General features: G+C 70.4%; 108 protein-coding genes and 1 tRNA gene (2 of these 109 only partly in view). 51 read left to right on the forward strand and 58 right to left on the reverse strand.

Features of this window, described 5'->3' with window-relative positions:
• From ABFX55_RS01280 to ABFX55_RS01290, 3 genes are all read right to left on the reverse strand, one after another.
• On the reverse strand, window positions 1-2,027 hold the 5' portion of the coding sequence (locus ABFX55_RS01280; RefSeq protein ID WP_379479147.1) for a DNA gyrase/topoisomerase IV subunit A. Its footprint begins 505 nt before the window's first position; only the first 2,027 of its 2,532 coding nucleotides appear in the window; the start codon lies at window positions 2,025-2,027; its stop codon lies off the left edge, out of view.
• Window positions 2,028-2,105: 78 nt separating this feature from the next.
• Window positions 2,106-2,675, reverse strand: a complete 570-nt coding sequence (locus tag ABFX55_RS01285) for a GNAT family N-acetyltransferase (RefSeq protein WP_346116773.1) — start codon at window positions 2,673-2,675, stop codon at window positions 2,106-2,108.
• Window positions 2,676-2,685: 10 nt separating this feature from the next.
• Complete coding sequence (locus ABFX55_RS01290; protein ID WP_346116775.1) at window positions 2,686-4,023, reverse strand: alpha/beta fold hydrolase; 1,338 nt, start codon at window positions 4,021-4,023, stop codon at window positions 2,686-2,688.
• Window positions 4,024-4,140: 117 nt separating this feature from the next.
• Here ABFX55_RS01290 and ABFX55_RS01295 point away from each other — a divergent pair, with 117 nt between their 5' ends.
• Together ABFX55_RS01295 and ABFX55_RS01300 are read left to right on the forward strand one after the other, a co-directional pair.
• The gene (locus ABFX55_RS01295; RefSeq protein ID WP_346116776.1) at window positions 4,141-4,965 is read left to right on the forward strand and encodes a TauD/TfdA dioxygenase family protein; all 825 of its coding nucleotides are present in this window, start codon (window positions 4,141-4,143) and stop codon (window positions 4,963-4,965) included.
• Between the two features lie 58 nt (window positions 4,966-5,023).
• The gene (locus ABFX55_RS01300) at window positions 5,024-7,123 is read left to right on the forward strand and encodes a RecQ family ATP-dependent DNA helicase (protein WP_346116778.1); all 2,100 of its coding nucleotides are present in this window, start codon (window positions 5,024-5,026) and stop codon (window positions 7,121-7,123) included.
• An 88-nt stretch (window positions 7,124-7,211) separates the two neighbouring features.
• Here ABFX55_RS01300 and ABFX55_RS01305 read toward each other — a convergent pair whose 3' ends face one another.
• On the reverse strand, window positions 7,212-7,595 hold the full coding sequence (locus ABFX55_RS01305; protein WP_346116779.1) for a protein kinase family protein: 384 nt from the start codon (window positions 7,593-7,595) through the stop codon (window positions 7,212-7,214).
• Window positions 7,596-7,649: 54 nt separating this feature from the next.
• A complete protein-coding gene (locus ABFX55_RS01310) occupies window positions 7,650-8,543 on the reverse strand; it encodes a carbohydrate kinase family protein (protein ID WP_346116781.1) in 894 nt (297 codons plus the stop codon).
• A gap of 158 nt (window positions 8,544-8,701) precedes the next feature.
• Between ABFX55_RS01310 and ABFX55_RS01315 the strand changes: the two genes are divergently transcribed.
• From ABFX55_RS01315 to ABFX55_RS01330, 4 genes are all read left to right on the forward strand, one after another.
• Window positions 8,702-11,629, forward strand: coding sequence for a bifunctional acetate--CoA ligase family protein/GNAT family N-acetyltransferase (locus ABFX55_RS01315; protein ID WP_346116783.1), 2,928 nt, complete (start codon window positions 8,702-8,704; stop codon window positions 11,627-11,629).
• An 853-nt stretch (window positions 11,630-12,482) separates the two neighbouring features.
• A complete protein-coding gene (locus tag ABFX55_RS01320) occupies window positions 12,483-13,073 on the forward strand; it encodes a DUF5998 family protein (protein ID WP_183646900.1) in 591 nt (196 codons plus the stop codon).
• Between the two features lie 265 nt (window positions 13,074-13,338).
• Window positions 13,339-14,505 (forward strand): alkaline phosphatase family protein, encoded by a 1,167-nt coding sequence (locus tag ABFX55_RS01325; protein WP_346116785.1) that lies wholly within the window; start codon window positions 13,339-13,341, stop codon window positions 14,503-14,505.
• Window positions 14,502-15,314 (forward strand): sulfurtransferase, encoded by an 813-nt coding sequence (locus ABFX55_RS01330; protein ID WP_346116787.1) that lies wholly within the window; start codon window positions 14,502-14,504, stop codon window positions 15,312-15,314. The genes ABFX55_RS01325 and ABFX55_RS01330 overlap by 4 nt, the downstream gene beginning before the upstream one ends.
• On the opposite strand, the gene ABFX55_RS01335 is transcribed toward ABFX55_RS01330, so the two are convergent.
• From ABFX55_RS01335 to ABFX55_RS01350, 4 genes are read right to left on the reverse strand one after another with little or no spacing between them, the layout of a single operon-like run.
• A complete protein-coding gene (locus tag ABFX55_RS01335; protein ID WP_346116789.1) occupies window positions 15,280-17,865 on the reverse strand; it encodes a CHAT domain-containing protein in 2,586 nt (861 codons plus the stop codon). The genes ABFX55_RS01330 and ABFX55_RS01335 overlap by 35 nt on opposite strands.
• Window positions 17,862-18,308: a peptidase associated/transthyretin-like domain-containing protein gene (locus ABFX55_RS01340; RefSeq protein ID WP_183646893.1), complete on the reverse strand. Its 447-nt coding sequence runs from the start codon at window positions 18,306-18,308 to the stop codon at window positions 17,862-17,864. Before ABFX55_RS01340 ends, ABFX55_RS01335 begins: the two co-directional genes overlap by 4 nt.
• Window positions 18,305-18,859, reverse strand: coding sequence for an RNA polymerase sigma factor (locus ABFX55_RS01345; protein WP_312895521.1), 555 nt, complete (start codon window positions 18,857-18,859; stop codon window positions 18,305-18,307). Before ABFX55_RS01345 ends, ABFX55_RS01340 begins: the two co-directional genes overlap by 4 nt.
• 58 nt (window positions 18,860-18,917) lie before the next feature.
• Window positions 18,918-19,928: a S8 family peptidase gene (locus ABFX55_RS01350; RefSeq protein ID WP_346116791.1), complete on the reverse strand. Its 1,011-nt coding sequence runs from the start codon at window positions 19,926-19,928 to the stop codon at window positions 18,918-18,920.
• Window positions 19,929-20,103: 175 nt separating this feature from the next.
• On the opposite strand from ABFX55_RS01350, the gene ABFX55_RS01355 reads away from it, so the two are divergent.
• Window positions 20,104-20,598: a DUF3145 domain-containing protein gene (locus tag ABFX55_RS01355; protein ID WP_183646891.1), complete on the forward strand. Its 495-nt coding sequence runs from the start codon at window positions 20,104-20,106 to the stop codon at window positions 20,596-20,598.
• A 138-nt stretch (window positions 20,599-20,736) separates the two neighbouring features.
• On the opposite strand, the gene ABFX55_RS01360 is transcribed toward ABFX55_RS01355, so the two are convergent.
• From ABFX55_RS01360 to ABFX55_RS01395, 8 genes are all read right to left on the reverse strand, one after another.
• Complete coding sequence (locus tag ABFX55_RS01360; RefSeq protein ID WP_346116793.1) at window positions 20,737-21,600, reverse strand: sulfotransferase family protein; 864 nt, start codon at window positions 21,598-21,600, stop codon at window positions 20,737-20,739.
• A gap of 147 nt (window positions 21,601-21,747) precedes the next feature.
• The gene (locus ABFX55_RS01365; protein WP_346116794.1) at window positions 21,748-23,172 is read right to left on the reverse strand and encodes a carboxyl transferase domain-containing protein; all 1,425 of its coding nucleotides are present in this window, start codon (window positions 23,170-23,172) and stop codon (window positions 21,748-21,750) included.
• Window positions 23,173-23,183: 11 nt separating this feature from the next.
• Window positions 23,184-24,416 (reverse strand): beta-ketoacyl-ACP synthase II, encoded by a 1,233-nt coding sequence (fabF, locus tag ABFX55_RS01370; RefSeq protein WP_346116796.1) that lies wholly within the window; start codon window positions 24,414-24,416, stop codon window positions 23,184-23,186.
• A gap of 33 nt (window positions 24,417-24,449) precedes the next feature.
• Complete coding sequence (locus ABFX55_RS01375; protein WP_183646883.1) at window positions 24,450-24,689, reverse strand: acyl carrier protein; 240 nt, start codon at window positions 24,687-24,689, stop codon at window positions 24,450-24,452.
• 55 nt (window positions 24,690-24,744) lie between these two features.
• Window positions 24,745-25,701 (reverse strand): beta-ketoacyl-ACP synthase III, encoded by a 957-nt coding sequence (locus ABFX55_RS01380; RefSeq protein WP_346116798.1) that lies wholly within the window; start codon window positions 25,699-25,701, stop codon window positions 24,745-24,747.
• Window positions 25,698-26,594, reverse strand: a complete 897-nt coding sequence (locus ABFX55_RS01385; RefSeq protein WP_346116800.1) for an ACP S-malonyltransferase — start codon at window positions 26,592-26,594, stop codon at window positions 25,698-25,700. Before ABFX55_RS01385 ends, ABFX55_RS01380 begins: the two co-directional genes overlap by 4 nt.
• 103 nt (window positions 26,595-26,697) lie before the next feature.
• Window positions 26,698-27,822 carry a PucR family transcriptional regulator gene (locus ABFX55_RS01390; RefSeq protein WP_183660067.1) on the reverse strand — a complete coding sequence of 375 codons (1,125 nt, stop codon included), beginning with the start codon at window positions 27,820-27,822 and terminating at the stop codon, window positions 26,698-26,700.
• Window positions 27,823-27,883: 61 nt separating this feature from the next.
• Entirely contained in the window at window positions 27,884-28,618 is a 735-nt protein-coding gene (locus tag ABFX55_RS01395) for a response regulator transcription factor (RefSeq protein WP_346116802.1), read from the reverse strand.
• Window positions 28,619-28,687: 69 nt separating this feature from the next.
• On the opposite strand from ABFX55_RS01395, the gene ABFX55_RS01400 reads away from it, so the two are divergent.
• On the forward strand, window positions 28,688-28,906 hold the full coding sequence (locus ABFX55_RS01400; RefSeq protein WP_346116804.1) for a hypothetical protein: 219 nt from the start codon (window positions 28,688-28,690) through the stop codon (window positions 28,904-28,906).
• On the opposite strand, the gene ABFX55_RS01405 is transcribed toward ABFX55_RS01400, so the two are convergent.
• From ABFX55_RS01405 to ABFX55_RS01420, 4 genes are read right to left on the reverse strand one after another with little or no spacing between them, the layout of a single operon-like run.
• Window positions 28,903-29,337 carry a DUF350 domain-containing protein gene (locus ABFX55_RS01405; RefSeq protein ID WP_346116806.1) on the reverse strand — a complete coding sequence of 145 codons (435 nt, stop codon included), beginning with the start codon at window positions 29,335-29,337 and terminating at the stop codon, window positions 28,903-28,905. The two genes, ABFX55_RS01400 and ABFX55_RS01405, sit on opposite strands and share 4 nt — an antisense overlap.
• Before the next feature lie 9 nt (window positions 29,338-29,346).
• Window positions 29,347-30,501 (reverse strand): glutathionylspermidine synthase family protein, encoded by a 1,155-nt coding sequence (locus ABFX55_RS01410; protein ID WP_346116808.1) that lies wholly within the window; start codon window positions 30,499-30,501, stop codon window positions 29,347-29,349.
• Entirely contained in the window at window positions 30,501-31,013 is a 513-nt protein-coding gene (locus tag ABFX55_RS01415) for a hypothetical protein (RefSeq protein WP_346116809.1), read from the reverse strand. Before ABFX55_RS01415 ends, ABFX55_RS01410 begins: the two co-directional genes overlap by 1 nt.
• A complete protein-coding gene (locus ABFX55_RS01420; protein WP_346116811.1) occupies window positions 31,013-31,369 on the reverse strand; it encodes a hypothetical protein in 357 nt (118 codons plus the stop codon). The genes ABFX55_RS01415 and ABFX55_RS01420 overlap by 1 nt, the downstream gene beginning before the upstream one ends.
• Before the next feature lie 82 nt (window positions 31,370-31,451).
• On the opposite strand from ABFX55_RS01420, the gene ABFX55_RS01425 reads away from it, so the two are divergent.
• The 8 genes from ABFX55_RS01425 (at window position 31,452) to ABFX55_RS01460 (ending at window position 41,309) form a co-directional block, all read left to right on the forward strand.
• The gene (locus ABFX55_RS01425) at window positions 31,452-32,471 is read left to right on the forward strand and encodes a PHP domain-containing protein (RefSeq protein WP_346116813.1); all 1,020 of its coding nucleotides are present in this window, start codon (window positions 31,452-31,454) and stop codon (window positions 32,469-32,471) included.
• Between the two features lie 98 nt (window positions 32,472-32,569).
• Window positions 32,570-33,895, forward strand: a complete 1,326-nt coding sequence (locus tag ABFX55_RS01430) for an ABC transporter substrate-binding protein (RefSeq protein ID WP_346116815.1) — start codon at window positions 32,570-32,572, stop codon at window positions 33,893-33,895.
• Window positions 33,892-34,803: a carbohydrate ABC transporter permease gene (locus ABFX55_RS01435; RefSeq protein ID WP_346116816.1), complete on the forward strand. Its 912-nt coding sequence runs from the start codon at window positions 33,892-33,894 to the stop codon at window positions 34,801-34,803. The genes ABFX55_RS01430 and ABFX55_RS01435 overlap by 4 nt, the downstream gene beginning before the upstream one ends.
• Window positions 34,800-35,612 carry a carbohydrate ABC transporter permease gene (locus ABFX55_RS01440; RefSeq protein WP_346116818.1) on the forward strand — a complete coding sequence of 271 codons (813 nt, stop codon included), beginning with the start codon at window positions 34,800-34,802 and terminating at the stop codon, window positions 35,610-35,612. Before ABFX55_RS01435 ends, ABFX55_RS01440 begins: the two co-directional genes overlap by 4 nt.
• A gap of 2 nt (window positions 35,613-35,614) precedes the next feature.
• Window positions 35,615-37,315: a glycoside hydrolase family 36 protein gene (locus ABFX55_RS01445; protein ID WP_346116820.1), complete on the forward strand. Its 1,701-nt coding sequence runs from the start codon at window positions 35,615-35,617 to the stop codon at window positions 37,313-37,315.
• Window positions 37,312-38,304: a LacI family DNA-binding transcriptional regulator gene (locus ABFX55_RS01450; RefSeq protein ID WP_346116822.1), complete on the forward strand. Its 993-nt coding sequence runs from the start codon at window positions 37,312-37,314 to the stop codon at window positions 38,302-38,304. The genes ABFX55_RS01445 and ABFX55_RS01450 overlap by 4 nt, the downstream gene beginning before the upstream one ends.
• A gap of 60 nt (window positions 38,305-38,364) precedes the next feature.
• On the forward strand, window positions 38,365-40,260 hold the full coding sequence (locus ABFX55_RS01455) for a CBM35 domain-containing protein (protein WP_346116824.1): 1,896 nt from the start codon (window positions 38,365-38,367) through the stop codon (window positions 40,258-40,260).
• A 323-nt stretch (window positions 40,261-40,583) separates the two neighbouring features.
• Window positions 40,584-41,309, forward strand: coding sequence for a helix-turn-helix transcriptional regulator (locus tag ABFX55_RS01460; protein ID WP_183646863.1), 726 nt, complete (start codon window positions 40,584-40,586; stop codon window positions 41,307-41,309).
• Between the two features lie 375 nt (window positions 41,310-41,684).
• Here ABFX55_RS01460 and ABFX55_RS01465 read toward each other — a convergent pair whose 3' ends face one another.
• The 3 genes from ABFX55_RS01465 to ABFX55_RS01475 form a co-directional block, all read right to left on the reverse strand.
• Window positions 41,685-41,996, reverse strand: a complete 312-nt coding sequence (locus ABFX55_RS01465; RefSeq protein WP_346116826.1) for a hypothetical protein — start codon at window positions 41,994-41,996, stop codon at window positions 41,685-41,687.
• Window positions 41,993-42,913, reverse strand: a complete 921-nt coding sequence (locus ABFX55_RS01470; RefSeq protein WP_346116828.1) for an SDR family oxidoreductase — start codon at window positions 42,911-42,913, stop codon at window positions 41,993-41,995. Before ABFX55_RS01470 ends, ABFX55_RS01465 begins: the two co-directional genes overlap by 4 nt.
• A 224-nt stretch (window positions 42,914-43,137) precedes the next feature.
• Entirely contained in the window at window positions 43,138-43,509 is a 372-nt protein-coding gene (locus tag ABFX55_RS01475; RefSeq protein ID WP_346116830.1) for a DUF5997 family protein, read from the reverse strand.
• A 55-nt stretch (window positions 43,510-43,564) separates the two neighbouring features.
• Here ABFX55_RS01475 and ABFX55_RS01480 point away from each other — a divergent pair, with 55 nt between their 5' ends.
• Window positions 43,565-44,293 (forward strand): LysR family substrate-binding domain-containing protein, encoded by a 729-nt coding sequence (locus ABFX55_RS01480; RefSeq protein WP_346116832.1) that lies wholly within the window; start codon window positions 43,565-43,567, stop codon window positions 44,291-44,293.
• 342 nt (window positions 44,294-44,635) lie between these two features.
• Here ABFX55_RS01480 and ABFX55_RS01485 read toward each other — a convergent pair whose 3' ends face one another.
• Window positions 44,636-45,118 carry a CHRD domain-containing protein gene (locus ABFX55_RS01485; RefSeq protein WP_346116834.1) on the reverse strand — a complete coding sequence of 161 codons (483 nt, stop codon included), beginning with the start codon at window positions 45,116-45,118 and terminating at the stop codon, window positions 44,636-44,638.
• 468 nt (window positions 45,119-45,586) lie between these two features.
• On the opposite strand from ABFX55_RS01485, the gene ABFX55_RS01490 reads away from it, so the two are divergent.
• The 3 genes from ABFX55_RS01490 (at window position 45,587) to ABFX55_RS01500 (ending at window position 47,600) form a co-directional block, all read left to right on the forward strand.
• Window positions 45,587-46,381, forward strand: a complete 795-nt coding sequence (locus ABFX55_RS01490; protein ID WP_346116836.1) for a class I SAM-dependent methyltransferase — start codon at window positions 45,587-45,589, stop codon at window positions 46,379-46,381.
• Window positions 46,382-46,427: 46 nt separating this feature from the next.
• Entirely contained in the window at window positions 46,428-46,685 is a 258-nt protein-coding gene (locus ABFX55_RS01495) for a hypothetical protein (RefSeq protein ID WP_346116838.1), read from the forward strand.
• 402 nt (window positions 46,686-47,087) lie between these two features.
• A complete protein-coding gene (locus ABFX55_RS01500) occupies window positions 47,088-47,600 on the forward strand; it encodes an SEC-C metal-binding domain-containing protein (RefSeq protein ID WP_346116839.1) in 513 nt (170 codons plus the stop codon).
• 264 nt (window positions 47,601-47,864) lie between these two features.
• Here the strand turns inward: ABFX55_RS01500 and ABFX55_RS01505 are convergent, their stop codons facing one another.
• The gene (locus tag ABFX55_RS01505) at window positions 47,865-48,041 is read right to left on the reverse strand and encodes an NADAR domain-containing protein (RefSeq protein WP_379479148.1); all 177 of its coding nucleotides are present in this window, start codon (window positions 48,039-48,041) and stop codon (window positions 47,865-47,867) included.
• Window positions 48,042-48,129: 88 nt separating this feature from the next.
• Here ABFX55_RS01505 and ABFX55_RS01510 point away from each other — a divergent pair, with 88 nt between their 5' ends.
• Window positions 48,130-48,735: a DUF6461 domain-containing protein gene (locus ABFX55_RS01510; RefSeq protein ID WP_346116840.1), complete on the forward strand. Its 606-nt coding sequence runs from the start codon at window positions 48,130-48,132 to the stop codon at window positions 48,733-48,735.
• 59 nt (window positions 48,736-48,794) lie between these two features.
• On the opposite strand, the gene ABFX55_RS01515 is transcribed toward ABFX55_RS01510, so the two are convergent.
• Window positions 48,795-48,941 carry a hypothetical protein gene (locus ABFX55_RS01515; RefSeq protein ID WP_346116842.1) on the reverse strand — a complete coding sequence of 49 codons (147 nt, stop codon included), beginning with the start codon at window positions 48,939-48,941 and terminating at the stop codon, window positions 48,795-48,797.
• 261 nt (window positions 48,942-49,202) lie between these two features.
• Between ABFX55_RS01515 and ABFX55_RS01520 the strand changes: the two genes are divergently transcribed.
• Both ABFX55_RS01520 and ABFX55_RS01525 read left to right on the forward strand, forming a co-directional pair.
• Window positions 49,203-49,496: a hypothetical protein gene (locus ABFX55_RS01520; RefSeq protein WP_346116844.1), complete on the forward strand. Its 294-nt coding sequence runs from the start codon at window positions 49,203-49,205 to the stop codon at window positions 49,494-49,496.
• A gap of 23 nt (window positions 49,497-49,519) precedes the next feature.
• Window positions 49,520-49,939, forward strand: a complete 420-nt coding sequence (locus ABFX55_RS01525) for a hypothetical protein (protein ID WP_346116846.1) — start codon at window positions 49,520-49,522, stop codon at window positions 49,937-49,939.
• A 383-nt stretch (window positions 49,940-50,322) separates the two neighbouring features.
• On the opposite strand, the gene ABFX55_RS01530 is transcribed toward ABFX55_RS01525, so the two are convergent.
• From ABFX55_RS01530 to ABFX55_RS01560, 7 genes are all read right to left on the reverse strand, one after another.
• Window positions 50,323-50,394 (reverse strand) — tRNA-Val (locus ABFX55_RS01530).
• Between the two features lie 17 nt (window positions 50,395-50,411).
• The gene (locus ABFX55_RS01535; protein ID WP_346116848.1) at window positions 50,412-51,344 is read right to left on the reverse strand and encodes an ROK family protein; all 933 of its coding nucleotides are present in this window, start codon (window positions 51,342-51,344) and stop codon (window positions 50,412-50,414) included.
• A 53-nt stretch (window positions 51,345-51,397) separates the two neighbouring features.
• Window positions 51,398-51,712: a hypothetical protein gene (locus ABFX55_RS01540; protein ID WP_183646786.1), complete on the reverse strand. Its 315-nt coding sequence runs from the start codon at window positions 51,710-51,712 to the stop codon at window positions 51,398-51,400.
• A 12-nt stretch (window positions 51,713-51,724) separates the two neighbouring features.
• Complete coding sequence (locus tag ABFX55_RS01545) at window positions 51,725-52,162, reverse strand: peroxiredoxin (RefSeq protein WP_346117009.1); 438 nt, start codon at window positions 52,160-52,162, stop codon at window positions 51,725-51,727.
• Between the two features lie 45 nt (window positions 52,163-52,207).
• Window positions 52,208-52,636, reverse strand: coding sequence for a DUF3052 domain-containing protein (locus ABFX55_RS01550; RefSeq protein ID WP_183646783.1), 429 nt, complete (start codon window positions 52,634-52,636; stop codon window positions 52,208-52,210).
• Window positions 52,637-52,737: 101 nt separating this feature from the next.
• A complete protein-coding gene (locus ABFX55_RS01555; RefSeq protein ID WP_346116850.1) occupies window positions 52,738-53,145 on the reverse strand; it encodes a YjbQ family protein in 408 nt (135 codons plus the stop codon).
• A gap of 9 nt (window positions 53,146-53,154) precedes the next feature.
• Window positions 53,155-53,337: a DUF1918 domain-containing protein gene (locus tag ABFX55_RS01560; protein WP_183646777.1), complete on the reverse strand. Its 183-nt coding sequence runs from the start codon at window positions 53,335-53,337 to the stop codon at window positions 53,155-53,157.
• 384 nt (window positions 53,338-53,721) lie between these two features.
• On the opposite strand from ABFX55_RS01560, the gene aceE reads away from it, so the two are divergent.
• Together aceE and ABFX55_RS01570 are read left to right on the forward strand one after the other, a co-directional pair.
• Window positions 53,722-56,469, forward strand: a complete 2,748-nt coding sequence (gene aceE / locus ABFX55_RS01565; RefSeq protein WP_346116852.1) for a pyruvate dehydrogenase (acetyl-transferring), homodimeric type — start codon at window positions 53,722-53,724, stop codon at window positions 56,467-56,469.
• A gap of 354 nt (window positions 56,470-56,823) precedes the next feature.
• Window positions 56,824-58,371, forward strand: coding sequence for an alpha/beta hydrolase (locus tag ABFX55_RS01570; RefSeq protein WP_346116854.1), 1,548 nt, complete (start codon window positions 56,824-56,826; stop codon window positions 58,369-58,371).
• Between the two features lie 286 nt (window positions 58,372-58,657).
• Here the strand turns inward: ABFX55_RS01570 and ABFX55_RS01575 are convergent, their stop codons facing one another.
• Window positions 58,658-59,077 (reverse strand): hypothetical protein, encoded by a 420-nt coding sequence (locus ABFX55_RS01575; RefSeq protein WP_346116856.1) that lies wholly within the window; start codon window positions 59,075-59,077, stop codon window positions 58,658-58,660.
• 142 nt (window positions 59,078-59,219) lie between these two features.
• Between ABFX55_RS01575 and ABFX55_RS01580 the strand changes: the two genes are divergently transcribed.
• The 11 genes from ABFX55_RS01580 to ABFX55_RS01630 all read left to right on the forward strand — a co-directional run bounded on the left by ABFX55_RS01580 (window position 59,220) and on the right by ABFX55_RS01630 (window position 68,097).
• Window positions 59,220-59,405 carry a hypothetical protein gene (locus tag ABFX55_RS01580; protein ID WP_183646764.1) on the forward strand — a complete coding sequence of 62 codons (186 nt, stop codon included), beginning with the start codon at window positions 59,220-59,222 and terminating at the stop codon, window positions 59,403-59,405.
• Window positions 59,406-59,431: 26 nt separating this feature from the next.
• Window positions 59,432-60,364: a D-2-hydroxyacid dehydrogenase gene (locus tag ABFX55_RS01585; protein ID WP_346116858.1), complete on the forward strand. Its 933-nt coding sequence runs from the start codon at window positions 59,432-59,434 to the stop codon at window positions 60,362-60,364.
• A gap of 229 nt (window positions 60,365-60,593) precedes the next feature.
• Complete coding sequence (locus ABFX55_RS01590; protein ID WP_346116860.1) at window positions 60,594-61,151, forward strand: helix-turn-helix domain-containing protein; 558 nt, start codon at window positions 60,594-60,596, stop codon at window positions 61,149-61,151.
• Window positions 61,152-61,185: 34 nt separating this feature from the next.
• Window positions 61,186-62,304 (forward strand): ABC transporter substrate-binding protein, encoded by a 1,119-nt coding sequence (locus tag ABFX55_RS01595; protein ID WP_346116862.1) that lies wholly within the window; start codon window positions 61,186-61,188, stop codon window positions 62,302-62,304.
• Window positions 62,305-62,311: 7 nt separating this feature from the next.
• Window positions 62,312-63,139 carry an ABC transporter permease gene (locus tag ABFX55_RS01600; protein WP_346116864.1) on the forward strand — a complete coding sequence of 276 codons (828 nt, stop codon included), beginning with the start codon at window positions 62,312-62,314 and terminating at the stop codon, window positions 63,137-63,139.
• Window positions 63,136-63,918 carry an ABC transporter permease gene (locus tag ABFX55_RS01605; RefSeq protein ID WP_183646741.1) on the forward strand — a complete coding sequence of 261 codons (783 nt, stop codon included), beginning with the start codon at window positions 63,136-63,138 and terminating at the stop codon, window positions 63,916-63,918. The genes ABFX55_RS01600 and ABFX55_RS01605 overlap by 4 nt, the downstream gene beginning before the upstream one ends.
• Window positions 63,908-64,990 (forward strand): ABC transporter ATP-binding protein, encoded by a 1,083-nt coding sequence (locus ABFX55_RS01610; protein WP_346116866.1) that lies wholly within the window; start codon window positions 63,908-63,910, stop codon window positions 64,988-64,990. The genes ABFX55_RS01605 and ABFX55_RS01610 overlap by 11 nt, the downstream gene beginning before the upstream one ends.
• Window positions 64,987-66,378 carry an NAD(P)/FAD-dependent oxidoreductase gene (locus ABFX55_RS01615; protein WP_346116868.1) on the forward strand — a complete coding sequence of 464 codons (1,392 nt, stop codon included), beginning with the start codon at window positions 64,987-64,989 and terminating at the stop codon, window positions 66,376-66,378. Before ABFX55_RS01610 ends, ABFX55_RS01615 begins: the two co-directional genes overlap by 4 nt.
• Window positions 66,378-66,713 (forward strand): cupin domain-containing protein, encoded by a 336-nt coding sequence (locus ABFX55_RS01620; protein ID WP_346116870.1) that lies wholly within the window; start codon window positions 66,378-66,380, stop codon window positions 66,711-66,713. Before ABFX55_RS01615 ends, ABFX55_RS01620 begins: the two co-directional genes overlap by 1 nt.
• Before the next feature lie 18 nt (window positions 66,714-66,731).
• Window positions 66,732-67,352, forward strand: a complete 621-nt coding sequence (locus ABFX55_RS01625; RefSeq protein WP_346116872.1) for an alpha-ketoglutarate-dependent dioxygenase AlkB — start codon at window positions 66,732-66,734, stop codon at window positions 67,350-67,352.
• A gap of 49 nt (window positions 67,353-67,401) precedes the next feature.
• Window positions 67,402-68,097 (forward strand): HD domain-containing protein, encoded by a 696-nt coding sequence (locus tag ABFX55_RS01630; RefSeq protein WP_346116874.1) that lies wholly within the window; start codon window positions 67,402-67,404, stop codon window positions 68,095-68,097.
• A gap of 53 nt (window positions 68,098-68,150) precedes the next feature.
• On the opposite strand, the gene ABFX55_RS01635 is transcribed toward ABFX55_RS01630, so the two are convergent.
• A complete protein-coding gene (locus ABFX55_RS01635) occupies window positions 68,151-68,984 on the reverse strand; it encodes an alpha/beta hydrolase (protein WP_346116876.1) in 834 nt (277 codons plus the stop codon).
• Window positions 68,985-69,087: 103 nt separating this feature from the next.
• Between ABFX55_RS01635 and ABFX55_RS01640 the strand changes: the two genes are divergently transcribed.
• Entirely contained in the window at window positions 69,088-69,735 is a 648-nt protein-coding gene (locus tag ABFX55_RS01640) for a TetR/AcrR family transcriptional regulator (protein ID WP_346116878.1), read from the forward strand.
• Window positions 69,736-69,782: 47 nt separating this feature from the next.
• On the opposite strand, the gene ABFX55_RS01645 is transcribed toward ABFX55_RS01640, so the two are convergent.
• From ABFX55_RS01645 to ABFX55_RS01665, 5 genes are all read right to left on the reverse strand, one after another.
• Window positions 69,783-70,061 (reverse strand): DUF4031 domain-containing protein, encoded by a 279-nt coding sequence (locus tag ABFX55_RS01645; RefSeq protein WP_346116879.1) that lies wholly within the window; start codon window positions 70,059-70,061, stop codon window positions 69,783-69,785.
• A 47-nt stretch (window positions 70,062-70,108) separates the two neighbouring features.
• Entirely contained in the window at window positions 70,109-71,989 is a 1,881-nt protein-coding gene (locus ABFX55_RS01650) for a glycoside hydrolase family 127 protein (protein ID WP_346116881.1), read from the reverse strand.
• Window positions 71,982-72,749 carry a carbohydrate ABC transporter permease gene (locus ABFX55_RS01655; protein WP_183646717.1) on the reverse strand — a complete coding sequence of 256 codons (768 nt, stop codon included), beginning with the start codon at window positions 72,747-72,749 and terminating at the stop codon, window positions 71,982-71,984. Before ABFX55_RS01655 ends, ABFX55_RS01650 begins: the two co-directional genes overlap by 8 nt.
• Window positions 72,750-72,830: 81 nt before the next feature.
• Window positions 72,831-73,700 (reverse strand): carbohydrate ABC transporter permease, encoded by an 870-nt coding sequence (locus ABFX55_RS01660; RefSeq protein ID WP_346116884.1) that lies wholly within the window; start codon window positions 73,698-73,700, stop codon window positions 72,831-72,833.
• A gap of 9 nt (window positions 73,701-73,709) precedes the next feature.
• Window positions 73,710-74,957 (reverse strand): ABC transporter substrate-binding protein, encoded by a 1,248-nt coding sequence (locus ABFX55_RS01665; protein ID WP_346116886.1) that lies wholly within the window; start codon window positions 74,955-74,957, stop codon window positions 73,710-73,712.
• Window positions 74,958-75,058: 101 nt separating this feature from the next.
• Here ABFX55_RS01665 and ABFX55_RS01670 point away from each other — a divergent pair, with 101 nt between their 5' ends.
• The 6 genes from ABFX55_RS01670 (at window position 75,059) to yjfF (ending at window position 83,746) form a co-directional block, all read left to right on the forward strand.
• Window positions 75,059-76,066: a LacI family DNA-binding transcriptional regulator gene (locus ABFX55_RS01670; protein ID WP_346116888.1), complete on the forward strand. Its 1,008-nt coding sequence runs from the start codon at window positions 75,059-75,061 to the stop codon at window positions 76,064-76,066.
• 372 nt (window positions 76,067-76,438) lie between these two features.
• Entirely contained in the window at window positions 76,439-77,416 is a 978-nt protein-coding gene (locus ABFX55_RS01675) for a LacI family DNA-binding transcriptional regulator (protein WP_346117010.1), read from the forward strand.
• A 753-nt stretch (window positions 77,417-78,169) separates the two neighbouring features.
• Window positions 78,170-79,150: an ABC transporter substrate-binding protein gene (locus ABFX55_RS01680; protein WP_346116890.1), complete on the forward strand. Its 981-nt coding sequence runs from the start codon at window positions 78,170-78,172 to the stop codon at window positions 79,148-79,150.
• Between the two features lie 1,130 nt (window positions 79,151-80,280).
• Window positions 80,281-81,789 carry a sugar ABC transporter ATP-binding protein gene (locus ABFX55_RS01685; protein ID WP_346116892.1) on the forward strand — a complete coding sequence of 503 codons (1,509 nt, stop codon included), beginning with the start codon at window positions 80,281-80,283 and terminating at the stop codon, window positions 81,787-81,789.
• Window positions 81,789-82,781: an ABC transporter permease gene (locus ABFX55_RS01690; protein ID WP_346116894.1), complete on the forward strand. Its 993-nt coding sequence runs from the start codon at window positions 81,789-81,791 to the stop codon at window positions 82,779-82,781. The genes ABFX55_RS01685 and ABFX55_RS01690 overlap by 1 nt, the downstream gene beginning before the upstream one ends.
• Complete coding sequence (gene yjfF, locus ABFX55_RS01695) at window positions 82,778-83,746, forward strand: galactofuranose ABC transporter, permease protein YjfF (protein ID WP_346116896.1); 969 nt, start codon at window positions 82,778-82,780, stop codon at window positions 83,744-83,746. The genes ABFX55_RS01690 and yjfF overlap by 4 nt, the downstream gene beginning before the upstream one ends.
• A gap of 47 nt (window positions 83,747-83,793) precedes the next feature.
• Here yjfF and ABFX55_RS01700 read toward each other — a convergent pair whose 3' ends face one another.
• The 9 genes from ABFX55_RS01700 to ABFX55_RS01740 all read right to left on the reverse strand — a co-directional run bounded on the left by ABFX55_RS01700 (window position 83,794) and on the right by ABFX55_RS01740 (window position 94,045).
• Window positions 83,794-84,057: a hypothetical protein gene (locus ABFX55_RS01700; protein WP_346116898.1), complete on the reverse strand. Its 264-nt coding sequence runs from the start codon at window positions 84,055-84,057 to the stop codon at window positions 83,794-83,796.
• A gap of 291 nt (window positions 84,058-84,348) precedes the next feature.
• On the reverse strand, window positions 84,349-86,283 hold the full coding sequence (locus tag ABFX55_RS01705) for a glycoside hydrolase family 71 protein (RefSeq protein WP_346116900.1): 1,935 nt from the start codon (window positions 86,281-86,283) through the stop codon (window positions 84,349-84,351).
• Window positions 86,284-86,383: 100 nt separating this feature from the next.
• Window positions 86,384-87,826 carry an amidohydrolase family protein gene (locus ABFX55_RS01710; RefSeq protein ID WP_346116902.1) on the reverse strand — a complete coding sequence of 481 codons (1,443 nt, stop codon included), beginning with the start codon at window positions 87,824-87,826 and terminating at the stop codon, window positions 86,384-86,386.
• Window positions 87,823-88,605, reverse strand: coding sequence for an ABC transporter ATP-binding protein (locus ABFX55_RS01715; protein ID WP_346116904.1), 783 nt, complete (start codon window positions 88,603-88,605; stop codon window positions 87,823-87,825). Before ABFX55_RS01715 ends, ABFX55_RS01710 begins: the two co-directional genes overlap by 4 nt.
• Complete coding sequence (locus tag ABFX55_RS01720) at window positions 88,602-89,567, reverse strand: ABC transporter ATP-binding protein (protein ID WP_346116906.1); 966 nt, start codon at window positions 89,565-89,567, stop codon at window positions 88,602-88,604. Before ABFX55_RS01720 ends, ABFX55_RS01715 begins: the two co-directional genes overlap by 4 nt.
• On the reverse strand, window positions 89,564-90,361 hold the full coding sequence (locus ABFX55_RS01725; RefSeq protein WP_183646691.1) for an ABC transporter permease: 798 nt from the start codon (window positions 90,359-90,361) through the stop codon (window positions 89,564-89,566). The genes ABFX55_RS01720 and ABFX55_RS01725 overlap by 4 nt, the downstream gene beginning before the upstream one ends.
• A complete protein-coding gene (locus ABFX55_RS01730; RefSeq protein WP_346116908.1) occupies window positions 90,358-91,287 on the reverse strand; it encodes an ABC transporter permease in 930 nt (309 codons plus the stop codon). Before ABFX55_RS01730 ends, ABFX55_RS01725 begins: the two co-directional genes overlap by 4 nt.
• Window positions 91,284-92,900 (reverse strand): ABC transporter substrate-binding protein, encoded by a 1,617-nt coding sequence (locus ABFX55_RS01735; protein WP_346116910.1) that lies wholly within the window; start codon window positions 92,898-92,900, stop codon window positions 91,284-91,286. The genes ABFX55_RS01730 and ABFX55_RS01735 overlap by 4 nt, the downstream gene beginning before the upstream one ends.
• Window positions 92,897-94,045, reverse strand: a complete 1,149-nt coding sequence (locus ABFX55_RS01740; RefSeq protein ID WP_346116912.1) for an amidohydrolase — start codon at window positions 94,043-94,045, stop codon at window positions 92,897-92,899. Before ABFX55_RS01740 ends, ABFX55_RS01735 begins: the two co-directional genes overlap by 4 nt.
• Window positions 94,046-94,121: 76 nt before the next feature.
• On the opposite strand from ABFX55_RS01740, the gene ABFX55_RS01745 reads away from it, so the two are divergent.
• The 4 genes from ABFX55_RS01745 (at window position 94,122) to ABFX55_RS01760 (ending at window position 97,736) form a co-directional block, all read left to right on the forward strand.
• Window positions 94,122-94,790, forward strand: coding sequence for a FadR/GntR family transcriptional regulator (locus tag ABFX55_RS01745; protein ID WP_183646680.1), 669 nt, complete (start codon window positions 94,122-94,124; stop codon window positions 94,788-94,790).
• A gap of 128 nt (window positions 94,791-94,918) precedes the next feature.
• Window positions 94,919-96,124 carry an ABC transporter substrate-binding protein gene (locus ABFX55_RS01750; protein WP_346116914.1) on the forward strand — a complete coding sequence of 402 codons (1,206 nt, stop codon included), beginning with the start codon at window positions 94,919-94,921 and terminating at the stop codon, window positions 96,122-96,124.
• Window positions 96,121-96,927, forward strand: a complete 807-nt coding sequence (locus ABFX55_RS01755) for a carbohydrate ABC transporter permease (protein ID WP_346116916.1) — start codon at window positions 96,121-96,123, stop codon at window positions 96,925-96,927. The genes ABFX55_RS01750 and ABFX55_RS01755 overlap by 4 nt, the downstream gene beginning before the upstream one ends.
• A complete protein-coding gene (locus ABFX55_RS01760; protein ID WP_312895513.1) occupies window positions 96,924-97,736 on the forward strand; it encodes a carbohydrate ABC transporter permease in 813 nt (270 codons plus the stop codon). Before ABFX55_RS01755 ends, ABFX55_RS01760 begins: the two co-directional genes overlap by 4 nt.
• Here ABFX55_RS01760 and ABFX55_RS01765 read toward each other — a convergent pair.
• The 3 genes from ABFX55_RS01765 to ppgK all read right to left on the reverse strand — a co-directional run bounded on the left by ABFX55_RS01765 (window position 97,699) and on the right by ppgK (window position 103,459).
• The gene (locus tag ABFX55_RS01765; RefSeq protein WP_346116918.1) at window positions 97,699-98,685 is read right to left on the reverse strand and encodes an ADP-ribosylglycohydrolase family protein; all 987 of its coding nucleotides are present in this window, start codon (window positions 98,683-98,685) and stop codon (window positions 97,699-97,701) included. The genes ABFX55_RS01760 and ABFX55_RS01765 overlap by 38 nt on opposite strands.
• Window positions 98,686-98,703: 18 nt before the next feature.
• Window positions 98,704-102,567, reverse strand: a complete 3,864-nt coding sequence (gene hrpA / locus ABFX55_RS01770) for an ATP-dependent RNA helicase HrpA (RefSeq protein ID WP_346116920.1) — start codon at window positions 102,565-102,567, stop codon at window positions 98,704-98,706.
• Between the two features lie 154 nt (window positions 102,568-102,721).
• Window positions 102,722-103,459, reverse strand: a complete 738-nt coding sequence (ppgK, locus tag ABFX55_RS01775; protein ID WP_346116922.1) for a polyphosphate--glucose phosphotransferase — start codon at window positions 103,457-103,459, stop codon at window positions 102,722-102,724.
• A gap of 91 nt (window positions 103,460-103,550) precedes the next feature.
• On the opposite strand from ppgK, the gene ABFX55_RS01780 reads away from it, so the two are divergent.
• Window positions 103,551-104,678, forward strand: a complete 1,128-nt coding sequence (locus ABFX55_RS01780; RefSeq protein WP_346116924.1) for a TIGR03118 family protein — start codon at window positions 103,551-103,553, stop codon at window positions 104,676-104,678.
• Between the two features lie 92 nt (window positions 104,679-104,770).
• A complete protein-coding gene (locus ABFX55_RS01785) occupies window positions 104,771-105,418 on the forward strand; it encodes a TenA family protein (RefSeq protein WP_346116926.1) in 648 nt (215 codons plus the stop codon).
• Here the strand turns inward: ABFX55_RS01785 and ABFX55_RS01790 are convergent.
• From ABFX55_RS01790 to ABFX55_RS01805, 4 genes are read right to left on the reverse strand one after another with little or no spacing between them, the layout of a single operon-like run.
• The gene (locus ABFX55_RS01790; RefSeq protein WP_346116928.1) at window positions 105,408-105,989 is read right to left on the reverse strand and encodes an HAD-IA family hydrolase; all 582 of its coding nucleotides are present in this window, start codon (window positions 105,987-105,989) and stop codon (window positions 105,408-105,410) included. The two genes, ABFX55_RS01785 and ABFX55_RS01790, sit on opposite strands and share 11 nt — an antisense overlap.
• Window positions 105,986-106,585, reverse strand: a complete 600-nt coding sequence (locus ABFX55_RS01795) for a response regulator (RefSeq protein ID WP_346116930.1) — start codon at window positions 106,583-106,585, stop codon at window positions 105,986-105,988. Before ABFX55_RS01795 ends, ABFX55_RS01790 begins: the two co-directional genes overlap by 4 nt.
• Window positions 106,582-107,589: a sensor histidine kinase gene (locus tag ABFX55_RS01800; RefSeq protein ID WP_346116932.1), complete on the reverse strand. Its 1,008-nt coding sequence runs from the start codon at window positions 107,587-107,589 to the stop codon at window positions 106,582-106,584. Before ABFX55_RS01800 ends, ABFX55_RS01795 begins: the two co-directional genes overlap by 4 nt.
• A gap of 2 nt (window positions 107,590-107,591) precedes the next feature.
• Window positions 107,592-109,070: a carboxylesterase/lipase family protein gene (locus ABFX55_RS01805; RefSeq protein WP_346116934.1), complete on the reverse strand. Its 1,479-nt coding sequence runs from the start codon at window positions 109,068-109,070 to the stop codon at window positions 107,592-107,594.
• A 95-nt stretch (window positions 109,071-109,165) separates the two neighbouring features.
• On the opposite strand from ABFX55_RS01805, the gene ABFX55_RS01810 reads away from it, so the two are divergent.
• Window positions 109,166-109,966, forward strand: coding sequence for a DUF4253 domain-containing protein (locus tag ABFX55_RS01810; protein WP_183646642.1), 801 nt, complete (start codon window positions 109,166-109,168; stop codon window positions 109,964-109,966).
• Between the two features lie 4 nt (window positions 109,967-109,970).
• Here ABFX55_RS01810 and ABFX55_RS01815 read toward each other — a convergent pair whose 3' ends face one another.
• Window positions 109,971-111,857 carry a Xaa-Pro dipeptidyl-peptidase gene (locus tag ABFX55_RS01815; protein ID WP_346116936.1) on the reverse strand — a complete coding sequence of 629 codons (1,887 nt, stop codon included), beginning with the start codon at window positions 111,855-111,857 and terminating at the stop codon, window positions 109,971-109,973.
• A gap of 108 nt (window positions 111,858-111,965) precedes the next feature.
• Between ABFX55_RS01815 and ABFX55_RS01820 the strand changes: the two genes are divergently transcribed.
• Window positions 111,966-112,459, forward strand: the 5' portion of a protein-coding gene (locus ABFX55_RS01820; protein ID WP_346116938.1) for a TetR/AcrR family transcriptional regulator. It continues 52 nt past the right edge of the window; the window shows 494 of its 546 coding nt (coding positions 1-494); it begins with the start codon at window positions 111,966-111,968; its stop codon lies beyond the right edge, outside the window.

Raw genomic sequence — 112,459 nt, forward strand, 5'->3', positions numbered from 1 at the left:
TCGGCGGTGATGAAGACCAGGTCGTGCTCCTCGGACTCCAGCTCGACCGCTCCCACCACGGTGTCGCCCTCCTTCAGCCCGATGACCTCGAAGTCGTCCCTGTTGGCCGGGTAGTCGGGCACCACCCGCTTCACCACGCCCTGGGCGGTGCCGAGCGCCAGACCTGGGCCCGAGGGGTCGCACGAGCCCAGGCCCACCACGACCTCGCCAGGCTCCAGCGAGACGTACTCGGCGATCGGATGGCCGCCCGACAGCGACGGCGGGTTGGCAGAGGGCGGCAGCGTCGGAAGGTCGACCACGTTGACGCGGATCATGCGGCCCTGCGAGGTCACCACGCCCACATCGCCCCTGACCGAGCTGCGCACCGCCGATATCAGCACGTCGTGCGCGGCGCGCTCGGCCCCTCCGGCCAGCGGCGAGTCGTCGGTCGTGCGGGCCAGCAGCCCCGTGGACGACAGCAGCACCAGGCAGGGGTCGTCGGGCACCTCGAGCGTCACCGCGGCGCTGCGCGTGACGCCCGAGGCCTCCAGCAGCACCGTACGGCGCGGCGTGCCGTACTGCTTGGCGACGTCGGCCAGCTCGCCCGAGACCACCTGACGCAGGCGGGTGTCGGAGGAGAGGATCTCGGTCAGCTCGGCGATCTCCCTGGAGAGGGTCTCCTTCTCGCGGTCGAGCTCGAGCTTGTCGAAGCGGGTCAGACGGCGAAGCGGCGTGTCGAGGATGTAGGCGGCCTGGATCTCCGACAGCTCGAAGACCTCCATCAGGCGGGTGCGCGCCTGCGCGGAGTCGTCGCTGGAGCGGATGACCTGGATGACCTCGTCGATGTTGAGCAGCGCGACGATGAGGCCGTCGACAAGGTGCAGGCGCTCCTCGCGCTTGCGCCTTCGGTACTCGGACCTGCGCCGCACGACCTCGATGCGGTGGTCGACGTAGACCGACAGCAGCTCGCGCAGGCCGAGCGTGCGGGGCTCGCCGTCGACCAGCGCGACGTTGTTGATGCCGAAGGTCTCCTCCATCGGCGTGAGCCGGTAGAGCTCCTCCAGCACGGCCTCGGGGATGAAGCCGTTCTTGATCTCGATGACCAGGCGCAGGCCCTTGTGCCGGTCGGTGAGGTCCTTCAGGTCGGCGATGCCCAGGAGCTTCTTGGCGTTGACCAGCTCCTTGATCTTGGCGATCACGCGCTCGGGGCCGACGTTGAAGGGCAGCTCGGTGACGACGATGCCCCTGCGGCGCGGCGTGATCTGCTCGACCGCGCACTTGGCGCGCATCCTGAAGGTGCCGCGCCCGCTCTCGTAGGCGTCGCGGATGCCCTGCAGCCCGATGATCGAACCGCCGGTCGGCAGGTCGGGGCCGGGCACGTACTTCATCAGCTCGTCGAGCGTGGCGTCGGGCTTCTTGATCAGGTGGCGGGCCGCCGCGATGACCTCGACGAGGTTGTGCGGCGCCATGTTGGTCGCCATGCCGACCGCGATGCCGGTCGTGCCGTTGACCAGCAGGTTGGGAAAGGCCGACGGCAGGACTGTGGGCTCGGTCTCCTGGCCGTCGTAGTTGGGCTTGAAGTCGACGGTGTCCTCGTCGATCGACTGCACCATGAGCATCGCCGCGGGCGCGAGCCTCGCCTCGGTGTACCGCATCGCCGCGGGCAGGTCGTCGGGCGAGCCGAAGTTGCCGTGGCCGTCGACCAGGGGGATGCGCATCGAGAACGGCTGGGCGCAGCGCACCAGAGCGTCGTAGATGGCGGTGTCGCCGTGGGGGTGCAGCTTGCCCATCACATCGCCCACGACGCGCGAGGACTTCACGTGCCCGCGGTCTGGGCGCAGGCCCATCTCGCTCATGGAGTAGAGGATGCGGCGCTGGACGGGCTTGAGCCCGTCGCGCGCGTCGGGCAGCGCGCGCTGGTAGATCACCGAGTAGGCGTATTCCAGAAAACTCGTGCGCATCTCGGCGGAAACGTCGATGTCGACGATCCGCTCCTCGAAGTCCTCGTCAGGAGGGGGTGTGGTCGTCCGTCGGGCCATGTCGAACATTGTGCCGAAGAATCTCGGGTGCCCGCGACACCGCCGACCCTTTGTACGGCTTGCGGCCCCGTCATGATCGGCTCGCGGTCATGGCCTGGCGCCCGGCCACGGTCCCGGAGTCGCCCCCTCGTCCACGTCGCCGGGCTCGTTGAGCTTCTCGTCGTAGACCTCGAAGCCCCTCGCCCGGTAGTTGGCCAGGGCGGCGGGGCCGTCGAGCGAGCAGGTGTGCAGCCAGACCCGCCGGGTCTCGGGCAGGGAGGGCCAGCGGGTGACCAGGTCCCAGGCGCGGGCGGTGCCGATCGAGAGCAGGTGGCCGCCCACGCCACCGCCGATCGCGTACGGCAGCAGCCCGAAGTAGGCGATCTCCACCTGCGCCCCCTCCTGCGGGTCCAGCTCCACGTAGCCTGCGGGGGTTCCCCTGTGCCAGGCGACCCACGTCTCGACGCCCGGCCTGGTCAGGTGGGTCATCCACTGGTCGTAGGTCCAGGCGAGCCGGTCGGTCCACTGCCAGTCGCCGCCGACCGCGGTGTAGAGGAAGCGGCCGAACTCGGGCGAGGGGACCTCGGCCCTGACCACCTCGACGGGCAGCCGAGGCTCCCTCGCGGGGATCAGGGCGTCGGGCGAGCGCTGCTCCAGGTACCAGGTGATGACATCCACGCGCGCTATTTCAGCACGTCGTCCCTGGTGCGGGGACCACCAGGGCGGTCAGGTAGCGGTTGAGGTGCCCGCGGGCGCACTCGTTGGAGGGATACAGGGTGTGCCCCGGCCCTTCGTGCCTGACCAGGCCGCTGCCAGGCACCTGCGCCAGCACTCTGGCCACGGCGTCGGACTCGCCCCACGCACCCGCGCCGACCAGCGGCGGCAGGCCCTTCGGCAGCGGCGCGGGCGGGTTGGTCACCCCGGCGGGCCAGCCCACGCAGTTCAGCGTCGCCGTGGCCATCGTGCCCGCCGTCCCCACGTTCGGCGCGATCCTGTTCAGGCGGGCGACGGTCGCCGCCATGTCCTTCCTGCCGGCGAAGCGCGGCCAGTCCGTGCACTCGGTGACGCCGTTGGCCGCGTCGGGGAAGCGCAGGCCGCGGGCGGGAACGAAGCCGGAGGCGTCGCCGCGGGCGGCCTTGGTGACCGCCTCGGCCAGCGCGCTCCATCCCTTCGGCCCCTGCCGGACGAAGGACTGGGCCAGCCCCTGCAGGTCGCGGCCGTCGTAGGCCAGGCCCGCTCCCGCGGGGATCGGGCTGCGGTCGGCCTTGGCGACCAGCTTCTGCCAGAAGGCGGGACGGCAGGCCTCGCGCTCGCAGGAGGCGAAGTAGCGGCCCATGGCCTGCTCGTTCTGCAGGGCGGTCAGCTCCAGCTCCCTGTTCCAGTCGGCGGCGCTGTGGTTCCAGGTGCCGTCCAGCACCATGGCGCGCACCTTGCCGGGGAAGAGCCTGGCGTAGGCCTGGCCGTAGAACCCGGCGTAGGAGGCGCCGTAGAAGGTGAGCTCGGGCTCGCCGATGGCCTTCCTGATCGCCTCCATGTCCCTGGCGTGGTCGGCCGAGCTCATGTTGGCGAACAGCTCGGGGTCGCTGCTCCTGCAGGGCTCGGCCAGGCCGCGGTTGAGGTCGGAGAGCCTGGCGAAGTCGGCGTCGTCCTCGGGGAAGGCGGGGATCGGCACGCGCGTCCACGTGCACGGCAGGGCGGTGCTGGTGCCCTGGACCTGCTTGCCGTAGCCGCGGGTGTCCCAGGTGACGATGTTCATCCGTTTCCGCAGCTCGGCCCACATCTGGGGCATGGTCTCCGTCAGCAGGATGCCGGGCGCGCCCGGGCCGCCGTAGGCGATCAGCACCGAACCTTCGGCCTTGCCGGTGGCGGGCAGCCGTCCGACCTTGAGGGTGATCGCGCGCCCTTCGGGTCTGTCCCAGTCGACGGGCACGCTCACCTCCGAGATCTCCATCTTCTCCGTGGGGGCGGGTGAGGGGGAGGGCGCCGGGTTCAGCAGCGCGAGCGTCAGCGCGAGGTGTGTGATCATGCCGCCCAGGTTCCCGGTCTCCCGACCTGCGCGCATCAGACCACGGTCTGATCCGCGACTTGACCAAGCAATTGCTTGGCAAGTACGTTCCGTGCAGAGGAGACCCCTGGAGGCGTCATGATCGAGTTCCATCCGGTGACCAAGCACATCGGCGCCGAGGTGACCGGCGTCGACCTGCGCAAACCGCTGTCGTCCGAGGAGGTCGCCACCCTCAGGCAGGGCTGGCTCACGCACCTCGTGCTCTTCTTCCGCGACCAGCACATCGACGACGACCAGCACCTGCAGTTCGCGCTCAACTTCGGCACGCTCAACCACCCCGCCTTCAAGAAGGACGGCGCCAGCCCCATCCACGTGCTCGACCAGACCGACCCCAAGGGGGAGGGCGGTGACGAGTGGCACAGTGACAACACCTTCGAGCCGACCCCGCCGATGGGCTCTCTGCTGCGCTGCGTCCAACTGCCCAGCGTGGGCGGCGACACCCTCTGGGCCAACACCTACCTCGCCTACGAGACGCTCTCGCCGCCGCTGCGGCGCCTGTGCGACGAGCTGACGGCCGTGCACGACATCACGGCCTCCATGAAGAAGGCCATCTCCAAGGGCCACCCCTTCGACCTGGCCGAGGTGCAGGCCAAGTGGCCGCCGCTGGTGCGCCCGGTCGTCCGCACCCACGCCGAGACGGGCCGCAAGGCGCTGTTCGTCAACCGCGCCTCCACCACCCGCCTGGTCGGCCTGTCCGACAGGGAGAACGAGGCGCTGCTGCCGCTGCTCATCGACCACATCCGCTCGCCCGAGTACCAGGTGCGGCTGAACTGGCGGCCGGGCACGCTGGCCTTCTGGGACAACCGCTCCACCCAGCACTACGCCGTCGCCGACTACACCGAACGCCGCCGCATGCACAGGGTCACCGTCAACGCCTTCCCCGAGCACGCGGACGCCTCCTGACACCTCCTTCGGGCGCTCGCGGGCGAATTCGTCGGCGAGACCTGGTAACAAGGAGCACATGACTGAAGCAGTCGCGATGATGCGGGAAGAAGCCGAGACCCACCTCCGTGCGCTGGCGGGGGAGCACGCGCGGCTGCGCGACGACCAGTGGACGGCGATCGAGGCCCTGGTGGTCGACCGGCGCAGGGTCCTGGTCGTCCAGCGCACGGGGTGGGGCAAGTCGGCCGTCTACTTCGTCGCCACCGCGCTGCTCAGGGAGCTCGGCGAGGGCCCCACGGTCATCGTCTCCCCGCTGCTGGCGCTGATGCGCAACCAGATCGCCGCCGCTGAGCGGGCCGGCATCCGCGCCGTGACCATCAACTCCGCCAACCCCGAGGAGTGGGAGGAGGTCTACGGGCGCGTGGCCGAGGGCCTGGTCGACGTGCTCCTGGTCAGCCCCGAGCGGCTCAACAACCCCGACTTCCGCGACAACGTCCTGCCCGAGCTCGCCGAGAGCGCGGGCCTGGTCGTGGTCGACGAGGCCCACTGCATCTCCGACTGGGGCCACGACTTCAGGCCCGACTACCGCAGGCTCGCCACGCTGTTCGAGGAGCTGCCGCCAGGCATCCCCGTGCTGGCCACCACCGCCACGGCCAACGCCCGCGTCACCCGCGACGTGGCCGAGCAGCTGCGCTCGCCCATGGGCGACGACGAGGGCACACTGGTGCTGCGCGGGCCGCTGGAGCGCGACAGCCTCCACCTGTCGGTGGTCAGGCTGCCGACCGCCGAGCAGCGCCTGGCCTGGCTGGCACAGACACTCAACGAGCTGCCGGGCTCGGGCATCGTCTACACCCTCACCGTGGCCGCCGCCCACGAGATCGCCTCCTACCTGCGCGAGCAGGGCCACGAGGTGGCCGCCTACTCCGGCCAGACCGAGCCCGCCGAACGGCTCGCGGCCGAGGAGGCCCTGCTCAACAACAAGATCAAGGCGCTGGTCGCCACCAGCGCCCTCGGCATGGGCTTCGACAAGCCCGACCTCGGGTTCGTCATCCACGTCGGCGCCCCGCAGTCGCCCGTCGCCTACTACCAGCAGGTCGGCAGGGCAGGCCGTGGCGTCGAAAGGGCCGAGGTCATCCTGCTGCCCGGCACCGAGGACCGCGACATCTGGGCCTACTTCACCTCCCTCGCCTTCCCCCCTGAGCAGGTGGTGCGCGCCACCCTCGGCGCGCTGGAGGCAGGCGGGGTGATGTCCACCCAGGCGCTCGAGACGGTCGTCGACCTCAGCCGCAGCCGCCTGGAGATGATGCTCAAGGTGCTCGACGTCGACGGCGCCGTCCGCAGGGTCAAGGGCGGCTGGACGGCCACGGGCGAGGACTGGGCCTACGACGCCGAGCGCTACGCCCGCATCGCCGCGGAGCGCAGAGCCGAGCAGGAGGCCATGCTCGGCTACCTCACCACCACCGAGTGCAGGGAGGAGTACCTCCGCAGGCGGCTCGACGACGACGCCGCGACCCCGTGCGGGCGCTGCGACAACTGCACCGGTCAGCACCGCTCGCCCGAGATCGCGGCGGTGGCGGTCGAGAGCGCTCGCCAGACCCTGTCCAGGCCCGGCGTCGAGGTCGAGGCCCGCAGGCAGTGGCCCACCGGGCTGCAGGACCTCTCCGGGCGCATCAAGCCGGAGCTGGGCGCCGAGCCGGGCAGGGCGCTGGGCAGGCTCACCGACATCGGCTGGGGCAACAGGCTGAGGGAGCTGTTCAACGGCCCCGACACGCAGATGCCCGACGACATGTTCAAGGCCGTCATCCAGGTGCTGGCCGCATGGGACTGGAAGGAGCGGCCCGTCGCGGTCGTCAACGTGCCCTCGGCGTCCAGGCCGCAGCTCGTGCGCGGCTTCGCCGAACGGCTGGCTAGCGTGGGGCGGCTGACCTATCTCGGCGAGCTCGGCTACCGGGCGGGCTCGCCCGGCCAGCAGTTCAACAGCGCCAAGCGGGTCCAGGCGATCAGGGGGACGCTCGCGATGCCCAAGGAGCTGGGCGCGGCGATCGCCCAGTGCGGCGGCCCGGTCCTGCTGATCGACGACAGGGTCGACACGGGCTGGACGATGACGCTCGGCGCGGCCCTGATCCGCCACGCGGGCGCGCCCGCCGTCCTTCCCCTGGCGCTGGCCACGACGTCCTGACGGGTCGCCGGCGCGTCAGGACGCCGCTCCCATCGTCACCACGTCGTAGCCGTTGAACACCGGGCTGACGTGGATGTTCGTGGCGTTCTTACCGCGGATCAGCGCCGACCTGCTCCACAGCAGCGGCAGCCAGGGAGGCGCCCGTCAGCGGGCCTGCCTCGGCCACCCGCTGCTGCAGGGAAGGGCCATCGACGTGCTCACTGACGATGTACGGCCGGGCGTCGAGGGCGCCGACCTCCAGCACCCTGGCCGTGCAGAACTCCGCCACCCGCCTGGCCACCTCGGCCTCATGCCCGAAGCGCCGCACCGCGGAGGGGTCGTCGGCGAACCTGGCGTGCAGCACCTTGATCGCGACCCGCTCGCCCGAGGGAGCCGTGCCGAGGTGGACGCTGCCCTGGCCGCCTTCGCCGAGAAAGCCGGAGAGCTGGTAGGCGCCCACCGCGAGAGGGTCGCCTGGCCTTAGCGGACGCACGCCGGATACCCACTCCCTCGCTGCGACATGGGGGAGTATCAACCATGAAGTGCGTCAGAGGCGCGGGCGAGCCCCGAGGTGCGAGATCGCCTTGGAGGCGAGGCCGCAGCCGGCCGACAGCGCCTCGGTCGGCGGCTTGCCCGCCAGCCACGCGGGAAGGAAGCCCGCGCAGAACGCGTCACCCGCGCCGGTGCCGTCGACCACCCGCTCCACGGGCTCGGCCGCCACTCTGACCGGCTCGGGGCGGCCGTTGGTGTACCACAGCGCGCCGTCGACGTTCATCTTGATGACGACCTGCGGGAACCAGGCCGTGAGCACCTTGGCCGCGGCCTCCGGGTCGTCGCGGCCGGTCAGCACCTTGGCCTGGTCGGAGTTGGCGAACAGCAGCTTGACGCCGTTGGTCCACTCGAGGAACGGCTCGGCGCCGGTGCGCTCGAGCGGCGCCGAGGACGAGCAGTCGACCGAGATCGACATGCCGGACCTGCGCGCCATCTCCAGCGCCGCCAGGCCCGCCTCGCGGGAGCCCTCGTTGATCAGCGTGTAGCCGGACAGGTGCAGGTGACCGCCAGAGTTGAACAGGTCGCGCGGCAGGTCCTCCGGCGACAGAGCGGCGTTGGCGCCAGGATCGGAGAGCATGGTGCGCTCGCCCTTGTGCGTGACGAGCACCACGCAGGTGCCGGTCGGCCGCTCGGGATCCATCACGAGCCTGGCGTCGACGCCGTAGCCCATGAGCTCCATGTCGCGGTTGCGCCCTGTGATATCGGCGCCACGGCGGCCGATGAAGGCGACCTCGGCGCCCTCGACCGCCAGCCAGGAGGCGATGTTCGCCCCCGACCCGCCACCGTGCATGGTGACGATCGCCGGGGTGTCACTCGCCCTGGCGAGGGCGTAGCGGGCGCGCGCGACCGCATCGGTCATGAGATCGCCCACCACCACGACCCGCGTCATGATGTCACCGCCTTGCTGCAATCCTTCGCGCCTGACGCCGAAAAACTTAACAGCTTCGGGCCTGCTCGTGGGGCATACACCGGACACCCGGTCCTAGTCGATGCACAAGCGTTGCCCAACGGGCGCCGCATGTGAGGCACGGGTCTACGCTCGGGACTGTGGAGGCTCACTATCCCGCCCACTGGGAGGCGGACGTCGTCCTGGCCGACGGTGGCACGGCGCACGTCCGGCCGATCAGGCCTGCCGACGCCGACCGGCTCAGGGCGTTCTACTCACGACTGTCGGCCGAATCCATCTATTTCCGCTACTTCGGGCCCAGGCCCAAGCTGTCGGACCGCGAAGTGGCCTTCTTCACCAACGTCGACTACGTCGACAGGGTCGCCCTGATCGCCACGATCGGCACCGAGATGGTGGCCGTCGTCCGCTACGACCGCACGGCTCCGGGCGAGGCCGAGGTCGCCTTCCTCGTCGAGGACGCCCACCAGGGCAGGGGCGTGGCCTCGGTCATGCTGGAGCACCTGGCCGCCACCGCCCGCGAGCGCGGCATCGAGACCTTCATCGCCGACGTGCTGCCCGCGAACATGAAGATGATGGGTGTTCTGCGCCAGGTCGGCTACACCGCCCAGAGCCGCTTCGCCGACGGCGTGGTCCGCATGACGCTCGACCTCACCCCGACCGAGACCTCGGACGAGGTGACGGCCTCACGCGAGCACCGCGCCGAGGCCCGCTCCATCGCCAGGCTGCTCACGCCCGGCTCCGTCGCCGTCATCGGCGCCTCACGCGAGCCGGGCGGCGTCGGCCAGACCGTGCTGCGCAACCTGCTGGCCGCCGACTTCACCGGGCCCGTCTACCCCGTCCACCGCGAGGTGCGGGCCGTGGCGGGCGTGCGGGCCTACCCGAGCGTCAAGGACATCGACGGCGAGGTCGATCTCGCGGTGCTCGCCGTACCGGCTGACAGCGTGATCGACGTGGTCAAGGAGTGCGCCGAGAAGGGCGTGCGCGGCCTGGTCGTGGTCTCCTCGGGCTTCGGCGAGACGGGGCCCAAGGGGCGGGCGCGCCAGGACGAGCTCGCCCGCATCGCCCGCGCGTACGGCCTGCGCGTGGTCGGCCCCAACTGCCTCGGCATCGCCAACACCGACCCGGCCGTACGGCTGAACGCCACGCTCGCGGCGACCGTCCCCGGCAGGGGCAGGGTCGGCTTCTTCAGCCAGTCGGGCGCCCTCGGCACCGCGCTGCTGCAGCGCGTCGCCCAGCGCGGCATCGGCATCTCCAGCTTCGTCTCGGCGGGCAACAGGGCCGACGTGTCGGGCAACGACCTCCTGCAGTACTGGGAGGAGGACGAGGCCACCGAGGTCATCCTGCTCTACCTGGAGTCGCTGGGTAACCCGCGCAAGTTCGCCCGCCTGGCCAGGCGCATCTCGCGCCGCAAGCCGATCGTCGTGGTGAAGAGCGGCGGCACCACCCAGGGCGTGCCCATCGGCCACTCCGCCTCCGCCCTGCGCCTGCCCGACAGCGCGCTCAGCTCGCTGTTCGAGCAGGCGGGCGTCATCAGGGTCGACGACCTCATCCAGCTGTTCGACGTCGGCCAGCTGCTGGCCTGCCAGCCGCTGCCCGCGGGGCCGCGCGTCGGCCTGATCACCAACTCCGACGCCCTGGGTCTGCTGGCCGTCGACGCGTGCGTCAGCGCGGGGCTCGAGCCCCGCCCGCCGGTCAACCTCGGCGCGGCGGCCGGGGCCCATGAGTTCGGTACGGCTCTCGCGGGCGTCCTCGCCGACCCTGACGTGGACTCGGCGGTCGTCATCTACATGCCCCCGATCCCTGGCGACTCCGCTTCGGTGGCGGCCGAGCTGGTGAGGGTCTCACGTGAGGCGGGCAAGCCGGTGCTCGCCACGTTCGAAGGACAGCTCGGGATGCCCGCCGAACTGCGAACCGACCCGGCCGCCCTGCCCGAACGCGGCTCGGTGCCCTCGTACGCGGCGCCCGAGGAGGCGGTGCGGGCGCTGGCCGACGTCGTGCGGTACGCGCTGTGGCGCAAGCAGCCGACGGGGGCGCCGCCCGAGCTCGACCACATCGACACCGAGTCCGCCCGCACCCTCGTCGCCCAAGCCCTGACCCACCCCCCAACCGAACCCCCCGAAGGGACCGCAGCCGAAGTCTCGGAGCTCCCGGGTCAGGCGACCACAGCGGCCGCCACGCCTTCCCCCGAAGCAACCCCGGCCGAAGCCCCTTCGCCCTCTTCGTCCTCCCGAGAAACCCTGGCCGAAGTCCGAGGGAAGCCGGGCCAAGAGACCTCAGCGGTCGAGCCCCGAGGCACCCCGGCCGAAGTCCCGGGATCCACGGGTCAGGAGAGCTCAGCGGTCGAACCCCGAGGCACCTCGGCCGAAGTCCAACCGGAGGAGTCGCCGCAGGCCGACGCCGGTCCTGTCGAGATCGACGCCACCGAGTTGCTCGCCTGCTACGGCCTCACCGTCTGGCCCGCCGAGATCGTCCAAACCCCCGACGACGCCGTCGCCGCCGCCGAGCGCCTCGGCTGGCCGGTGGTGCTGAAGGCCGCCGACCCCGAGGCCGCCAAGCGGGCCGGCACCGTACGCCTGGGCCTGACCTCCCCCGCGGCCGTCCGTCAGGCCCACGCCGACCTCGCAGGACAGCTCGGCGCGGACGTGGTCCTCGCCGTCCAGAAGATGGCACCCCAACCGGCCGTTCCCACGGTCGTGAACGTCCTGGAGGATCCCGCCTTCGGCCCCGTCGTCTCCTTCGGCCTCGGCGATGTGACGGCCCGCCTCCTGCGCGACCGCGGCTACCGGCTCGCCCCTCTCACCGCGGAGGACGCCGCGGGCCTGGTGCGCTCGGTGGAGGCCGCGCCGCTGCTCTTCGGCGAGTACGGCTACCCGCCCGTCGCCGTCGACGCGCTGCAGGAGCTCCTGGTGAGGGTCGGCCGTCTGGCCAACGACCTGCCGGAGGTCGCCAGACTCGACCTCGACCCCGTCCTGGTGGGGGAGTCGGAGGTGTTCGTGCTGGGCGCGCGCGCCGTACTGAGGAGCCCCGAGGGCCCTCGCCGCGACGGAGGCCCCCGCCGCCTCGCCTGAGCCCCCAGACGGCAACGCGTCACCTCGCCCTGGCCCCGGAAACGGAGGACCCAGCTGCCTCGGTCGGACCCTGAGACGAAGCCCGCCCCCTGGCCAGGGCAACGAGAGGCCCGCCCCCCGGTCCGGGCGCGAGGAGCGGGAGAACTCGTCCCCAGTCCAGGTTTGGGAGGGGAGACTCGCTCCAGCCCCGGCCCGGGAACGGGAGGATCGCCCCCGCCTGGACCTGGGAATGGCAGGCCCGCCCCCGAGCCGCTCCGAGCCTGGGCCAGGGAGAACCGGAGGATCGCCCGCCCTGGACCCTGGGGACGGAGGTCCGACGCCCAGCCGGGGGCCGGGGATGGTGCGGGCCGAGCGGGCGAGGACGCGGCCCGTAAGGCTCTCGGGCAGGGGGCAGCCCTTCGGTGTCAGGCCACTGGAGCCGACCGTCAAGATCACCGCCCCGCGCGAGGCTCGGGGGAACGGGAGCCTGCCCCCGCCGGGGCCAGGGAAACGGGAGGCTGACGCTTCGTGTGGGCCATCGGATGGTGAGGCCCGGTTGAGCCCTTGGAGAAACGTCCGCTGCCTCGTGTCAGGGCCGGGAGAGGGGCTGTCGGCTCGTCCGAGCGCCCGCAGGGGAGCCGACAGCCGCGCTGAGGCGGTCGGGGCTCGGGCCAGGGCGGCCGGGGGTGCCCACCGTTTCGGCAGGGTATGCCGCAAAACGGGATACGAGTTGGCGAAATGTTATGTCAGGCAATTGTTCGCCATAGCGCTCTATAAAAGTATCCGGTAAAGCGATATGCATAACGTATTGGGAAATGTCCGGATATGTGCCTGTGAGTGTGAGCGGTGTCCGAGGGCTGGCAGGATGGATGCCATGAGGGAAACCCGAGTCTCAGCCGCGGGCCTGCGTGAAGCGATCGAGCGCAGCGGCTACTATCCCGACCTCGTCACCGATGCGGTCGAATCCGCGCTGGGCAAGGAGGCGGTGACCGCCTACGTGGTGCACCACGAGGCCACGTTCGACCCGGCCATGGAGGTGCGCAGGCACGTCACGGTGCTGGTCCTGACGGGCTCACGGCTGCTGGTCTGCCACACCGACGAGCACCCGCCCGCCGAGGGCGTCTCGGCCTCCCACGCCTCCACCACCACCGAGGCCGTACGGCTCAGCCGCGTCCAGTCGGTCGCGGTCACCAGGGTCGTGCCCGACCCCGCCTCCTACGTTCCCGGAGTGCCGCCCACCGAGGCGACGCTCACCATCGGGTGGGGCGCCATCTCCCACGTCGACCTCGAACCCGCCACCTGCGGCGACGAGAACTGCGAGGCCGACCACGGCTACACCGGCGCGATCACCGCCGACGACCTGTCGCTGCGGGTCAGCGAGGCCGCCGACGGTCCCGAGGCGGTGGGGCACGTGCTCGCCTTCGCCAAGGCCCTGTCCGAGGCCACCGCTCGCGCCGCCACCTGACCTCCCGCCACCCCGTGCCCCCGCCTCAGCGCCCCACGCCACCGCCCCGCCCCCATCGCGCGCGGGCCGCAGCGCCGGCGCCCACCAGGGCTGTCCTTCGCGCGCGGGTCGAAGCGCCACCCGCCCTGCGCGCGCGGGCCGAAGCCCCTGGGGGCGATCGTGCCGCCCGCCTGCGCGCCGGCCGAGGCGGAGGCCGGCGCGGCCGGGCTCGAGCGGAGGCCCGCACGAGCGCTCACCCATCCGAGTTCGACACCCCAGGAGCGTGATGGACGGCAAGCCCCCCCAGCCCATGGTCCCCGCCTACGGCGCCAACTCCCTGGCCGACCTGCCGAGCTCACTCCTCGCCGCCCTCGGCGTCCCGAGCCGTGACCAGGGCGCTCAGTCCGCGGGTTCGGACAACCTCCTGGATCTCGAACCCGCCGACCGGGTCTGCCTCTTCCTGGTCGACGGGCTGGGCGCCGAGCTCCTGCGGGCCCACGCCGACCGCGCCCCCTTCCTGTCCTCGGCCACCGCGAGGCGGCTCACCGCGGGCTTCCCCTCGACCACCGTGACCAGCCTGTGCTCGCTCGGCACCGGCCTGCCTCCCGGTGAGCACGGCATGCTGGGCATGACGCTGGCCGTGCCGGGGGAGCGGCACCTGTTCAACTGCCTGCGCTGGACGCTGCCCAAGGGCATGCCGCCGATGGACCCCTCCGAGTGGCAGCCCGCCGAGACCGTCTACCAGCGCGCGGCCAGGGCGGGCATCACGCCCAGCTACGTCGGGCCCGCCGCCTTCGAGGGCACGGGCCTGACCGAGGCGGTCTACAGGGGCGTGCGCTACGTGCCCGCCGACACCGTGGAGGAGCGCGTGGCGGGGGTGAAGGCGATGCTGGCAGGGCCGCGCGCCCACGTGACCGTCTACCACGGCGACCTCGACGCGACAGGGCACCTCGTGGGCTGGGGCAGCGCTCAGTGGCTCGACCAGCTCGAGCTGGTCGACGACATGGCCGCGCGGCTGGCCGAGACGCTCCCCCCTGGCTCGGCGCTGTACGTCACGGCCGACCACGGCATGGTCAACGCCGAGGAGAAGATCGACGCGCAGGCCACGCCCGCCCTGAGCGAGGGCGTGGCGATGTTCGGAGGAGAGGCCAGGGCCAGGCACGTCTACACCGAGAAGGGCGCCGCGCCCGCCGTCCTCGAGGCATGGCGTGAGGTGCTGGCAGGCAAGGCGTGGGTGGTGTCCAGACAGGAGGCGGTGGATTCGGGGTGGTTCGGCCCCGACGTGCGCAGGGAATGGATGGGCAGGATCGGCGACCTCGTCGCCGTGCCGTACACCGACTGTGTCATCCTCGCCTCTGCGACCCACCCGATCGAGGCGGCCTTCGTCGGCTACCACGGTTCGATGACGGCCGCCGAGCAGCTTGTCCCACTTCTGGAGGTGTCCACCCGATGACCAGCCCTCTGATCGGTCCATCCGAGCTCGCCGCGCTCGAAGGGGCCGCCCTGCTCGACGTGCGCTGGCGTCTGGGCGGCCCGCCGCAGCGTGAGGCCTACGCCGAGGGCCACATTCCGGGCGCCGCCTTCTGCGACCTCAACGCCGACCTGGCCTCGCCCGCGGGCGAGGGCGGCCGTCACCCGCTGCCGTCGGCGGAGGCGTTCACCGCCTCCATGCGCAGGCTCGGCGTGGACGGCTCGCGCCCCGTCGTCGTCTACGACGACGCCGACGCCACCGCCGCGGCGAGGGCCTGGTGGGCGCTGCGCTACTTCGGCCACGAGGACGTGCGGGTCCTCGACGGCGGCTTCCGCGCGTGGCAGGAGGCGGGCCTGCCGGTCACGAAGGACGTCCCGGAGGTCACGGGCGACTTCACCGCCAGGCCGGGCGGCATGCCGGTGCTGTCGGCGCAGGAGGCGGGCGCGCTGGCGAGCACCGGCGTGCTGCTGGACGCCCGCGCGGGTGAGCGGTACAGGGGCGAGGTCGAGCCCATCGATCCGGTGGCCGGGCACGTGCCGGGCGCCGTCAGCGCCCCCACCACGGAGAACGTCGGCCCCGACGGCCGCTTCCTCGATCCGGCCGCGCTGCGCTCCCGCTTCGCCGCGCTCGGCGCGGTCGAGGACGTCCGGGTGGGCGCCTACTGCGGGTCAGGCGTGACGGCCGCGCACGAGGTGCTGGCGCTGGAGGTGGCGGGGGTCCACGCGGCGCTGTACGTGGGCTCGTGGTCGCACTGGATCACCGACCCCTCGCGTCCCGTCGCGACCGGCTGACGACCACGGGGTGCTCGCCCGCGCCGAAACAGGCGAAGCCGGGCACCCTCGTCTTGCTGGAGGCCGTGGCCAGCGCGGCGGCGGGCGGCTCGCCTGCGGCGATGAGGTTGTGGAAGAGCGTCATCAGCGCCAGCGCCTCGTCGTCGGGCACCGGGATGAGCCCCGCCACCACGCAGGCGGCGCCCCTGGCCAGGAACGTTCCCGCCAGCCCGAGCGGCGCGCCCTCCGCGGGCACCCTGGCCATTCCCGAGTCGCACGCCGACAGCACGACCAGGCGTGGCGGGCAGTCGTGGGTGAGCAGGTCGTAGGCCATCAGCGGCCCGTCCTCCAGCTCGATGCTCGACAGCAGCGGGCTGCGGGAGTGGAAGGTGCCGTGCGCGGCCAGGTGCAGCACGTCGGCCCTGCCGAGCGCGTCGGCGACGTCGGCGAGGCGTCCGCGCACCAGCTCGGTGCGCCGGTGCGCGGCCAGCACCCGCTCGACCTCGGTGGCCGCATGCCGCAGCCCGGGGCCCGCGGCGGCGATCACCAGCGGTTGCGCGCGGCGAGCCCGCTCACGGGCCGCCAGCCACGCCGCGGCGCTGGGCACGACGCTCACCGGCCTGGCGTGCAGGCAGGGGAGCACCGACCAGGGCAGCGTGTGCAGGGGGCCGGCGGGGACGATCACCAGGGCGCGGCCGTCGATCTCCTCGGCCACCTGGTCCAGCAGCAGCCGCTGGAGGATCGTGGCCTCGGCGAGCACGGGGTCGGGGCCGCCGTGCCGGCCTCCGGGGGCGGCGTCGCCCAGGCTGGCGCGGCGCAGGCCGTACCTGAGCCTGACGACGGCCTCGGACACGGTCGCCGTGTCGGCGACCCTGCGCAGGGTGATGCCCGTAGCGGTGATCACCAGGACCAGCAGCGCGTCGTCGTGGCAGACGAACTCCACCAGGGCCGCCCCCGCCAGCGCCGACCTGACCGCGGTCATGCCGGGCGCGTCGGGACGCCCGCCCGCCACCGCCCGCCACCGCTCGGCCCAGGCGAACACCGACTCGGGCTCGCGCGTGTCGATCGCCAGCCCCAGGCCGAAGGAGGCCAGCCGATGCCCCGCGCGAGCCATGTGCGCCCTGAGCGAGGGATCGTCGAAGCGCCCCGCGTCGGAGCCGACCTCGCGCAACCCCCGATGCACCGCGGCGAACGCCGCGGCGCTGTCGCCGCGCAGCCCGGCCAGCAGCGCCGCCGCGTGCCATCGCACGGGGGACGGCACGCCGTCGCAGGGGTCGGGCTCGCCGCCGAGGTAGGCGGCCTGCTGCGCCGAGGCCAGCGGGATGAGGTGGCGCAGGCTCAGCGCGGGCGCGTCGAGCAGCGGGGCCAGATGGCGCGCCTCGCGCGCGGGACGCCGCGCCGCCGCCTCGGGGTCGAGCAGTGACAGCTGTGCCGTGGCCGTCTCGGTGTCGCCCAGCGTGAGCGCCAGCTCGGCGGCCGCCAGCCGTACGGCGGCGGCCTCGGCGGTGAAGGAGGAGGACGCGAGGTCGTGCGCGCACGCCAGCAGCCGCTCGAGCAGCTCACGGGAGGGCGGCTCCAGCGCGAGCCTGGCGCGCAGGACCACCTCGGCCGCCAGCCGCCAGGAGTCGCAGCCCTGGGCGGTCAGCTCCGCCTCGGCCCTGCGGGCCACGGCGAGCGCCTGGCGGGCGTCGCCGGTGACCAGCTCGACCTGCGCCAGGCGCAGCCTCGCCTCGGCCAGCGCCACCTGCGCGCCTGCGGCCTCCAGCTCAGGTACGGCCAGGCTGAGCATCGCCCTCGCCTCGCCCGGCAGGTGGGCGGCCAGCAGCGCGCCCGCGAAGTCGGCCCGCATCGTGGCCAGGCGCTCGGGGTAGCCGAACAGGGTGTCCTCGCACGACCGGTAGTGGGCGAAGGCCGCGGGGATGTCGCCCTGCCGTACGGCGAGAAAGGGCAGGTTGGCCGCGGCCAGCCTGGCCAGGTGCGCCAGGCCCGCGCGTTGCGACAGCTCGAGACAGGAGGCGATGTCGCGGGTGGCCTGCGGCCAGCGGCCCTGGTAGGCGTGCACCAGCCCCCTGTTGAGCAGCCCGCCCGCGCGAAAGCGCTGGTCGTCGATGGTGCCCGGCGCTTCGGCCAGGACCGCGAGCGCCCTGTCGCACGAGGCGACGGCCTCCTGGTGGCGGCCGAGGTGCGCCAGCGCGACGGCCCGCTGGGTGTCGAGCTTGGCGCGGTCGAGCGGCGACAGGTAGGCCCACGCCATGGCGGCCACGCGCAACGCCTGCAGCGGGTGGCCGCGCTGGGTGCGCACGCTCACCAGCGACAACCGCGCCTGGGCCAGCCGCTCGGCCGGGGCGCCGCTCGTGGCGATCGCGCGGCGCAGATGACTCTCCGCGGTCTCGAGATCGCCCAGCTCCCTGCAGGCCAGCGCCATGGCGCGCAGGGCGATCACGGCCGCTTCGACGGCCCCGGCCTCCTGCGCGGCGGCGAAGACCGCGCGGGCGCTGTCCAGCGCCCGCGCGGGATCCATCCCGGACTGGAGGATCGCCTCCTCCGCCCTCGCGACCAGCCCTTCTGTCACGGACGGATCCGCACCCATCGGGTGGCGACGGGCGTGAACCCAGGCCGGTGGCACACCACGCTGAACCAGCCGGGCGGCAGGCCGGTGGCGGCGAACTGGCCGGTGGACGGCAGGTCGCGCGACACCGTGAGATGCGGCGTGCGGATGTCTATCGTGGCCCCGTCGCCGGGATGCGGTGTCACCCGCCCCGCCAGGTCGATCAGGCCGTCGCCGATGGTCACCTCCAGATCGAAGGAGAAGTCCTGGGTGGCGAACCTGACCAGGCGTGGCCCGTCCGCGTCGCGAGTGTCGCGGGTGGCGACGCTCTCCGCCGGGGCGGCGGTGTCGGCCTGGGCGAGACGCAGCGCGAAGGTGTCGCGTGCGGCGGCCGAGACGTGGGCGGGAACGGGGTCGTGTCCCGCGGCGATGCGGAGCGCGGCCAGAAGGTACTCGTCGTCGATCATGGCACCGTTTCCTCTTGAGAGATCAGGGTGCGCAGCTTGTTCAGACAGCGAAGTCGAGTAGGCCCGACGCTGCCGGTCGGCACGCCCAGCCGAACCGCCAGTTGGTGCGTTCCCGCTTCGGGAACCGTCGCCACCAGGCGGAGCAGGGTTCGGCATGGTTCGTGCAGTGCGGACACCGCCTGCCAGAGCAGACGTCCCTCGTCGGCCTCGAGAATGAGCGAGGCCGGGTCGGGATCGAAGGGACCGCCTTCAGGAAGGCAGAGGTGCGGGCGCAGCCCCGCGCCTCTCCGGGAAATCAGCAGAGCCTCACGCCTGGCCGCTGTGGCGAGCCAGGCGCCCACGCTCGCTGGGTCCCTGATCGAGTGCAGATTCTCCAGAAGCCGCAACCACGCACCCTGGACGGCGTCCGCGGTGTCGGCCTCGTTCAGCCCGCACGCGTGAGCGACCGACCACATCCGCTGCCCGAACCGGCCGACCAGGCCGGTCCATGCGGAGTGGTCGCCGTCGGCAGCCGCCTTCAGCAGCTCCTCAGGGAGACGATGGTCGCTCACGTTGCCTCCTCGTAATGAGACGAGGACTGAGAGTAAACCTTATCGCGACCAAGGGCTTTCAGGTTGAGTGAACGACAACTCCCAGACCCGGAATCTCCTGTGAATCAGGCAGATCGGCGACATCGCGCACGGTGGGCGAGGCGGCGAAGGCTCCGGAGACCAGCGCGGCGGCAAAAGAGGTGCCGCTCCAGCTGGCGAACCCCTCGAACTCGCCGAACTCCAGGAAGGTGCTGGTGAGCCACTCGCCCCTGGCCCAGGCGTCCACCCATGGCCCATGGGCGGAGAAGGGCGCCCTGTGCTCCTGCGCCGCGTCGAGCGCGCCCACCCCGACCACGGAGGGCAGCGCGGCGGGCCAGAACGGACGGTCGGAGGCGGTGTTGCCCGCGCACGCCACCGTCACCGTGCTCTCCAGCGAGCCCACCGCGTCGGCCACCAGCCTGGACGGCTGGTCGTCGAAGGTGTGGCAGCCCAGGGAGAGGTTGAGCACCTGAGGCGGGTCGGCGCGCAGCCGGTGCAACGCGCGCAGCAGGCCCGCCTCGTCGCCGACGCCGTCGGCGCCCAGCACCCTGGCGACCTGGAAGGCGGCGGAGGGCGCGCGCCGCTGGATCAGACCTGCGATGAAGGTGCCATGGCCCGCCTGCGCTTCGAGCGCGCCGTCGCCGTCGCCGTCGGGACGGTCGGCCGCCTCGGGCCCCAGCCTGCCGTACCAGTCGCTCTTGGCCCACCACGGATGCGCCGCGATGCCGGTGTCGACCACCGCCACCCGCACCTGCGGGCCGTCGCGGCCGGAGGGCGCCGCCAGAGGGGCCGCGGGGAACGGCCTGGAGGCCGGGCCGCCGAACCACAGCGGCTGACCCGTCATCACGTGGTTGGGTCCCGCCCTGTGGCCCTCCTCGCGCAGCCTCATGGCGATCTCGCACGGGTCCACACCGGGCGTGAGCCTGATGCGGAACACCCCGTCGGCCTCGGACACCGCCTGAGTCCATCGCGCGGCCGCCGACAGCGCCCCGCGGTCGGTGAGAAGTTGGCCGGGGCGGATGAGCGCCGCGCCGACAGCTTGGATGTCCATGGACCCGTATCTTTCCTGCACCGGGCAGACGTCACATGCCCCAGCCGCAACATCTTGGTATAGCCCCCCACTAGCACCGGGCGGCGACCGACGGTAGTCTCTCCCTAGTCACTTGTGATCATCCCAGGACGAGGCCGTTGGGGAAGGCGCACCTCGTACCGAAACGGGAGGTCCGGTGTCTGCTCGTGGCGTGCTGTACGTCCACTCGGCTCAGCCCGCGCTATGCCCTCATATCGAATGGGCAGTCGCGGGTGTCCTTGGCGTGCCCGTAGACCTGACGTGGACACCCCAACCTGCCGCGCCGAACGTGGTGCGCGCGCAGGCCGAGTGGGAAGGACGCCCCGGCATCGCCGCGGCCATCACCTCCTCGCTCATGGGCTGGCAGCGCATCCGATTCGAGATCACCGAGGACGCCTCGCAAGGGGTGGACGGGTCCAGGCACGCCTACACGCCGACGCTCGGCGCCTTCAACGCGGTCATCGGGGCCGCGGGGGACATCATGATCCCCGAGGACCGGCTGAGGGCGGTGATGCTGATGGCCTCGCAGGGGCGGTGCGTGCTGGAGGACGAGCTGGACAAGATGCTCGGCAAACCTTGGGACGAAGAGCTCGAACCGTTCCGCTACGCGGGCGACGGCGCGCCGGTCCGCTGGCTCCACGCGGCGGTGTGACCGGCCGCGGGTCCCCGACCGGCTCGTAGGACGGCGGAACACCGCCGCGCCGGGCCGGCCGCGAGCCGGCGCAGTACGGCCGTCGTCGAGCCATGGGCGCAGGGGCAACGCGGTCGCCGCCGAAACGGCTGCCCGGGGTCAGGAGGGTGTGACGGGGTAGCCCCAGTCGGCGGTGATCTGCCTGAGCTCCTCGGGCACCTCGTCAGGGCCGGGCAGCGGGCGACCGCCCTGGACCCGGCCGCTGCGGATCTTGTCGGACCAGTCGCCGATGCCCTTGACGTACTCACCGTGGTCCTGCCTGCCGTACTCGAGCATCACGGGGTCGAAGGCGACGCCGAGGAAGGCGCACACCCGCCGCAGCTCCCGCTCGGGATCCTCGACCAGGTGCTCGTAGCGCAGGTCGAGCCCCTGGAGTCGCTGCCTGGCCTGCTGCAGGTGGCGCATGTACTGCAGGGTGTGCCTGACCGCCTCGGGCAGCGGGCGCCGCTCGGGGTCGGCCTCGTGCCAGGACCTGGCGATCGAGACCGGATGGCGCATCAGGAAGACGAACCGGGCGTCGGGCCAGCAGGTGGCGAGCCTGCGGTGGGCGAAGACGTTGCTCGGTGTCTTGTCGACGATGACCTGCTTGCCGCTCCTGGCCAGCTCCCTGTGCAGCAGCCGGTCCCAGAGGATGTGCTCGATGTCGCTCGGACGGTGGCCGAGCGCCTCCATGGCCTGCTGCACCGGCTCGGTCGTCAGCGAGACGGCCAGCCTCCGCACGTGCATCTCGTGCGGCGCGTGCACCAGGGGATGGCTGTTCAGCAGGACGCGCAGCAGGGTCGAGCCGGACCTGACCGACGACAGGACGAAGACGGGGCCGCGCAGCAGCCGGTCCGCGGGGTCGGCAGGAGGCCTCGGGCTGTCCTGAGGAGGGGCGGGCGGCGCCACCTCCGTGCGCGCCCGGGTGATCGTGTAACCGGTGAACCCCTCGAACGCCAGGTTCACCTTGCTCTTCCACGCCATGCCCATGGACGCTAGGAAGCGAGGGTGGCCTGGGCGTGAACGCAGCCTGTGGATCCCTTCAGGGAAGGCCCGCCACCCGGCAAAGGGCAGGCAGCGCATACGCGTGTGCCCCCTCCAGCAGGTGGAGGGGGCACACGCGGTCGGGCACTACAGCGGGATGTTGCCGTGGGCGCCGCGGGCGGGGGTGGCCGTGGCGAGGACCCTGGCGATCGCGCCGCGGGTCTGGGACGGGTCGATGACCTCGTCGATCACGCCCAGCTCCTGCGCCCGCGCCAGGCCGCCGGCGAGCTTCTCGTGCTCCTCGGCCAGGCGCTGCTCCAGCTCCGCGCGCTCCTCCTCGGGGGCGGCCGCCAGCTCGCGGCGCTTGAGGATGCGCACCGCCGCGACCGCGCCCATGACGGCGACCTGGGTCGTCGGCCAGGCGAAGACGCGCGTGGCGCCGAGGGCACGGGAGTTCATCGCGATGTACGCGCCGCCGTACGCCTTCCTGGTGACCAGCGTGACGCGCGGCACGGAGGCCTCTGCGAAGGCGTGCAGCAGCTTGGCGCCGCGGCGGACCACGCCGTCGTGCTCCTGTCCGACGCCGGGGAGATAGCCGGGAACGTCCACGAGGACAACCAACGGCACCCCGAAGGCGTCACACATACGAACGAAGCGGGCGGCTTTCTCGGCGGACGTGGCGTCGAGGCAGCCACCGAGGCGCATCGGGTTGTTGGCGATGACGCCGACGGTCCTGCCACCGAGGCGGCCGAGCGTCGTGACGATGTTGGGCGCCCACTTCGGGTGCAGCTCGATGCCGGGCTCGTCGAGCAGGCCGTTGACGAGCGGCTTGACGTCGTAGGCGCGGCGGGCCGACTCGGGCAGGAAGGCCGAGAAGTCGACCTCGTCGACCGACGAGCTGCGCACGCGGCCCTGGTGGCCGAGCAGCACGGCCAGCTGGCGCGCCCTGAGCAGCGCGTCGCCCTCGGTCTTGGTGACGATGTGCACCACGCCGCTGCGCTTGCTGTGCGGCTCGGGGCCGCCGAGCGCGGCGCTGGTGACGTCCTCGCCTGTGACGCTGCGCACGACGTCGGGCCCTGTGACGAAGATGCGGCCCTGGTCGGCGAGGATGACGATGTCGGTCAGCGCGGGGCCGTAGGCGGCGCCGCCGGCGGCGGGACCGACGACGACCGACAGCTGCGGCACGATGCCCGACGCCTTGGTCATGGCGGAGAAGACCCGCCCGACGGCGTGCAGCGACTCGACGCCTTCGGCGAGTCGCGCACCACCGGAGTGCCAGACACCGATGACCGGCACCCGTTCACGGACGGCCACGTCGTAGGCGTGGACGATGTGCTCGCAGCCCTCGCTGCCCATCGCACCGCCCTGGAAGCGGGCGTCACTGCAGAACGCGACGACGGGAACACCCTCGACGCGGCCCATGGCGGCGAGCACGCCGCTCTTGTCCTGGGGAGTGAGCAACCGCAGCGAGCCCTCGTCGAGCAGCGCGGCCAGGCGGACGATCGGATCGCGGGGATCGACGGGCGACTCGTCGGAGGCGCCGGTCACCACCCCGTTGTCGAGCACGGTCATCTATGGCTCCCTCAGTGCGTGGTGAAGACGACGGTCACGTTGTGGCCGCCGAATCCGAACGAGTTGTTGACCGCGGCGATGTCACCATCGGGGAGCTTGCGGGACTCACCGTGGACCAGGTCGACCTCGATGCCGTCGTCAGGGTTGGCCAGGTTGATGGTGGCGGGCACGACGCGGTCCTCGAGAGCCTTGATCGTGAAGACGGACTCGATGCCGCCGGCGCCGCCGAGCAGGTGGCCCGTCATCGACTTGGTCGAGGTGACCAGCGGGTGGGTGCCGATGGCCTTGGCCACGGCCTGCACCTCGATGACGTCGCCCGCCGGCGTGGAGGTGCCGTGCGCGTTGATGTGCTTGACGTCCTGGCCTGTCACACCTGCGTCGGTGAGCGCCTGGGTCATCGCCATGATGATGCCCCGGCCCTCGGGCTCGGGCTGGGTGATGTGGTGGGAGTCGGCGGAGTAGCCGACACCCGCGGCGTAGGCGTAGACCCGCGCGCCACGCGCCTTGGCGTGCTCCTCGGACTCCAGCACGACGATGCCCGCGCCCTCGCCAAGCACGAACCCGTCGCGGTCGCGGTCCCACGGACGGGAGGCGCCCTGCGGGTCGTCGTTGCGGGTCGACATGGCCCGCGCGGCCGCGAAGGCGGCGATGTTGAGCGGGTGGATGGCGGCCTCGGTGCCACCGGCGACGACCACGTCGGCGCGACCCGACCTGATCATCTCCATCGCGTAGCCGATCGCCTCGGCGCCCGAGGCGCAGGCGGAGACGGTCGCGTGGACTCCCGCCTGTGCGCCCAGGTCGAGCCCGATCCAGGCGGCGGGGCCGTTGGGCATGAGCATGGGCACGGTGAACGGCGAGAGCCTGTTCCAGCCCTTCTCCTTGAACGTGTCGTAGGCCGACAGCGTCGTGGTGATGCCGCCGATGCCGCTGGAGACGACCACGCCGAGCCGCTCGGGCGCCACCTGCGGAGCGCCGGCGTGCTGCCAGGCCTCCCGCGCGGCGACGAGGGCGAACTGCTCGCTGCGGTCGAGGCGGCGCGCCTCGGGCCGCGGAAGCACCTCGGACGGGTCGACGGCCGCGACGCCCGCGAACTTCACGGGCACGCTGTCGACCCAGTCCTCGGTGAGGCTTCGCACACCCGACTGACCGGCGAGGAGCGCCGACCAGGTCGAGGTGACGTCTCCACCGAGGGGCGTCGTCGCGCCGAACCCGGTGACGACGACTCGTGCCCGGTTTGCACTCACGTGGTTACGCTCCTTGCTGATCAGAAGGGACTTTCAGGCCTGGATGAAGTTGAGGACGTCCTTGACCGTCTTCAGGTTCTTGAGCTGGTCGTCGGGAATCTCGACGCCGAACTCGTCCTGCGCGGCCACGGCGATCTCGACCATGGACAGGGAGTCGATGTCGAGGTCGTCCACGAAGCTCTTCTCCGGGGTGACCTCGGACGCCGGGATCCCAGTGATCTCGTTGACGATCTTGCCGAGGCCCTCGAGGATCTCCTGCTCGCTGACTGCCATGTCGGTAGTTCTCCTTTGAGTTTCTTTCTTGGGTTTGTACGGCGAGCCGTACAAGCTATGGGATCTCGACGACCTGGCCGGCGAAGGTGAGGCCGGCGCCGAAGCCGAGAAGCAGGGCCAGCTGGCCCGACTGCACCTCGCCGCGCTCGATCATGCGTGAGAGCGCGAGCGGGATGGAGGCCGCCGAGGTGTTGCCCGCCAGCACGATGTCGCGGGCGATGACGGCGTTGTCCGCGCCGAGCTTGCGGGCGATGGACTCGATGATGCGCAGGTTGGCCTGGTGCGGGACGAACGCGGCCAGATCGGCGGGGTCCACCCCCGCACGGTCACAGGCCTCCTTGGCCACCGGGTGGAGCGCGGTGGTGGCCCAGCGGAAGACGGTCTGGCCCTCCTGGCGCAGGAAGGAGTCGCGGTCCTTGATGATGATCGCGTCGAACTTGTCGCCCGCGCTGCCCCACACCACGGGGCCGATGCCGGGGGTCTCGGAGGCCGTGACGACCGCCGCGCCCGCGCCGTCGGCGAAGATCACCGCGGTCGCCCTGTCGGTCCAGTCGATCCACTGCGACAGCTTCTCGGTGCCGACGACCAGCACGTTCCTGGCCGAGCCCGCCCGTACGGCGGCGTCGGCCGTGCCGAGCGCGTAGCAGAAGCCCGCGCACGCGGCGTTGACGTCGAAGGCGCCGGGGGAGTCGATGCCCAGGCGGTGGGCCACCCTCGCCGCGGCGTTGGGGATCTGCGACTCGAGCGTGCAGGAGGCCACGATCACCAGGTCGATGTCGGAGGCGTCGAGGCCGGAGCCCGCCAGGGCCTTGCCGCCCGCGTGGACCGCCATGTCGATCTCGGTCTCGTTGGCGGGGGCGACCCTGCGCTCCTTGATGCCGACCCTCGACTGGATCCACTCGTCGTTGGTCTCGATGGTCTTGGCCAGATCGTCGTTGGTGACGATGTTGGCCGGCTGGTAGTGGCCGAAGGACAGGATCTTCGCGCCTGCCGCGACCTCGGGAATCCTCACTTGATCAGCTCCCTGGCCGCGTCGAGGTCGTCGGGGGTCTTCAGTGCCACGCTCTCCACGCCGCGCAGCGCGCGCTTGGCCAGGCCCGTCAGAGTGCCGCCGGGCAGCAGCTCGACCATCCTGGTGACGCCGAGCGCGGCCATGGTCTCCATGCAGGAGTCCCAGCGCACGGGGTTGCTGACCTGGTTGACCAGGAGCTCGACGAACTCGGCGCCGCTGCCGACGACCTGCCCGTGAGCGTTGGACAGCAGCCTGGTGTGCGGATCGCCGGGCGTGAGGGCGGCCGCGGCCTGGCGCAGCTGGTCGACCGCGGGCGCCATGTGCACGGTGTGGAAGGCGCCGGCGACCTGCAGCGGGATCAGCCTGGCGCGGGCCGGTGGCTCCTCCTTGAAGGCGGCCAGCTGCTCGAGCGTGCCCGCCGCGACGATCTGACCGGCGCCGTTGATGTTGGCGGGGGTCAGGCCGTGCCGTTCGACGGCGGCCAGCACGTCGGCCTCGACGCCGCCGAGGACGGCGGTCATGCCGGTCTCGGTGACCGCGGCGGCCTTGGCCATGGCCTGGCCGCGCTCGCGGATCAGGGTGAGCGCCTGCTCGGGGGTCAGCACCCCGGCGAGCGCGGCCGCGGCGAACTCGCCGACGCTGTGGCCCGCCAGCAGATCGGGGGTCGCGCCCAGGGCCTCGGCGGCGGCCAGCGCGGCGGCCACGAGCAGCGGCTGGGCGACGGCGGTGTCACGGATCTCGTCGGCGTCGGCGGTGGTGCCGTAGGCGATCAGGTCGAGCCCGACGACCTCCGACCATGCGGAGAGCCTGTCCGCGAGGCCTGGTAGCTCTAGCCATGGGGACAGGAAGCCTGGGGTCTGGGCGCCTTGGCCCGGAGCGACGAGTACGAACACGGATTCCACCATGCCCTGTAGAAGTCCGACACGCGGATAGAGATCCGTACGAACTTTGTCCCAGGGTTTTTGTAGGAACCCTACAGTGGGGGTTTCGGTGGAGTTACGTTAGTGCGCGCCAGGTCACGGCGCTCTCTGTGAGCCTGCCCAATATCAGGCCGACCTGCAAGGTGAAGGCCGATCTGCCTTCCGTCGGCTGGTACCCCGTCAACTCGGTGATCTTCTTCAACCGGTACCTGACCGTGTTCGGATGGACGAACAGCAGCCGGGCCGTGGCCTCGAGCGAGGTGCCCTGCTCCAGATAGGTCGCGAGGGTGTCGAGCAGCGGCGTGCCGGCCAGCGGGAGGTAGACGTTCTCCACGAGCTGCTGCCTGGCGTCGTCGTCGCCGTCGAGCGCCCGCTCGGCCAGCAGGTCCTCGGCGTGGACCGGCCTCGGCGCGTCGGGCCAGCCCGAGGAGGCCTTCAGCCCGGCGATCGCGGCCCGCGCCGAGCGGGCGGCCGCATGCAGGTCGGGCACCTCGGGGCCGATGACGATCGGTCCCGCGCCGAAGCGCGGCACCACCTGCCTGGCAGCGTGGTCCACGTTGTCGGCGCCGCCGACGATCACGATGAGCCTGTCGGCCTGGACGCCGGCGAGCAGGTCCATGCCGATGCGCCTGCCCTTCTCGCGCAGGCCGTCGATGACCGCTCGAGGGTCCTCGTCGGGGGCGTGCCCCGCGACCACCACGACGGGGGCGGAGGTCCAGCCGAGCGCCGCGGCCCACGAGTGGAGCCCGTCGTCGACCTCGCCGCGCACCAGCGCGTCGACGATCAGGGCCTCCAGCCTGGCGTCCCAAGCGCCGCGCGCCTCGGCCTCGCGGGCGTAGACCTGTGCGGCGGCGAAGGCCACGTCGCGGGTGTAGCGGAGCATCGCCTGCTCCAGCTGGTCGCCGCCGCCAGGGGCGGCCAGCTCGTCGGTCATGGTCTCGACGACCTCGACGACGATGCGGACGATGTCGACCGTCTGCTGCAGCGAGATCGAGCGCTTCAGCTCACGCGGCGCCGTGCCGAAGAACTCGATGCTCGGGGTGGGACGGCCCTCGCCCGCGTGGGCGAACCACTCGACGAAGGCGGCGATGCCCGCCTGCGCGACCAGGCCGACCCAGGAGCGGTCCTCGGCCGACAGGGCGCGGAACCACGGCAGCCGATCGTCCATACGCGCCATGGCCGCGGTGCCCAGGGTGCCCATGTTGCGTTCGAGACGCCGGGTGGTGTCTTCCCGTGTCCGGTCCTCGTGGTCTGTCACGCCTCTAGAGTGCCAGGTCCGACGGAGTGCGCCGCTCCCGCCCGAACCTGACGGCGGCCATCCTGTCGGGTACGGAGAGTTTGCGGTAGACGTTCTCGAGGTGCTTGTCGACGGTGCGCTGGGAGATGCCCAGGCGCCGGGCCATCGCGCGCCTGGACAGGCCGCGGCGCAGCAGGCCGAGCACGTCGCGTTCGCGGGGCGTGAGGTGGGAGGGGACGGCGCGCCTGTGCTGCTCGTCCAGCGCCACGAGCAGGGGGTGCAGCCGCTCGACGAAGGCCCTGTCCTGGGCGGTGAAGCGCTCCCTGCCCCTGCTGAGCGCGAAGGAGCGCATGGTGCCGATGGGCGCGGTGAGCGGGACCGCGAGGTGATGCAGGACGCCCACCGTCTCGTACAGATCGCTGCCCTCCCGTGACGAACGCCACTGGCGCATGCTGACCGTGTCGGTGATCTCCAGCGGGGTGAGGTCCCCCGACAGGACGTAGTGGCGGACGAGCGGGTGGCCTCGGGCGTTGCGGGTGGTGGCCTCGGTCATGAGGTCGTCGGTGTACACCGTCTCGGGCCAGCCGTAGCCGATGGTGACGCCCTTGGCGAAGTCCACCTCGGAGAAGACGCAGATGGGCAGCTCGAGTGTGGTGCTGAGCAGCTCGGCGATCGTGCCGAGGTCGACGCCTGCCTCGGCGCTCCTGCACAGCCGTCCTGCCAGGCCGAGCAGTTCGGTGTAGCGGGCGGGAGTGATCAATCCGGGCTCCCCTGCGTACGCGGTTGTGCGTATGGCCCACACCGTAACCTCGCACCTAGCGTTCGGGGCATGGAAGGCGTGATCTGTCCCAGGTGCGGTGTGCTGCCGCCCTCGCCGTTCCCCTCGGGGGAGCTGTGGGTGCGCAGGAGGGGCGACGAGGTGCGGATTCTGCTCAGAGTGGGGCGGAGGGTCTTCGAACGCACCGCCGTCGGCGCGGTGGACGTCGCGGCGGTGCTCGGAGAGGTGCTGTCGGTGCTTCCTGCGGCCCCGCCGGACGAGGGGCGCTAGATGACCGCGACGGCGGTGATGAGCCCGATGGCCAGGTGGGTGACGGCGAGCAGGCGGGCGCCCGGCTGCAGGTCGCTCTGCTTGACCAGCTCGCGCACCGAGATGCCCGCGACCAGATCGAAGATCAGCATGGCCACCGTCTGTACGGCGATGCCGACGAGCCCGAACACCGCGGTCGCCAGCAGCCCCTCGTGCAGCGCGCCGCCCGAGGACCAGATGGAGGCGGCGACGATCAGGCCGACCGCGGCCAGGCCCGAGCTGGCAAGCAGCGTGGCGTTGGGGTTGCGCTCGTGCTTGATCACGGCGCTGAGCTTGCCAGGAGTGGCCAGGTCGATGGCGTAGAAGCCGATGATCAGCAGGACCATGCCGAGGACGGCGTAGGCGGCGATGGCGAGCGCGCCGGAGAGCAGGTGGTCGACCAGAGGGGACATGGGGTGCCTTTACAGCTCGATGCGATGGGGGACGAACGACGAGGTGTCGTCGGTGATCAATCCTGCCGTCTCGCGGATGCCGAGTCCCGCGGACTCGTCCGCGACCATCCACGCGCCCAGCACGGGCCGCTGACCCTCGAAGGAGGGTAGCGCCTCGAAGCCCTGGTAGACGTAGCCCTCGGCGCCGTAGGAGCCTTCGGTCCGCGCCTGGTGGTCGGGCGAGACGATCCGCATGGAGGCGCCCTCCCTTCCCAGGAGTGGCTTGACGATGTAGGAGGTCAGCTCGCGGGGACCGTCGAGGTAGGCGGGAAGCAGGTTCGGATGGCCCGGATAGAGCTCCCACAGCAGCGCGAGCAGCGCCTTGTTCGACAGCAGCGCCTTCCACAGCGGCTCGATCCAGGTGGTGGAGGCGGCGTGCCGTACGGCGTGCTCGCCGAACCTGTCGGCCAGCATCCACTCCCACGGGTAGAGCTTGAAGGCCGAGCGGAGCACCCGCCCGCCGGTATCGACGAAGCGCCTGTTGAGGGGGTCCCAGCCGATGTCCTCCATCGCGATGGCGACGGTCTTCAGCCCGGCCTGGTCGGCCGTCTCCTGCAGGTAGGCGACGGTCATCGCCTCTTCGCCTGTCTCGTCCATGTTCGTCCAGGCGAAGTGGGTCGGCCCCGTGGGCAGGACCAGCTCGCGCCACCTGTCGATGAGGCGCTCGTGGATGGAGTTCCACTGGTCGTCGCCAGGGAAGCGGTCCTGCAGCCAGTACCACTGCACGACGCTCGACTCCAGCAGCGAGGTCGGGGTGTCGGCGTTGTACTCCAGCAGCTTCGGCGGGGAGACGCCGTCGTAGCGCAGGTCGAAGCGGCCGTAGACGTGCGGGTCGCGCCGCTCCCACGAGTGCGTGATCTCCTGCCAGGTCCACTCGGGCAGCGCGAAGTCGGAGAAGCGCCGCTCGGCGATCACGTGCTCGACGACGGCCAGGCACATCCGGTGCAACTCCTCGACCTGCGCTTCGAGGTCGAGGACCTGCTCCATGGTGAAGACGTAGTGGACGGACTCGTCCCAGTAGGGGCGGGGCAGGTGCGTGGCCTGCACCGAGCGGTGGAAGGCCAGGCCCTGGCCCTCGATGATCTTCTCCCAGCCGTCGCGGGGAGTGGCGTGCTCGCGTCGCATCAGGATCCCGTCGAGGTGCGGTTGCCGAAGCCGTTGGTGGAGATCTTTCCCGAGCGGGTGAGCTCGTCGCCGCCTCCCGTGACGATGGAGACGTCACGGGGGCGGGCGGTGGTGCCGCCGGAGATCCTGCCGCCGGCAGTCGTCGTGCCGCCGTAGTACCAGAGGTAGGCGCCGTGCTTGCTCACGCCGTCGCAGTTCTCGTCGTCGACGACCTCGTAGGAGTCGTCGTCCTCGCTGTCGCGCTCGACGCACGTGGCGACGACCTCGTCCTCCTCGAAGTCCTCCTCGTAGTCCTCGTCTCCGTGGTCCTCTTCGAGGGTCTCGCCTTCGTCGTCGACAGGCTCCTCCTCGGCGGAGTCGTCGACGGGCTCTCCCTCGACGTGGTCGCCGTGGGGAGTGACGTACTCGATGGTCGAGGAGGGCTCGGGGGAGGCGCAGCCGGTCAGCACGGCTGAGGACAGGGCCACGAGGGCGCCGAGCGAGACCGAGCGCGAGGAGAGCGCCCGGCGCATCAACTGCCGCCTCCGCCCCTGCCGCCGAAGCCGCCCTTCTGGATGACGTGCCCGTTCCTGCTGGTGATGCGGGCCTCCGCGGGCCGTACGGTGGAGCCCTGCAGCACCCGCGCGCCGGTCCTGACGCCGCCGTAGTACCAGCCGTAGGCGTGGTGGGAGCCGCGGGCCTCGTCGCAGTAGTCGTCGTCGACCACCAGGTAGGAGCCGTCGGGCAGTCGGGTGTCGAGATCGACGCAGTCCGCGCCGACCTCTTCGTAGTCGTCGTTCTGCGAGGAGCAGTACCCGACCACCAGCACCGACACCACTCCGAGCGCGGTCAGTGTGATCGCCTTGGACGATTTCCGGGTTTCTGCCATGGGGCTCCAGAGCTTATCGGTGCTTTATGACTGGAACAACGGGCAGGTGAAGTGCCGGGTTCCCATCGGGTATTCAACCGGCATGGAACCGGTCAAAGCACTGCGTGACATCGCTTTTCTGCTGGAGCGGGCGGGCGAGCCGACCTACAGGGTGCGGGCCTTCAGGCGCGCCGCCTCCGTGGTCGCCGACCTCTCTCCCGACGAGCTGGTACGGCTGGCGCACGCCGGCGCGCTCGCCGACCTGCCCGGCATCGGCAAGGTGACCGCGCTGGCGATCACCGAGGCGCTCGACGGCCAGACCCCCACCTACCTGCGCAGGCTCCAGGCCACCGAGGGCGCGGACCTCGACTCGGACAGCGCCGCGCTGCGGGCCGCGCTCAAGGGCGACCTGCACAGCCACTCCGACTGGTCGGACGGCGGCTCGCCGATCGAGGAGATGGCCGCCTCGGCCAGGGAGCTCGGCCACGAGTACTGGGCGCTGACCGACCACTCGCCCCGCCTGACCGTCGCCAACGGACTGTCGCCCGCCCGCCTGCGAAGGCAGCTCGACAGGGTGGCCGAGCTGAACGAGAAGCTGGCGCCGTTCAGGATCCTCACCGGCATCGAGGTGGACATCAACATCGACGGCACCCTCGACCAGGACCCCGCGCTGCTCGGACGACTGGACGTGGTGGTCGCCAGCGTGCACTCCAAGCTGCGGATGAACACCCACGAGATGACCCGCAGGATGGTCACGGCGATCGCCGACCCGAACGTGGACGTGCTCGGGCACTGCACCGGCCGGATCGTGAAGGGCGGCACCAGGCGGGGAGGGCTGCGGCCCGAGTCGGACTTCGACGCGGAGCTGGTCTTCGAGGCCTGCCGCAGGTTCGGGGTGGCCGTCGAGATCAACTCCAGGCCCGACAGGCTCGATCCGCCCAAGCGGCTGCTGCGGCTGGCCTACGAGATGGGTTGCGTGTTCTCGATCGACTCCGACGCGCACGCGCCGGGCCAGCTCGACTGGCAGCGCTTCGGGTGCGAGCGGGCGGCCCTGTGCGGCGTCGAGGCCGAGCGCGTGGTGAACACCTGGCCCCTGGAACGGCTCCTGGACTGGACTGCCTGATTCTTTGAAAGTTTTCGCGGCAACCTTGCAAGCGATAGAAACCTGGGAGTAGCGTCTCGGCGCGTCAGGCCAATCTGTGCACCCCCCAGGAGACCGACATGGCCAACCTCGACCGCCGCCGCTTCCTCCAGATCAGCGCGCTGGCCGCAGCCGGGGGCGCGCTGAGCGCCTGCGGCGGCGGCACAGGCGCGGCCGCGGGCGGCGCAGGCGCGGGCACGATCACGGTGTGGAGCTGGCAGGGCCCTGCCGCGATGATGAAGCAGCTGGTCCCGGCCTTCGAGAAGCTGTTCCCTGCGATCAAGGTCGATGTCCAGGACATCGGAAACCCGGCCATCTGGGACAAGATCACCACAGGGCTCGCCGCGGGAGGGCAGGGGCTGGCTGACGTGCTCCACATCGGCGTCGACTACCTGCCCGCCTACGTCGAGAAGTTCCCCGACGGCCTGGCCGACCTGGTGCCGCTCGGCGCAGACAGGCACAAGGCCGCCTTCGCCCGGGGCATGTGGGAGACCGTCAGCCGCGACGGCAAGGTCTACGCGCTGCCGTGGGAGGCCAACTCGGCGGGCTTCTACTACAGGGCCGACCTCTTCGAGAAGGCCGGCGTCGACGTCGAGGCGCTCCAGACGTGGGACGAGGTCATCGAGGCGGGCGTCAAGCTCAAGGAGAAGACCGGTGTCCAGCTCCTCGGCATCGACAAGCCTGCCACGCAGGCCGACTCGGCCAACCTCTTCCAGATGCTGCTGCAGCTGCAGGACAGCTTCTACTTCGACATGCAGGGCAACATCACGCTCGACACACCGCAGGCGGTCACCGCGCTCACGATCATCAAGAAGCTCAACGACGCGGGCCTGGTCGCCGACATGGCGGGCGGATGGAACACGATGATCAGTTCGATCAAGAAGGGTTCCGTCGCGGTCCAGGCGATGCCGACCTGGTTCGGCGGCATCATCGAGGAGACCGTCCCCGCGGAGAAGGGCAGGTGGAAGGTACGGCTGCCGCCCGCGGTCACGGCCGGAGGCAAGGTCTCCGCCACCGTCAACTCCACCCACCTGGCCGTCGCGGGCACCAGCAAGGACAAGGCCGCCGCCTACGCCTTCGCAGAGTTCGTGCTGACCAGGCCGGAGAACCAGGTCACGATCTACAAGGGCAAGGGCATCGCGCCCGCGCTGATGAAGGCCTACGACGACCCGGTCTTCCACCAGGCGTCGGAGTTCTTCAGCGGCCAGAAGAAGGGGGAGGTCTTCCTCGAGGCTCTCAGTAAGCCCTCGTTCGTGACCAACTACTCCGCCGACTACCCGCGCGCGCTCAAGGCCGTGACAGACGCCCAGAGCAAGGTCCTGCTCAAGGGCGCCGACCCCGCCGCGGTGCTCAAGGAGGCGGCCGACCTCGTCGGCCAGCAGACCGGCCGCAAGGTGCTGCGGTGACGACGCTGGCCTCGCGAGCCACGGCAGGGAAGGCGACGCGCGTGCGGCGCCTGCCCGCGATGAAGGCGGCCCCCTACCTGTGGGTGCTCCCCGCCGTGGCGCTATTCGTGATCTTCAAGCTCTACCCGATCGCCTGGTCGTTCTGGCTCAGCCTGTTCAGGACCGACGGCGCGCTGCAGACCTTCGCCGGCGCGGCCAACTACCGGCGCCTGGCAGGCGACCCGCTGTTCTGGACGGCCCTGCGCAACACCGCGGTCATCCTCGCCGTGCAGGTGCCGCTCATGCTGGGCATCGCGGTAGGGCTGGCGGTGGCGCTCAACTCGCCGCTGCTGAGGTTCAGGGGCCTCATCAGGCTCGGCTTCTTCCTGCCGATGGTCACCGGGCTGGTGGCCTACGGCCTGCTCTTCGCCGTCCTGCTCAACCCGCAGTCGGGGCTGGTCAACTGGGTCCTCGGGCTGGCCGGGATCCCGCCGGTGCCATGGCTGACCGACACGCTCTGGGCGCGCATCGCCCTCGGACTGGCGCTCACGTGGCACTACACCGGCTACAACGCGGTGATCTTCCTGTCGAGGCTGCAGTCGCTGCCGAAGGACCTCTACGACGCCGCGGCCGTGGACGGCGCGGGCTCCTGGCACCGCTTCCGCCACGTGACGCTCCCGGGGCTGCGGCCCGTCATCCTGCTCACGCTGGTGATGTCCACCATCGGCACCCTGCAGCTGTTCGACGAGCCGTACGTGCTGACCAGAGGAGGGCCCGACAACAGCACGCTCACCGCCGGCCTCTACCTGTACAACAACGGCTTCAAGTATCTCGACTTCGGCTACGCCTCGGCCATCGCCTACGCGCTGGCCGTCATCATCGGTCTCCTCGGGATCGTGCAGTTCCGCGTGCTGGGGGACAGGGCATGAGCCGCCAGATCATGCTGACCTCCACGCTGCTGGCCGTGGTGGCCGTGGTGCTGGTGCCGTTCTACTGGCTGATCGTGGCCGCCACCCACAGCAGCGCCGAGGTCTTCGACAGCCCTCCGCCCCTGTTGCCCGGCGGCCACCTGCTGGACAACCTCGCGGGGCTCGAGGCCGGCGTCGGTTTCAGCCGCGTCGTCGGCAACTCCCTGCTCATCGCGACCCTCTACACGCTGCTCGCGGGACTGGTCTGCACCATGGCGGGCTACGCCTTCGCCACGTACCACTTCCGCGGCAAGGAGTTCCTGTTCGGGCTGCTCATGCTGGGCCTGGTCATCCCCAGCCAGGTCACGCTGGTGCCCTTGTTCAAGATGATGCTGGCCCTCGACTGGCTCAACACCTACCAGGCGATCGTCCTTCCCAACCTGGCGCTGCCGTTCGGCATCTTCCTGATGCGGCAGTCGATGTCGGCGCTGCCGTCCGAGCTGCTGTCGGCCGGCAGGGTGGACGGCTGCGGCGAGCTGCGGCTGTTCGTGCGGGTGGTGCTGCCGCCGATCAGGCCCGCCCTGGCCGCGCTCGGCATCTACCTGTTCCTCTACCAGTGGAACGACTTCGCGTGGCCGCTGATCGCGCTGCGCACCAGGGACGCCTACACCATCCCCCTGGCCATCGCCGCCCTCCAGGGCGCCACCGAGACCGACTACGGCCAGATCCTGGCGGGCACGGCCGTCGCCGCGCTACCGATGGCGGTGCTGTTCCTCCTTCTGCAACGACACTTCGTGTCAGGACTTCTCGCTGGAGCGGTGAAAGAGTGAGCGTGACGACCGCGGGCCTGGCGCCCGCGCTGACCGAGCACCTGCTCGACGACGTGCGGCTGGCCGTGCTGACGAGCGGGGGGACGGCCGGCTGGCGCCTGACGGGCGACACGCTGGAGATCGGCCCCCACCCCGAGCTGGAGATCAGGCTGTCGGTGCCGCTCGGCGACGCCGTCGGATTCTGGCATCCGGCCTGCGACTGGCGGCGCACGCTCGTCGCCGACTGGGCGGGATACCAGCAGATCTCGCTGGTGAACGGCGCGGCGGCCGGGTGCCTGTACGACAGCACCGGCCGCACGCTGCTGGCCTTCGCCGCCGAGGACGCCGTGCCCGAGGTGTCGATGCGGTTCGGGGTGTCGGAGGAGTCGAAGACCTTCGTCGTGCACCTGGCCGTGCCCGCGGCGCCGTATCGCGTCCACTTCGCCAGGAGCGCTCCCTCGACGGCCGCGGCGATGCGGACGCTGCGCCGCGCGCTGGGCGGGGAGGGCTTCGCGCCCCGCGAGGGAGCGCGCGAGCCCGTCTACTCCACCTGGTACGGCTTCACGCAGGACGTCTCGGACACGGGCGTCGAGCGGGAGGCCGCGCTGGCGGCCACGGCCGGATGCGGGGTGCTCATCCTCGACGACGGGTGGCAGCGGCTCGGCAGCGGGCGCGGCTACGGGGGAGTCGGCGACTGGGAGCCCGATGCCCAGAAATTTCCGGACTTCGGGGCGCATGTGGCGCGAGTGCGGGAGCTCGGGCTGCGCTATCTGGTGTGGGTGGCGCCGCTGCTGCTCGGCCCCGGCGCCGACTGTTTCGAGGAACTGGAGTCCTACGCGCCTGCCTCGGCAGGAGCGCCTGGAGCCAGAGTGCTCGACCCGAGGCGGCCCGAGGTCAGACGGCACGTGGTCGCCCTGTGCGCAAGGCTGATGAGGCTCGGCGTCGACGGGCTGAAGATCGACTTCCTCGACGAGGTCATGGTCTACGCGGGCAGACCCGCCCAAGGCGCCGACATCCAGGACGTCGGCACGGCGATGCGGGTGCTGCTGTCCGAGGTGCGTCAGGCGGTGGGGGAGACGGCGCTGCTGGAGTTCCGCCAGCCGTACGTGGGGCCTGGGACGGCCGGCCTGGCCGACCTGCTGCGGGCCGACGACTGCCCCGCCGACGCCACGGCCAACAGGGTCAGGACACTCGACGTGGGGATGCTCGCCGTCGCGGGCACCGTCCACGCCGACATGCTGATGTGGGACAGAGGGGCGGACGCGCGCAGCGTGGCTCGCCAGCTCATCGGGGCGCTGCACGCCGTGCCGCAGATCTCGGCGCGGCTGGCCGACCTGCCCCGTGCCCACCGGCGGGTGGTGGCCTTCTGGCTGGCGCAGTGGCGCAGGCTGCGGCACGTGTTGCTGGACGGCGAGGTCGAGCCGGGAAGGCCCGACGAGCTGTACCCGGTCGTGCGGGCCGCGAGCGGAGGTGAGTGCGTGATCACGGTGAGCGCCGAACGGGTGGTCGCCGTGGACACCGCCGCCCACCACTCGATCACGCTCGTCAACGGGACGGGCGCCGAGCGGCTGGTGCTGGAGGTCTCGGGGCCGGGCATCGGCCTCTCGCGCCTGTACGGACCCGACGGCTCTAGGATCGAGCCGGTGGTACGGCGGCTGGAGGCGGGTCTCGTCTCGCTGGCCGTACCTCCCTCGGGCATGGCGGTCCTGGAGGAGGAACGGTGAAGATCGGCATCACCGAGGTCGCCGCGCGCGCGGAGGTCAGCGAGGCCACGGTCAGCAGGGTGATCAACCGGCGCGCCGGGGTGTCCGCCAAGACCCGCGAGGTCGTCGAGCGGGCCATGGCCGAGCTCGGCTACGAGCGCACCACACGCGGCCAGATCGTCGCGGTGATCACGCCATGGCTGTCCAACCCGTGGTTCGCCGACGTGGCCGAGCTCATCGAGGCGGCCCTCGCTCCGCACGGGCTCAAGGGCGTGCTCTGCCCCGCCCTGCCCGGTGGCATACAGGAACGCGAGTTCGTCTCCGCGCTGGCCGAGCATGGAGTGGCCGCGGTGGTGTTCCTGTCGGCCAGCAACACCCTTGACGATCCCGACCCCGAGACCTGCAACATCCTGGCGGCGCGGCGCATCCCGTTCGTCGGCGTCAACGGAGGCTTCGAGGGCCACTCGATGCCCGTGCTGTCCACCGACGACGTCATGGCGGCCGAACTGGCCGTCGACCACCTGTGGCGGCTCGGCCACCGGCGCATCGGGATGGCCTCGGGTCCTGCAGGCAACCGTCCCGCCGACCGCAGGGTGGACGGCTTCTCCGAGGCCATGAGACGGCGAGGGGTGGACGATCCGTCCTCGCTCGTCATGCGGCAGTACTACACGATCGAGGGCGGGCAGTCGGCCACGGCCGCCCTGCTCGGACGCGGGATCACCGCCGTGGTGGCGGCCAGCGACTTCATGGCGCTCGGCGCGATCAGGGCGATCAGGCGCGAGGGCCTGCGGGTGCCCGAGGACGTCTCGGTGGTGGGCTACGACGGGTCCATGATCATGGAGTTCGTCGATCCGCCGCTGACGACCGTCAGGCAGCCGATCGACAGGCTCGCCAAGGAGGTCGCGCGTAGCGTCGTGGCGCTGGTGAGCGGCAGGGGCGTGCCCTCAGGAGAGCTCATGTTCAGCCCCGAACTCCTCGTCCGCTCCTCCACGGCCGCACCCAGGGCGTAGGTGCCGCCGCTTCTTCCGGAAGTATGCCCAGTCAATTCATCCTATGATCGGGAGAATCGCATGAGGATGTTACCTGTCCTGCTCAGCTCCTTCCTGGCTGCGGGCCCGCTGGTGGTCGTCAACCCCGGCTTCGAGAAGAACACCGAGGGGTGGACCTTCACCGCGGGCACCGGCGTGGCCACCAACAGGCCCCACGGCGGGACCAGGCTCGTCTACCTCGACGCGGGCCCGGGCAAGAGCGTCAGCCAGACGATCACCGTGCCCACCGCCGGCAGCTACTCGGTGTCGGCGTGGATCGCCACCGGTGGCGCGGGCGGCACCTTCACCGTCCTTCGCGGCGGTACGGCGGTGCGCACGGTCACGCTGCCCTCGCGCTCCACCTACGCGCGCTACACGATCTCCGACGTCGCGGTGGCCGAGGGCGAGCAGCTCGGCATCGTCTTCGGCTCGGGCTCCGGCTGGGTGAACGTCGACGACGTCATGATCTCGCCAGGAGCCAAGGCCTCGCCGGCCGTCACCTCGTCCAACCCGAAGATCGCCGAGATGTTCGAGTGGGCCAAGGCCAAGGCGGGCTCGTGGGTCCACCAGGACGGCGCGGCGGGGCCGCTCGACGTCGACGAGCGCAGGCCGTCGGGCACCGGTGAAGGCGTCTACACGCCCGCCTACTGGGCCGGCTACGCCCACCGCAGCGGCTACTACTCCCGCGACTTCGCCCACCAGCTCGCCGGCGCGCACATCCTCGGCCTCGACGCGGAGAACAGGAACATGCTGCGCTCCTTCGCGCGGTCAGCCACCGAGGAGCACAAGTACTACCCGGTGTGGGCGCTGAATTTCGACGCCTCCACCTACCTGGCCATCGACTACCGCTCGCCCACCGACTTCGTGCGCGAGGTCCCCGCCACCTTCGAGCTGGTGGAGAAGGCCAACCAGGCGTTCAGGTGGACGGGCGACCGCGCCTACGTCGACGACCCTGTGTTCTGGGACTACTACCGGCACGCGGTCAAGGAGTTCGTCGAGCTGCACGACGGACGGCTGCCCAACGGCATCGCCGAGGGCACGGGCAAGGGCATCTTCCAGGGGACGGCCAGCTACAACGAGGTCAGCGGCGAGCCCCTGGCAGAGGCGGGCGACGCGATCGGCTCGCAGTACCAGGCGTACAAGGCCATGGCCGCCCTCGCCGCCGACAAGGGTGACTCGAAGCTGTCCGGCTCGCTGGAGGAGAAGGCGCGCAGGCTGAAGGAGTACTTCAACCAGACCTGGAGCGTGAAGCAGGGCACCGGCGAGTTCGTGCGCGCCTACACCGTGGACGGCACGCCGCTGACCGGGTTCGGCAAGGAGAACAGCTGGTTCATGCCGATGAAGGGCATCATCGACGCGGGCCCGCGCAACGACGCCTACCTCGACTTCGTCGACGCCGAGGCGTCGGGGGCGGGGCGGCCGCGCAACATCGAGGCCGTCACCTACCTGCCCGACACCTTCTTCAGGCACAACCGCGCCGAGACGGCGTGGAAGTGGATGCAGGACGTCTACGACAAGCGCGAGGACAACCACGTCAGCTCGCGCCAGGGGCTGAACGGCGACTACCCGGAGGTGCCGTTCACGCTGGTCAGCCAGACGGTGGAGGGGCTGATGGGCATCCAGCCCGACGCCCCGCGCAGGACCGTGGCCACGCTGTCCAGGCTGCCGGGGGACATCGGCTGGCTGGAGGTGGCCGACGTTCCCGTCGGCGACGGCAAGGTCACGGTGCGGCACGACGGGACGTCGTCGAGCACCTTCACCAACGGCGGCTCGTCGAAGGTGTTCTGGCAGGCCAGGTTCCTCGGCGCGCACCGGTGGCTCGAGGTCGACGGGCACAGGTTCCCGGGGAGGCGGCAGGTGATCGACGGGGTGACGTACACGGTGGCCAAGGTCCCCGTCCGCCCCGGGCAGACCGCCACCGCCAAGCACGCATCCTGACCAGGGGCGCCCGCCGTACCTGCTCGGGGGTACGGCGGGCCGCTCAGGTCCGACTGCGAGGGACGGCAGGCGCGCCCGTCGGTCTGTGGTGCCGCTGACTGTGGGGGCGGCCGGTGTGGTCGGCGTTCTTGAGTGCCCCGGCTCGCGGGAGACTGTAAAGCCGCTGATCGTGAGGGGCGGCGGGCCTGCTCGGTGTTCTGGAGTGCCGCCGATCGCGGGTCCGTAGTTGGGGTGGTCACGGAGAGTGCCGTTCGGGGAAGAGTCATGTCACCCCGAGGGCGCGACGGGGTGAAATGTCGGTGGCGGCGCGTAGCGTGCCGGTTGTGAACCGTACCGATCGGCTCTACGCGCTTGTCGAGGACCTGCGCGCGATCTCCCCCAGGTGCCGGTCAGCGCGCCAGCTCGCCGAACGCTTCGAGGTGAGCGTGCGCACGATCGAGCGCGACATCGCCGCCCTTCAGGAGTCGGGCGTGCCCATCTACGCCGAGCCGGGCCGCAGCGGCGGTTACGCGGTCGACAAGAACCACTCTCTGCCGCCGCTCAACTTCACCCCCGCCGAGGCCGTCGCCATCGCCATCGCCCTCAGCAGGGCGGGCGACCAGCCGTTCGGCCGCCAGGCGCGCAGCGCGCTGCGCAAGGTCGTCGCCGCGATGCCGGGCTCGGAGGGTGAGCTGGCACGAGAGCTCGCCAGCCGCGTCCAGCTCGTCGCCCCCGTCGAGACCGGGGAGGAGATCCAGCCGCTGGGGCGCGCGGGCGTCTCCCGCGTCATCGAGGACGCCCTGCTGCGCCGCCGCGTCCTGCGCCTCGACTACGCCGACAGGAAGGGCGCGCTCACCTCCCGCGACGTCGAGCCCGGGGTCTTCCTGGGCGGCCGGGGCGGATTCTGGTACCTGGTGGCCTGGTGCCGCCTTCGCGACGACGTCCGCGTCTTCAGGCTCGACCGCATCGCGAGCGCCTCCGTCAGCGACGAGCGCTGTCCCGACCGGCCGCTCGAGGGCTACGTGACGGACGTCCCTGACATGATCGTTCACGGCACTCTGCTCGATTAGTCCTTCGGAAACACCGACATAGGGTTGTCGCCGTCGCGACTTATCGTTGCCTTGTTCGAGAAACTCGACGGCTGGAGCTCCTGTGGTCAACACCGTGTCGTGGTTCGAGGTCGCCTCCGGCGACCCCGAGGGTGAGTGGCGCCCCTCCGGCGACCTGTCCGGCCGGCGCCTCGCCGAGCCGGCCGGCTGACCCGCGTCACCCCTGTCCGCTGAAGGGCGTCGGACCTTTCCCTCCGACGCCTCGTCAGGCGCCTTCCCCGCCGCGGACGTGACGCGTACCGACCGCCCATCCGGGCGGTCGCCTCCCTGGGCACGCCGCCAACCGCCGAGCGGCGGCGCGCCCAGGGCATTCCCACCCCTCGGCACCGGCTTACCTCAGGGACACTCGGGACCCCACTCGATGTAGGAGATCGGGATGCTCTTGGAGTACGAGCCCCGGCCCTCGTCCCAGCCCCTGTGGATGCAGTTGACGAAGGTCAGGCCGCTGTACCTGGAGCCGGTGTAGGCGTAGACATGGTCCGCGCCCGCATGCACGGCGCCGTTGTCGAAGTAGGCCCTGACCGGAGTGCTGTAGCAGTTGGTCGACCCGGAGTTCGGCGTGGAGCACACCCTGTTGGTGGCGGCCAGATCGGTGTAGAAGCACATGTACTTGGGCGGGCAGCGCCGAGCACGGCCTGTCGCGATCAACGCTGACCGTCACCCAGAAACTGCCGCGCGCCGTGCAACTCAGTCTGAAGCCGTCGCTGGGTCATGGCGCAGTCCAAGCGCACGTCTACGGGGCCGGGCAACCTGGTGTCCGCCCGCCGGCCTGAAGGCAGACGGTCCGCGTCGAGGCCGTCGCGGCGAGCGATGAGCAGCCCAAGCTCGTATCGGCTCACGGCATCGGCTCCGGCGACGTGGTGGATGCCGCGATACTCGGATGCGGCCAGTTCCAAGAGCGCCGCAGCAAGGTCAGCCACATGTACTGGACACCGCACGTCATCGGTGAACAGCACTCCTCTCGCGCGGCCGGTGGCAAGCGAACGCACCAGGGCCTCGTGTGGGGAGGCGCCGTCGCCAATGATCAAGGAAGTCCGGGCTATCACCGCAGTCGGCGCGATCGCGCTCACCGCCGTCTCGGCGGCGCCTTTGGCCGCACCATACGGGCTGATCGGGTCAGGGACGCACGTCTCGTCGTAGCGAATCGCGGCGCCGGAGAAGACCGCGTCGCTGGACACATGGACGAGGCGTCCACCCGCCATGGAGACAGCGAGAGCAACGTTCGCTGCGCCGGTCGCCGTGGTCGTCCAATCCGTCTGCCGGAAGGCGGTGTTGATGACCGCCTCCGGGCGGAAGGCGGTGTTGATGACCGCCTCCGGGCGGAAGGCGGTGTTGATGACCGCCTCCGGGCGGAAGGCGGTGTTGATGACCGCCTCCGGCCGGAAGGCGGACATCAGCTCATCGATGTTCTCTCGTCGGCGCACGTCGAGCGGCAACCACTCAACGCCGGCGCTCTCTCCAGCTCGGGTCAGGTACGTCGCAACCGCCTCGTGTCCTGCCTGCGAACACTGTCGAGCGAGCTCGCTGCCGAGCAAGCCGCTGCCGCCGACGATGAGGGTCCTCATGGCCGGTCACCATGACCAGCCGTTCCGAGACGGCCGCCTGGCTCAAGGCCCGTTTCCGCGGTCGGAAACAGAGCTCTTGTCACAGGTGAGCTGTCTGACCTGGCGCGGACCGCATCGCCTGGTGCCAGTGCGTGAGTTCTCTCGTTCCGCAGGGCAACGAGGACTTCCCGGCGGCTCATCGGACGAGATCGTCTCGGGTCTGAGCCGTTCAGGACCTCAGCTGTCTAGCGCTGCTTGAGGCGGAGTGCTTCTTTGCGGGCCTCGGCCTGGATGGACCGCTCGCGCTCCAGCCACGCCGGGTTCTCCGCCTTCAGCTCATCGATCTCAGCGGTGGTGAGCGGTCCGGTGATCCCGCCTCTGGCCAGGCCGGAGATGGAGATCCCGAGCTTCGCGGCGACGACCTGCTTGGGGTGCGGGCCGTTGCGGCGCAGGTCAGCGAGCCAGGCGGGTGGCGTCGACTGCAACTCGTTCAGCTCGTCCCTGGAGACGACACCCGCCTGGAACTCGGCGGGAGTGGCCGAGAGGAGGACCCCCAGCTTCTTGGCCGCGGTCTCGGGCTTCATCGTCTGGATGGTCTTCGGTTTGGGCGAGGTCATGGCGTCGAGAGTAGTCAGTCGGAACGGGTTCCCCTGACATCGGTACCCTGAGGAAGTGACTGATGGGGAGATCGGCAGGGTGTTCCGGCTGGCGTACGTGCCCGGGGTGACCCCCGCCAAATGGGTCAACGTCTGGACCGAGAGGATGTCCAGCGTGCCGCTCACCCTGGTCGAGGTTCCCCCCGCCGAGGTGGTGCGACTTCTGCGGGACGGCGGCGCCGACGCCGGATTCGTCAGGCTGCCGGTCGACCGGGACGGGCTCAGCGTGATCCCTCTGTACGTGGAGACCACGGTGGTCGTGGTGCCAAAGGACCACGCGGTGGCCGCCGCCGACGAGGTGACCATCGCCGACCTGACCGACGACGAGGTGTTCCATCCTCTGGACGACACCATCGACTGGACGCTCCGGCCCGGGCTGCCCGCGTTCAGCCGCCCGGCCACAACGGCGGACGCTGTCGAGCTGGTGGCGGCCGGCACCGGGCTTCTCCTGGTTCCACAGTCGCTCGCACGCCTTCACCACCGCAGGGATCTCACTTACCGGCCGGTGACGGACGCGCCGCAGTCTCAGGTCGCGCTGGCCTGGCCCACGGACGCGACCACGGACCTGGTGGAAGATTTCATCGGCGTCGTCCGCGGCCGGACGGTGAACAGCTCGCGGGGCCGTACCCCCGCCTCCGCTGCGGAGAAACCGGTACGGCGGCAGGCACAAAAGCCCGCACAGAATGGCTCCGGCCGCCGTGCCGTACCGGCCAGCCGTAAGAAGAAGGGCCACCGGCCCCGGTGACCCGCAGCCCCGAACCTCCGGTTCGGAGCCGGCAATGCCGGAGGGCTCGCCGCCGAGGAGGCAACTGCCGGCCATGAGGGTTCTCATGGCCGGTCACCCAGCTGATCAGGCTCCTCGAGGCGGCCGCCAGACTCGCACTTTTCGCAACCAGTTAATCGCCACTGGCACCCGAACGGCGCACAGATGGTGCTGCTTCACGGAATCTGGCACCAAACTCCGTGAAGCGGTCACTTAACGTCATCGAGAAGCCGCTGGAAGAGACGCTTGCCCGTACGGTCAGCCGCGCTGGGCGGGCGAGTACAGGATCTCTACCCGGTCACTGCAGGGCCGCTCAGAGGCGGCCTAGACGGAATCGGCGAGCTGGCCACGGATCGCGCCATCCTGGAACTCCGCGTTGTGGACGTTGGTGTAGAACTGGCTCGGATTCCGGACGATGTCCCGCAGCTCCTTGTGGGTCAGCGTGGTGTCCTGGTTCTCCTTCGTCTGATGCCTCACGGCGCGGATGCAGTCGCTCGCGAAGCCGTCGGTGGGCGTTTCCAGCGTCACCACGATCCCACCCGCCACTCCCGCCGCGCCCTCGTGGATGTGCGCCGCGGTCGCGGGTTCGATGTTGTGGGCGGTGATGACGTAGCAGAGCGACTTGTCGCTCACCTGCCAGGCGAAGATGCCCACGCCGTCCGGATCGCCGGGACCGGGAACCTCCTGAGCCCCGGTCATCTTGACGACCTCGTAGGGCGACGGGTCGCCTGTGGTCGCGCCGGCCGTGCCGGGGAAGACGGCCGCTGCCGCGGCGAGTGCCGGAATCAGGATGATCGACTTGATCAACGTACTCTCCTTGGTGACTATGAGTAGCGATACGCTACTTTGCGTAATGTATCCGAGTTCTGCCGAAGTGAAACCGTGCTGTCATGAGCGGGATCGTCAAGGAAGCGACATGCCCGACGACGACCTTGTGCCGCCCGACACGCGGAGCCTGGAGGCGTGGGCGAACCGGCCTTTCGGCTGACGGGGACCATGCATCGTCCGTGAGGCGGGTACCCCGTACACGACGGCCTCGACGGTTGGGTCGGGATGGAGGCGTGGTCACCGCGGCGCGGAGGCGGAGGCCCGTGGACCTCCGGCTTGGCCGACCGCATGGCAAACGTCTCAAGGTCGGCCCGAAGAGAGGGACTCGACGGCCGGTGACGCTGGTCTGGATGTCGAGATTCGGCACTTCCACGGTCCAACGGGCCACCGGAACGGCTGGTGAGCAACTCGATTGCCCGCAGCGCACGGCTCACGACATGATCAAGTATGACGGTGACACGGGAGCTGCTCGCCTACCACGAACAGGACAGGGAACACGGCCGGCTTCGTGAAGGGCGTGACCGGTTGGAGTTCTGGCGGACACAGGATGTGCTGCGCCGATCGCTGCGGCCTGCTCCGGCCCGGGTGCTCGACGTGGGAGGCGGCACCGGGGTGCACGCCGAGTGGCTGGTCGCCGACGGCTACGAGGTCGAGCTGCTGGATCCGGTCCCGCTGCACGTGGAGCGGGCCTCGGAACTGGCCGGGGTGACGGCGCGGCTGGGCGACGCGCGGGAGCTTCCGGTGCCGGACGCGAGCGTCGACGCGGTCCTGCTGCTGGGCCCGCTCTACCATCTGGCCGAGCGCGCCGACCGGGTGCGGGCGCTGGCCGAGGCCCGGCGCGCCGTACGGCCATGCGGACTGGTCGCCGCCGCGACCATCAACCGCTACGCGGCCGTGCACGACACGGTCCACACGGGCTCGTACACCGAGGAGCGACAGCGGGAGACGGCGCACGCGGCCGCGAAGAACGGGATCATGCTCTCACCAGGGCGTGGGTTCCCCGCCTACTTTCACGACCCTGACGAGGTCCCGGGCGAGTTCGCCGACGCAGGCCTCCCCGCCGCAGAGCGGTACGGCCTCGAAGGCGCCTTCTGGCTGTACGGCGACATCGACGAGTGGCTCGACGATCCGGAACGCCGCACGCTGCTGCTCGATGCCCAGCGCTCGATGGAGTCCGTCCCGTCACTGCTGGGGGTGAGCGGTCACCTGCTCACCATCGCCCGGCGGCCCGGCGCGCAATGACGGGCATGCCACGATCGAGCCTGCGGCCAGGGAGACGGTCCGGCAGGTGCTACTGGACCCGCGCAGCCAGGGCGATCCCGGGGTGTTCGAGCTTGCCTGGGAACTGGTCGACCTCTATGACGACGACGAACTCGACGACGCGGTCGAGCTGCTGACCGAGGTACTCAACGCCCACCCCGACCAGCGCTTCGCCCTGGGTGCCCTGCGTGCGGCCCACCGCGACGCCGAGGGCCTGGCCGAGATGGAGGCCCTCCATCGCGACATGTCGTTCCTGCTACCGGAGCGCCGCGACCTCCCTTTCTAGTACCTGGCTCCGGCTTTCCTCGCCGAACAGGGTCACACCGACCGCGGCGCGCTCCTGGCCAGGGAGGGGGCCGCTCTGGCCAGAAGCCTCGGCCTTGAGGAAGAGGCCGAGCGGATCGAGGAGCCCAGCCCCGATCCCGAACATCGGCAGCAGTCGAGCGCCCGCCTCGGGAGCGCGATGGAGGAGTTGCTCAGCGCAGCCGGCACTGGCGCCACGCCCTCAGGGAAACGTGCGCTGGGTGGGGAGCGCTCCAGGTTCCGGATGGCCTATCTCCCCGCGCGGGAGTAGGCCAAGGGCCTGGCCGAAGGGCTGCTCGACGCCGCATTCCCCCTCGACCACGAGGACTACCGTCGCGAGCTGGAGTCATCGCTGCACGACTCGGCCGAGCTGCGCAAGGTCTCGGTGGTCGCGATCGACCTGGCGGAGGTCGACGCGTTCGCCAAGCGGACGGGACGCGACCTCCGACGCCGAAGTACACGGCTGGCCTACCTGTCCACGCTGCCGGACCGGGACGCGATCTCCTGGCCGCCGGAGCGCAACACACCCTGCTGGTGCACCTCTCAGCGTAAGTACAAGAAATGCTGTGGCCGGCCCGGATTCCGCGACCAGCCGGTGCCCGACCGAGGGCGGGCCATCCTGCGTGTCGATGGACCACAGCCGCTCCGGGTGCAGGTGCCCTCCAAAATTCGGCTTGACCGGCTCCACGCGGTGATCGACGCCGACGCGGGCGGCCACTACAGCTTCTCGATCCAGGACGGCGAAATCGACGCCGACCGGGCTCCGCACGCGACCCTTTCACAGCTCGCCAGCGAGCCCGGCCAGTCGTTCGGCTATCACCACGGCCGCGACCACAGGGTGACGGTGGAGGAGATCGTCCCGGTGGACCCGGCGGACAACCAGCCCCGGGCGATCTAGCGACACGCTGTCTCGATGGGTGACCCCCATCGTGCACGGCCCTCCTCGAGCCTGGAGCCGACCGCTTCGGAACGGCGACCTCGTGCAGGCCCGGCCCCATCCGTCGGCTGCGTCCAAATCCGGACCCAGGCCCCGCAGGGGGGCCGGACCCGGGCGACAGAGCGGGCGCAGACCCGGCGTTTGCGGTCCGTCGGCCCAGGGCTCCGGCTCAAGCAAGTCCGGCACACGGGCCAGATACCGCAAGGCATCCTCGGGGGCCGAAACTCACGCCAGTGTCTCCCGCGCGGCCATCAGCGCGAAGCCCAGCAAGTTGAGCCCCCGCCACGTCGCAGGAGAGGTGGCTCGCTCGTCATCGGCGGTCAGGCCGATCCCCCAGACCCGATCGAGGGGGCTGGCCTCGACGATCACCCGGTTACGCGTGCCAAGCAGAAACTCCTTCATCACCCGACCTTCCTTCACCCACCGGGCCCGAACCCCTTTTGTCGGTGACTGCTGCGATCATGCCGCTCACGTGATCAAAGGAGTGACAATGACAGAGACCCCCACGGAATTCTCCTGGCTCTCCGACTGCGAAGCACTGGGTGAAATCTACTGCGTGTCCTTCGTCCGAGACCTCCCCCCAGAGGAAGTCCTCCGCCGGTTCGGCGTCGACGAGAGCACCATGGAGGAGGTCACCTTCGATGAGTTGGACGACCGCTCGGCGGAGAGCATGAGGGCCGACGCGGCCGGTTACATCGGCGCCGTGAAGATCGGTGACTGGACCGTGGTCATCGAACCGGGGGGATGGCAGATCGCCGTCGACTCCAAGATCGGCGCCCGGGTCTCGCGAGGAGCCGAGGTCGTGTCGGTCTGCAGTCACGACTTTGCTTCGGACACGTTCGCTTACATAGTCGACGGCACGCCGGTCGTCTGGTTCGACCCGATGTTTCCGGACGAGCGGTCGGGCAGCGATCCAGACCGCTTCATCGAGGAGATGCGCCAGGTAGGACTGGACCCCGATCACGACATCGATGGTCCGGGCATCGACTTTCCCATCCCGAGTTCGTTCGCTCTGGCAAGCAAGATCACCGGGCTTCCCTTTTCCCCGGACATGCTGGGCCTACGGTTCCTCGGCGCAGAACCCCTTGAGGAATGATCGGCAGGACCATCCGGAGACCGGTCTGCCGGCGGGCTCAGCATTCATGGGATAGCAGGTCAACGCTGCGCACTCCGAACCAGCGCTTTCGAGACGTCCACCACCACGTTGAAGCCCTGCTCCTCGGTCATGAGGCGACTGAGGATGCGGGCTCGTTCCACGGGGTCGCTCATCTGGGCGACTTCCCTCAGCGTCTTCAGATCCATCCGTGCAATGCCTCCTCAGCGACTGACGAGAGCCGGTTTTAGCCCCCCTAGTGCAAGGGCTAAGGCCAGGTTCTACCCGCGCCTTTAGCCCCTCTGAAGTCAGGGACCAAGTAGGACTACCGCCATGGGAGCACGGTGCTGGAACACCGCCCGCAACGGGGGTTCAGAACGCATCGAGAGCTTTGGGGCGTCAACGACGCAGAACCAGATCGCTGCCGTGCCCAGGAACGGCAGGGGCCACAAGCAGTGCTATCGGCAGACATGCTGCGCGACGCACTGCGGCGAGAGCACGACATACCAGCGGACACGCACGACGGGTACGGCATGGCGCTGGTCTCGGTGTGGGTCGGGCTGGTGTGGTGCGATGGCGAGTGGTTCTGGTGGCGGTCGGGGTGGGACGAGCGGCGCAAGCGAGCCGTCTATGCCCGCTATCCGGCCATGGATCCATCACGGGCCGCTCGGCGGGTCGCCTCGCGCTACGCCGACCTACGAGAGAAACAACCACTGCCGGCCGTATCTGATGACGTGGGGACAGCGAGCAAGGCACCAGAGTGACATCGCCTCGGCAGGTGCCGGGCGTGCGGGCCAAGATCGTGGACCTGCTGCACAGCCCTGCTCGGACCCGCGCCTCTGGCGCATGGCTGATCGGTCAGCGTGGAACCGTGGTCATGGTCCTGCGCAACGGCACCCTGGCTCTGTTCGAGCTCGACGCCGAGGCCGGTGAGCTGCCGGGCGGTGTCCGGCGTTGGCCGGTTCACTGGGACGACCTGCTCGTGTACGGCACGCAACCGGAGCACGACCATCCCGTCGACGGTTACCGGCTCGGGCTGTCCGGCTCGAGGCGGCAAACGGTGCAGCACGCCGTACCACTCGACGCGAAGATCAGCTTGTGCGGAGAGCCGGTGTATTCGTTGCCGGTGTGCGGCTGGTCGATGCCGTTCTCACCCACCGCGGACCGGGCTTGCCCAGAGTGCGTTCGCCTGGCGGCGCCCCCATGAGCACCGCCGTCGAACGAGCTGGGCCGTCGCGCCGTTGCTCGTGGTTCGGTTCTTCCACCACCCACTTGTGTGGCCCGACCGAGGTGTCCACTCCGAGCGGATGCCGTTCTCACGCGGCTCCCACGTGGCCTTCACCCACGGCGCGCAGACGGAGTTGACGCTGACCGAGGGACACGAACAACGCGGTGTCGGAGTCGGGGGGTACGGACCTCAGCCCGTGATCCATGCGTCTTCGGAGTGCAGCGGCGGGGCGAGCGAAGCGCATCAGACCGACCGGTGATCATGCAGGGAGCTGCGGCGATGGGCAAGATCTTTGGGAGTTAGTCCCCCACTTAGTCGCTCAGGCCCCGTTTCCGCAGTCGGAGACGGGGCCTTTTCGCAGGTGGGCGGTACTGGTATCGAACCAGTGACCCCTCGCTTGTAAGGCGAGTGCTCTACCGCTGAGCTAACCGCCCCTGATCGGCACTACACCTTACGACACCGCGGGCGCCGATCGCACATCCATTGTCCACCCCGTGCCGGCCTCAGGCACGCCCGCCGCCCTCCAGCCCAGCAGGGCCGCGCCCAGCATGCCCGCGTTCACCCCCAGTGCCGCCGCCACCAGCGGAGGGGCCTCCCTGAAGGCCAGGCGCTTGACCAGCCTGGTGCGTACCGGGTCGAACAGGGCGGGGCCCGCCTCGGCGAGGCCGCCGCCGAGCACGATGACGGAGGGGTCGAGCAGCAGCGTGTACGTGGCCAGCGCCAGCGACAGCGCCTCCACCGCCTCGTCCCACACCTCGATGGCCAGCGGATCGTCGGAGGCCACGACCTCCTCGGCCTTCACCCCCGCGATGCCCGAGCGCTCGCTGTAGCGGCGTCCGACCGAGGCTGCCGAGGCGTAGGTCTCCAGGCAGCCGAGCTGCCCGCAGGCGCAGGGCTCGCCGTCGGGGAAGACGGGGATGTGGCCGATCTCGCCGCCCCAGCCCTCCGCGCCGCCGTACGGCCGGCCGGAAAGGATCATGGCGCCGGCGATGCCGGTGCCGATGGGCAGGAACAGGAAGTCGGAGATCCCGCGCCCCGCGCCCAGCACGCTCTCGGCCAGGCCGCCGGTGCGGACGTCGTGGCCGAGCATGACGGGGACGTCCATGTCCACGAAGGATCGTGCGGGCACGTCGCGCCAGCCGATGTTGGCGGCGTAGATCGCGCTGTCGGCCGTGACGAGGCCGGGTACGGCCACGCCGACCCCGGCGGGCGGGCCGTCGCCCCTGGCCGCCAGGTCGGAGACGAACTCTCTGACGGCGCCCACCGCCTCGTCGCCGCGCAGAGTGGGACGACGGTCGGTCACCAGCACCTGACCGTTCTCGCTGACGAGGCCGCCCTTCATGGACGTGCCACCGACATCGAGCGCGACAACGTAGGAACTCATAGCGGTCATCCTGAGGGGCAGGGGCAGGTCAACGGCTATGAACGATAGCGCACCTAATGTCGAGAAAGACCCAGCACTCTGTTGAGTGCCGCCTCGACCTCGTCGGCCAGGCCGGGAAGCGGCGTCGAACCCGTGGGCGCCGACAGTCGCGCGAGCCGTACCGAACCGCAGGAGCGGCACTCGACCTCGCCGAGCCGGCAGATGAGCGACGAGGAGCCACAGGACTCGCACACGTCGAGTTCGAGGTCGTGAGACAGCTGGCAGTCCGGGCAGATGAGCACCTGGACCTCGCCGCGGACCCCGCGCCGCCACGGCGAGACGCCGCGGACCGGGTCGGTCTGCCGGGCCCCGCACTGGTAGCAGGGCATGGTTTCCCTCCGTTACGACAAAGCCTTGAGATAGTCGGCGACGTCACGCGCCGAGGAGATCGGATTGACGACCGACCACCTGATCACGCCCTCGCCATCGATGAGGAAGGTCCCGCGCTTGGCGAGCCCTCTCTTCTCGTCGAAGACACCGTACGCCTGAGCGACCTGTCCGTGGGGCCAGAAATCGGATAGCAGGGGGAATTCGTACCCCTCCTGCTCCGCCCATGCCCGCTGGGCGAACATCGAGTCGACAGAGACGCCGAGCACCCGTACGTCGGCGGGCAGCTGGGGGATGAGCTCGTCGCGCACCTGGGCGAGCTCGCCGCGGCACACGCCGCTGAAGGCCACCGGATAGAAGATCAGCAGGACGCGCCCGCCGCGCAGGCCTGAGAGCCTGACCGGCGTGCCGTGCTGGTCGGGCAGTTCGAAATCGGGAGCCATACGGTTCATCCTGCCGTACGGCCCTGGGGGCCGCACGGCAGGCTCAACGTCTGACTAGCGCCGGCCCTTGGGCGCCACAAGCCTGGTCCCCGACCAATCGGGTGCGGCGGAGATGCTGCTGGTCTGGGAGAGGCCCGCCGTGGTGGCGTCCTCCCCGATGTCGCTCGGCTCCACGTGGCCGTCTCTGCCTGCCTTGGGAGTCAGGAGCCAGATCTGGCCCGCGTCGGCCAGTGATCGCATGGCGTCACTCAGAGCGTCGAAGAGGTCCCCGTCGCCATCGCGCCACCACAGCAGCACCACGTCGGCGACTTCGTCGGTGTCCTCGTCGAGTAGCTCGGTGCCGGTCAGGTTCTCGATGGACTCGCGAAGCTCTTCGTCGCAGTCCTCGTCCCAACCGATCTCCTGCACCACCTGACCCGGCTTGAGGCCGAGTCGTTCGGCCAGGCCGCGCTCGCCCTGCGCCTGACCCGCGGTCGCGCTCACTTGTATCCCTCCTGATATGCGGTCATCGCTTCGGGACAGTCCACACGCTGTGACCCTCAGTCGTCAACGGTCGCCACGATGACGGCCGTACTCGAGACGGATTAATCAGACAAAAACGACAGGCGAACCTGGCGTTCACGGTTGTCGACGTTGAGGTCGACGATGGCGATCGACTGCCAGGTGCCCAGGGCCAGCCGCCCGCCCAGCACGGGGACGGTGGCGTAGGGCGGGATGAGCGCCGGCATGACGTGCGATCTGCCGTGGCCCCTCGAGCCGTGGGCGTGTCGCCATCGGTCGTCGGCCGGCAGCAGGTCGCCGAGCGCCGCCAGTAGGTCGTCGTCGCTGCCCGCGCCGAGCTCGATGATCGCCACCCCGGCCGTCGCGTGCGGCACGAACACGTGCAGCAGCCCGTCGCCGCCCACCGATCCCGCGAAGGACTGGCACTCGCCGGTGATGTCGTGCACCGTCTCGCGCGACCCGGTGGTCAGCGAGATGATCTGGGATTTCACATGGAAATCCTACTTGGGCTCGACCACCGCGTCAGGGCCGGGAAAGACCAGGCCGGTGTGGCCGTCGTCGAACCTGACCATGTAAGGCGGCCCGCCGTCCGTGCCGCGGACCTCGATGATCTCTCCGATCCGGTCTCTCTCGCCCACGGTGCTCCCGTGCACGTGCAGCCGGTCTCCTACCGTCGCGTTCATACCTCCACCTTCGTACGGCGGGCGCGATAGGAAAAGGGCCTTCAGCTCACAGAGCGGGTGTCCGAATGATGACCGAAACGTTACCCGCCCACTGACCCCTTCTCCTGTGGCGCTACGCTGACGCGCGGCCTGTCGCGGAGGCCGGTCGGCGCCTCGACGCCTTGCCAGAAATTTCGTAGCTTTTCCGGGGTTGTTAAATCCGTACCTAGATGTAACCTTTGGTGGCGATTCGTCCTACCATCGGTGGTCTAGGCCACCATTCATGGCCCTGCCAGCAGGGACGTTCTGGTTACCGGTCAGTAGAGATGCACTTTCCGGAGTTAGCGACCAGGATGGAAGGCGACCCAGACCAGACATCAGTCGATCCTCGGAAGGCGAGACCCAGTGGCTTCCGGACGCCAGCGTTTCTCGATCATCAGCGACGGCCTACCCAGCCAGCTGCCTGATGTCGACCCCAGCGAGACCAACGAGTGGCTCGAGTCCCTCGACAACGTCATCAAGACGGAGGGGCGCACCCGCGCCCGCTACCTGATGCTGCGCCTGCTGGAGCGGGCCCGAGAGCACCAGGTCGGCGTGCCCGGACTGCGCAGCACCGACTACATCAACACCATCCCGCCCGAGCGCGAGCCCTGGTTCCCCGGCGACGAGCACGTCGAGCGCCGCATCAGGGCCTACATCAGGTGGAACGCCGCGGTCATGGTCTCGCGCGCGAACGCGCGCACCAACGTCGGCGGCCACATCGCCACCTACGCCTCGGCCGCCTCGCTGTACGAAGTGGGCTTCAACCACTTCTTCCGCGGCAAGGACCACGGCGAGTCCGGCGACCAGGTCTTCTTCCAGGGTCACGCCGCGCCGGGCATCTACGCCCGTGCCTTCCTCGAGGGCCGCCTCAACGAGGCGCAGCTCGACGCCTTCCGCCAGGAGCTGTCGCACGGCTTCCACGGCCTGCCCTCCTACCCCCACCCGCGGCTCATGCCCGACTTCTGGGAGTTCCCGACCGTGTCGATGGGCCTGGGCCCGATCGGCGCGATCTACCAGGCGCGGTTCAACCGCTACCTGCTCAACCGCCAGATCAAGGACACCTCGCGCAGCCACGTCTGGGCCTTCCTCGGCGACGGCGAGATGGACGAGCCCGAGTCGCTCGGCGCCATCGGCCTGGCCGCCCGCGAGGAGCTCGACAACCTCACCTTCGTCATCAACTGCAACCTGCAGCGGCTCGACGGCCCCGTGCGCGGCAACGGCAAGATCATCCAGGAGCTCGAGTCGTACTTCCGCGGCGCGGGCTGGAACGTCATCAAGGTCGTCTGGGGCCGCGACTGGGACCCGCTGCTGGCGGCCGACGTCGACGGCGTGCTGGTCAACCAGATGAACACCACGCCCGACGGCCAGTTCCAGACCTACTCGGTCGAGTCGGGCGCCTACATCCGCGACAACTTCTTCGGCAGCGACCCGCGCCTGCGCAAGATGGTCGAGCACCTCAACGACGACGACATCCGCAAGCTGTCGCGCGGCGGCCACGACTACCGCAAGGTCTACGCGGCCTTCAAGGCGGCCCGTGAGCACGTCGGCCAGCCGACGGTCATCCTCGCCCAGACCATCAAGGGCTGGACCCTGGGCAAGGACTTCGAGGCGCGCAACGCCACGCACCAGATGAAGAAGATGACCAAGGCCGAGCTGAAGGAGTTCCGCGACCGGCTCTACCTGCCGATCCCCGACTCCGCGCTCGAGGGCGACCTGCCGCCGTACTTCCACCCGGGCGAGAACGACGAAGAGATCGCCTACATGAAGGAGCGCCGCGCGGCGCTGGGCGGCGTGCTGCCCAGGCGCGTGGTGCGCGCCAAGTCCCTCAAGCTGCCGGGCGACGACGTCTACAAGCAGTTCGCCAAGGGCTCGGGCAAGCAGCAGGTGGCCACCACGATGGCCTTCGTCAGGCTGCTCAAGGACCTCATGCGCGACAAGGAGGTCGGCAAGAGGTTCGTGCCGATCATCCCCGACGAGGCCCGCACCTTCGGCCTCGACGCGATGTTCCCGACGGCGAAGATCTACAACCCGCACGGCCAGACCTACGAGGCCGTCGACAGGGACCTGCTGCTGTCGTACAAGGAGTCGACCGAGGGTCAGATCCTGCACGAGGGCATCAACGAGGCGGGCTCGATGGCCTCGGCGACCGCGGCGGGCACCTCCTACGCCACGCACGGCGAGCACATGATCCCGATCTACATCTTCTACTCGATGTTCGGGTGGCAGCGCACCGGCGACCAGATGTGGCAGATGGGCGACCAGATGACCAGGGGCTTCCTGGTCGGCGCGACGGCGGGCCGCACCACGCTGAACGGCGAGGGCCTGCAGCACGAGGACGGCCACACCCCGCTGATCGCCTCGACGAACCCGGCCTCCATCTCCTACGACCCGTCGTGGGCGTTCGAGACGGCCTACATCGTCAAGGACGGCCTGCGCAGGATGTACGGCGAGCAGCCGGAGAACGTCTTCTACTACCTGACCGTCTACAACGAGCCCTACGTCCAGCCGGCCGAGCCCGCGGGCCTCGACGTCGACGGCCTGCTGAAGGGCCTGTACAAGTTCGCCGACGGGCCGCAGACGCAGGGGCCGAAGGCCAACATCCTCTCCTCGGGCGTCGCGGGCCCGTGGGCGATGGAGGCGCAGCGCCTGCTGGCCGAGGACTGGGGCGTGTCGGCCGACGTGTGGTCGGCGACCTCCTGGTCGGAGCTGCGCCGCGAGGCGCTGGCCTGCGACGAGCACAACCTGCTCAACCCTGACGCCGAGCAGCGCGTGCCGTACGTCACGCGGGCGCTCAGCGGCGCGCAGGGGCCGTTCGTGGGCGTCAGCGACTACATGAAGGCCGTGCAGGACCAGATCTCGCAGTGGGTCCCAGGCGACTGGAGCTCGCTCGGCACCGACGGGTTCGGCCTGTCCGACACCCGCTCGGCGCTGCGCCGCCACTTCCACGTCGACGCCGCCTCGATCACCCTCGCGGTGCTCACCAGGCTGGTCAAGCGCGGCGAGCTCGACGCCGAGGTGCTGCGCGAGGCGATCGCGCGCTACCACCTGAAGAACGGTGTCACCGAGGCCGGTGGCGCCGAGAGCAACGACACCCAGTCGATGGGCGTCTGACCTTCGCTCCAGGGGAGCCCGTGCCGTCCGCGGCGCGGGCTCCTGGTTTTTCGCCGGAAGTTTTTCCGCGCAGTCGCGTCATGGATGGGCGGGGGCGCTGTCCTGGATGGTGAGGCGGCGTGTTCAGGAGGGGTGCACGCCGCCTCGCCGTCCATGCCGGGGCGCGACAGCGCCTGCCGCCTTGTTCGCGCGAGGCGGGCGCGCCGGAGCTAGCGTGGGAGGCGCTGCGGTTCGACGGCGAAAATTCCCGGTCAAGGGGAGCATCTGCCGATGAGGACGCGCGCGGGGCGGCGTGTTCCTCGCCCGGGATTGTGACAGGATTTTGTCGCTACTCGATATCGGGGGATATTTTTCATGCGCTGGACTCTCACCACGGTCACCGTGACGGCAGGGCTGTCCATCTCGCTCGTCGCCTGCGGCACCTCCGCGGGCACCTCCGCGGGGGCCACGCCCAGCGGTTCGGCCTCCGCATCGGGCTCTGAACCCGGCGCGGCCCAGGCAGGGAAGATCGCCTGGGGCGCCTGCACGGATCTGAGCAGGCCGGGCGGTGACTCGCCCGCCACGCCGGCCGCCACCATGCAGTGCGGGAAGCTGGCCGTGCCGCTCGACTACGGCAAGCCGGACGGCGAGACGCTCGACCTGGCGCTGATCAGGATTCCCGCGACAGGCCCCGGCCAGCGCATCGGCTCGCTGGTGTTCAACTTCGGCGGGCCGGGCGCGTCGGGCGTCGACACGATGGCGCAGGCGGCCAAGGCGTTCCGCACGCTCGGCGCGCGTTACGACCTGGTGAGCTTCGACCCGCGCGGCGTGCAGCGCAGCCGCGGCGTCACCTGCGGCACCGGCCCCCAGATGGACTCCTACGTCTCGCTCAACACCCTTCCTGCCAACGCCGAGACCAGGACCAGGAACGAGGCGGCCACGCGGGAGTTCGCCCAGCTGTGCGAGAAGGACTCAGGGGAGGTCCTGCCGTACGTCGGCACCGTGAACGCCGCCCAGGACCTCGACAGGATGCGCGTCGCGCTCGGCGACGCCAAGCTCAACTTCTTCGGCATGTCGTACGGCACGCAGCTCGGCGCCGTCTACGCCACCAAGTTCCCGAAGAACGTGGGCCGCACCGTCCTCGACGCCCCGCTGGACCCCAGCGTCACGTTCTACCAGCGCACGATGGCGCAGACCAAGGGCTTCCAGCAGGCCTACGAGAGCTTCCTCAAGCAGTGTGTCGCCGAGGGCTGTGAGCTCGGCCCCGACACCGCGACGGCCAACAGCAAGATCGACCGCCTCATGGAGCGGTCGGTCTCCGCCCCGCTGCAGGTCGGCGACCGGCTGCTGACCCAGGGCCTGGCCAGCACCGCGGTCGCCGCCGCGCTCTACTCCAAGCTGACCTGGCCCTTCCTCGAGAACGCGGTGGCCTCGGCGCTGGCGGGCGACGGGGGTGCGCTGCTTTACCTGGCCGACACCTACACAGGGCGCAAGCCCGACGGCAGCTACTCCACCGAGATGTCCAGCTTCCCCGCCATCACGTGCGTCGACAGCGCCGAGCGGCCCAGCGAGGAGGAGCTTCTCCGCACCGAGGAGGCGGCGCTGAAGATCTCGCCGCTGTTCGGCAACGCCGGGGCGGGCTCCATGTGCTCGGTCTGGCCGGTGCCCGGCAGCGACGAGGCCAGGAAGGTCGACGCGACGGGGTCGGGGCCGATCATGGTCGTGGCGGGCAAGGGCGACCCCGCCACGCCGTACCAGTGGGGCCCGAAGCTGACCGAGCAGCTCAAGACCGCCACGCTGCTGACGTACGAGGGTGAGGGCCACGGCTCCTACCTGTCGGGCAGCCGCTGCGTGGCGGGGGCTGTTAACGCCTACCTGCTGGAGGGCAAGATGTCGGACTCCGGCGCCTCCTGCCCTGCCTGACGGCGGCGCGGGGCCACCTGCCCTCGCGTGAGCCTCCGTAGGCGCCCAGCCGAAGCCGCAGCAGCCGGCCCGCGAGACGAAGCGCGGGGCGGCTGTCGCGGATCGGACCCTGAAAGGTCCCATGGCCGCGCGGAGTGAGGCGCAGGGGCGGGTGGCTCCCAGGGCCGGCATGCCGCCGTCAACGAGCACGGAGGCGCCGGTGACCAGCGCCACCTCGCCCCGAAGCGCCCGGAAGGGACCGCCGCGCAGTGGCCTCGAAGGAGCCGGGCCCCTACGGCCGGCGAGATCAGCCGCCCTGGGTGTAGACGGTCTTCCAGCGCGAGCACTTGCCGACAGGGCGCTTGGCCGTGCCGCGGCAGACCTTCACCCTGATCTGCAGCACGCCCCCCACGTCCTTGCGGAAGGTGCCCGTGCCCGTGACGCAGTTGTAGACGCCGTGCGTCCGCCAGCGGCCGTTGCCGGCGTTCTGGTAGCGGATGAGCGCCCACGAGCAGCCCTTGCCGTAGGAGTCGTCGAGGTTGCCCGACACGACCAGCCCCGACTGGCCGACCGAGACCTTGCCCCACGCCGTGGCCCACCCGTCGGTGGAGTGGACGGCGCCCCACTTCCACACGGTGACGGGTTCGGCGGAGGCGGCGGGCGAGCAGGACAGGGCGAGCGTGGTGGCGGCGGTCATGCCGATCAGGACGCGGGCACCGATGCGCACGAGGGTCTCTCCAAGCTGGAAGAACGGTTGTCGACCCTTCAGAGGTATCCCCGCGCGCTTGCGTCCGGCTTGGAGCCGGATGTGAGCGCCGGTGGGAGGGCCGGAAATGGCCGGGAAAATGTCGGTGCCTTAGGGAAGAATCATGCTCACTATGGCGATCTCCCCTCTTCTTCCCTTCACCCCCGTGCGCTCGCCCTCGGGCGACATCGTGGTGTTCTACACGGGCACCGAGCCGCGCATGACGCCTGAGCAGGCGCTGGCCTTCGCCGACCAGCTCAGGGAGATGGCCGCGCCCGCCGGCCTGGTCACCGCCACGGCGGCGCTCTGACGGCGAAGGCTGGTCACACTGGAACCATGAGTCTGTATGTGGAGCTGGCGCTCACCGCGGCGGAGAAGGACAGAGTCCGCTCGCTCGCCGGTGAGGTCCCCGTGTGGTTCGCCCAGCCGAAGGAGCACACCGACCGGGATTTCGAGGCGTTCGCGCGTGCGGAGGTCGCCGTCGGCAACTGCCCGCCCGAATGGCTGAAGCAGGCGGCGAGCCTCAGATGGCTGCAGCTGCCGTCCATGGGGATCGACAGGTACGTGGGGCTCGACTGGGCCGAGCTCGGGCGGCGGATCACCGTGACGAACCTGACGGGCACCTTCGCCGACCCCGTCGCGCAGACCTGCCTGGCCGGAATCCTCGCCCTCTACCGGGGCGTGGACGAGCTGTCCAGGCTGGGGGAGCGGCACCAGTGGTCGACCACCCCGCTGCGGCCGGGGCTGCGGCTGCTCACCGGCGCTTCGGTGGTCATCCTCGGCGCGGGCACGATCGCGAGGCGGCTGGCCGAGCTGCTCGCGCCGTTCGGATGTGAGGTCACGCTCTACTCGCGCAGGATGACGCCAGGCGAGCTCGACGCCCTGCTGCCCGCGACCGACGTGCTCGTGGGGCTGCTGCCGGGCACGGAGGAGACCGCCGGGCTGGTCGACGCCGCGCGGCTGGCCCTCCTGCCGCGCGGGGCGATCTTCGTCAACGCCGGCCGCGGTTCCCTGGTCGACGAGGACGCGTTGGTGGCCGCGCTGCGGGAGCGACGGCTCGGCGGGGCGGTGCTCGACGTCACCGCGACCGAGCCGCTACCCCCCGACCACCCGCTGTGGAGCTGTCCGCGCACGCTGCTGACCCAGCACACGGCGGGCGGCTCCGACCAGGAGTCCGGCCAGATCCTCGAGGTCTTCGAGGACAACTGGCGCAGGTTCACGTCGGGGCGGCCGCTGCGCAACATCGTCGAGTGGTCAAGGGGCTTCTAGCGCCGGGGCTGCGCCCGGGAGCGGAGCGGCTGCTGGAGCTGATCGCCGGCCTGAAGCTGGGGCGGCGCATCATCCTGGAGCGGCTTCCCTGATACGTTCTCCGACGTGATCGTCATCACATTTGACCGATTCGTAATCAACCGCCCCCTTGTCGGGGCGGTTGATGCGTTTGTACGGTCCCTTCATTGCTACTTAACAACTTGTTCAGTGCAGAGAATCGAGACGTTCGATGGCATCTGAGCCTTTGGGCGATCGGATCCGTGCCTACAGGACCATGCGCCAGATGACTGTCAGGGGTCTGGCGGCCCATGCACAGGCGAGCGCCAGCTTCATCAGCCAGCTGGAGCGCGGGCAGACCAGCGCGAGTGTCGGAATGCTGCGGCGGATCGCCGTGGCGCTCGGCATCACGGTCGCCGACCTGTTCAACGAGGAGCTGGCGACAGGACACCGCCTCGTTCGCAGGGCGGAGCGCCCCGAACTGCACGCCGGGCGCGGCTCTCGCAAGTACCTGATCTCGCAACGGCCGCTCCAGAACCTGGAGGTGTACAGCGGCGAGTTCGAGCCCGGAGCCTCCACAGGGGACGACCAGTACACCCACGGCGACTCCCAGGAAATCCTGCTCGTGCTGCGCGGCACGGTCACCGTCCACCTCGGCGAGGCGATCCCGCGCCGGCTGGAGCCCGGCGACAGCGTCGAGTACCGCACCTCCGTCCCGCACCGCGTCGTCAACGACGGAGACGACGACGCGGAGGTCCTTTGGATCATCAGCCCGCCAACCCCTGACTGACACCCCGTTTTCTCCATTACAGAGGGGGCAGATCATGCTCTACAAAACCAAGCGACTGGCCGGTACGGCCGTAGCCTCCGCCTCCCTGCTGCTCGCCGCGGCCTGCGGCGGTGGCGCCGCGGCGCCCGCGGACATCGACCTCGGCTCCGGCCCCGCCAAGTCCGGAGTCGTGAAGAAGGACGCCCTGAAGGGCGTCAACATGACCTTCGTCTCCTACGGAGGCGTCTACCAGAAGGGCCAGCAGGACGCGGCGATCGACCCCTTCGCGAAGGAGTCGGGCGCCCAGGTGCTGCAGGACGGCCCCACCGACTACGCGAAGGTCAAGGCCCAGGTCGACTCCGCCAACGTCACGTGGGACGTCGTGGACACCGACTCCATCTGGGCCGCGGCGCAGTGCGGCAAGCTCCTCCAGCCGCTCGACTACAAGATCATCGACAAGACGAAGGTCCCCGAGGGCCTGGCCACCGAGTGCAGCGTCCCCGCGATGCAGTACGGCATGGTCCTCGCCTACAACAAGGACAAGTTCGGCGCCAACCCGCCGCAGGGCTGGGCCGACTTCTTCGACACCGCGAAGTTCCCCGGCAAGCGCGCCATCCCCGGCAACCCCGGTGACTCGGCGCCAGGCCCGTTCGAGGCCGCGCTGGTCGCCGACGGCGTCGCCCCCGACAAGCTCTACCCGCTCGACGTCCCCAGGGCGACCAAGAAGCTCGACACCGTCCGCGCCAACCTGGTCTTCTGGAAGACCGGCGCAGAGTCCCAGCAACTGCTGGAGTCCGGCGAGGTGGACATGGTCATGATGTGGAGCGGCCGCGCCTACGCCGGTATCAAGAACGGCGGCAAGTTCGACGTCCAGTGGAACCAGTGGATGCCCGTCATGGACTCGCTGACCGTGCCGAAGAACGCCAAGAACCCCAAGGCCGCCATGGCGATGATCAACTACTACCTGGGCGCCCAGCAGCAGGCCAAGCTCACCGAGCTGACCTCCTACTCGCCCATCAACACCGACGCCAAGCCCAAGCTCGACGAGCTCGGCACCTCCTTCCTGACCACCCGCCCAGAGGTCGCCGACAAGCGGCTCACGGTGGACGACAAGTGGTGGGCGGAGAACCAGCCGGAGATGATCGAGAAGTGGTCCGCCTGGCTCGGAGGCTGAGCACGCCGTGAAAGAGAGAACGGCGGGGCCCGCGCTCCTGATCCTGCCCGCGCTGATCGCGCTCGGCGTCTTCTTCCTCTACCCCCTGCTGTCCATGCTGGTCAGCGCGTTCACCGACCCGGAGCCAGGGCTGGGCAACTTCGCCTGGTTCTTCGGCGAACAGGCCAACATGCAGGTGCTCGGCCGCACGTTCAGCACCGCCTTCTGGGTGACGCTGGTCGCGCTGGCGCTGTCCTACCCCTACGCCTACGCGATGACCATCGCGGGGCCCAGGGCCAAGGCGGTCCTCACCCTGCTGGTGCTGGTGCCGTTCTGGACCAGCCTCATGGTGCGCACCTTCGCCTGGGTGATCCTCCTGCAGGACACCGGCGTGATCAACAAGGCGCTGGGCGCGATCGGGATGGGGCCCTTCAGCCTCATCCGCACCCAGACCGGCGTGGTCATCGGCATGGTGCAGTTGCTGATGCCGTTCATGGTGCTTCCGCTGTACGCGGTGATGAGCGGCATCGACAGGCGGCTGCTGCCGGCCGCGACCAGTCTGGGCGCGCACCCGGTCAAGGCGTTCCTGCAGGTGTACGTGCCGCAGTCGCTGCCAGGCGTCTCGGCGGGCTGCCTGACGGTGTTCATCAGCGCGCTCGGCTTCTACGTCACCCCCGCGCTGCTGGGTTCGCCGACCGACGCGCTGATCTCCCAGCAGATCTTCACGCAGGTGAACGGCCTGCTCAAGTGGGGCAGGGGAGGGGCGATGGGCGTGGTCCTGCTGGGCCTGACACTCGCCATGATCGCGCTGCTGGCCGTGACGCTGCGCCGTACGGGAAGGAAGGTGACCGGATGAGGGCCCGCGGCCTGCTCTGGGCCTTCTGCACCCTGATCGGGGTGTGGCTGGTCGCGCCGGCGCTGATCGTCGTGCCGCTGAGCTTCACCGACAAGCCGTCGCTGAAGTTCCCTCCCGACGGCTACTCCACCCGGTGGTATGCCAACTTCTTCGGCGACCCCGCCTGGATGTCGGCGCTCGGCACCTCGGTGCAGGTGGCGCTGCTGGTCACGGTCGTGGCCACCGTCCTCGGGACGGCCGCGGCGCTCGGGCTGACCAGGGCGAAGATCAGGGGCCTGGCGCTGGCACAGGGCTCCATGCTGGCGCCGATGATCGTGCCGGGTGTCGTGCTCGCCATCGGCACCTACGCGGTCTTCCTCAAGCTCCAGCTCGTCGGCACGCTGGCCGGGTTCGTCATGGCGCACACCGTGCTCGCCCTGCCGTTCGTGATCATCCCGGTCACGGCGTCGCTGCGCGGCTTCGACAGGCGGCTCGAGGACGCCGCGGCCAGCCTCGGGGCGAGCAGGTGGACCGCCTTCCGCAGCGTGACGCTGCCGCTGGTGGCCCCCGGCGTCGCCTCGGGCGCCCTGTTCGCCTTCGTGACCAGCTTCGACGAGGTGGTCGTCTCGCTGTTCATCCAGAGCCCCTACCTGCAGACGCTGCCGGTGAAGATGTACGCCAGCGTCACCCGCGAGACCGATCCCACCATCGCCGCAGCGGCCACGATGATCATCGTGCTCACCACGACGCTCGTCCTGGTCGCCACCTTCTTCGTCGCCAGGAGGACCCGTGCCAAGTAGCATCCAGCTCACCGGCCTCACCAAGACCTACGCCGACTTCGTCGCCGTCGACGACGTGTCGCTGGCGATCGAGCCCGGCGAGTTCATGACCCTGCTCGGGCCGAGCGGCTCGGGCAAGACCACGACACTCAACATCATCGCCGGGTTCGTCAGGCAGACCAGCGGCGAGCTGACCGTCGACGGCGCCTCCATCGGCGCCACCCCTGCGCACAAGCGCGACATGGGCATGGTCTTCCAGCACTACGCCCTGTTCCCGCACATGACGGTCGCCGAGAACATCGCCTACCCGCTCAAGCAGCGCAAGGTGCCGAAGGCCAGGCGCGCCGAGCTGGTGGCGGCGGCGATGGAGACCGTCCATCTCGGCGACTTCGGTCACCGCTACCCGCGCGAGCTGTCAGGAGGCCAGCAGCAGCGCGTCGCGGTCGCCCGCGCGATCGTCTACAACCCGCGCGTCCTGCTGATGGACGAGCCGCTCGGCGCCCTGGACAAGAAGCTGCGCGACTGGCTCCAGCTGGAGATCAAGCGCATCCACGCCGAGCTCGGCACCACCTTCGTCTACGTCACCCACGACCAGGACGAGGCGTTGGTGCTCTCCGACAGGATCGCGGTGTTCAACAAGGGCCGCATCGAGCAGGTCGGTCCCGCAGCCGAGCTCTACGAGCGGCCCAGGACGCTGTTCGTGGCCAAGTTCCTCGGCGAGTCGACCGTCCTGCGCGGCCCCGTCGACGGCCAGGGCCTCGGCGCCTGCGCCCGGCTGCTGCGGGTGCCAGGCTCGATCGAGGGCAGGGACGGCGCGCTCGTCGTGCGGCCCGAGCGGCTGGCCGTGCGCAAGCAGGGGCACGAGGCCGAGTCCGGCTGGAACGCCCTGCCCGCCACGGTCACCGGCGAGATCTACCTGGGCTCCAGCCGCAAGCTGGAGCTGAAACTGCCGGACGGCTCGCCCGCCCTGGCCCGCGAGCAGGCCGGCGGCCTGAGCGAGGCTCGCGTGGGCGACGAGGTGACGCTGACCTGGCGCGTCGCCGACTCCGTCCTCCTATCCGACGAAAGCGACGCGGAGGCTGTGCTCACGTGAACCTCACCAAGGACTTCGCCAACGGAGGAGTCTCCTTCTGGTACCGCCAGATCGGCATCCCCGAGCGCAGGGCGGCGCTGCCCGGCTCGCGCGACTACGACGTGGCGATCGTCGGCGGCGGCTACACCGGCCTCTGGACCGCCTATTACCTGAAGAAGGAGCAGCCCGACCTTCGGATCGCCATCCTGGAGAAGGAGTTCGCCGGGTTCGGCGCCTCAGGACGCAACGGCGGCTGGCTGTCGGCCGAGTTCGCCGGCTCACGCGAACGGCACGCCAAGGCGCGCGGCCGCCAGTCGATGATCGACCTGCAGCACGCGATGTTCGCCTCCGTCGACGAGGTCATCCGCGTCGCCGACGCCGAGGGCATCGACGCCGACATCCACAAGGGCGGTCTCATCCACACCGCCACCAACCCGGCCCAGCGCCGCCGCCTGCACGAGGAGCTCGACGAGCTGCGCGCGTGGGGCTACGGCGAGCAGGACCTGCGCCTGCTCGAACGCGACGAGCGCGAGGAGCGGCTGCGCGTCGCGGGAGCGCTCGACGCCACCTACAGCCCCCACTGCGCCAGGATCCAGCCGGCCAAGCTGGCCGTCGGGCTGGCCGGGGTCGTCGCCGGGCTCGGCGTCGACATCTTCGAGGGCACCACCGTCACCCAGATCAAGCCGCGCGAGGCGATCACCGACAGGGGTGTGGTCAGGGCCGAGTACATCATCAGGGCCACCGAGGGCTTCACCGCGGGCATCGAGGGGCAGCGCCGCCAGTGGCTGCCGATGAACAGCTCGATGATCGTCACCGAGCCGCTGCCCGCCGACGTGTGGAAGCACCTGGGCTGGGAGGGGCGCGAGCTGCTCGGCGACGAGGCGCACGCCTACATCTACGCCCAGCGCACCTCCGACGACCGCATCGCCATCGGCGGGCGCGGCGTGCCGTACCGCTACGGCTCGCGCACCGACGACCGCGGCGCCACGCAGAAGTGGACCGTCGAGTCGCTGTGGCGGATGCTGGTCAAGCTCTTCCCCGCCGCCGCCGACGCCCGCATCCAGCACTCCTGGTGCGGCGTGCTCGGCGTGCCGCGCGACTGGTGCTCGACGGTCCACCTGGACCATTCCACCGGGCTCGGCTGGGCCGGCGGCTACGTCGGCAGCGGCGTGACCACCACCAACCTGGCCGGGCGCACGCTGCGCGACCTGGTGCTGCGGCGCGACACCGAGCTCACGGGGCTGCCGTGGGTGGGCCGTCAGGTGCGTCAGTGGGAGCCCGAGCCGCTGCGCTACGCGGGAGTCCAGCTCATCTACACCCTGTTCAGGGCCGCCGACCGGCGGGAGAACGACAGAGGAACCTCCACCTCGGGCTACGCCCGGCTGGCCAACCTGATCGCGGGTCGCTGATGACGTACCTGGACGACGCCTACACCGTGGCGATGCCGCCCGCCGTGGCCAAGCCCACCAGCCTCACGGGGCAGCGCGAGTCGACGCTCGAACTGTGGCGCGAGGGCGGCGCGGAGACGGGCGTGTGGGAGTGCGAACCCGGCAACTTCACCGCCGTACGCGACGGTTTCCACGAGATCTGCCAGATCCTGAGCGGCAGCGCCACCCTCACCACCGCGGACGGGCAGGTGACCGAGCTGGGCCCCGGATCGACCGTGGTGCTGCCGGACGGCTGGCAGGGCACGTGGGTGGTGCACGAGAAGCTGCGCAAGATCTATGTGACAATCGAACATTAGTTCATTTATCCTGGACGCATGCTGTTCCAGGGTTCACTGCTCGACCTGGGCGCCGAGGAGGGGCCGGGGCCCCTCACGGTTAAGCGCGTCCAGCTCGGCCGCGGCGCCTGGATCGATGTCAGGCCGGGCTGGATCGGCGGGGCCGACGCCCTGCTCGAACGGCTCGTCACCGGCGTGCGGTGGCGGGCCGAGCGGCGGCACATGTACGACAAGGTCGTCGACGTGCCGCGGCTGCTCGCCTTCTACGAGGAGGGGCAGGCACTGCCCGATCCGGTGCTGGAGGAGGCGCGGGCGGCGCTCGACGCCCACTACGGCGCCGAGCTCGGCGAGCCGTTCGCCACGGCAGGGCTGTGCTTCTACCGCGACGGGCGCGACAGCGTCGCCTGGCACGGCGACACGATCGGGCGCGGCAGCACCGAGGACACGATGGTCGCCATCGTCTCGGTCGGCGCGCCCCGCGCCCTGCTCCTGCGCCCTCGCGGGGGCGGCGGCGCGACGGTGCGCCACGACCTCGGCCACGGCGACCTCATCGTGATGGGCGGCAGCTGCCAGCGCACGTGGGAGCACGCCATTCCCAAGACGGCCAAGCCGGTGGGGCCCAGGATCAGCATCCAGTACCGCCCGCGCGGCGTGCGCTGACCCCTTCGCCCCTTTCCCCGTGGCGGGGCGTGGTCAGTAGGCTCCAGGGGTGGAGACTCTCCTCGAAGGATGGACGGCGCTGGCCGGGCGGTCGAGGGCGGCGACGGCTGTGGGCGCCGAGCTGGTCGCCCGCTGGTCCGAACCGCACCGCCGCTACCACACCCTTGACCACCTGCGAGCCGTCCTGGCCGCGATCGAGCCGCTGGCGCCGGTCGCCGACGACGCCGACGCCGTACGGCTGGCCGCCTGGTTCCACGACGCGATCTACGACGGCAGGCCGGCATGGGACGAGGAACGCAGCGCCCAGCTCGCCCAGGCCCTGCTGCCGAGGTGCGGGATGACGGAGGGCAGGGTCGCCGAGGTGGCCAGGCTCGTGCGCCTCACGGCCACCCACGACCCCGGCTACGACCCCGCGAGGGCGGGTGACGCCAACGGGGCCGTCCTGTGCGACGCCGACCTGGCGGTGCTGGCGGGGGAGCACTACGACGCCTACGCGCGGGCGGTGCGCGAGGAGTATCGCCACGTTCCCGACGAGCTCTTCAGGGCGGGCAGGGCGCAGGTGCTGCGACGCCTGCTCGGCGCGCCCCGCCTCTATCGGACCGCACGGGCCCACGACCTGTGGGAGGCGCGAGCCAGGGCCAACGTGACCGCCGAACTGCGCCTCCTCGATGGCGCGGGAGCCGTCGGGGGTGGCTTCACGTCGCCCGCGGCGGCCAGGACCGGGCGCGATCAGAGGGGACACTAGCTCGCGTCAGCTGACCGGCTTGGCGTCCGGGGCGACGGCGCGCCGGTCGCCGTTCAGCTCGTGCGCAGGACCGCGCGCAGCGGGGGGAGGAAGGGCTCGGGGCCGTCCGCGAAACCGGTGTGGTCGCCGGGGAACATCACGGGCTCGATGCCGAGTGCCGAGGCCAGCGCCCTGGAGGTGCGGTCGCACTCCTGCCCGGCCGAGTCCTCTCCGATGCCGACCACGATGCGGGTCGTGGTCGCGCGCAGCGCGTCCAGGTCGGGCCGCCAGTGGGTGGTCGCGCGCAGCTCGTGCGCGAACCAGCGACGCTCGTCCGCGACCTGCTGGGGGTCGCGCTCCCCGCCGAACATGTGCTCGATCGCGCCCTCGGGCAGGTCGATGTCGGCATGGGCCATGAACTTCGTCCAGGCCCCGACGACGTCGCCGGACAGATAGGTGGCGATGACGTCGTCGGTCTGGGCGTGGATCACGTCGCGGTCGTCGAGCAGCTCGACCACCGGCGGCTCGTGGGCGATGACGGTGCGGACCTGGTCAGGACGGCTCTGGGCGAGCGCCAGCGCGGTGACGGCGCCCCCGCTGGAACCGAAGACGACGGCAGGACCGGCGTCCAGGTGGGCCAGCAGGCGGGACAGGTCGTCGGCACGCAGCTCCGGTGTGGAGTCCTGGCTCGGATCGTCGAGCAGGCTGCGGTTGATGCCGCGAGGATCAGTGGTGAGCACGGTGTGGTCGGTGGCGAGCAGCTCGGCCAACGGCGCGAAAGACGTGGCGTCCATCGGCGCGCCGACGAGCGCCACGAGGGGGCCCTGGCCGCGCACCTCGTAGTGCAGGCGGGCTCCGGGCACTCGCAGATGCCGTCCAGGGGTGGTGACGGTCGAGGGGGAGATCATCGGGTCCTCCGGTCAAGGCGTTGCCAGCTCCTACTAACTTAACTGTACGGTACAGCACAGTTGGCCTGTACTCAAGAGTTAAGTTCCGGGTAGGATGGCGGCCGTGGCCAGAGACACCAGCAGATCGCCCGCCCCGTCGGGCAAGCGCGCCGAACGCAACAGGCAGGCCATCGTGGCCGCCGCCCGCGACATGTTCGTCCGTGACGGGTTCGACACCAACATGGACGTGATCGCCGCCGCCGCGGGCGTGTCCAAGGTGACCGTCTACAACCACTTCCGCAGCAAGGAAGAGCTGTTCACGGAGGTCATCGGGCAGGCCATGGACGAGGCGCACGCGACGCTGGCCGAGGTCCGCGCCCATCTCGTCGACACCGGGGACGTGCGGGAGGCCCTCACGCGCACCGCGCGCGCCATGGTGGACGCGGCCACCGATCCTTCGAGGCTGGCGCTGCGCAACCTCGTCACGAGCGAACTGCGCCGCTTCCCCGAGCTCGGCCAGTCCTACCAGCAGCGCGGGCCGGGCCGGTCCGCCGCCGCTCTCGGCGAGGTCTTCGGTGACCTGTGCGCACGCGGCCAGTTGGCCATCGCCGACATGGAGGTCGCCGTCATCCAGTTCTTCGGCCTGACCGTCTATCCCCATCTGATCGTGAGCTCCATCGGCGCCACCCTTGGCCAGGATCTCACCGACCGTCTCATCGCCGACGGAGTGGACACCTTTCTCAACCGTCACCAGCCCCGTCCGCCAGGCTGAGGTGACGGCTGCACCACCTCTGACCGCGCCTCCTCGGAGGCCTGGCGTCAGTCGGAGGCGGGTTCGCGACGCCTGCGGCGGCGCAGACCGGCCGCGATCAGGCGGGACAGCAGCTCGCGCGAGCTGACCGGCTCGGCGCCCAGGGCGACGGCGCGCTGGTGGACGGTCTCGGGCACGTCGTAGTGGTCCCTGTCGAAGGCCCTCTCCGGCACCCCGAGCAGGGCCGCGAACGCGTGCAGCTCCTCGAGGGAGGTGTCGCTGACCAGATGGGACCACAGCAGGCCCCTGGGCCCAGGCCAGTTGGGCGGATCGATCAGCACGCTCACGGCGTCCAGCGTAGAACCATCCGCGACCGGGAGGACCCGGGCCCCCTCTAGCCGGCGGTGGGCAGCCAGACGCGCATGGTGGCGGGGCCCGCGTTGCCCCACCGGTGGTACGGCACCAGCCGCAGGCTCGTACCGGTGGTCGCGGGCTGCGCAGGCCGCGAGCTGTAGGGCCAGCCCGCGCTCACCCGCTCCCCGAGCACGGCCTCGACCTCCAGCTCGACCACGCCCGAAGGGCCGGCGTGCTCGACCGGGGGAGCGAGGCGGGCCGAGAGGTCGGCCAGCGGCGGCTCGTCGGCGACGGACTCGGCGCAGTAGACCAGCGGGCCCCGCTCCACGGCGGCGGTGCCGCGCAGCGCGTCCACCCTGCGGTCGGGGAAGGTCCATCGGGGGGCCATCGGCAGGTCGAGCGTGACGACGTCGCCTGCCCGCCACTCGCCCTCGACGACCGCGTACCCCGGCGTCGCGTCCCTGACGATCCGCGTCCGCGCGGCCGCCTCATCGCGGGCGCCTGCCGGGAAGGGGGCCTCCCTCCGCGCGAGGTCGCCCGCCTGAGCGGGGCCGTACCCGACAGTCGCCCCCTCCGCCCACGCCGGCACCCGCAGGGAGAGCCGCCCGCGCCCGTCGGCCAGCATCCGCACCGCCACCCCGCCGGACCAGGGGTAGCCGGTCTCGACCGCCACGCGCAGGCCCGCGCCCTCGATCACCGCCGGAGTGTGGTGGTGGATCCGCAGCCCGGACGGGTCGGCGGCGGCGAGGTAGGAGCCCAGAGAGGCGAAGGTACGGGCGATGTTGCTCGGGCAGCACGACACCGCGAACCACGGCGAGCGCAGCCCGCCGCTGTGTCCCAGGTTGATCCCGTCGGACGGCTCGGCAGGCACCCGCACCTGCAGCGGGTTGGAGTAGAAGAACGACCGCCCGTCCAGCGCCACCCCCGTCGCCAAGACGTTGAACAGGGTCCGCTCGGCCAGGTCGGCGTAGGCCACCTCGCCCGTGGCCAGCAGCAGCCGGTGCGACAGCATGATCGAGGCGATCCCCGCGCAGGTCTCGGCGTAGGCGCGGTCGGGCGGCAGCTCGAAGTCCTCGCCGAACCCCTCGTCCGCGTGGCGCGAACCCATCCCGCCCGTCAGATGGGTACGGCGTGCCACCGCCCGCTCCCATTGCGACCGCACCGCCTCCAGCAGCTGGTCGTCGCCGGTCTCCACCGCGACGTCGACCGCGCCGCAGGCCAGGTAGAGCGCCCGTACGGCATGCCCGCGAAGGGTCGTCGCCTGCCGTACGGGAAGGTCGTCCTGGAAGTAGGCGGCGCCCAGGTGGATCGGGCCGAGCGCGGGCAGACCGCGCCGCTCCAGCAGGCGGCGGGCCAGCTCCAGATAGCGCTCGACCCCGGTCGCCCGGTAGAGCTCGACCATGGCCATCTCCAGCTCGGGATGCCCGCAGGTCTCCGTGCCGTCCATGAAGCGGCGGCAGACGTGGTCGGCGGCCTTGCGCACGGCCTCGGTGAAGGCGTCCTGGCCGTGCGTGCGCAGCCTGGCCACCCCCGCCTGGATCAGGTGGCCGTAGCAGTAGAGCTCGTGGCCCCACTCGAAGTCGGTGTAGCGGCTGCCGCTCCACCTGGTGTTGAGGTAGCCGTCGCCCTCCTGCGCCTTGACCACGGTGAGCGCGAGCTCGGCGAAATCCGGATGATCGGCCCAGGCCATCGCCTCGAGCAGCTTGTAGATCTCCGAGTCGCTGAACTCCCTGCCGCGCCTGGGCAGCTCGCCGCGGAAGTTGCCGATCCAGCCTTCGCGCTCCATCCACTCATGGGCGTGCGCGATCGTGACCTCTCTGTTCAGCGCCACGCGGTCGCCCCAGAAACCGGGCGCGAGCCTGACGGCGTCGAGTCCGAGGGGAGACAGCGCGCCGGAGGAGGGCAGGACGGGGTTAGCCACGCAGAGCTCCTGACATGAATCCGCGCACGTAGTGGCGCTGGAGGAGGACGAAGAGGATCAGGCAGGGCAGCGCCATGACCATGACGCCCGCCTGCAACACGCCGTAGTCGATGGCGCCGAAGGTCTGCTGCGTCATGCTGACCACGGCGACCGGCAGGGTGAAGGACGCGCCGTCGTTGAGCAGGATGAGCGGCGCGAAGAAGTCGTTCCACGAGGCGAGGAAGGCGAACAGGCCGACCGTGACCAGCGCCGGCCGTACGGCGGGCAGCAGGACGCGCAGGAAGGCCAGGAAGGTGCCGCAGCCGTCGACCATCGCCGCCTCCTCCAGCTCACGCGGCACCGCCTCGAAGGCGTTGCGCATCATGAACAGGGCGAAGGGCAGCTGGAACATCACGAACACCAGCGAGAGCCCGACCAGGGAGTTCTGCAGGCCGAGGTAGCCGAGCAGGACGTACAGCGGGATCAGGATGGTGGCGTAGGGAACCATGAGGATCGCCAGCGTGGCCAGGAACAGCAGGTTCTTGCCGGGGAAGTCGAACCGGGCGAACGCGTAGCCGCCGAGGGCCGCGACGACGAGCGTGCCCGCCACCGTCATGGCCGAGACCAGCACGCTGTTGGTGGCGTAGGTGCCGACGCCCTCGCCGAAACGGGCCATCTCCAGGTAGTTCGACGGGTCTTCGAAGGAGGCCCAGCCGCTCCACACCAGCGGGAAGAGGAACAGCACGGCCAGGGCCGACAGGGTGGTGTAACGCCGCGTCATTGGTCGTTCACCTCTCCTCACTCTCTGCGCGGGCCGCTCGTCCCTCGCGGACCGCTCCGCTCGCTGCGTCGGGTTCTCTCCTCATCGCAGTCTTCGCATCATCAGCGCGTTCAGGCCGACCAGCGCCACCAGCAGCACCACCGACAGCGCCGCTGCGCCGCCGAGGTCGAAGCGGAAGAACGCCTCCCGGTAGACGACCATGACCATCGAGACGGTGCTGTTGTCGGGGCCGCCGTTGGTGAAGACGAAGAACTGGTCGAAGGCCAGCAGCGAGCCCGTGACGCTGAGGATCAGCATCAACGCCAGCGTCGGGCGCAGCAGCGGCAGGGTGATCCTGGTGAAGATCTGCCAGCGCCCGGCGCCGTCGCTCCTGGCCGCCTCGTAGACCTCGACGGGGATCGCCTGGAGCCCCGTCAGCAGGATGAGCATGTTGAACCCCGCGAACCGCCACACCACGAGCGCGATCGTCGAGAACAGCGCCATGTCGGGGGTGCCGATCCACTTGACCGGCTCGTCGATGAGGCCGACGGCCCGCAGGAGAGGGTCGATGGGTCCGAAGTCGTTGTTCAGCAGGCCGTAGAACAGCAGCGCGGCGGCCGCGAAGCCCACCGCCCCCGGCAGGAAGAACGCGGTCCTGAAGAAGGCGATCCCCGGCCTGCGCTCCTGCACCAGCAGGGCCAGGCCGAGGGCGACCAGCGAGAGCAGGACCGTGGTGATCGCGGTGTACTTCAGCGTGAAGAGCACCGCGTCGAGGAAGAGCGGATTGTCGGCGATCTTGAGGTAGTTGGCAGGGGCGTTGAACGCGGCGCTGCCGAGCAGCGGCCAGCGGTGCAGTGACATCCACACCACCAGCACCAGCGGGGCGAGGAACAGCACGCCGACGATCAGGGCGGTCGGCGCGGCGTAGACCCAGCCCATCGCCCGCCTGGAGCGGGCGGCGGTCAGTCGCACGGGTCTCTCCTACTGCTGCAACGAGGCGGTGACCTCGGCGTTGAGCCGCGCCACCTTGGTGGTGTCGCCGAACATCGCCTCACGGGCCAGCCGCAGCCACGGGCCCTGCGGGTCGTTGAACGTCTGGCCGAAACGCGGCGCGTACGGCGTCTGCCCCTTGGCGACCAGCGAGTTGATCAGGACCACCCTGGGGTCCTTGGCGGAGTGTGCGTTGGCGGCCAGGTCGGTCCTGGCCAGCACGTCCTTGTTCTTGGCCATGACCTCGACCTGCGCCTCGTCCGAGACGGTCCACGACAGGAACTCCCATGCCGCGTCGGCGTGCTCGGTGGTGGAGGAGATCCCGACCGAGTCCCCGCCGACGAACGTCGACTCGCCCCCTGAGGGGCCCGCGATCGGGGCGACCCCGATCTTCAGGTCGGCGGGCATCAGGCCGAGCGTGGTCGAGGGCATCGGCATGACGCCGATCTCGCCCTTGGCGAAGTAGCCGGTCCAGGTCGGTCCCTGCTCCTCCTTGGCCGTCGGCCCCGTCACGCCCTTGTCGTAGAGCCCGCGCCAGATGGCGAAGACCTCGCTCATCGCCGCCTGGTCGTTGAGGGAGGCGGTGCCCTCGGCGTTCATGACCTGCGCTCCGGCCGCCCAGACCGAGGGCCAGAAGGTGAAGACGTAGCAGCCGCCGCAGTTGCCGCCGAAGAAGCTGCCGTGGACCTTGCCGTCCCCGCCGAGCTTGTCCTGGACGGCCGTGGCGTGCTCGGCGAACTCCTTCAGCGTCTTCGGACCCTTCTCCGGGTCGAGCCCGGCCTTGGCGTACAGGTCCTTGTTCCAGAACCAGACCGACAGGTCGAGGGTGTGGGGGAGCGTGTACTGGCGTCCGTCCATGGTGCCCAGCTTCATGTGGCTCGGCGCCAGTCCCGCCTTGTACGGCAGGGCGTTGATCCGGTCGGTGATGTCCAGGAAGAGGCCCTGCGAGGTGTAGTTCGGAACGAAGATCACGTCGGCGGCGAAGACGTCGGGAAGCTGCTTGGCCCCGGCCGCCGCCGCGATCCGTGGCTGGTAGTTGTCGGTCGGGATGACGGTCAGCTTCACCTGGTTCTTGTGGCCGGCGTTGTAGGCCTTCACCAGGCGCTCGCTCTGCGCCTGGGTCGCGGCCCTGGTCCACATCGTGATCGTGACGGCGCCCTCCTGCGGCGGTTCGCCGCCGCCGCATGCTGTTAGCGTTAACAATGCAGCGAGCGCGATTCCGGTCACCACACGTCTCATGGCTGTCTCTCCTCTGAAACCGTCCCCCGCAGCGAACTAAAAGGTTTTCGGAAACGTAAGAGAAACACTGGGCGGTGTCAATGGCATGTACTGTCTCTGGTGTGCGAAAAGGATTTCGGCCGACCATTACCGACGTGGCCGCCCTGGCGGGCGTCTCGATCGCGACGGCCTCCAAGGCGCTCAACGGACGGCAGGACGTGCGCGACTCCACCCGCCAGAGGGTCCTGGATGCCGCGCGGGAGCTCGCCTTCCAGCCCAACGAACTGGCCAGAGGGCTGCTGTCCGGCCAGACCCGCACCGTGGGGCTGCTCACCTCCGACAGCGCGGGCAGGTTCGGCATCCCCGTGCTTCTCGGCGCCGAGGACGCCTTCGGCGCGGGCGAGATGGCGGTGCTGCTCTGTGACGCCAGGGGCGACGCCATCAGGGAGCAGCACCATCTGAGGGCGCTGCTCTCGCGCAGGATCGACGGGCTGATCGTGGTCGGCGAGAGCACCGATCCCCGGCCGTCGGTGAGCAGCGACGTCCCGGTGCCGGTGGTCTACGCCTACGGCCCCTCGGAGGATCCCGCCGACGTCTCCTTCGTGCCCGACGACGTCGGTGGGGCGGCCACGGCGGTACGTCATCTGCTGGCCATGGGACGGCGGCGCGTCGCGCACGTCACGGGCCCCGCGCACTACAAGGCCGCGAGGGACCGCGAGGAGGGGCTCCGCCTGGCGCTGGCGGAGGCGGGGGTGGCGCAGACGGGACAGACGCTGTGCGGGCCATGGTCGCAACGGTGGGGGCGGCATGCCGCCGAGATGCTGCTGATGGCCGAGCCTGAGATCGACGCGGTGTTCTGCGGAAGCGACCAGATCGCGGCGGGTTTCGTGGAGATCGCCCGCGAGCGCGGACGGCGGGTGCCTGACGACCTCGCGGTGGTGGGCTACGACAACTGGGAGGTGCTGTCGACCGAGACGCGACCCGCGCTGACCACGGTGGACATGAACCTCGAGATGCTCGGCAGAACCGCGGCCCAGCACCTGTTCGCCGCCATCGACGGCAGGGCCACGCCCGGCGTCCACCGGATGCCGTGCGACCTGGTCATCCGAGACTCCACGGGCCGGTCGTGACAGCTCCCGCCTTCCGGTTCTCCTGATCGTTCCTCCGCGAAGCGTGGAGGCGCGGGGAGGGTCGGTGCCGTTCCGCGGCCCCGCCGCTTCCGCGCTCGGCCGCATGGCGTCTGACCGGTGTTCCCTTCCTCGCGGCAGTCACCTCCACCCTGTGGTTCCACGCTCTGACGGCGGCGCCGGGGGCCGTCCTGGGCGGGCCACCAGTTAACGAGCCAGCCAGGTCGGCCGTCAAGGGGCGTTAACGGCAGGTTTCGTGTGACCGGACCGTAATCGTGCAGACCCTTGACGCTCCCTAGTGTTAGCGCTCACAGTCTTGCCCAGACAAGAAAGGAGCAAGCCGTGGGAGCGACCGATGCGCGCCGACCGCCAGTCATGGCCGATGTGGCCAAGGAGGCGGGCGTGTCGCACCAGACGGTCTCACGGGTGCTCAACGACCACCCCAACGTGCGCGGAGAGACCCGCGCCAGGGTGCTCGCGGCCATCGGCAAGCTCGGCTACCGCCGCAATCTCGTCGCCCGCGCGCTGGTCACCAAGCATTCGAGGACGCTCGGCGTGGTCAGCTTCGACACCACCCTGTACGGCCCCGCCAGCACGGTCTACGGCATCGAACAAGCCGCCAGATCGGCCGGATACTTCGTCAGCATCGTCAGCCTCAAATCGATCGACAGGAAAGGGGTGCTCGACGCCCTCGACTACCTCGCCGACCAGGGCGTGGACGGAATCGTCGTGGTCGCGCCCCAGCGCTCGGCGGCCACGGCGCTGACCGACCTGCCGGGCGGCATCCCGACCGTCGCCGTCGAGGGCGGACAGGCCGGCGGGGTCCCCGTCGTCTGCGTCGACCAGGTCGAGGGCGGCAGGCTCGCCACCGAGCACCTGCTGTCGCTCGGGCACGAGACGGTCTGGCACGTTCGCGGGCCGTCCGACTGGCTCGAGGCCGAGGGACGGGTGGCCGGATGGCGGGCGGCTCTGGCCGCGGCGGGTCGTGGCGGACCCGAACCGCTCGCCGGGGACTGGAGCCCGCGCTCGGGCTACGAGGCCGGGCGCAGCCTGGCGAACATGAAGGACGTCACCGCGGTGTTCGTGGCCAACGACCAGATGGCGTTGGGCGTGCTGCGGGCGTTCACCGAGCGGGGGGTGAGGGTGCCCGACCAGGTGAGCGTCGTCGGTTTCGACGACATCCCCGAGTCGGAGTTCTTCTCCCCGCCGCTCACGACCATCAGACAGGATTTCGACGCGGTCGGCAGGCAGAGCATCGAGGTGCTGCTGCGGCAGATCGGGGGCTCGGGTGAGCGCGAAAGGCTCGTGGTGTCTCCCTCCTTCGTGGCGAGGGCGAGTACGGCGGGGCGGTAGCCGTACCCGGGTTGCCGGGAGGACGGAGACATCTGGCAGGGACGCGCTCCCGGCCGGGAGGCAACGACAAGCTACGGCCTGGCCGGCAGCTCGTGCCGGCCAGGAAACGGTGAGACGCACGGCCTGGTTGTGGCGCGAGACGGGCCGGCCGGTGCGGTAGGGCCTGACTGGTGGCGCGTACCAGTCAGGAGGCGCCGGTGTTGTACGGCCTGGCCGGTGACGCGGACCGGTGAGGTGGAAACAGCGAAGTAGGACCTGGCTGGTAGCGCGAGACGCGGCAGGTGGCACCGGTGTTGTGCGGTAGGGCCCGATTGGCGGCACGAAACGGGCCAACCGGTGAAGTAGAACCTGGCTGGTAGCGCATACGGGTCAGGAGGCAACAGCGCAGTACGGCCCTGGCCGGTAGCACGGACCGGTCAGGTGCCAACAGCGAAGTGGGACTCGGCCGGTAGCGCAAGACGAGGCAGCGGCGCCGGTGCGGTACAGCCTGGTTGGTAGCGCGAAACGCGCCGGTTGGTGCAGCAGGGCCTGATTGGTAGCGCGTGCCAGTCAGGAGGCACCGGTGCAGCACGGCCTGACCGGTAACGCGAATCGGTCAGGTGGCAAGGCGAGGTACGGTCTGGCGCCGTAGCTCGGCTGGATGAAGTGGCAGGGCCGGTACGGAGTGCGTAGTGGTCGTACCGGATCAGGAGCGAGGCGCGACGTCGCGAATGCGAATGTTAGCGCTAACAATCAGAGAGGACACCCCCCAACGTGTTGAAGAGGATCTCGGCCCTGGTGCTCGCGGGGCTCACGGCGGCCACGCTCACCTCGTGTGGTTCAGGCGGCTCCGGCGGCGCGTCAGGCTCGGACGACGGCTCGATCACCATGGGCTTCTCCCAGGTGGGCGCGGAGAGCGGATGGCGTACGGCCAACACCAAGTCCGTCCAGGAGGCGGCGAAGGAGAGCGGGATCACGCTGAAGTTCTCCGACGCCCAGCAGAAGCAGGAGAACCAGATCAAGGCCATCCGCTCCTACATCCAGCAGAAGGTGGACGTGATCGCCTTCTCGCCGGTGGTGGAGTCGGGCTGGGACACCGTGCTGAAGGAGGCGCGCGACGCCAAGATCCCGGTGATCCTCACCGACAGGGCGGTGGACTCCAAGGACACCGCGCTCTACAAGACCTTCCTCGGCTCCGACTTCGTCGAGGAAGGTCGCAAGGCGGGCCAGTGGCTCGTCCAATCGTTCAACAATTCCACAGATCCCGTGAATATCGTTGAACTTCAGGGCACCACCGGCTCCGCACCCGCCAACGACCGCAAGGCCGGCTTCGCCGAGGTGATCGGCGCGGACCCCAAGTTCAAGGTCATCGCCTCACAGACCGGTGACTTCACCAGGGCGAAGGGCAAGGAGGTCATGGAGGCCTTCCTGAAGTCGAACCCCGACATCGACGTGTTGTACGCGCACAACGACGACATGGGCCTGGGCGCGATCGAGGCCATCGAGGGCGCGGGGAAGGTGCCGGGCAAGGACATCAAGATCATCACCGTGGACGCGGTGAAGGACGGCATGCAGGCGCTGGCCGACGGGAAGATCAACTACATCGTCGAGTGCTCGCCGCTGCTCGGCCCGCAGCTGATGGACCTGGCGAAGAAGGTCGTCAAGGGAGAGACGGTGCCGGCTCGCGTGGTGACGGAGGAGACGACGTTCACGCAGGAGCAGGCGAAGACCGCGCTGCCGAACCGGAAGTACTGACCGGGTGAAGCACCCCCTGGGTCTCCAGAGTCCTGGGCCCTTCACTGGGTCCCGGCCTCCGGGGTCTCGGTCTCCCGGGGTCCCGGCGTCCCGAGGTCCTGGGGTCTCGGCCTCCTGGGGTCCTGGGGTCTCGGCCTCCTGGGGTCCCGGTCTCCCGGGTCTCTCGGGGTTCCGGCCTCCTGGGGTTCCGGGGTTCCGGTCTCCCGGCCTCCTGGGGTCCCGGCCTCCCAGGTCTCCCGGTTCTGGGGTCTCGGTCTCCCGGTGCCCCGGGTTCCGGGCCCGGGTGTCGCAGATTCCGGGTTCCGGGCGTCGCAGGTTCCGGGGCGACGGGGTTCCGGGGTCTGGGTGCGCGGGTTCCGGGGCGCTGGGTTCCGGGGCTGGGGTCCCGAGGGTTCTGGGTCTCGGGATATCGGGGCCACGGAGGTCGAGGGTCTCGGGGTCTCCGAGGCCCGGGGTTCTGGAGTCCGGGAGCCCACGAGTCCGGGAGCCCACGAGTCCGGGAGCCCACGAGTCCGGGAGCCCACGAGTCCGGGAGTTCGGGAGCCCGGGAGTTCGGGAGTTCGGGAGCCCCGGGATCTAGGGCCCTGAGCCTGGGGGCCAGCAGTTCAGAAGTCCGGGACTCCAGGGGGCCTTCCCTTGACCCCGGTACTCGGGCGCTCCAGAAGCTCGGACCCTGAATTTCCGCTCCTGCAGCTCGGTTTCTCGTGTCTCGGTTCTCGTGTCTCGGAAGCCGCAGTGGCGCTGTTGCTGAGGCTTGGTGTCTCGAGGAGTCGGGTGTCTCGGAGGCTGGCGTCTTCAGGAGGTCCGGTGTGTGCGAGACGTCCGGTGTCTCCAGGAGGTTCGGTGTGTGCGAGACCTCCGGTTTCTGCGGGAGGTCCGGTGTCTCCGGGAGGGCCGGTGTCACGGCCCGGTGTCTCCGGGAGGGTCGGTGTCCCGTGTCTGGGGAGGGCCGGTGTTCGGTGTCTGCCGAACTGGTGCCTCTGGGAGATCGGGTTTCGAGGTCGGGGCGAAAGAGCGTCTGGTGGGCGGCTGGGGCGCTTGATGGAGAGGAAGTCGCTCCCGTGGGGCGATCGATGGACGGATGGGCGGGCCGTTAGGTGTGCCCCGTTGACAAGGAGAGGGGCGCCGCGATGGCCGTACCCGAGCCGATCCTGCGCATGAAAGGCATCGGCAAACAGTTCCCCGGGGTGAAGGCCCTGGACGATGTCGACTTCCGGCTGCTGCCCGGCGAGGTACACGCGCTGATGGGGGAGAACGGCGCGGGGAAGTCCACCCTGATCAAGGTGCTCACCGGGGTCCATCCCGTCGACACCGGCACCATCGACCTCGACGGCGTCCCCGTCGCCTTCGCCGGGCCGCTGGAAGCGCAGCGGGCCGGGATCAGCACGGTCTACCAGGAGGTCAACCTCTGCACGAACCTCTCGGTGGCCGAGAACATCTTCATCGGCAGGGAGCCGAGGAAGAGGGGCCGCATCGACTGGAAGCGGATGCGCGCCAGGGCCGCCGAACTGCTCGCCAGGCTCGATCTCGACCTGGACGTCTCGGCGCCGCTCGAGGCCTACTCCCTGGCCGTGCGGCAGATGGTCGCCATCGCCCGCGCGGTCGACATCGAGGCGCGGGTGCTTATTCTCGACGAGCCGACCTCCAGCCTGGACGCGGGTGAGGTGGCGCAGCTGTTCAAGGTGATGCGGACGCTCAAGGGCGAGGGCATCGCGATCCTCTTCGTGTCCCACTTCCTGGATCAGATCTATGAGATCGCGGATCGTATGACGATCTTGCGTAACGGCAGGCGGGTGGGCGAGTACCTGGTCAGCGAGCTGTCCCAGGTGGAGCTGGTCGGCAAGATGATCGGCCAGGAGCTCAAGGAGCTCGAGCGGTTGCACGGCGAGGCGAAGAGGTTCGACGCGCCGCTGGTCGAGGCGCGCGAGCTGGGCCGTCCTGGAGCGATCGAGCCCTTCACTCTCACCATTCACGAGGGCGAGGTCGTCGGACTCGCGGGGCTGCTCGGCTCGGGCCGTACCGAAGTGGCGCGGTTGCTCTTCGGGGCCGACCACGCGGGCGGGGGAGAGGTCGCGGTCGGCGGGACGCCGGCCGCGCTGCGCACGCCGCGCGCGGCGATGGGCCACGGGATCGCCTTCTGCTCGGAGGACAGGAAGGCGGACGGCCTCGTTCCCGACCTCACGGTCAGGGAGAACATCATCCTCGCGCTCCAGGCCACCAGAGGGTGGACCAGGCCGGTGCCGCGCGAGCAGCAGGACGCGCTGGTCGGGAAGTACATCAAGGCGTTGAAGATCAGCCCGCCCCATCCCGAGCACCTGGTGCGCAACCTCAGCGGCGGCAACCAGCAGAAGGTGCTGCTGGCCAGGTGGCTGATCCTCGAGCCCAGACTGCTCATCCTCGACGAGCCCACGCGCGGCATCGACGTCGGGGCGAAGGCCGAGATCCAGCGGCTGGTGGTGGAGCTGTCCGACGGCGGGATGGCGGTGCTGTTCATCTCCGCCGAGCTGGAGGAGGTGCTGCGCCTCAGCCACAAGGTGGGCGTGCTGCGCGACCGCAGGCTCGTCGCCCAGCTTCCCAACGACGAGGAACTGACCACGGAGGTGCTCATGGAGACGATCGCGAGCGGAGGGCGGCCCTGATGCGACGACTGCTCTGGCCGTTGGTGATCCTGGCCGCGCTGCTGGCGGTGAACGTGCTCTTCACGCCGGGCTTCTTCGCGATCCAGGTGCGGGAGGGGCACCTGTACGGGAGCCTGATCGACATTCTGCGGTTCGGCGCGCCGCTGATCCTGGTGGCGCTCGGCATGACGCTGGTCATCGCGACCGGCGGCATCGATCTGTCGGTCGGCTCGGTGGTGGCGATCTCGGGGGCGCTGGCCTGCCTGCAGATCAGCCAGGACGCAGGTGTGTTCACCGCCGTCGTGCTGGCGCTCGGCCTGTCGGTCGCGCTGGGCGCGTGGAACGGGTTCCTGGTCGCGAACGCGGGCATCCAGCCCATCATCGCGACCCTGATCCTCATGGTCGCGGGGCGCGGGCTGGCCCAGCTGATCACCGACGGGCAGATCATCACCGTCAACGACCCCGCCTTCAAGCTCATCGGGGGCGGCTACCTGCTGACAGTGCCGTTCGGCATCCTGCTGGTGCTGGCCGTCCTTGCCGTCACGGCGTTCCTGACCCGCAGGCTCGCGCTGGGCATGCTGATCGAGGCGGTCGGGGGGAACGCGGAGGCCAGCAGGCTCGCCGGCATCAGGGCGCGCGGGATCATCGTGATGGTCTACGCGTTCGCGGCGCTGTGCGCGGGCGTCGCCGGGCTGATGATCAGCTCGAACGTCTCCAGCGCCGACGGCAACAACGCGGGGCTGTGGATCGAGCTCGACGCCATCCTGGCCGTCGTGATCGGCGGCACGTCGCTGGCCGGCGGGCGCTTCTCGCTGGCGGGGACGGTGCTCGGCGCGCTCATCATCCAGACGCTCACTACGACGATCTACTCGATCGGCGTGCCGCCTGAGACCACGCTGTTGTTCAAGGCGCTGGTGGTGACGGTGGTCTGCCTGCTCCAGTCCGCGGCCTTCCGCGAGAAGGTCTTCAAGCGCCGCGCCCGTACGGCGGCGGCCCAGGAGGTGGCGGCATGAGCGCGCTCGCCTCGCGGCAGAGGTACCTGCCCGCGCTGGTCACCGGGTGCCTGTTCGCGGCGATGTTCGTGGCGGGCGGGATCCGCTACGAGGGGTTCGCCAGCGGCCAGGTGATCCTCAACGTCTTCGTCGACAACGCCTTCCTGCTGGTGGTCGCGGTCGGGATGACGTTCGTGATCCTCACCGGCGGGATCGACCTGTCGGTCGGGTCGGTGGTCGCGCTGTCCACGATGATCGCCGCCACCCTGATGTCGGGGCCAGGCTGGCCGCCGTACGTGGTGGTCCCGCTGGTGTTGCTGATCGGCTCGGGGCTCGGGCTGGTGATGGGCTACATCATCCACGCCTTCGACATCCAGCCGTTCATCGTGACGCTGGCGGGCATGTTCCTGGCCAGGGGCCTGTGCTACACGATCGGCACCGAGTCCGTCCCGATCGAGGACGCGACCTTCACCGCCTTCGCGCAGACCAGGATCGACCTGTTCGCCGACCTGTGGATCTCGCCCAGCGTGGTCGTCGCGGTGGCGGTGGTCGCCGTGGCGGCGTACGTGCTGCACTACACGCGCCTCGGCAGGGCCGTCTACGCCACCGGCGGCAGCGAGCAGTCGGCGCTGCTCATGGGGCTGCCGGTGGGCCGCACGAAGATCGCCGTCTACACGATCAGCGGGTTCTGCTCGGCGCTGGGCGGGGTGCTGCTGTCGTTCTACATGCTCTCGGGGTACGGCCTGCACGCCGTCGGCATGGAGCTCGACGCGATCGCCGCCGTCGTCATCGGCGGCACCCTGCTGACCGGCGGGTCGGGGCTGCTGTTCGGGACCGTGCTGGGCGTGCTGGTGCTGGGCCTGATCCAGACGATCATCAGCTTCGAGGGCACGCTCAGCTCCTGGTGGACCAAGATCTTCATCGGCCTGTTGCTGTTCGTCTTCATCGTCCTGCAGCGCCTGTTCTCCGCGAGGAGCCGGCGGTGACCGGGTAGCCGCCGCGCGGTACGGGCCGGGCCGCCGTCACCGCCTGGCTAGGGCCTGATGTTGGCGTTCAGGTGGAAGAGGTTGCCGGGGTCGTAGGCCAGGATGCCCCACGGCGCGCTCTCGTCCAGCATCGACTGCAACTGCGTGTACGGCATCGGCGAGACGAACTCGAACAGCGGCTCCCGCTCCGCTCTGAGTCGCGCGAGCAGCGCCTCGTGCCGCTCGGGCGCGTCGAAGCCCGCCAGGATCAGGGCGTGGCCTGGACGGAAGCAGTGCTGCTCGGGCACGAACGGCGCGGGCGGCGCGCTCATGCCGAACCCGATCAGCGACGATCACGGCGGGGTGGCGGTCCACGGCGCCGTTCCAGACCGTGCGCATGACGTGGAAGTCGGAGTCGTGCGAGGTGACCACGCGTCCTGCGCACGCCTCCCGCAACGTCTCGACCTCGCGCCGGATGAGCTGAACCATGACGACCCCCAGCGGCGATCCCACCAGCGTATTTTTCATGACACGTGGGACGGGTCAGTCGCCGGTGAAATCCTGGTCAGGGGGCTCCGGGCTCCTCCGGTGGTGCGGGCCCCCTGGGGGAGCCCGCACCAGGCTCACTTCCTGCCGCTGCTCACCGCGTGGTACTGCAGGTCCTGCACGGTGAAGTCCTTCTTCACCTGCCAGGGCGAGGTGACCGTCACGGCGCCCACCGACGCCTTGTTCGCCCCGTACGCCAGGGGGAAGGTCTTGGCCTGGAGCCCGGCCTGGCCCGCGTAGGTCTTCTCGACCCCGCCGATGCTCGCCTTGACCGTGGCGGCACGGGTGAGGAAGGACAGCACCTCCACCGTGTCGCGCGGGGTGTTGGTGCCCGAGCGCGGGAGCATGAACTTGGTCTGCGTGCCCGACGTCGGCCTGGCGGCGGCGAACTGCGTGCGGTGCGTCAGGTAGAGCGTGTCACGCGTGATCGCCGGCGCCTTGCCGGTCTTCCACCAGGTCAGGTAGTAGGAGGAGATGTCCATGTAGGCGCCGCCGTTGTGCACCGAGGGCGCGAACTGGGTGCCTTCGGAGAAGTCGTTCCAGGTGGTCAGCTGGATCCAGTCGGCGCCGCCCGAGATGGACTTCTCCCACGTGACGCGCAGGTTCTCCGTGTTGTTGGCTTCGTCGTAGATGCCCTGGTTGGGACGCTCGTCCTGGACGGAGACCGGCTGCATCCAGATCTTCTTCAGCTCGTGCGCCTTGGCGATGTTCGAGGCGATGCCGCTCTGCCCCGCAGGGCTGCGGTTGCCCCAGTTGGAGAAGCCGTAGCTGATCGGCGCGAAGGCCGCGGCGTTGGAGGGGAAGTTCAGGAAGACGGGGACGAAGGCGACCGTGATGCCGTGGGTGTCCTTCATGATCTTCATGAAGTTCGTCCACCAGGCGGCCGACTGGCCCTCCGCCTTGAACGGGGAGATCACCAGGCGCCGGTCCGGCAGGCGGTAGACCGACTTGGCCGTGGCGAGCTTGGCCATGGCGGCGGCCAGCGTGGCCGCGTCGGTCTTCAGCGACGTCATGTCGGGCATCAGCACGATCTTGAAGCCGGGGTCGACGGCGTCGGCCGCCTTGATCAGGGTGTTGAGCCTGTCCCAGTGGGCGCTGGTGAGGGAGAGCACGTCCACGGTGAAGCCGTCGAGTCCGGCCTCGACGGCGGTCTCGATCTCCTGCTTCATGTCGGCCAGCTGCCAGTCGCCGGACAGGACGCCGCGCGGGATCGGCCGGTCGCGCAGCAGGCCGCCGTAGGCGATGTGCTTGTTGCTCTCGCCCGTCGGGGTCAGGTAGTGCTTGGTGTAGTAGTCGTCGGCGCCCGCCCTGTTGTTCAGCGAGATCGGGTACGGCGTGAAGTAGTGGGCGAAGACCTTGCGCTCGGAGGCCCGCAGGGTGGCGGTCGAGGGCATGGCGAAGGGCAGCGGGCCGCCGGGCGCGGGGGTGGCCGCCTCGGTGTCGTAGCCGATCGTCAGCTTGGGGCCCTGGCCCGAGGTGGCGCGCGAGGAGTGCAGCACGCCGTGGGCGCCCGATGGGGAGGTGAGGGCGAAGTCGTAGGTGCCGCTGCCGGTGAAGGCCGACGACACGTCGAGCTTGACCGTGCCGCCCGCGGTCAGGCCCTTGTGGGTGGTGATCACCTCGCCCAGAGCGGGGCGGTTGTCGAACGTGAGCGTGTCGGCGGTCCACTCGCCCTTGACCGGGCGCACCTCCAGCGTGGTGTCGGTGGTCCTGACCGACTGCACGTCGAGGGTCATCGTGACGTTGACGGCGTTGGCCGGCACGTCCTTGACGTCGAAGCGGACGAAGGCGCCGCGCTCGGAGGCGGCGGCCCCGTCGCACGGCGTGGTGCAGACCGACAGCCAGGTGACGGTGTGGTGCGTCTTTCCCGGACCTGCCTGGCTGACGTAGCTGTCCTCGGCGGAGGCGAAGGAGACGGTCTTCTCCGCCTCCGCGACAGCGGGGGTGACCGCCGCGGCGGTGCTTCCCAGGATGATCAATAACAGGGTGATCGCGCGTAGGCGCATACTCATCGTGCCCTTCATGTAGCGATATGTCATGACATACCGCGTGACAACGGGCAAGATCATAGGCTTACGGACCACCTGGCCACAGGGTTTCGGACCGAAACCCTCACGCCGGCCGAAATGAGGGAGGGAACAGCTCCTCCACCGGCCTGCGCAGGTGGTCGCGCGCCGAGTAGGCGGCCTTCATCCGGGTGAAGTACGCCTGGGCCCGCGCCCTGAAGGCCGTCTCGTCCACGCCGGGGATCACCCTGTCGCGCATCACGACCCTGCCGTCGATCACCACGGTCGTCACGTCGGCGCCCGAGCAGTTCATCAGCAGGGTTCTGATCGGGTCGTCGACGGGACCGGTGCGCGGGCCCGCCAGGTCCACCACGACCAGGTCCGCCTTCGCTCCCGGCGCCAGCCTGCCCAGGTCGTCGCGGCCGAGCGCCCGCGCGCCCGACAGCGTGGCGGCACGGTAGTAGTCGGCGGCCGAGCCGGCCTCCAGCCGCCCGGTGACGAGCTTGGCCAGGTTGTTGCCGTAGTCCATGTTGCGGATCATGTCGGGCGGGAAGGAGTCGGTGCCCAGCGCCACGTTCACCCCTGCCGCCCGGTAGCGGTCGAAGTCCTGGAGCGCGTCGCCGTACCTGACGGTGGTCAGCGGGCAGTGCACGATGCCGGCCAGCGCGGCGAGCCGGTCGGGTGAGCCCTCGAAAGGCGTGTCGGGCGAGCCGAGGTAGAGGGCGTGCGGTATGAGCAGCCTGGGGCCGAGCAGTCCCACCGACTCCAGCACGTCGAGCGGGTGCCTGCCGTACCACTCCCGCAGCAGCCGCAGCTCCGACAGCCCCTGCATGCAGTGCAGGCGCACCAGGCAGTCGAGCTCCTCGGCGGCGCGCGCGGTGGCGCGCATCAGGTCGAGGGTGACGGTCTCGATCCTGCAAGGCAGCAGCGCGCCGCGCAGCCTGCCGTCGTAGGCGCCGTCGAAGTCGCGGACGAACCTGACCGCCTCGGCCAGCCCCTTCTCCCCGAGCTCGGGCTCCCAGTGCACGTCGCGAGCGCCGTCCCTGACCACCGGGACGCCTGAGCGGTAGCTGGGGCCGAGGTACATGCGCAGGCCGAGCCGTCCCGCGATCTCGGCGACGCCGGCGAACTCCTCGTACGACTCCGCCCACGCGCTGTGTGTCTCGGCCGCGATCGGCATCGCGGTGGTGATGCCGTTGCGGATCAGCTGGGTGAGCGCGTACTCCCGCATGAACAGCGTCTCCTCCAGCGGGAAGACGGCGGCCCTGCGCCCGGCGGCGTACTCGGCCGACCAGTTCAGCCCGTCGGAGGAGGCGTGCCAGGTGTCGATGAGAGCGTGGTCGATGTCGGACAGCGCGTCGAGGTCGATGAAGCCGGGCCCGACGATCGCCTCGCCCGCGTCGATCACCTCGTCGGCGGGCCCGTCGTAGGAGGAACCGACATGGACGATCGAGTCGCCCGCGTAGACGACGCAGCCGTCGCGGTGGACGACGTGGTCGGCGCCGTCGAAGCCGATGACGTACGACGCTCTGACAACAGTGGTGCTCACGTGACTCTCCGAGATGGTTTCCAGCCTGGCCTGGGGACCGCGGCCAGGAGGGCCCTGGTGTAGTCCTCCCGGGGTTCGCGCAGCAGGTCCGCGGTGGGCCCCCGCTCCACGACCGCGCCCCTGTGCATGACGATGGCGCTGTCGCTGATCTGGTTGACGACGGCCAGGTCGTGCGAGATGAAGATGTAGCTCATGCCGCCCGGCGCGCGCAGGTCGGCCAGCAGGTTGAGGATCTGCGCCTGGATCGAGACGTCGAGCGCGGCCACCGCCTCGTCGAGCACCAGCACGCGCGGCTCGACGGCGATCGCGCGGGCGATGGCCACCCGCTGCCGCTGCCCGCCCGACAACTGCTTGGGCAGCATGGCGGCGTGCCGCTCGGCCAGACCGACCGACTCCAGCAGCTCGAGCGTGCGCCTGCGCAGCTCGGCGGGGGTGAGGGAGAAGTGCAGCGACAGGCTGGTGGCGATCACGTCGCCGATCCGCTGCAGCTTGTCCAGCGAGGAGTAGGGGTCCTGGAAGACGATCTGGATCTCCCTGGCACGCCTGCGCCGCTCCTTGGAGGAGACCCTGCCCGCCGCGCGCGGGCGGCCGCAGACGGTGATCGTCCCGCTCGTGGGGGTCTCCAGACCGAGCAGCATCCTGGCGACCGTGGTCTTGCCCGAACCGGACTCGCCCACGATCGCCAGGGACTCGCCCTCCTCGACGGTGAACGACACCTCCTCCACCGCCACGGCCTCGCCGTAGACCTTGCGCAGCCGTTCGGCCTGGATGACGGTCATGACTCCCCCTGGAGGGTCAGCTCGGCCGAGCGGGTGCAGGCGACGGTGCCGTCGAAGACCGGCCGCGCCTCACCGCACGCGGGCAGCGCGTGCGCGCAGCGCGGGGCGAAGGCGCAGCCAGGGTCGGCCTCGAAGGCGGCCACCGGCCTTCCGGGGATGACCGGCAGGCGGTGGACGGTCTCCTCCAGCCGGGGGCGCGACAGGAGCAGACCGCTGGTGTAGGGGTGCAGGGGCGCGGCGGTGAGCGAGCCCGCCTCCCGCGCCTCGACGATCCTGCCCGCGTACATCACCGCGAGCCTGTCGCACGTCGCCGCCGCCAGCTCCAGGTCGTGCGTGATCAGCAGCATCGCCATGCCCCGCTCGCGCCGCAGCTCGTCGAGGATCGCCATGACCTCCGACTGCGTGGTCACGTCGAGGGCGGTCGTCGGCTCGTCGGCCAGGATCAGGTCGGGTTCGAGCGCGAGCACAGAGGCGATCATCACCCGCTGCAGCAGGCCGCCGGACAGCTCGTGCGGGTACTGCCGCAGCCGCCGCGCCCCGTCGCCGATGCCCACCTCCGCCAGCAGCCGTACGGCCCTGGCGGCGGCATCGCGGGCGGGCAGGCCCAGGTTGGCCACCATGGCCTCGGTCAGGAAGTCGCCCACGCTGCGCACCGGATTGATGTGCGCCCTCGGGTCCTGGAAGATCATGCCGATGCGCCTGGCCCTGAGCGCGCGCAGCTCCTTGGCGCCCAGCGAGGTGACCTCGGCGCCGTCGAAGACGATGCTGCCGCTGACCCGCGCGCCCGGAGGCGTGAGCCCCAGCACCGCGCGAGCCGTCATCGACTTGCCCGACCCCGACTCCCCGACCAGGCCCACGGCCTCGCCGGCGCCGATCGTCAGGTCGACCTCCTCGACCAGCGTGCGCCACTCGCTTGCCGAAGGGACGGCGAGCGCGAGCCCGGAGATCGTCAGCAGGCTCATACGGTCCTCCCCAGACGGTCGCCGAGCACGCTCACCGACGCGACGACCAGGGCGATGAGCACCCCTGCCGAGATCGCCTCCAGCGGCTGGCCGCGCATGGCGCTGTCGAACCCGCTCTTCACCATCAGCCCCCAGTCGGCGGCGGGCGGCTGCACGCCGAGCCCGAGGAAGGAGATCGCGGCCACGTCGATCACCGCGAACCCGAGCGCCGACACCGACTGCGCGACGATGATCGGCCGCAGGTTGGGCAGCAGGTGCCGCACGCAGATGGCGAAGGCCGAGCGGCCCTGCACCCACGCGGCGGCGACGTACGGCAGGCTGCGCTCCCGCAGCGCCGCCGAGCGCACCACCCTCGCCACGTACGGCGTGTACGCCACGGCCAGCCCCGCCACCACGCCGGGGATGCCGGGACCGAGCACCGCCACGGTGATCAGGGCGAACACGATGCCGGGCACCGCGAACAGCACGTCGAGCACGCGCGAGATGACGGCGTCCACGCGGCCGCCCGCCCACGCCGCGGTGATCGCCAGCGCGGTGCCCACCACGCTGGAGACGCAGATGACGAGCGCGGGGCCGAGCAGCGTGGTCCGCGCGCCGTACATGAGTCTGGACAGCACGTCGCGGCCGAGCGCGTCGGCCCCGAGCGGATGCGAGGAGGAGCTGCCCGCCAGCGCGCTGAGCAGGTCGGGGAAGTCGGGATCGTAGGGCGCCAGCAGCGGAGCGGCCAGCGTGGTCACCGCCACGACGGCCAGCAGCGCGGCTGCCGCCGTGCCGAGACCGCCCAGGCGGCTCACCGCGACAGGCGCGGATCGAGAGCTGAGTAGCACAGGTCCACCAGAAGGTTGATCAGGACGAACGCGGTCACCAGAACGAGCACCACGGCCTGGACGATGGCGAAGTCGCGCTGGAGGATCGCCCGGACGAACAGCGAGCCGAGGCCGTCGAGGGCGAAGATGTTCTCCACCACGACGGAGCCCGCGATCAGTCCCGCGATGTTGAGCCCGGTGACCGTGACCACCGGGATCGAGGCGTTGCGCAGCACGTGGCGGCGGACGATGTGACGCTCGCCGAAGCCGCGGGCGCGGGCCGTCTCCACGTGCTCCCGGTTCAGCTCCTCCCGCACCGAGGCGCGGGTGATGCGGGCCAGGAACGCGGCGCTGGCCAGGCTCAGCGTGATCGCGGGCAGCGTCAGGTGGTAGAGCCTGTCGAGCAGGCCCTCGCCCGGTCCGAAGACGGGGAACCAGCCGAGCCCCACCGAGAACACGATCGCCAGCAGCACCCCGACCACGAACGGCGGCGTGGCCAGGAACAGCGAGGACAGCACCCCGATCGCGGTGTCCAGCCTGCCGCCGCGCAGCCCGGCCAGCAGGCCCATGGCGATGCCGCCCGCCGAGATCAGCACGGTCGCGTAGCCGACCAGCAGGACGGTGGTGGCCACCCTCGAGCCGATGAGCGCGGCCACCTCCTGCCGATAGACCAGCGAGCTGCCGAAGTCACCGGTCAGCGCGTCGCCCAGCCACGAGAGGTAGCGCAGCAGGAACGGGTCGTCCAGGTGGTACTGCGCCCTGATGGCGGCGACCTGCTCGGGCGTGCCGCTCCTGTTGCCGAGCAGGAAGGCCATCGGGCCGCCAGGCACCAGGTACAGCAGGCCGTACACCAGGAAGGAGGCCACCAGCAGCACCACGGCCAGGCCCGCCAGCCGCTTCAGCAGGAAGCTCACTTCGCGCCCAGCCCCACGGCCCACGGGTAGTACAGGTAGGGGAAGGACGGCACGGCGCCGGTGACGCGGTCGCTCATGTAGAGGATGACAGGCAGGTTGTTCAGCGGCATCCAGGCCACGTCGCGGGTGACCTTGTCCTGGATGCCGGTGACGAGGGCGGCCCTGGCGGCCGGGTCGGCCTCGGCGCGGGCCTTCTTGATGTCGGCGTCGACCGCGGGGTAGCCGTTGAAGTTGGTGCGGCCGCCCGCCTGGAAGACCGTGTAGATGTCGAGCGGGTCGGGCACGTTGCCGTACCAGGTGGAGAAGAAGGCGTCGACGCCCTCGCGCGCCTTCGGGTCGGAGTAGAGGTTGCCGTACTGCTCGACGGGGACGACCTTGATGTCGATCTTCAGGCCGAGCGCCTCGCCTGTGGCCTTGATGAGGTTGGCGGTCTGCTCGTGGGTGGCCGCGCTGCCCTGGATGGCGATCGTGATCGGCTCGGTGGGCGAGCCCGCCTCGGTGAGCAGCTGCTTGGCCTTGGCCAGGTCCTGCGTCTCCTGCGGCAGCGCCTGGTAGGCCTTCTCGAAGGTGGCGCGCTCGTAGCCCCAGTACTCCGCGCCGGCCAGCGTGCGCTGCGGGGCGGCGGTGCCCTGGAAGACGACCTTGGAGATGGCCGCCCTGTCGAGGGCCAGCGAGAGCGCCTGCCGCACCTTCGGGTCGGCGTAGGGGCCGTCCTTGGCGGCGCTGAGCAGGGTCCAGAACGTCAGAGACTTGCCCAGCGTGACCGAGCCCGTCGTGGACTCCCGCAGCTGGGCCAGGCCCGCGGGCGGCAGGTAGAAGTACTGCCCGTCCACCTCGCCCGAGCGCAGCGCGTTGACCGCGGTCGTCTCGTCGGCGATGAAGCGGAAGACGATCTCCTTGGACTTGGCGGTCAGCGCCTTGTCCCAGTAGTCGTCGTTGCGGACGATCGACAGCGAGTCGCCCGACTTCCACGCGCCGAACTCGAAGGGGCCGGTGCACATCAGGCCGCCCGTGGGGGAGCCGAGGTCCTTCTTGGCGGCGTACTCCTTGGACACGATCGCGCCTGCCGCCGTCGCCATCGCCTGGTTGAACAGCACGTCGGCCTGCTTCAGGGTGACCGTGACCTGCATCGGCCCGGTCGCCTCGACCTTCTCGACGGTGGAGAAGTAGTCGCTCCACCAGGTGCCGAGCGCGGGATCGAGGTGCCGCTTCAGGCTGGCGGCGACGTCCTGCGCGGTCAGCGGCTTGCCGTCCCAGAACGTCACGCCCTCGCGGATGGTGTAGACCCACGTCGTGGGCGTCGGGTTGTCGGCCTTCTCGGCGAGGCCCGGCTCGATCGTGAAGTCGGGGGTGAGGCGCAGCAGGCTCTCGCACATGTTGGCCAGCGCGGTGTTCTCCGCGTAGTTGAACGACCTGATCGGGTCGAGCGTCTGCGGCTCATATGGCAGGTTCCAGGTGACCTTGTCCAGACCCTTGGCCGCCGCGGCGGTGGAGGTCTTCAGGTCGAGGGCGACCGGCGCGGCGGAGGCGGGGGCCTGCTGGGTCTGGGGCCCTGCGCCGCAGGCGGCGAGGGCGAGGGCCAGCCCTGCGAGGGGTACGGCACGACGGATCATCGGGGGGACCTTTCGAGAAGGCGTCCTTCGCGGGCGATCACGGCCCCGCCTCGGACGACGAGCAGAGGGGCGGGCCGGTCCACGACGGCCTCGGCGAGCGAGGCGGCGGGCACCAGCACGAAGTCGGCCGGGTCCCCGGCCTTCAGATCGACCCGTTCGAGGCCGAGGAGCTCGGCGCCCCCGTGCGCCGCGACCGCGTAACAGGCGGCCAGTTCCTCGTCGGTCCTGGCGTCGGTGCGGTAGGCGAGCAGGTGCGCCCGCGCGATCATGTCGCCGTCGCCGAACGGCGTCCACGGGTCGCGCACGCCGTCGGAGCCGGCGGCCAGCAGCACGCCGGCCGCGGTGAGCGGGCCGACGGGCAGCACGGGGTCGGCGCCGAGCGCGCAGGTGGTCAGCGCCACGTTCGACTCGGCCAGCAGGTCGTCGAGCTCGCGCGCCTCGGCCAGGCAGAAGGCGTGGCTGATCGTCACGCGCGTGCCCGCGGCGCGGCGGGCGATCTCCCTCACCTGCGCGAGGCCCTGCTCGCCGCCGTCGTGCAGGTGGATGTCGAGCGGTGCGCCGGACCGCTCGGCGAGGCCGAACAGCACGTCGAGGTGGCCGTTCAGGTCGCCGTCGATACCGAGCGGGTCGAGGCCGCCGATGACGTCGGCGCCCTCGCCGAGGGAACGCTCCATCAGCTCGGCGGTTCCGGGGCGGGTGAGCAGGCCGAGCTGTGGGAAGGCGACGATCTGCACGTCGAGCAGGTGTCTGCGGGCCTCGGCGGCCTCCCGCACGCCGTGCACGTTGGCCAGGCCGTACTCGGGGGCCACGTCCACGTGGGCGCGCCAGGCCCGGGTGCCCCTGGCGACGGCGCTGTCCATCAGCGCCCCCGCCCGCTCGGCCACGGAGGCCGTCATGCCTGCCCGCGCCTTCACCTCGCCCTCGATCAGGTCTCGCAGGGTCGAGGCGGGCGTACGGCTGAGCCAGGTGTGGCCCCACGTCGTCTTGTCGGGATGGATGTGCGCGTCGACGGGGGCGGGCAGCGCGAGCGCGCCACCGCCGTCGACGATCACGGTGTTCTCCGGCCTCGTCGAGGGGTCGGCGATGCGGCCGTCGACGACCAGCAGGTCGTGTGGGCGGATATTGGTGAACAGCACGGAGTCCATGGGAGGTGATCCCCTTAATCTGAGGAGAACTCCGGACTAGAATAATCAGACATCAGATGTTTAGAGAAGAGGATGAATGCGGAACGTGGGCCGGATCTCGCTTGTCGACGCCGCGATCGGCGAGCTGCGCCAGGAGATCGTGAGCGGGGCGTGGCCGGTGGGAAGCAAGATCCCGTCAGAGAGCCAGCTGGCCGCTTCGCTGGGCGTGAGCAGGCTGTCGGTGCGCGAGGCCGTACGGGTGCTCGTGCACGCGGGGCTGCTGACGACCAGGCAGGGTGACGGCACCTACGTGACCGCCAGCGACGAGTCGCAGGTGGCGCTGCGGCGTCGGCTCGACAGGGCGGCGGCCATGGACATCATTGACGTGCGGCGCGGACTCGACCTCGTGGCGGCGCGCCTGGCCGCGACCAAGCGCACCCCCGAGGACCTCGAACGGATGAGGGAGGCGCTCGAGCGGAGGGTGTCGGCGGGGCGGTCGGTGGACGTGGACGCCTTCGCCGACGCCGACGTGGACTTCCATCTACTGGTGGCGGAGGCGGCGCACAATCCCGTGCTCGGCGACCTCTACCGCAGCATGAGCGAGGTGCTACGGGACAGCGTGCGCAAGGATCACTGCATGGAGCGGGTGGTGCTCGGCTCGGACACCTCGCACGACGAGCTGCTGGCGGCGATCGAGGCGGGCGACGCGAGCACCGCGGTGTCGGTCGCCCTAGCCATCCTGGACCAGCAGGAGCGCGACCTCTGAGGGCGCCTCGCTTCGGGAGGCCGTCAGGGCGGCCTCCCGACGCGCGGGCCTCGGCCGTGAAAGCGTGGCCGGCTGGATAGAACCCGTGCGCGATGGGCAGTGGCAGGCCCACCCCCCAAGGAGTCGCCATGGCCCGCAGCATCGCCCTTCTGGTGGCCACCGCCCTGTTCGCGACCTCGTGCGGCCAGGACCCAGGATCCGCCGTCACGCTGGACTTCTTCCAGTTCAAGCCCGAGGCCGTCAAGACCTTCGACCGCATCATCGACGAGTTCGAGCGCGAGCACCCCGGCGTCAGGGTGGTCCAGCGCCACGTGCCCAACGCCGAGACCGCCCTCAGGACCCGCCTGGTCAGGCAGGACGTGCCCGACGTGCTGACGCTCAACGGGGCCGGCGTCTTCGGCGAGCTGGCCGCGGCGGGCGTCTTCCGCGACTTCAGCCGCGACAGGGTCGCCCAGGTGGCCAACCCGCCGGTGCAGAAGATCCTCAACGACCTGGGCACCTTCGGGCGCGGAGAGGTGAACGGGCTGCCCTTCGCCTCCAACGCCAACGTCGTGATCTACAACAGGGACCTCTTCGCCAGGCACCGCGTCGAGCCGCCCCGCAGCTGGGCGGAGCTCATCGCGGCCGCCAGGACGTTCAGGGCGGCGGGGGTGACGCCGTTCTACCTCACCCTGAAGGACGCCTGGACCGCGCTGCCCACCTTCAACGCCCTGGCCGCCAACCTCGCGCCCGCCGACTTCTTCGCCAGGCGCAGGGCGGGCCAGGCCACCTTCCTGAGCGCCTACCCGCAGGTGACGGAGAAGCTCAAGGAGCTCTACTCCCACGGCCAGCCCGACCGCCTCACACGCGGCTACGACGAGGGCAACCGCGCCTTCGCCGAGGGCAGGGCCGCGATGTACCTGCAGGGCAGCTGGGCGATCCCGGCCATCAAGGGCCTGGAGCCCGCCTTCGAGCTCGGCACGTTCGCGCTGCCCGCCGTACAGGATCAGCGGCTGGTGTCGGGGGTGGACGTCGCGGTGACGATGGCGCGCGAGCCGCGGCATCCGAAGGAGGCGATGGCGTTCGTGGAGTACCTGATGCGGCCCGAGGTGATGAAGGCCTACGCCGAGGAGCAGGTGGCCATCCCCCCGCTGAGACAGGCAGGCTCGCCGGTCCTTCGAGAGGTACTGCCCTACTTCGAGCGGGGCCGCCTGGCCGGCTTCCCCGACCACCACATCCCGCTGGCCGTCCAGCTGGAGCGGCTGCTGCAGCGCTTCCTCATCGACGGGGACTCGCGCGCCTTCCTCGCCGAGCTCGACAGCGAGTGGGACAAGGTCATGGAGCGCAGGTCATGAGCAGGGCCTTCTACTGGATGGTGCTGCCCGCCTTCGTGCTCTTCTTCGTCTTCCACACCGTGCCGGTGCTGCAGGGCTTCTACTACAGCCTCACCGACTCCCCAGGCTACGGCGAGCACGCCTTCATCGGCCTGCGCAACTACGTCAACCTCTTCAAGGACGACAGGATCCTCGACGCCTACCTGTTCACCTTCCAGTTCGCCGTCGTCGCGACGATCCTCACCAACGTGATCGCCCTGGCGATCGCCGTGGGGCTGAGCGCGCGCATCAGGTTCAGGACCGCGCTGCGCGGCGTCTTCTTCATCCCGAACGTGCTGGCCATCCTGATCGTCGGCTACATCTTCAACTACCTGTTCTCCAACTACGTGCCCGTGCTGCTCGGCGAGCTGGCGTGGATCGGCGTCGTGGTCGTCGCGGTGTGGCAGGCCGTGGCGTTCAACATCATCATCTATCTGGCCGGACTGCAGACCATCCCCGAGGACCTGCACGAGGCCGCGCGAATCGACGGGGCGGGCTCGTGGCGGCGCTTCCGTTCGGTGGTCTTCCCGCTGATCGCGCCGTTCTTCACGGTCAACATGGTGCTGTCGCTGAAGAACTTCCTGCAGGTCTTCGACCACATCGTGGCCCTCACCAACGGCGGCCCCGGCACCGCGACCACCTCGGTGTCGCTGCTCATCTACACCGGCGGATTCCAGGGCGGGGAGTACGCCTACCAGACCGCCAACGCCATCGTGTACTTCGTCGTCATCGTGCTGGTCTCGATCTTCCAGCTCAGGATCCTGCAACGGAGGGAACAGCTGTGACCCGCGTCAACTGGTGGCTCACCGGCCTGCTGGCCGCCTGCTCGCTGACCGTGCTGGTCCCGCTCTACTTCACCGTCGTCACCGCGCTCAAGTCGCCCGACCAGCTGACGGGCTCGGGTCTCGCCTTACCGAGCGAGATCCGCTGGAGCAACTTCGCCACCGCCTGGGAGCTGACCGGCTATCCGCGCGCCGCGCTGACCAGCGCCCTCATCACGGTCTCCGCCGTGCTGCTCACGCTGCTTACCAACTCGCTCGTCGCCTACGCCATCGCCCGCAACATGGAGCGCCGCCTGTTCAAGGGGCTGTACTACTACTTCGTCTCCGCGCTGTTCGTGCCGTTCCCGATCATCATGCTGCCGGTGGTGAAGCAGACCTCGATGCTGGGCCTGGACAACCAGGCGGGGCTCATCCTGCTGTACGTCGTCTACGGCCTGGCGTTCAACATCTTCCTCTACGTCGGCTACATCCGCTCGATCCCCGTGTCGCTGGAGGAGGCGGCGCGCGTGGACGGCGCGGGCACCTGGACGGTGTTCTGGCGGGTGATCTTCCCGCTGCTCGCCCCGATGAACGCCACGGTCGGCATCCTCACCTTCCTGTGGGCGTGGAACGACTTCCTGCTGCCGCTGGTGGTGCTGTCGGAGGCGCAGACGCTGCCGCTGGTGCAGTACGTCTTCCAGTCGCAGTTCAACACCGACTACACCGTCGCGTTCGCCTCCTACCTGATGGCGCTGGCGCCCGTGCTGATCGTCTACGTCTTCGCCCAGCGCTGGGTCATCTCGGGTGTGCTGCGCGGCTCAGTGAAAGGCTGAGCTCCTCGATCGTCTCGCGCCCTTCGAGCGGCCGCAGCCACTCGGCGGGCAGCGCGGCCGTGCCGTGCGCGGCGCCGAGCAGGTTGCCGCAGATCGCGCCCGTGGAGTCGCTGTCGCCCGAGTGGTTGACGGCCAGCAGCAGCGCCCCGGCCGGATCGGGCTCGGCCAGCGCGCAGTGGACGGCGATGGCGAGGGCCTCCTCCGCCACCCACGCCCCGCCCAGCCGTTCGACCGCCTCAGGGGTGCGCCCGTGCGGGGCCCGCGACGCCGCCAGCAGCGCGATGCTGGTCTCGTCGCCGCCCGGCAGCAGGTCAAGAGCGCGCCGTACGGCCTCGGCCAGCGGCGCTCCCTCGACCAGGCAGGCCGTGATCGCCGCGAACGCCCCCGCGGCCAGGTAGCCGGTCGGATGCCCGTGGGTGATCTGCGCGCACTCCGCGGCCAGCCTGAACGCGGCCGCGGGCTCGGCCACCAGCCCGAAGGGCGCCGACCGCATGACCGTGCCGCAACCCTTGGAGCCGGGGTTGACCGGGCCTGGCTCGCCCATCGGGGCAGGGCCGGGGAAGGGCTGGCGCAGCCCCGACAGGCAGGCGTTGCCCGGCGCCCGCCTGGAGTAGAGCCACCCCTGCTCGCGCAGCGACCCCGTACGCCACGGCCGGTCGGGCGGCGGGGGAGCGGAGTGGTCCTGGGTGTCGAGCCAGCGCAGGTAGGCCTGCCGTACCGACTCCACGTCACCGCCTTCGACCAGGCCCTCGACCGTGAACAGCGTCATCTGCGTGTCGTCGGTGACCAGGCCGATCCTGCCCCGCCAGTCGGGCACGTAGCCGGTGACGCCGTCGGGGCCGTGGTGCTTGCGGATCTCCCTGATGGAGTCGAACTCGATCGGCGCGCCGAGGGCGTCGCCGATCGCGCCGCCGAGCAGAGACCCGCGAATGCGCTCCAACTGATCCATGAGGGGACATGGTAGGCGTCAGGGGAGGAGCTTCTCCAGAGCCTTGGCGATGCGCTTCTCCGAGATCGGGGTCGGGGTGCCGAGGGTCTGGGCGAAGAAGCTGACCCGCAGCTCCTCGATCATCCAGCGGATCTCCCGCACGTCGGGGTCGCCGCGGCGGGCGGGAGGGAGCTTGTCGAGCACGTCGAGATAGTCGTCCTCGACCTTGTGCACCTTGTCCATCCACTCCACGTCGCGCCACGGCTCCTCGGGGAGCTTGGCGAGACGCCGGTCGATCGCCCTGATGTAGCGGGAGATGTCGGGCAGGCGGCTCGCCTCGGTGGCGGTGATGAAGCCGGGGAAGATCAGCTTGCCCATCTGGTCCCTGACGTCCTCGGTCGAGGCGTCGGAGCGCAGCGCCCCGAGCTTGAGGTTGACCTCGTGCCAGGCGGCCAGGATCTGCTCGGCCTTCGCCAGGATCTCCCTGGAGGTGTCGTAGAGCTCGGCGCGGACGTGCTGGTAGAGGCGGTCGAAGGAGACAGGGTCCCACGCGGGGCCGCCGACGTCGCGCATCAGCTTGTCGACCGCGGCGTTGACCACGTCCTCGAACAGCGCCACCGCGCCGCCGTGAGGCGAGCGCGACAGGGCCAGCTTCGCCTGGTTGGACAGGCCGCCGAGCAGCGACTTGGCGGGTGAGGTGATGTTGAGCAGCAGCAGCCGCCTGGTGCCGAGCCACATGGACCTGCGCTGCTCGGCCTGCGTCTCGAAGATCTTCACCGAGACCGAGGAGCCCGCGTCGACCAGGGCGGGGTAGCCCTTCATCCGGCCCTGCTCGAACACCTTCGGCAGGGTGGCGACGCTCCACGTGGTGAGGCCGGTGCGCTCCAGGCCGTCGCCCGCCTGCGAGAGCGTCTGGCGCAGCTTGGGAGCCAGACGTCTCTTGAGCGCGTCGAGGTCCTTGTCCTCGGCGACCGTCCGCTTGCGCTCGTCGATCACCCGGTAGGTGACGCGCAGGTGGTCGGGCAGCTGGTCGAGCTGCCACGCCTCGCGCGGCACCCGCACGCCCGTCAGCCGCAGCAGCTCGCGCTCCAGCGCCTCGAGCAGCGGCTCGCCGCCCGCCTTGACGTGCTGGAGCACCTGCTTGGCGTAGTTGGGCGCGGGCACGAAGTTGCGCCTGATGTTCTTGGGCAGCGACCTGATCAGCGCGGTGACCAGCTCCTCGCGCAGGCCGGGGATCTGCCAGTCGAAGCCGTCGGCGTTGACCTGGTTGAGCACCTGCAGCGGGATGTGCACGGTGACGCCGTCGGCCTCGGTGCCCGGCTCGAACTGGTAGGTCAGCTTCATCCGCTGGCCGAGCTGGCGCCAGGTGTCGGGGTAGTCCTGGGTGCTGATGTCGGCGCCCTCGTTGACCAGCATCTCGGGCGAGAACGTCAGCAGCGCCTTGTCCGGCTGCCTCTTCCACCAGGAGTCGAAGTGCGCCGCCGAGACCACGTCGGCCGGCACCCGCTGGTCGTAGAAGTCGAACAGCGCCTCGTCGTCGACCATGATGTCGCGGCGGCGGGCGCGGTTCTCCAGCTCCTCGACCTCGCCGAGCAGCCTGCGGTTCTCCTTCAGGAAGGCGTGGTGGCTGTCCCAGTCGCCCTCGACGAGGGCGTGCCTGATGAACAGCTCGCGCGACAGCTCGGGGTCGATCCTGCCGTAGCCGACCTTGCGGCCGACGACGAGCGGCACGCCGTACAGCGTGACCTTCTCCATGGCGACGACCGCGCCCTGCTTCTTCTCCCAGTGCGGCTCGGAGTAGGTGCGCTTGATCAGGTGCTGGGCCAGCGGCTCCACCCAGTCGGGCTCGATCCTGGCGTTGACCCGCGCCCACAGCCTGCTGGTCTCCACCAGCTCCGCCGACATCACCCACGCGGGCTGCTTCCTGGCCAGAGCCGAGCCGGGGAAGATGGCGAAGCGCGCGTTGCGCGCCCCGATGTACTCCTGGATGGGCCTGCGCCCGTCGACGGCCTTCTTGTCGACGACGTCCTTGACGCCCAGGTGCGACAGCAGCCCGGCCAGCAGCGAGACGTGGATCTGGTACGGCGAGGCGGCCTGGCTGTTCGGCACGGCGCCGAGCGCCTGGCGCAGCTGGCTGTAGATGTCCTGCCACTCGCGCACCCGCAGGTAGTTGAGGAACTCCGAGCGGCACATCCGCCTGAAGGCGCTGGAGGACAGCTCCTTCTGCTTGTCCTTCAGGTAGTTCCACAGATTGAGGTAGGACAGGAAGTCGGACTCGGGGTCGGCGAAGCGGCGGTGCTTCTCGTCGGCCTGCTGCTGCTTGTCGGAGGGGCGCTCGCGAGGATCCTGGATGGACAGCGCGGAGGCGATCACCATCACCTCGCGCACGCAGCCGTTCTTCTCCGCCTCCAGCACCATGCGCGCCAGGCGCGGGTCGACGGGCAGGTTGGCCAGCTTGCGCCCCATGGCGGTGATGCCGCCTGCTGCGTCGAAGGCGCCGAGTTCCTGCAGCAGGTTGACGCCGTCGCGCACCTGCCGCTGGTCCGGCGGCTCCACGAAGGGGAAGGCTGCGATGTCGCCCAGGCCGATCGTGGTCATCTGCAGGATGACGCTGGCCAGGTTCGTGCGCAGGATCTCGGGGTCGGTGAACTCCGGCCTGGCGAGGAAGTCCTCCTCCTCGTACAGGCGGACGCAGATGCCGTCGGAGGTGCGGCCGCAGCGGCCCTTGCGCTGGTTGGCCGAGGCCTGCGAGATCGCCTCGATCGGCAGGCGCTGCACCTTGGTGCGGTGGCTGTAGCGCGAGATGCGCGCGAAGCCGGGATCCACGACGTACTTGATGCCGGGCACGGTCAGCGAGGTCTCGGCCACGTTGGTGGCCAGCACGATCCTGCGGCCGGTGTGCGACTGGAAGACCCTGTGCTGCTCGGCCGCCGACAGCCGCGCGTACAGCGGAAGGACCTCGGTGTTGCGGAACTCGGCCTTGGTCAGCGCGTCGAAGGTGTCGCGGATCTCCCGCTCGCCCGACAGGAACACCAGGATGTCGCCCTGGCCCTCCAGCACGAGTTCCTTGCAGGCGTCGACGATGCCCTGCGTCTGGTCGTCGTCCTCGCTCAGCGGCCGGTAGCGCACCTCCACGGGGTAGGTGCGCCCCGACACCTCGATGATCGGCGCGTCGTCGAAGTGGCGCGAGAAGCGCTCGGGGTCGATGGTGGCGCTGGTGATGACGACCTTGAGGTCGGGACGCCTGGGCAGCAGCTGCTTGACGTAGCCGAGGATGAAGTCGATGTTGAGGCTGCGCTCGTGCGCCTCGTCGATGATCAGCGTGTCGTACTGCTCCAGCAGTCTGTCGTTCTGCAGCTCGGCCAGCAGGATGCCGTCGGTCATCAGCTTGACCAGCGTGGAGTCGTTGGCCTTGTCGGTGAAGCGCACCTTGTAGCCGACGACGTCGCCGAGCGTGGTGTCGAGCTCCTCGGCGATGCGCTCGGCCACCGTGCGCGCGGCGATCCTGCGCGGCTGGGTGTGGCCGATGACGCCGCGCACGCCCCTGCCCAGCTCCAGGCAGATCTTCGGGATCTGGGTGGTCTTGCCCGAGCCGGTCTCGCCCGCGATGATCACGACCTGGTTGTCGCGGATCGCCTCGAGGATGTCGTCCTTGCGCTGCGAGACCGGCAGGTTCTCCGGATACCTCACGACGGGGACCACCTCGCGGCGGCGGGTCACGCGCTGTTCGGCGCGTTCCACGTCGGCGAGGATCTCGGCGGCGATCTTCTGCTGCGCCTCGCGGGAGCGCACTCGGCGCGCGCCGTCGAGCCTGCGCCGAAGCCGCCGCTGGTCGCGCGGCATCAGCTCGGGCAGGCGTGAGTGGAGCTCGGTGAGCGAGGAGGGCAAGGAAGGCGTTCCCATACTGCTATCAGGATATGCATGCGGACCAACGGCCCATCGTGCCGGACTCATTCCCGAACCCGCATCTCAATTTCCGCCCGCGCCGCCGTACGGTCAGCGGCGCCTCACTCCAAGGGCGGCCTTCGGGGCAGGCCGCCCGACGGTACAGGGTCGTTCAGGTGGGCAGCGCCTGCGACCCCTCGCGAGTAGCCAGGGCGGCGCCGATGATGCCCGCCTCGTTCTGCAGCGCGGCGGGGACGACAGGGGTGTCGAGTTTCACGTGCGGCAGGAACTTGTCGGCCTTCTTGCTCACCCCGCCGCCCAGCACGATCAGGGCGGGGGAGAAGAGCATCTCCACGTGCCTCAGGTACTCCTCGACGCGCTCGGCCCACTTCTCCCACGACAGATTGTGATCCTCGCGCGCCCGGTCGGACGCGCGGTGCTCGGCGTCCTTGCCGTGCAGCTCCAGGTGGCCGAGCTCGGTGTTGGGCACCAGAATGCCGTCCACGAACAGGGCGCTGCCGATGCCGGTGCCGAAGGTCAGCATGAGCACGCTGCCCTTGCGGCCCCTGCCCTCGCCGTACCTCATCTCGGCCAGGCCCGCGGCGTCGGCGTCGTTGAGCACCGTCGCCCCGCCGAACAGCTCGGCCGCGTCGACGCCCACCCACGAGTGGTGCACGTTGGCGGCGGTGCGCACGACGTCGTCGACGACCACGCCGGGGAAGGTGACGCCGAAGGGGCCCTTCCACTCGAAGTGCTTGACGATCTGCGCCACCACCTCGGCGACGTCTTCGGGCTTGGCGGGCTGCGGAGTGGGGATGCGCAGCCGCTCGGCCGACAGCCGGCCCTTCTCCAGGTCGACGGGCGCGCCCTTGATGCCGGAACCGCCGATGTCGATGCCGAGAACGTCCATGCCCCCAGACCTGCCCTGGAAAAGTCGGGATGAACCCGACGCCGCCCGGCCGCGTACCTCGCTTCACAAGCGCACATACCAAGGAGGCAGGATGCGGCCACGCATCGTCATACTCTGCGCAGCGGCGCTCATCCTCGGCACCACGGCCCCCGCCGCGGCCGCGCGTCACCAGACCAGGTTCGACGTCGTCAACCTGGTCTCCGACGTCAAAGGCAAGGCGCGCACCACTGACCCCAAGCTGGTCAACCCGTGGGGCCTGGCCATGGGCAAGACCCTGTGGGTCTCGGCCACGGGCACCGGCGTCGCCACCGTCTACTCGGGCGAGGGCAGGAAGGAGGCCACCGAGGTCGTCGTGCCGGGAGGAGCGCCCACCGGCCAGGTCTTCAACCCGACCGAGGGCTTCACCGTCAAGGGCAGGCCCGCCACGTTCGTCTTCGCCAGCCCCAGCGGCGCCATCAGCGGATGGAACGCCGAGGCCGACGCCAAGAACGCCGTCATCGCCGCCTTCACCAGGGGCGCCGACTACAAGGGCCTGGCCATGATGCGGACGCAGGAGGGCGCGTTCCTGCTGGCCGCCGACTTCGCGGGCGGGCGCGTGCACGTCTTCGACGACGACTTCAGGCGGGTACGGCTGGACCGCCGCCAGTTCGCCGACCCCTCCATGCCCTCGGGCTACGCGCCGTTCAACGTCTCGGTGGCCCGCGGTGCGGTCTGGGTGTCGTACGCCCTGCGCGACGCGTCCACGGGCAAGTCGGTGGCCGGCAGGGGGAAGGGGTTCGTCAGCCGTTTCGACGCCTCCGGCCGCTTCACCGGACGGCTCGCCGCCCGCGGGCCGCTCAACGCGCCGTGGGCGGTGACCGTCGCGCCGCGAGGCTTCGGCCAGTACGCGGGGGCGACACTGGTCGGAAACTTCGGCGACGGTCGCATCCACGCCTTCAGGAACGGCCGTCACCTCGGCCCGCTGCGCGACGCGGGCGGGCGGGCGATCGTGCTGCCCGGCCTGTGGGACCTGGAGCCCGGCACCGCGGCCAACGGCGGAGAGAACGCCCTGTGGTTCGCGGCGGGCATCGACGGGGCCCGGCACGGCCTGCTCGGCCTGCTGCGCCCCACCGGCGACCGCGCCCGCCAGCCGGCCCCCTCGACCGCTCCCTCGACGAAGGCGCCCTCCACGGGCGCGCCCGCGCCCGCCGCCAGCCCGAGCTCGGGCTACGGCTACTGAGGAAGCGCCACGGGACCGTCCGGTACGGCAGGCGCGGGCCGTACCGGACACCCAGGACGCTCAGGGACGCGAGATGTGGGTAAGGTGCGGGCGTGAGCGAGGGAAACTTCAGCGAGTGGCTGCGCGCCCGGTGCGAACCCACCTGGACCGAGGTGGTCACCCACCCGTTCGCGGAGGCGATCACCAAGGGCACGGTGCCCGACGACGACATGCGGCGCTACCTGAGCCAGGACTTCCAGTTCGTCGACACCTTCACCGCGCTGCTCGGCGCAGCGGTGGCCTGCGCCGACAGCTTCGAGGCGCGGGTGCCGTACGGCCGCTTCCTCGGGCAGGTGGCCACGACGGAGGAGAAGACCTACTTCCACCGCGCGCTCGACGCCCTCGGAGCGGGCACGGGCGCGACGGTCCTCGAGCCGGTCACCGAGGACTTCCGCACGCTGATGGACGAGGCCAGGACCAGCCAGGACTACGTGCTGATCGTGGCGGTCCTGTGCGTGGCCGAGTGGACCTACCTCGGCTGGGCCTCGCGCGCCACCCAGCCCTACCCCGACAACTTCGTGCACCGCGAGTGGATCGAGCTGCACGAGGGCCCCGAGTTCAGGCAGTGGGTCGGCTTCCTGCGCGGCGAGCTCGACAGGCTCGGGCCCGGCCTGGACGAGGACCACCGCCAGGAGGTGCTGAGCGTCTTCCACAGGGCGGTCGAGCTGGAGAAGCGCTTCTTCGACATGGCTAGAGGCTGAGCGCCCTCGCCAGGTCACCCGCCTCGGTGAAGTGGATCCCGATCATGCCGAGCGCCCTGGCGGCCTCGACGTTCTCCAGCCGGTCGTCGACGAACAGGCAGCGCGAGGGGGCGACGCCGGCCACCTGCGCGGCCAGCTCGTAGATGCGCGGGTCGGGCTTGGCCAGGCCGACCCGCGCGCTGCTGACCACGGCGTCGGCGAAGTAGGTCAGGCCGAGACGGTCGAGGTGCTCCTCGAGCGTGTCCATGGCGTTGGTCAGCAGGACGAGAGGGACCCGCTCCTGCGCCTTGGCCAGCAGCGCCCTGACCTCCTCGTCGACCCAGAAGGAGACCTCGGCGAACTCGGCGACGGCCTGGCGGGCCCGCTCGTCGCCGCCGAGCGCGAGCGCGACGGACTCGACCCACTGCGCCTCGGTGATCTGCCCGAGCGTGGCGGGCAGGATGCGCTCGGGCGCGAAGGCGGTCTTCATCAGGGGCAGGCCGTAGCGGGCCTCGATGTCGGCCTGGGCCACGTGGTCGAACTGGCGCAGCACGCCGTCGAGGTCGCTGAGAACCGCGTCGTAGGAGGTCACAACCACCCATTGTGCCGCGCCATGCGAGCGGCCTCGATCCGGTTCCTGGTGTGCGTCTTGCCTATGGCCGACGACAGGTGGTTGCGCACCGTGCTCTCCGACAGGTGCAGCCTGGTGGCCAGGTCGGCGATGGTGGAGCCGTCGATCGCGGCGGCCAGCACGTCGCGCTCCCTGTCGGTCAGCGGGCTCGGGCCCGCGTTGAGCGCGGCGGCGGCCAGCGCGGGGTCCACGATCCGCTCGCCCGCCACGGCGCGCCTGATCGCCGCGGCCAGCTCCTCGACGGGCGCGTCCTTCACCAGGAACCCCGCCGCGCCCGCCTCCATGGCCCTGCGCAGGTAGCCGGGCCTGCCGAAGGTGGTGAGGATCAGCACCACGATGCCCTTGCCGCGCAGGTCGGCGGCGGCGTCGAGCCCGCTGCGGCCCGGCAGCTCGATGTCGAGCAGCGCCACGTCGGGGCGTACCCGCTCGGCGGCAGGGACGATCGCCGAGCCGTCGGCCACCTGCGCCACGACCTCGATGTCGTCCTCCAGGCCGAGCAGCAGCGCCAGCGCGTCGCGCATCATGCCCTGGTCCTCGGCGATGAGCACCCTGATCACTTCGGCACCGCCACCGTGAGCACGAACCTGCCGCCCTCGGTGCGCGCCTCGACGGCCGCGCCCCGCTCGGCCAGGCCCTTCAGCCCGTTTCCCCTCGTGAAGGCCTGGGCCGCGCCGTCGTTGACGATCTCGAGCAGCACGCGCTCCCTCTCGTCCCTGAGTGTGATGGCGCAACCGGTCGCCCGCGCGTGCCTGATCACGTTCGTCACCCCTTCCCTGACGGCCCAGCCCAGCAACGCGTCCGCGTCGGGCGAGAGCCGTACCTCCTCCAGCATGACCTCCGCCCGCACCCCCGCCTCCTCCAGGGCCAGGCGGGCGGCGGCCAGCTCGTCGGCCAGGCCGCGCCCCCGATAGCCCGCCACGGCCGAGCGGACCTCCGCCAGCGCCCTGCGCCCGATCTGCTCGATGTCGCCCGCCTGCCGCGCGGCGGCGTCGGCGTCGCGGGAGGCGAGTCTGCGCACCGCCTCGGCCTTGACCACCACCAGCGACAGCGTGTGCCCGAGCAGGTCGTGCAGGTCGCGGGAGAAGCGCTCGCGCTCCCTCAGCACGGCCGCCCTGGCCAGCTCCTCCCTGGCCTCGAACAGCTTCAGCGTGACGTGCACGACGACCCCTGCGACGAAGGTTCCCCACGCCACCGCGGCCACCGCGTCCTCGCCGCCGCCGGACCGCAGCGTCACCAGTATCGAGACCACCGTCACCCCCGCCAGCGCGTACGGCACGGCCCGCCCCCGCACCACCACGCCGCACGCCATCGACACCAGCGGGCAGAGGTAGAGCCACTTGCCGCCGTAGGCCATGCCGAGCGCGAAGGTCACCGCCGCCAGCACCACCAGCGGCGCCCACGCGGGCCCCTCGCCGAACGCCATCCGGATCGCGGCCAGATAGGCTGCCGCGAAGACCGCCAGACCGAGCGCCCCCGCCCACGACGGCTGCCTGAGCAGGTCGTAGGCGGGGAACCAGGCCACGGCGATCCAGACGTAGAACGCCGAGGGGCCGGGTCTCATCGTCACCTCCAGTACGCCAGGTTGTGCTCGGCCGCGTAGTCGATCTGCTCGATCCTGCCCGGTGCGAGCGACTGCGTGCCCCCCTTCAGCGTGGGCCACGCGGGAAGGCCCTCCCCGTTCGGGTCGCCCTTGCGGGCGAAGGCGGTCCAGTACCCCACCATCTGGTCGGCCAGGCGCCGCTGTGCCGGCTCCAGCTTCGCCAGGCTCTCCTCGAACAGGTAGGACAGCTCGGCGGCGTGGTAGGCGCCCCAGTCGAAGCCGTCGCTCTCGATGTCGAGGAACATCGGCGCGTTCCTGTCGGCGAACTCGTAGCCGTAGACGGGCACGTGCCTGGCCAGCGCCGTGTTCTGGGCGTGGGTGCCGCGCGCCCACATCCTGTCGGTGATCACCTGGGCCCACGCGAGCGCGGGGTCGTCGCCGGGCGGGTACTCCTTCAGCACGTCCTTGCCGGGGAAGGCCGCCTCGGCCAGTTTCGGATAGTCGACCTTCCCTCCCGCCAGCCCGACGAAGATGCGGTGCTCGTCCTTGGTCGCCCCCGCCAGCACCGGCACCCGGTGGAAGCGGCCCTCCTCGACCGCCTCGGAGGGGATCTCGGGCAGCACCCTGTTGCCGTAGACGTAGACCTGGAAGGCGTTCATGATCTGCGGCACCGCGAGGATCTTCTCCACCGGCAGCCTCCTCAGGCATGCCAGGTCGGAGCAGCCGAGTCGGGCCGCGTAGTGCGCGCCGACCGCCTCGGCGTCGGCACGGGAGCGCCATGCGTAGGACGGCTGCGCCGGCAGGCCGGGGATCATGGCGCCCGCGGGCATGTCCATCATGGTCTCGCCGCTCTGCATGATGACGCGCTGGAACAGGCCCTTCGCGCCAGGCGAGGTGAGGTGGCCGCCGATGGCCAGCGCGCCGAAGGAGACGCCGAACGCCGTGACGTTGCCCGGGTCGCCGCCGAAGGCCGCGGCGTTGCGGCGCACCCAGCGCAGCGCCTCCTGCTGGTCCTGCAGGCCGTAGGTGCCCGAGTCCGCGAGCCCGGGGAAGCCGAACCCGCTGAAGACGCCGAGGCGGTAGTTGATCGTCACCACGACCACGCCCTTCGCGGCGATCCTGCGGGCGTCGGTGAGGTGGCCCGCGCCCAGCGCGCCGTCGCCGTGGATCCACACCATGACGGGACGCTTGCCGCCGGGCTCGCGGGGCGTCGTGACGTTGAGGAAGAGGCAGTCCTCCGTGGAGCTGGTGATCTTGGCGTAGTCGGAGCCGACCTGGGGGCACATCGCGCCAGGCTCGGTGGCGTCCCGCACGTCCTTCCACGCCTTCGCCGGGCGGGGCGACTCCCAGCGGGCCGCGGTGGCGTACGGGATGCCCTGGAAGAGGCGGTGGGCGCCGGTGACGGTGCCCCTGACGGGGCCCGAGGCGGTCTCCACCACCGCGGGGTCGTCGACGGCGGCGCACCCCGTCAGCAGGAACACGAGAGCGAGCAGAATCCTCATGACTCGAGGCTCGCGCAGCCGCGACCTGCGCAGAAGATTCATCGATCCCGTGTCCATCAGGACGAAAGTCCCGGGGGACTACCATCTTCCGAGACATGAACACTCACCAGCTACCGGCGAGTCTTTGCCGGCTGTTCGAGGACGGCGGCCGCGGGCGGTCGCTCTCCTTCGAGCTGCCCGCGGGCGACGTCGTGTGGCCGGAGCAGCCCGCCAGGCGCCCGGCCTTCTGGATGAGCGACGAGCCCGCGCGAGACGGGCTGTGGGCGGCGATGCGGGCCGAGCATCCACGCTCGGGCCTGTGGCCCGTGCTGCTGGACGAGTCGGCGCAGCCGTGGTCGTCCGCGCAGGTCGCGCCCGACTCGCCCGATCTCATCGACACCTTCACCGCCGCGGGGTTCATGAGCGAGGTGTGGCGAGACTGGGTCGCGCAGGTGCCGGTGGAGTCGCTGGCCGAGATCGAGCCGTTCGGGCCGCTGTGCCCCGGTCTGGCCGAGCCGGGGGAGCTGCGAGCCGATCCGGGGTCGGTCGCCGACTGGTACGCGGGCGTGCTGGGCGAGCGCGGCATGCCGCTCGGACTGGCGGCCGCGCGCAGGGGCGCCGACGCGCTGGCGGTGATGGGCTGGCAGGGCGCGCTGCACCACAACGAGTGGATGGTGCCGCTGGCCGCGGTCGTGCGCAGCTGGGAGGAGCGCTTCGGCGCGCGCGTGGTCGCGCTGGGGTTCAACACGCTGGAGCTGAGTGTGGCCGCGCCGCCGGTCAGCCCCGAGCACGCGATCCACGTCGCGGCCGAGCACTGGGCGTTCTGTCCCGACAACGTCGTCCAGGGCGCGGGCGATCTGTACGGCTACGCCGAACAGATCAGGGGACAGTTCTGCTGGTCGTTCTGGTGGGACTAGTTCGCTAGTGGAAGGCGTGCTCCGGCGTCGGCAGCTCCACCTCCTGCGGGCCGCGCCACGTGGAGGGGCCGGCGGGCACCTCTGCGAGCGGTGCGCTGAGCGCGAAGGGCACGGTGACCTTGCTCCTGGCCAGGTCGACCGTGACGGCCGCGCCGGTGGCGCGCTCGCCGCTGTAGGTGGAGTCGGTGCCCGCGATCACCAGGGCGAGCCTGTGACCCTTCTTGAAGACGTAGTCGTGCGGCAGGGTCTCCCACTCGACCTGGGCGAAGGCGCCGGGCGTCAGCGGGCTGGGCGAGGACAGCGAGTCGCGGTTCTGCACGTCGAGCCAGCCGCGGGCGACGATCTCCAGCGGGCGGGTGGCCAGGTTCGTGGCGACCTTGCGGTAGCAGCCGTCGTCGGCCGCGGTCGACTCGCCGTGGCAGTCCTCCTCGGCGAGCGTGGTGATGCCCTGGCCGCGCCGCCAGTCGAGGCGGGTGTCGTCGCCGAAGTCGACGAGCAGCGCGGTCAGGTTCGCGGTCGGCCGGTCCAGCGCGAGGCGCAGGTCGACCACCGGCGTGCCGGACAGGCGCAGGTCGAGGGGGAGCTCGCCGGTGGTGAAGGCGAGCCTGCCCGGCTTGGCGGTGCCGACGTCGGCGACCATCTCGGTCTCGGGCATGCGCACGTCGGTGAAGGCCGCCGTCGCGCCTCTGCGGGCCGGCAGCAGGCCGAGTGAGCCGTCGGCGGAGGGCCGCAGCGGCACCCTCATCGCCCCGCGCGCGGGCCAGTCTCGCTGGGTGATCCACTGCGCCGGGCCGACCTGCACGTCGGCGCGGGGCCTGCTCATGATCCCGTTGTCGACCCCGAGCAGCCAGTGGTCGAACCACTGGTGCAGCGTGTCCACCCACAGGCCGCGGCGTCCCTCGAAGTCGAAGGGGTCCACGTGCTGGTACTGGCCGACCCAGATCTTGCGCGGCACGCCCCTGCTGCCCAGCGCCTTCCACCAGGCGGAGAAGTTGTCGGGCTTGACGTTGAGGTCGTTGACCGTGTGGACCACGAACACGCTGGCCTTCACGTTCGCGACGTCCTTCTCGTAGTCGCGCTCGGCCCAGAACGGGTTGTAGTCGCCGGTGTCGTCGCCGTCCTGCGCGTCCATGTCCGCCCGTACGGCCGCGCACTTGGCGTCGGGGTCGGTGTCGACCACGTTGGCCAGCCATGAGGCGTAGTTGTAGGAGTAGACGACGCCGCCCGAGCGCTGGTAGCGGTACCACGAGCTGATCGCCGAGATCGGGACGATCGTCTCCAGCCCCTCGACCCCCGTGGCGGCCACGGCGTTGGCCAGCGTGCCGTCGTACGACTTGCCGATCATGGCGGCCTTGCCCGTGGTCCAGGTGGCGTGGGCGGGCGTGCCGTCGGCGCGGTAGGCGGGGGCCCTGCCGTTCAGCCAGTCGATGACCGCCTTGCCGCCGACGACGTCGGCCTGACCTCCTGTGGCCGGGCAGCCGTCGGACCTGGTGGTGCCGAGCATGTCGACGTTGAGTACCGCGTAGCCCCTCGGGACGAAGAAGTTGTCGTAGAACAGCGGGAACTTCGCCACGTTGCCCTCGGCGTCGTAGACCTTGCGCTCGCTCTCGTTGCCCCTGCCCGAGTTGTCGTAGTAGGGGCTCTCGTCGATGATCACGGGGATCCGGTCGGCGGTCCTCGGGCGGATGATGTCCACCCTGACCCTGTCGAGGCGGCCGTCGGCGTCGCTGTCGATCGGCGCCTCCACGTAGACGTGCTCGCGGATGGCGTCGGCGTAGGAGAAGACCGGCTGCGAGCGGTCGCCGGCGATCGTGATGGTGGTGGCATGGGCTGGTGGGGCGGTCGTCGCCACGAGGGTCAACGCGACGAGGGCGGCTCGTAAGTGTGGCACGCGGGGTCCTCCGTTGCAGGGGGGCTACTAGCGCAATGTCGATGATCGGGATGTCTCTGGCAAGATCTCCCTTTAAAGTGCACCGGCTGGCCGGTATAGTTTCGAGGCGTGCCAAGACCCAGTTCGAGAGAGCGGCTGCTTGACGCGGCCGCCGAGGTGCTGCTCACCGACGGTGCCGAGTCGCTGACGCTGGAGGCCGTGGCCCAGCGCGCGGGGGTGTCCAAGGGCGGCCTCTTCTACCACTTCCCGACCAAGCAGGCCATGGTGGCCGCCATGGTCGACAGGCTCACCTCCGCCTTCGACGCCGCCCTGGCCGGCGCGGGCAGCGAGCCAGGGGACTTCCTGCGCGCCTACGTCGCGGCGACGATCCCCGAGGACCACACCGCCGCGCCCGCCGACAGGGTGACGGCGGCGCTGCTGGCGGGCGTGCTGGTCGACCCCGCGGGCCTCGAACCGCTGCGCAGGCGGTTCGCCGCGTGGCAGGCGCGGCTGGTCGACGACGGCATCGACCCGGCCGCCGCGACCGCCGTACGGCTGGCGGTCGACGGATGGTGGGCCGTCAGGCTGCTCGGCCTCGGCGAGCCCGCACCCGGACTGCACGA

Origin of the sequence: Nonomuraea roseola, from assembly GCF_039535395.1 — a bacterium.
In the GTDB taxonomy this organism is placed as follows: domain Bacteria; phylum Actinomycetota; class Actinomycetes; order Streptosporangiales; family Streptosporangiaceae; genus Nonomuraea; species Nonomuraea roseola.

Excerpts from the sequence above, each read along its gene's own strand:
- ABFX55_RS01290 (WP_346116775.1), bottom strand. The coding sequence starts at position 4,023 with ATGATCACACACCTCGCGCTGACGCTCGCGCTGCTGAACCCGGCGCCC.
- ABFX55_RS01295 (WP_346116776.1), top strand. The coding sequence starts at position 4,141 with ATGATCGAGTTCCATCCGGTGACCAAGCACATCGGCGCCGAGGTGACC.
- ABFX55_RS01300 (WP_346116778.1), top strand. The coding sequence starts at position 5,024 with ATGACTGAAGCAGTCGCGATGATGCGGGAAGAAGCCGAGACCCACCTC.
- ABFX55_RS01310 (WP_346116781.1), bottom strand. The coding sequence starts at position 8,543 with ATGACGCGGGTCGTGGTGGTGGGCGATCTCATGACCGATGCGGTCGCG.
- ABFX55_RS01320 (WP_183646900.1), top strand. The coding sequence starts at position 12,483 with ATGAGGGAAACCCGAGTCTCAGCCGCGGGCCTGCGTGAAGCGATCGAG.
- ABFX55_RS01325 (WP_346116785.1), top strand. The coding sequence starts at position 13,339 with ATGGACGGCAAGCCCCCCCAGCCCATGGTCCCCGCCTACGGCGCCAAC.
- ABFX55_RS01330 (WP_346116787.1), top strand. The coding sequence starts at position 14,502 with ATGACCAGCCCTCTGATCGGTCCATCCGAGCTCGCCGCGCTCGAAGGG.
- ABFX55_RS01340 (WP_183646893.1), bottom strand. The coding sequence starts at position 18,308 with ATGATCGACGACGAGTACCTTCTGGCCGCGCTCCGCATCGCCGCGGGA.
- ABFX55_RS01350 (WP_346116791.1), bottom strand. The coding sequence starts at position 19,928 with ATGGACATCCAAGCTGTCGGCGCGGCGCTCATCCGCCCCGGCCAACTT.
- ABFX55_RS01360 (WP_346116793.1), bottom strand. The coding sequence starts at position 21,600 with ATGGCGTGGAAGAGCAAGGTGAACCTGGCGTTCGAGGGGTTCACCGGT.
- ABFX55_RS01365 (WP_346116794.1), bottom strand. The coding sequence starts at position 23,172 with ATGACCGTGCTCGACAACGGGGTGGTGACCGGCGCCTCCGACGAGTCG.
- ABFX55_RS01375 (WP_183646883.1), bottom strand. The coding sequence starts at position 24,689 with ATGGCAGTCAGCGAGCAGGAGATCCTCGAGGGCCTCGGCAAGATCGTC.
- ABFX55_RS01390 (WP_183660067.1), bottom strand. The coding sequence starts at position 27,822 with ATGGGCACCCTGGGCACCGCGGCCATGGCGCGTATGGACGATCGGCTG.
- ABFX55_RS01400 (WP_346116804.1), top strand. The coding sequence starts at position 28,688 with ATGGAAGGCGTGATCTGTCCCAGGTGCGGTGTGCTGCCGCCCTCGCCG.
- ABFX55_RS01405 (WP_346116806.1), bottom strand. The coding sequence starts at position 29,337 with ATGTCCCCTCTGGTCGACCACCTGCTCTCCGGCGCGCTCGCCATCGCC.
- ABFX55_RS01410 (WP_346116808.1), bottom strand. The coding sequence starts at position 30,501 with ATGCGACGCGAGCACGCCACTCCCCGCGACGGCTGGGAGAAGATCATC.
- ABFX55_RS01415 (WP_346116809.1), bottom strand. The coding sequence starts at position 31,013 with ATGCGCCGGGCGCTCTCCTCGCGCTCGGTCTCGCTCGGCGCCCTCGTG.
- ABFX55_RS01420 (WP_346116811.1), bottom strand. The coding sequence starts at position 31,369 with ATGGCAGAAACCCGGAAATCGTCCAAGGCGATCACACTGACCGCGCTC.
- ABFX55_RS01425 (WP_346116813.1), top strand. The coding sequence starts at position 31,452 with ATGGAACCGGTCAAAGCACTGCGTGACATCGCTTTTCTGCTGGAGCGG.
- ABFX55_RS01430 (WP_346116815.1), top strand. The coding sequence starts at position 32,570 with ATGGCCAACCTCGACCGCCGCCGCTTCCTCCAGATCAGCGCGCTGGCC.
- ABFX55_RS01440 (WP_346116818.1), top strand. The coding sequence starts at position 34,800 with ATGAGCCGCCAGATCATGCTGACCTCCACGCTGCTGGCCGTGGTGGCC.
- ABFX55_RS01455 (WP_346116824.1), top strand. The coding sequence starts at position 38,365 with ATGAGGATGTTACCTGTCCTGCTCAGCTCCTTCCTGGCTGCGGGCCCG.
- ABFX55_RS01470 (WP_346116828.1), bottom strand. The coding sequence starts at position 42,913 with ATGAGGACCCTCATCGTCGGCGGCAGCGGCTTGCTCGGCAGCGAGCTC.
- ABFX55_RS01475 (WP_346116830.1), bottom strand. The coding sequence starts at position 43,509 with ATGACCTCGCCCAAACCGAAGACCATCCAGACGATGAAGCCCGAGACC.
- ABFX55_RS01490 (WP_346116836.1), top strand. The coding sequence starts at position 45,587 with ATGACGGTGACACGGGAGCTGCTCGCCTACCACGAACAGGACAGGGAA.
- ABFX55_RS01505 (WP_379479148.1), bottom strand. The coding sequence starts at position 48,041 with ATGAAGGAGTTTCTGCTTGGCACGCGTAACCGGGTGATCGTCGAGGCC.
- ABFX55_RS01510 (WP_346116840.1), top strand. The coding sequence starts at position 48,130 with ATGACAGAGACCCCCACGGAATTCTCCTGGCTCTCCGACTGCGAAGCA.
- ABFX55_RS01515 (WP_346116842.1), bottom strand. The coding sequence starts at position 48,941 with ATGGATCTGAAGACGCTGAGGGAAGTCGCCCAGATGAGCGACCCCGTG.
- ABFX55_RS01520 (WP_346116844.1), top strand. The coding sequence starts at position 49,203 with ATGCTGCGCGACGCACTGCGGCGAGAGCACGACATACCAGCGGACACG.
- ABFX55_RS01535 (WP_346116848.1), bottom strand. The coding sequence starts at position 51,344 with ATGAGTTCCTACGTTGTCGCGCTCGATGTCGGTGGCACGTCCATGAAG.
- ABFX55_RS01540 (WP_183646786.1), bottom strand. The coding sequence starts at position 51,712 with ATGCCCTGCTACCAGTGCGGGGCCCGGCAGACCGACCCGGTCCGCGGC.
- ABFX55_RS01545 (WP_346117009.1), bottom strand. The coding sequence starts at position 52,162 with ATGAACCGTATGGCTCCCGATTTCGAACTGCCCGACCAGCACGGCACG.
- ABFX55_RS01560 (WP_183646777.1), bottom strand. The coding sequence starts at position 53,337 with ATGAACGCGACGGTAGGAGACCGGCTGCACGTGCACGGGAGCACCGTG.
- ABFX55_RS01570 (WP_346116854.1), top strand. The coding sequence starts at position 56,824 with ATGCGCTGGACTCTCACCACGGTCACCGTGACGGCAGGGCTGTCCATC.
- ABFX55_RS01580 (WP_183646764.1), top strand. The coding sequence starts at position 59,220 with ATGCTCACTATGGCGATCTCCCCTCTTCTTCCCTTCACCCCCGTGCGC.
- ABFX55_RS01585 (WP_346116858.1), top strand. The coding sequence starts at position 59,432 with ATGAGTCTGTATGTGGAGCTGGCGCTCACCGCGGCGGAGAAGGACAGA.
- ABFX55_RS01590 (WP_346116860.1), top strand. The coding sequence starts at position 60,594 with ATGGCATCTGAGCCTTTGGGCGATCGGATCCGTGCCTACAGGACCATG.
- ABFX55_RS01595 (WP_346116862.1), top strand. The coding sequence starts at position 61,186 with ATGCTCTACAAAACCAAGCGACTGGCCGGTACGGCCGTAGCCTCCGCC.
- ABFX55_RS01605 (WP_183646741.1), top strand. The coding sequence starts at position 63,136 with ATGAGGGCCCGCGGCCTGCTCTGGGCCTTCTGCACCCTGATCGGGGTG.
- ABFX55_RS01620 (WP_346116870.1), top strand. The coding sequence starts at position 66,378 with ATGACGTACCTGGACGACGCCTACACCGTGGCGATGCCGCCCGCCGTG.
- ABFX55_RS01625 (WP_346116872.1), top strand. The coding sequence starts at position 66,732 with ATGCTGTTCCAGGGTTCACTGCTCGACCTGGGCGCCGAGGAGGGGCCG.
- ABFX55_RS01635 (WP_346116876.1), bottom strand. The coding sequence starts at position 68,984 with ATGATCTCCCCCTCGACCGTCACCACCCCTGGACGGCATCTGCGAGTG.
- ABFX55_RS01655 (WP_183646717.1), bottom strand. The coding sequence starts at position 72,749 with ATGACGCGGCGTTACACCACCCTGTCGGCCCTGGCCGTGCTGTTCCTC.
- ABFX55_RS01665 (WP_346116886.1), bottom strand. The coding sequence starts at position 74,957 with ATGAGACGTGTGGTGACCGGAATCGCGCTCGCTGCATTGTTAACGCTA.
- ABFX55_RS01675 (WP_346117010.1), top strand. The coding sequence starts at position 76,439 with ATGGCCGATGTGGCCAAGGAGGCGGGCGTGTCGCACCAGACGGTCTCA.
- ABFX55_RS01685 (WP_346116892.1), top strand. The coding sequence starts at position 80,281 with ATGGCCGTACCCGAGCCGATCCTGCGCATGAAAGGCATCGGCAAACAG.
- ABFX55_RS01690 (WP_346116894.1), top strand. The coding sequence starts at position 81,789 with ATGCGACGACTGCTCTGGCCGTTGGTGATCCTGGCCGCGCTGCTGGCG.
- yjfF (WP_346116896.1), top strand. The coding sequence starts at position 82,778 with ATGAGCGCGCTCGCCTCGCGGCAGAGGTACCTGCCCGCGCTGGTCACC.
- ABFX55_RS01700 (WP_346116898.1), bottom strand. The coding sequence starts at position 84,057 with ATGAGCGCGCCGCCCGCGCCGTTCGTGCCCGAGCAGCACTGCTTCCGT.
- ABFX55_RS01705 (WP_346116900.1), bottom strand. The coding sequence starts at position 86,283 with ATGAGTATGCGCCTACGCGCGATCACCCTGTTATTGATCATCCTGGGA.
- ABFX55_RS01715 (WP_346116904.1), bottom strand. The coding sequence starts at position 88,605 with ATGACCGTCATCCAGGCCGAACGGCTGCGCAAGGTCTACGGCGAGGCC.
- ABFX55_RS01720 (WP_346116906.1), bottom strand. The coding sequence starts at position 89,567 with ATGAGCCTGCTGACGATCTCCGGGCTCGCGCTCGCCGTCCCTTCGGCA.
- ABFX55_RS01735 (WP_346116910.1), bottom strand. The coding sequence starts at position 92,900 with ATGATCCGTCGTGCCGTACCCCTCGCAGGGCTGGCCCTCGCCCTCGCC.
- ABFX55_RS01740 (WP_346116912.1), bottom strand. The coding sequence starts at position 94,045 with ATGGACTCCGTGCTGTTCACCAATATCCGCCCACACGACCTGCTGGTC.
- ABFX55_RS01745 (WP_183646680.1), top strand. The coding sequence starts at position 94,122 with ATGCGGAACGTGGGCCGGATCTCGCTTGTCGACGCCGCGATCGGCGAG.
- ABFX55_RS01750 (WP_346116914.1), top strand. The coding sequence starts at position 94,919 with ATGGCCCGCAGCATCGCCCTTCTGGTGGCCACCGCCCTGTTCGCGACC.
- ABFX55_RS01755 (WP_346116916.1), top strand. The coding sequence starts at position 96,121 with ATGAGCAGGGCCTTCTACTGGATGGTGCTGCCCGCCTTCGTGCTCTTC.
- ABFX55_RS01765 (WP_346116918.1), bottom strand. The coding sequence starts at position 98,685 with ATGGATCAGTTGGAGCGCATTCGCGGGTCTCTGCTCGGCGGCGCGATC.
- hrpA (WP_346116920.1), bottom strand. The coding sequence starts at position 102,567 with ATGGGAACGCCTTCCTTGCCCTCCTCGCTCACCGAGCTCCACTCACGC.
- ppgK (WP_346116922.1), bottom strand. The coding sequence starts at position 103,459 with ATGGACGTTCTCGGCATCGACATCGGCGGTTCCGGCATCAAGGGCGCG.
- ABFX55_RS01780 (WP_346116924.1), top strand. The coding sequence starts at position 103,551 with ATGCGGCCACGCATCGTCATACTCTGCGCAGCGGCGCTCATCCTCGGC.
- ABFX55_RS01800 (WP_346116932.1), bottom strand. The coding sequence starts at position 107,589 with ATGAGACCCGGCCCCTCGGCGTTCTACGTCTGGATCGCCGTGGCCTGG.
- ABFX55_RS01805 (WP_346116934.1), bottom strand. The coding sequence starts at position 109,070 with ATGAGGATTCTGCTCGCTCTCGTGTTCCTGCTGACGGGGTGCGCCGCC.
- ABFX55_RS01810 (WP_183646642.1), top strand. The coding sequence starts at position 109,166 with ATGAACACTCACCAGCTACCGGCGAGTCTTTGCCGGCTGTTCGAGGAC.